Origin of the sequence: Flammeovirga sp. EKP202 (assembly GCF_014534745.1) — a bacterium.
In the GTDB taxonomy this organism is placed as follows: Bacteria; Bacteroidota; Bacteroidia; order Cytophagales; family Flammeovirgaceae; genus Flammeovirga.
In genome coordinates, this window is record NZ_JACVVP010000004.1 from 1 (window position 1) to 115,343 (window position 115,343).

General features: G+C 35.0%; 99 protein-coding genes (1 of these 99 running past the window's edge). 54 read left to right on the top strand and 45 right to left on the bottom strand.

Annotated elements, in window-relative coordinates:
• Window positions 1-129 precede the first annotated feature (129 nt).
• Complete coding sequence (locus tag IC221_RS03115; protein WP_188167562.1) at window positions 130-333, top strand: hypothetical protein; 204 nt, start codon at window positions 130-132, stop codon at window positions 331-333.
• 321 nt (window positions 334-654) lie between these two features.
• Here the strand turns inward: IC221_RS03115 and pgeF are convergent, their stop codons facing one another.
• The 6 genes from pgeF to IC221_RS03145 all read right to left on the bottom strand — a co-directional run bounded on the left by pgeF (window position 655) and on the right by IC221_RS03145 (window position 6,098).
• A complete protein-coding gene (pgeF, locus tag IC221_RS03120) occupies window positions 655-1,446 on the bottom strand; it encodes a peptidoglycan editing factor PgeF (RefSeq protein WP_188167563.1) in 792 nt (263 codons plus the stop codon).
• 11 nt (window positions 1,447-1,457) lie between these two features.
• Entirely contained in the window at window positions 1,458-2,192 is a 735-nt protein-coding gene (gene hisA, locus IC221_RS03125; protein WP_188167564.1) for a 1-(5-phosphoribosyl)-5-[(5-phosphoribosylamino)methylideneamino]imidazole-4-carboxamide isomerase, read from the bottom strand.
• Between the two features lies 1 nt (window position 2,193).
• On the bottom strand, window positions 2,194-2,781 hold the full coding sequence (hisH, locus tag IC221_RS03130; RefSeq protein ID WP_188167565.1) for an imidazole glycerol phosphate synthase subunit HisH: 588 nt from the start codon (window positions 2,779-2,781) through the stop codon (window positions 2,194-2,196).
• A gap of 253 nt (window positions 2,782-3,034) precedes the next feature.
• Complete coding sequence (locus IC221_RS03135) at window positions 3,035-4,891, bottom strand: alpha-amylase family protein (protein WP_188167566.1); 1,857 nt, start codon at window positions 4,889-4,891, stop codon at window positions 3,035-3,037.
• A gap of 61 nt (window positions 4,892-4,952) precedes the next feature.
• Window positions 4,953-5,198 (bottom strand): hypothetical protein, encoded by a 246-nt coding sequence (locus IC221_RS03140; RefSeq protein ID WP_188167567.1) that lies wholly within the window; start codon window positions 5,196-5,198, stop codon window positions 4,953-4,955.
• A gap of 438 nt (window positions 5,199-5,636) precedes the next feature.
• A complete protein-coding gene (locus IC221_RS03145) occupies window positions 5,637-6,098 on the bottom strand; it encodes a hypothetical protein (protein WP_188167568.1) in 462 nt (153 codons plus the stop codon).
• 122 nt (window positions 6,099-6,220) lie between these two features.
• Here IC221_RS03145 and IC221_RS03150 point away from each other — a divergent pair, with 122 nt between their 5' ends.
• Window positions 6,221-7,861 (top strand): ABC-F family ATP-binding cassette domain-containing protein, encoded by a 1,641-nt coding sequence (locus tag IC221_RS03150; protein WP_044204084.1) that lies wholly within the window; start codon window positions 6,221-6,223, stop codon window positions 7,859-7,861.
• Window positions 7,862-8,346: 485 nt separating this feature from the next.
• Here IC221_RS03150 and IC221_RS03155 read toward each other — a convergent pair whose 3' ends face one another.
• The 3 genes from IC221_RS03155 to IC221_RS03165 form a co-directional block, all read right to left on the bottom strand.
• Window positions 8,347-9,984: an FAD-binding oxidoreductase gene (locus IC221_RS03155; protein WP_188167569.1), complete on the bottom strand. Its 1,638-nt coding sequence runs from the start codon at window positions 9,982-9,984 to the stop codon at window positions 8,347-8,349.
• The gene (locus IC221_RS03160) at window positions 9,968-11,620 is read right to left on the bottom strand and encodes a glycerol-3-phosphate dehydrogenase/oxidase (RefSeq protein WP_188167570.1); all 1,653 of its coding nucleotides are present in this window, start codon (window positions 11,618-11,620) and stop codon (window positions 9,968-9,970) included. Before IC221_RS03160 ends, IC221_RS03155 begins: the two co-directional genes overlap by 17 nt.
• A gap of 71 nt (window positions 11,621-11,691) precedes the next feature.
• Window positions 11,692-11,964 carry a SelT/SelW/SelH family protein gene (locus IC221_RS03165; protein ID WP_188167571.1) on the bottom strand — a complete coding sequence of 91 codons (273 nt, stop codon included), beginning with the start codon at window positions 11,962-11,964 and terminating at the stop codon, window positions 11,692-11,694.
• 101 nt (window positions 11,965-12,065) lie between these two features.
• Between IC221_RS03165 and IC221_RS03170 the strand changes: the two genes are divergently transcribed.
• Complete coding sequence (locus IC221_RS03170; protein ID WP_188167572.1) at window positions 12,066-13,169, top strand: lactonase family protein; 1,104 nt, start codon at window positions 12,066-12,068, stop codon at window positions 13,167-13,169.
• Between the two features lie 169 nt (window positions 13,170-13,338).
• On the opposite strand, the gene IC221_RS03175 is transcribed toward IC221_RS03170, so the two are convergent.
• Entirely contained in the window at window positions 13,339-14,340 is a 1,002-nt protein-coding gene (locus tag IC221_RS03175) for an META domain-containing protein (RefSeq protein ID WP_223241277.1), read from the bottom strand.
• Window positions 14,341-14,684: 344 nt separating this feature from the next.
• On the opposite strand from IC221_RS03175, the gene IC221_RS03180 reads away from it, so the two are divergent.
• The 6 genes from IC221_RS03180 to epsC all read left to right on the top strand — a co-directional run bounded on the left by IC221_RS03180 (window position 14,685) and on the right by epsC (window position 19,567).
• The gene (locus tag IC221_RS03180; protein ID WP_188167574.1) at window positions 14,685-15,053 is read left to right on the top strand and encodes a hypothetical protein; all 369 of its coding nucleotides are present in this window, start codon (window positions 14,685-14,687) and stop codon (window positions 15,051-15,053) included.
• A gap of 294 nt (window positions 15,054-15,347) precedes the next feature.
• Window positions 15,348-16,268, top strand: coding sequence for a PfkB family carbohydrate kinase (locus IC221_RS03185; protein ID WP_188167575.1), 921 nt, complete (start codon window positions 15,348-15,350; stop codon window positions 16,266-16,268).
• Window positions 16,269-16,337: 69 nt separating this feature from the next.
• A complete protein-coding gene (locus tag IC221_RS03190) occupies window positions 16,338-17,000 on the top strand; it encodes a TatD family hydrolase (RefSeq protein WP_188167576.1) in 663 nt (220 codons plus the stop codon).
• Window positions 17,001-17,037: 37 nt separating this feature from the next.
• Window positions 17,038-17,757 (top strand): ThiF family adenylyltransferase, encoded by a 720-nt coding sequence (locus IC221_RS03195; RefSeq protein ID WP_188167577.1) that lies wholly within the window; start codon window positions 17,038-17,040, stop codon window positions 17,755-17,757.
• 228 nt (window positions 17,758-17,985) lie between these two features.
• Window positions 17,986-18,576, top strand: coding sequence for a 1-acyl-sn-glycerol-3-phosphate acyltransferase (locus IC221_RS03200; protein WP_188167578.1), 591 nt, complete (start codon window positions 17,986-17,988; stop codon window positions 18,574-18,576).
• A gap of 241 nt (window positions 18,577-18,817) precedes the next feature.
• Entirely contained in the window at window positions 18,818-19,567 is a 750-nt protein-coding gene (gene epsC / locus IC221_RS03205) for a serine O-acetyltransferase EpsC (protein ID WP_223241278.1), read from the top strand.
• A 203-nt stretch (window positions 19,568-19,770) separates the two neighbouring features.
• On the opposite strand, the gene IC221_RS03210 is transcribed toward epsC, so the two are convergent.
• The 3 genes from IC221_RS03210 to IC221_RS03220 form a co-directional block, all read right to left on the bottom strand.
• Window positions 19,771-20,298, bottom strand: a complete 528-nt coding sequence (locus IC221_RS03210; RefSeq protein ID WP_188167579.1) for a hypothetical protein — start codon at window positions 20,296-20,298, stop codon at window positions 19,771-19,773.
• A gap of 186 nt (window positions 20,299-20,484) precedes the next feature.
• A complete protein-coding gene (locus tag IC221_RS03215) occupies window positions 20,485-21,309 on the bottom strand; it encodes a PspA/IM30 family protein (RefSeq protein ID WP_188167580.1) in 825 nt (274 codons plus the stop codon).
• 21 nt (window positions 21,310-21,330) lie between these two features.
• Window positions 21,331-21,753 (bottom strand): DnaJ domain-containing protein, encoded by a 423-nt coding sequence (locus IC221_RS03220; RefSeq protein ID WP_188167581.1) that lies wholly within the window; start codon window positions 21,751-21,753, stop codon window positions 21,331-21,333.
• A 332-nt stretch (window positions 21,754-22,085) separates the two neighbouring features.
• Here IC221_RS03220 and IC221_RS03225 point away from each other — a divergent pair, with 332 nt between their 5' ends.
• From IC221_RS03225 to IC221_RS03235, 3 genes are all read left to right on the top strand, one after another.
• Window positions 22,086-23,783 carry an AMP-binding protein gene (locus IC221_RS03225; protein WP_188167582.1) on the top strand — a complete coding sequence of 566 codons (1,698 nt, stop codon included), beginning with the start codon at window positions 22,086-22,088 and terminating at the stop codon, window positions 23,781-23,783.
• Between the two features lie 60 nt (window positions 23,784-23,843).
• Window positions 23,844-24,518: an alpha/beta hydrolase gene (locus IC221_RS03230; RefSeq protein WP_188167583.1), complete on the top strand. Its 675-nt coding sequence runs from the start codon at window positions 23,844-23,846 to the stop codon at window positions 24,516-24,518.
• 90 nt (window positions 24,519-24,608) lie between these two features.
• Complete coding sequence (locus tag IC221_RS03235) at window positions 24,609-25,196, top strand: phospholipid scramblase-related protein (RefSeq protein WP_188167584.1); 588 nt, start codon at window positions 24,609-24,611, stop codon at window positions 25,194-25,196.
• 178 nt (window positions 25,197-25,374) lie between these two features.
• Here IC221_RS03235 and IC221_RS03240 read toward each other — a convergent pair whose 3' ends face one another.
• A complete protein-coding gene (locus IC221_RS03240) occupies window positions 25,375-26,286 on the bottom strand; it encodes an RluA family pseudouridine synthase (RefSeq protein WP_188167585.1) in 912 nt (303 codons plus the stop codon).
• A gap of 224 nt (window positions 26,287-26,510) precedes the next feature.
• Here IC221_RS03240 and IC221_RS03245 point away from each other — a divergent pair, with 224 nt between their 5' ends.
• From IC221_RS03245 to IC221_RS03300, 12 genes are all read left to right on the top strand, one after another.
• A complete protein-coding gene (locus tag IC221_RS03245; RefSeq protein ID WP_188167586.1) occupies window positions 26,511-28,559 on the top strand; it encodes a T9SS type A sorting domain-containing protein in 2,049 nt (682 codons plus the stop codon).
• Between the two features lie 42 nt (window positions 28,560-28,601).
• On the top strand, window positions 28,602-29,633 hold the full coding sequence (gene ribD / locus IC221_RS03250; RefSeq protein WP_188167587.1) for a bifunctional diaminohydroxyphosphoribosylaminopyrimidine deaminase/5-amino-6-(5-phosphoribosylamino)uracil reductase RibD: 1,032 nt from the start codon (window positions 28,602-28,604) through the stop codon (window positions 29,631-29,633).
• A gap of 97 nt (window positions 29,634-29,730) precedes the next feature.
• The gene (locus IC221_RS03255; protein ID WP_188167588.1) at window positions 29,731-30,438 is read left to right on the top strand and encodes a DNA alkylation repair protein; all 708 of its coding nucleotides are present in this window, start codon (window positions 29,731-29,733) and stop codon (window positions 30,436-30,438) included.
• Window positions 30,439-30,567: 129 nt separating this feature from the next.
• Entirely contained in the window at window positions 30,568-31,146 is a 579-nt protein-coding gene (locus IC221_RS03260; RefSeq protein ID WP_188167589.1) for an RNA polymerase sigma-70 factor, read from the top strand.
• Window positions 31,147-31,269: 123 nt separating this feature from the next.
• On the top strand, window positions 31,270-32,226 hold the full coding sequence (locus tag IC221_RS03265) for a FecR family protein (protein ID WP_188167590.1): 957 nt from the start codon (window positions 31,270-31,272) through the stop codon (window positions 32,224-32,226).
• 90 nt (window positions 32,227-32,316) lie between these two features.
• The gene (locus IC221_RS03270; protein WP_223241279.1) at window positions 32,317-35,637 is read left to right on the top strand and encodes a TonB-dependent receptor; all 3,321 of its coding nucleotides are present in this window, start codon (window positions 32,317-32,319) and stop codon (window positions 35,635-35,637) included.
• A 13-nt stretch (window positions 35,638-35,650) separates the two neighbouring features.
• Window positions 35,651-37,270 (top strand): RagB/SusD family nutrient uptake outer membrane protein, encoded by a 1,620-nt coding sequence (locus tag IC221_RS03275; RefSeq protein WP_188167592.1) that lies wholly within the window; start codon window positions 35,651-35,653, stop codon window positions 37,268-37,270.
• 88 nt (window positions 37,271-37,358) lie between these two features.
• The gene (locus IC221_RS03280; RefSeq protein WP_188167593.1) at window positions 37,359-38,288 is read left to right on the top strand and encodes a metallophosphoesterase; all 930 of its coding nucleotides are present in this window, start codon (window positions 37,359-37,361) and stop codon (window positions 38,286-38,288) included.
• A complete protein-coding gene (locus IC221_RS03285; RefSeq protein ID WP_188167594.1) occupies window positions 38,278-39,528 on the top strand; it encodes an NPP1 family protein in 1,251 nt (416 codons plus the stop codon). The genes IC221_RS03280 and IC221_RS03285 overlap by 11 nt, the downstream gene beginning before the upstream one ends.
• A gap of 141 nt (window positions 39,529-39,669) precedes the next feature.
• Window positions 39,670-40,938 carry a folylpolyglutamate synthase/dihydrofolate synthase family protein gene (locus IC221_RS03290; RefSeq protein WP_188167595.1) on the top strand — a complete coding sequence of 423 codons (1,269 nt, stop codon included), beginning with the start codon at window positions 39,670-39,672 and terminating at the stop codon, window positions 40,936-40,938.
• A gap of 139 nt (window positions 40,939-41,077) precedes the next feature.
• Window positions 41,078-41,563 carry a hypothetical protein gene (locus IC221_RS03295; protein WP_188167596.1) on the top strand — a complete coding sequence of 162 codons (486 nt, stop codon included), beginning with the start codon at window positions 41,078-41,080 and terminating at the stop codon, window positions 41,561-41,563.
• A 266-nt stretch (window positions 41,564-41,829) separates the two neighbouring features.
• Window positions 41,830-41,967 (top strand): hypothetical protein, encoded by a 138-nt coding sequence (locus tag IC221_RS03300; protein WP_188167597.1) that lies wholly within the window; start codon window positions 41,830-41,832, stop codon window positions 41,965-41,967.
• Between the two features lie 672 nt (window positions 41,968-42,639).
• On the opposite strand, the gene IC221_RS03305 is transcribed toward IC221_RS03300, so the two are convergent.
• A complete protein-coding gene (locus IC221_RS03305; protein ID WP_188167598.1) occupies window positions 42,640-44,382 on the bottom strand; it encodes an alkaline phosphatase in 1,743 nt (580 codons plus the stop codon).
• Between the two features lie 274 nt (window positions 44,383-44,656).
• On the opposite strand from IC221_RS03305, the gene IC221_RS03310 reads away from it, so the two are divergent.
• Both IC221_RS03310 and IC221_RS03315 read left to right on the top strand, forming a co-directional pair.
• Window positions 44,657-44,908 (top strand): hypothetical protein, encoded by a 252-nt coding sequence (locus IC221_RS03310; protein ID WP_044205002.1) that lies wholly within the window; start codon window positions 44,657-44,659, stop codon window positions 44,906-44,908.
• Between the two features lie 260 nt (window positions 44,909-45,168).
• Window positions 45,169-45,789: a DUF4251 domain-containing protein gene (locus IC221_RS03315; protein WP_188167599.1), complete on the top strand. Its 621-nt coding sequence runs from the start codon at window positions 45,169-45,171 to the stop codon at window positions 45,787-45,789.
• Window positions 45,790-46,251: 462 nt separating this feature from the next.
• On the opposite strand, the gene IC221_RS03320 is transcribed toward IC221_RS03315, so the two are convergent.
• A complete protein-coding gene (locus IC221_RS03320; protein WP_188167600.1) occupies window positions 46,252-47,790 on the bottom strand; it encodes a PepSY domain-containing protein in 1,539 nt (512 codons plus the stop codon).
• Between the two features lie 223 nt (window positions 47,791-48,013).
• On the opposite strand from IC221_RS03320, the gene IC221_RS03325 reads away from it, so the two are divergent.
• Entirely contained in the window at window positions 48,014-48,451 is a 438-nt protein-coding gene (locus tag IC221_RS03325) for an Rrf2 family transcriptional regulator (protein ID WP_188167601.1), read from the top strand.
• 394 nt (window positions 48,452-48,845) lie between these two features.
• On the opposite strand, the gene IC221_RS03330 is transcribed toward IC221_RS03325, so the two are convergent.
• Together IC221_RS03330 and IC221_RS03335 are read right to left on the bottom strand one after the other, a co-directional pair.
• Complete coding sequence (locus IC221_RS03330; protein WP_188167602.1) at window positions 48,846-49,361, bottom strand: hypothetical protein; 516 nt, start codon at window positions 49,359-49,361, stop codon at window positions 48,846-48,848.
• A 21-nt stretch (window positions 49,362-49,382) separates the two neighbouring features.
• Complete coding sequence (locus IC221_RS03335) at window positions 49,383-52,808, bottom strand: AAA domain-containing protein (protein WP_188167603.1); 3,426 nt, start codon at window positions 52,806-52,808, stop codon at window positions 49,383-49,385.
• Window positions 52,809-53,052: 244 nt separating this feature from the next.
• Here IC221_RS03335 and IC221_RS03340 point away from each other — a divergent pair, with 244 nt between their 5' ends.
• A complete protein-coding gene (locus IC221_RS03340; RefSeq protein ID WP_188167604.1) occupies window positions 53,053-54,756 on the top strand; it encodes a hypothetical protein in 1,704 nt (567 codons plus the stop codon).
• Window positions 54,757-54,783: 27 nt separating this feature from the next.
• Window positions 54,784-56,175 carry a DUF5723 family protein gene (locus IC221_RS03345; protein ID WP_188167605.1) on the top strand — a complete coding sequence of 464 codons (1,392 nt, stop codon included), beginning with the start codon at window positions 54,784-54,786 and terminating at the stop codon, window positions 56,173-56,175.
• 100 nt (window positions 56,176-56,275) lie between these two features.
• On the opposite strand, the gene IC221_RS03350 is transcribed toward IC221_RS03345, so the two are convergent.
• The 3 genes from IC221_RS03350 to IC221_RS03360 all read right to left on the bottom strand — a co-directional run bounded on the left by IC221_RS03350 (window position 56,276) and on the right by IC221_RS03360 (window position 60,454).
• Window positions 56,276-57,574: a pyridoxal phosphate-dependent aminotransferase gene (locus tag IC221_RS03350; RefSeq protein ID WP_188167606.1), complete on the bottom strand. Its 1,299-nt coding sequence runs from the start codon at window positions 57,572-57,574 to the stop codon at window positions 56,276-56,278.
• A 379-nt stretch (window positions 57,575-57,953) separates the two neighbouring features.
• Entirely contained in the window at window positions 57,954-58,865 is a 912-nt protein-coding gene (gldA, locus tag IC221_RS03355) for a gliding motility-associated ABC transporter ATP-binding subunit GldA (RefSeq protein ID WP_044205021.1), read from the bottom strand.
• A gap of 53 nt (window positions 58,866-58,918) precedes the next feature.
• Complete coding sequence (locus tag IC221_RS03360) at window positions 58,919-60,454, bottom strand: FGGY-family carbohydrate kinase (protein ID WP_188167607.1); 1,536 nt, start codon at window positions 60,452-60,454, stop codon at window positions 58,919-58,921.
• Between the two features lie 60 nt (window positions 60,455-60,514).
• On the opposite strand from IC221_RS03360, the gene IC221_RS03365 reads away from it, so the two are divergent.
• The 3 genes from IC221_RS03365 (at window position 60,515) to IC221_RS03375 (ending at window position 63,010) form a co-directional block, all read left to right on the top strand.
• A complete protein-coding gene (locus tag IC221_RS03365; RefSeq protein ID WP_188167608.1) occupies window positions 60,515-60,742 on the top strand; it encodes a hypothetical protein in 228 nt (75 codons plus the stop codon).
• A gap of 174 nt (window positions 60,743-60,916) precedes the next feature.
• On the top strand, window positions 60,917-62,296 hold the full coding sequence (locus tag IC221_RS03370; protein ID WP_188167609.1) for a glutamate decarboxylase: 1,380 nt from the start codon (window positions 60,917-60,919) through the stop codon (window positions 62,294-62,296).
• Between the two features lie 75 nt (window positions 62,297-62,371).
• Window positions 62,372-63,010, top strand: a complete 639-nt coding sequence (locus IC221_RS03375) for a hypothetical protein (protein ID WP_188167610.1) — start codon at window positions 62,372-62,374, stop codon at window positions 63,008-63,010.
• Between the two features lie 8 nt (window positions 63,011-63,018).
• On the opposite strand, the gene IC221_RS03380 is transcribed toward IC221_RS03375, so the two are convergent.
• From IC221_RS03380 to IC221_RS03390, 3 genes are all read right to left on the bottom strand, one after another.
• On the bottom strand, window positions 63,019-64,881 hold the full coding sequence (locus tag IC221_RS03380) for a M23 family metallopeptidase (RefSeq protein WP_188167611.1): 1,863 nt from the start codon (window positions 64,879-64,881) through the stop codon (window positions 63,019-63,021).
• Between the two features lie 132 nt (window positions 64,882-65,013).
• Window positions 65,014-65,841, bottom strand: coding sequence for an energy transducer TonB (locus IC221_RS03385; protein WP_082026495.1), 828 nt, complete (start codon window positions 65,839-65,841; stop codon window positions 65,014-65,016).
• Between the two features lie 227 nt (window positions 65,842-66,068).
• Window positions 66,069-67,133, bottom strand: a complete 1,065-nt coding sequence (locus tag IC221_RS03390; protein WP_188167612.1) for an aminotransferase class V-fold PLP-dependent enzyme — start codon at window positions 67,131-67,133, stop codon at window positions 66,069-66,071.
• 161 nt (window positions 67,134-67,294) lie between these two features.
• Here IC221_RS03390 and IC221_RS03395 point away from each other — a divergent pair, with 161 nt between their 5' ends.
• The 6 genes from IC221_RS03395 (at window position 67,295) to IC221_RS03420 (ending at window position 75,224) form a co-directional block, all read left to right on the top strand.
• Entirely contained in the window at window positions 67,295-68,098 is an 804-nt protein-coding gene (locus IC221_RS03395) for a queuosine precursor transporter (RefSeq protein WP_188167613.1), read from the top strand.
• A 55-nt stretch (window positions 68,099-68,153) separates the two neighbouring features.
• Window positions 68,154-68,498 carry a hypothetical protein gene (locus tag IC221_RS03400; protein WP_188167614.1) on the top strand — a complete coding sequence of 115 codons (345 nt, stop codon included), beginning with the start codon at window positions 68,154-68,156 and terminating at the stop codon, window positions 68,496-68,498.
• 183 nt (window positions 68,499-68,681) lie between these two features.
• On the top strand, window positions 68,682-69,740 hold the full coding sequence (locus IC221_RS03405) for a pseudouridine synthase (protein ID WP_188167615.1): 1,059 nt from the start codon (window positions 68,682-68,684) through the stop codon (window positions 69,738-69,740).
• A gap of 417 nt (window positions 69,741-70,157) precedes the next feature.
• Complete coding sequence (locus IC221_RS03410) at window positions 70,158-71,498, top strand: NAD(P)/FAD-dependent oxidoreductase (RefSeq protein WP_223241280.1); 1,341 nt, start codon at window positions 70,158-70,160, stop codon at window positions 71,496-71,498.
• 229 nt (window positions 71,499-71,727) lie between these two features.
• Complete coding sequence (locus tag IC221_RS03415; protein ID WP_223241281.1) at window positions 71,728-74,526, top strand: phosphoenolpyruvate carboxylase; 2,799 nt, start codon at window positions 71,728-71,730, stop codon at window positions 74,524-74,526.
• A gap of 221 nt (window positions 74,527-74,747) precedes the next feature.
• Window positions 74,748-75,224, top strand: a complete 477-nt coding sequence (locus IC221_RS03420) for a histidine phosphatase family protein (protein ID WP_188167616.1) — start codon at window positions 74,748-74,750, stop codon at window positions 75,222-75,224.
• Here IC221_RS03420 and IC221_RS03425 read toward each other — a convergent pair.
• Complete coding sequence (locus IC221_RS03425) at window positions 75,219-76,001, bottom strand: TIGR01458 family HAD-type hydrolase (protein WP_188167617.1); 783 nt, start codon at window positions 75,999-76,001, stop codon at window positions 75,219-75,221. The two genes, IC221_RS03420 and IC221_RS03425, sit on opposite strands and share 6 nt — an antisense overlap.
• A gap of 111 nt (window positions 76,002-76,112) precedes the next feature.
• On the opposite strand from IC221_RS03425, the gene IC221_RS03430 reads away from it, so the two are divergent.
• Both IC221_RS03430 and hisC read left to right on the top strand, forming a co-directional pair.
• Complete coding sequence (locus tag IC221_RS03430) at window positions 76,113-77,099, top strand: kelch repeat-containing protein (protein WP_188167618.1); 987 nt, start codon at window positions 76,113-76,115, stop codon at window positions 77,097-77,099.
• Between the two features lie 15 nt (window positions 77,100-77,114).
• Complete coding sequence (gene hisC, locus IC221_RS03435; RefSeq protein WP_188167619.1) at window positions 77,115-78,179, top strand: histidinol-phosphate transaminase; 1,065 nt, start codon at window positions 77,115-77,117, stop codon at window positions 78,177-78,179.
• Between the two features lie 70 nt (window positions 78,180-78,249).
• Here the strand turns inward: hisC and IC221_RS03440 are convergent, their stop codons facing one another.
• The 4 genes from IC221_RS03440 to IC221_RS03455 are packed head-to-tail and all read right to left on the bottom strand — an operon-like array spanning window position 78,250 to window position 81,119.
• A complete protein-coding gene (locus IC221_RS03440; protein ID WP_188167620.1) occupies window positions 78,250-79,074 on the bottom strand; it encodes an aminotransferase class IV in 825 nt (274 codons plus the stop codon).
• Between the two features lie 4 nt (window positions 79,075-79,078).
• Window positions 79,079-79,546, bottom strand: coding sequence for an SsrA-binding protein SmpB (gene smpB, locus IC221_RS03445; RefSeq protein WP_188167621.1), 468 nt, complete (start codon window positions 79,544-79,546; stop codon window positions 79,079-79,081).
• Between the two features lie 10 nt (window positions 79,547-79,556).
• A complete protein-coding gene (locus tag IC221_RS03450) occupies window positions 79,557-80,264 on the bottom strand; it encodes a 2-phosphosulfolactate phosphatase (protein ID WP_188167622.1) in 708 nt (235 codons plus the stop codon).
• 3 nt (window positions 80,265-80,267) lie between these two features.
• A complete protein-coding gene (locus IC221_RS03455) occupies window positions 80,268-81,119 on the bottom strand; it encodes a hydroxymethylglutaryl-CoA lyase (RefSeq protein WP_223241282.1) in 852 nt (283 codons plus the stop codon).
• A 269-nt stretch (window positions 81,120-81,388) separates the two neighbouring features.
• Here IC221_RS03455 and IC221_RS03460 point away from each other — a divergent pair, with 269 nt between their 5' ends.
• On the top strand, window positions 81,389-82,210 hold the full coding sequence (locus IC221_RS03460; RefSeq protein WP_188167623.1) for an alpha/beta fold hydrolase: 822 nt from the start codon (window positions 81,389-81,391) through the stop codon (window positions 82,208-82,210).
• Between the two features lie 114 nt (window positions 82,211-82,324).
• Window positions 82,325-84,217, top strand: coding sequence for a hypothetical protein (locus tag IC221_RS03465; protein WP_188167624.1), 1,893 nt, complete (start codon window positions 82,325-82,327; stop codon window positions 84,215-84,217).
• A gap of 87 nt (window positions 84,218-84,304) precedes the next feature.
• Here the strand turns inward: IC221_RS03465 and rsmH are convergent, their stop codons facing one another.
• Window positions 84,305-85,228, bottom strand: a complete 924-nt coding sequence (gene rsmH, locus IC221_RS03470) for a 16S rRNA (cytosine(1402)-N(4))-methyltransferase RsmH (protein ID WP_188167625.1) — start codon at window positions 85,226-85,228, stop codon at window positions 84,305-84,307.
• A 5-nt stretch (window positions 85,229-85,233) separates the two neighbouring features.
• On the bottom strand, window positions 85,234-87,546 hold the full coding sequence (locus tag IC221_RS03475; protein WP_188167626.1) for a cache domain-containing protein: 2,313 nt from the start codon (window positions 87,544-87,546) through the stop codon (window positions 85,234-85,236).
• A gap of 361 nt (window positions 87,547-87,907) precedes the next feature.
• Between IC221_RS03475 and rimO the strand changes: the two genes are divergently transcribed.
• Window positions 87,908-89,227 carry a 30S ribosomal protein S12 methylthiotransferase RimO gene (gene rimO, locus IC221_RS03480; protein WP_044205052.1) on the top strand — a complete coding sequence of 440 codons (1,320 nt, stop codon included), beginning with the start codon at window positions 87,908-87,910 and terminating at the stop codon, window positions 89,225-89,227.
• Window positions 89,228-89,416: 189 nt separating this feature from the next.
• Window positions 89,417-90,301 (top strand): M48 family metallopeptidase, encoded by an 885-nt coding sequence (locus IC221_RS03485; RefSeq protein WP_188167627.1) that lies wholly within the window; start codon window positions 89,417-89,419, stop codon window positions 90,299-90,301.
• A 70-nt stretch (window positions 90,302-90,371) separates the two neighbouring features.
• Here the strand turns inward: IC221_RS03485 and IC221_RS03490 are convergent, their stop codons facing one another.
• From IC221_RS03490 to IC221_RS03515, 6 genes are read right to left on the bottom strand one after another with little or no spacing between them, the layout of a single operon-like run.
• Window positions 90,372-91,223 carry an STM4011 family radical SAM protein gene (locus IC221_RS03490; RefSeq protein WP_188167628.1) on the bottom strand — a complete coding sequence of 284 codons (852 nt, stop codon included), beginning with the start codon at window positions 91,221-91,223 and terminating at the stop codon, window positions 90,372-90,374.
• Window positions 91,223-92,542, bottom strand: coding sequence for an STM4012 family radical SAM protein (locus IC221_RS03495; RefSeq protein ID WP_188167629.1), 1,320 nt, complete (start codon window positions 92,540-92,542; stop codon window positions 91,223-91,225). The genes IC221_RS03490 and IC221_RS03495 overlap by 1 nt, the downstream gene beginning before the upstream one ends.
• Entirely contained in the window at window positions 92,539-93,336 is a 798-nt protein-coding gene (locus IC221_RS03500; protein WP_188167630.1) for an STM4013/SEN3800 family hydrolase, read from the bottom strand. The genes IC221_RS03495 and IC221_RS03500 overlap by 4 nt, the downstream gene beginning before the upstream one ends.
• Window positions 93,333-93,989: an HAD family hydrolase gene (locus IC221_RS03505; protein WP_188167631.1), complete on the bottom strand. Its 657-nt coding sequence runs from the start codon at window positions 93,987-93,989 to the stop codon at window positions 93,333-93,335. The genes IC221_RS03500 and IC221_RS03505 overlap by 4 nt, the downstream gene beginning before the upstream one ends.
• Complete coding sequence (locus IC221_RS03510; RefSeq protein WP_188167632.1) at window positions 93,973-95,115, bottom strand: STM4014 family protein; 1,143 nt, start codon at window positions 95,113-95,115, stop codon at window positions 93,973-93,975. The genes IC221_RS03505 and IC221_RS03510 overlap by 17 nt, the downstream gene beginning before the upstream one ends.
• Window positions 95,116-95,126: 11 nt before the next feature.
• Complete coding sequence (locus IC221_RS03515) at window positions 95,127-96,053, bottom strand: STM4015 family protein (protein ID WP_188167633.1); 927 nt, start codon at window positions 96,051-96,053, stop codon at window positions 95,127-95,129.
• Window positions 96,054-96,846: 793 nt separating this feature from the next.
• Here IC221_RS03515 and IC221_RS03520 point away from each other — a divergent pair.
• On the top strand, window positions 96,847-97,620 hold the full coding sequence (locus IC221_RS03520; RefSeq protein ID WP_188167634.1) for an MBL fold metallo-hydrolase: 774 nt from the start codon (window positions 96,847-96,849) through the stop codon (window positions 97,618-97,620).
• Complete coding sequence (locus IC221_RS03525) at window positions 97,617-98,480, top strand: DUF1295 domain-containing protein (RefSeq protein ID WP_188167635.1); 864 nt, start codon at window positions 97,617-97,619, stop codon at window positions 98,478-98,480. Before IC221_RS03520 ends, IC221_RS03525 begins: the two co-directional genes overlap by 4 nt.
• Before the next feature lie 44 nt (window positions 98,481-98,524).
• Here the strand turns inward: IC221_RS03525 and IC221_RS03530 are convergent, their stop codons facing one another.
• The 5 genes from IC221_RS03530 to IC221_RS03550 all read right to left on the bottom strand — a co-directional run bounded on the left by IC221_RS03530 (window position 98,525) and on the right by IC221_RS03550 (window position 103,728).
• Entirely contained in the window at window positions 98,525-99,580 is a 1,056-nt protein-coding gene (locus IC221_RS03530; protein WP_188167636.1) for a peptidoglycan DD-metalloendopeptidase family protein, read from the bottom strand.
• 251 nt (window positions 99,581-99,831) lie between these two features.
• The gene (trxB, locus tag IC221_RS03535) at window positions 99,832-100,770 is read right to left on the bottom strand and encodes a thioredoxin-disulfide reductase (protein ID WP_188167637.1); all 939 of its coding nucleotides are present in this window, start codon (window positions 100,768-100,770) and stop codon (window positions 99,832-99,834) included.
• 80 nt (window positions 100,771-100,850) lie between these two features.
• Window positions 100,851-102,326 carry a trypsin-like peptidase domain-containing protein gene (locus IC221_RS03540; protein WP_188167638.1) on the bottom strand — a complete coding sequence of 492 codons (1,476 nt, stop codon included), beginning with the start codon at window positions 102,324-102,326 and terminating at the stop codon, window positions 100,851-100,853.
• 77 nt (window positions 102,327-102,403) lie between these two features.
• Complete coding sequence (locus tag IC221_RS03545) at window positions 102,404-103,015, bottom strand: hypothetical protein (RefSeq protein WP_188167639.1); 612 nt, start codon at window positions 103,013-103,015, stop codon at window positions 102,404-102,406.
• Window positions 103,015-103,728: a pyridoxine 5'-phosphate synthase gene (locus IC221_RS03550; protein WP_188167640.1), complete on the bottom strand. Its 714-nt coding sequence runs from the start codon at window positions 103,726-103,728 to the stop codon at window positions 103,015-103,017. The genes IC221_RS03545 and IC221_RS03550 overlap by 1 nt, the downstream gene beginning before the upstream one ends.
• A 284-nt stretch (window positions 103,729-104,012) precedes the next feature.
• Between IC221_RS03550 and IC221_RS03555 the strand changes: the two genes are divergently transcribed.
• The 4 genes from IC221_RS03555 (at window position 104,013) to IC221_RS03570 (ending at window position 107,358) form a co-directional block, all read left to right on the top strand.
• Window positions 104,013-104,462 carry a GatB/YqeY domain-containing protein gene (locus IC221_RS03555; protein ID WP_188167641.1) on the top strand — a complete coding sequence of 150 codons (450 nt, stop codon included), beginning with the start codon at window positions 104,013-104,015 and terminating at the stop codon, window positions 104,460-104,462.
• A 22-nt stretch (window positions 104,463-104,484) separates the two neighbouring features.
• Window positions 104,485-105,045 carry a CvpA family protein gene (locus IC221_RS03560; protein WP_044205086.1) on the top strand — a complete coding sequence of 187 codons (561 nt, stop codon included), beginning with the start codon at window positions 104,485-104,487 and terminating at the stop codon, window positions 105,043-105,045.
• Between the two features lie 60 nt (window positions 105,046-105,105).
• Complete coding sequence (locus tag IC221_RS03565) at window positions 105,106-105,675, top strand: aminodeoxychorismate/anthranilate synthase component II (RefSeq protein ID WP_044205089.1); 570 nt, start codon at window positions 105,106-105,108, stop codon at window positions 105,673-105,675.
• Window positions 105,676-105,891: 216 nt separating this feature from the next.
• Window positions 105,892-107,358 (top strand): hypothetical protein, encoded by a 1,467-nt coding sequence (locus IC221_RS03570; RefSeq protein WP_188167642.1) that lies wholly within the window; start codon window positions 105,892-105,894, stop codon window positions 107,356-107,358.
• Between the two features lie 198 nt (window positions 107,359-107,556).
• Here the strand turns inward: IC221_RS03570 and IC221_RS03575 are convergent, their stop codons facing one another.
• From IC221_RS03575 to prfB, 3 genes are all read right to left on the bottom strand, one after another.
• Window positions 107,557-107,967 carry a response regulator gene (locus tag IC221_RS03575; protein ID WP_044205094.1) on the bottom strand — a complete coding sequence of 137 codons (411 nt, stop codon included), beginning with the start codon at window positions 107,965-107,967 and terminating at the stop codon, window positions 107,557-107,559.
• A gap of 229 nt (window positions 107,968-108,196) precedes the next feature.
• The gene (locus tag IC221_RS03580; RefSeq protein ID WP_188167643.1) at window positions 108,197-109,747 is read right to left on the bottom strand and encodes an aldehyde dehydrogenase family protein; all 1,551 of its coding nucleotides are present in this window, start codon (window positions 109,745-109,747) and stop codon (window positions 108,197-108,199) included.
• A 205-nt stretch (window positions 109,748-109,952) separates the two neighbouring features.
• Window positions 109,953-111,026: a peptide chain release factor 2 gene (prfB, locus tag IC221_RS03585; protein WP_188167644.1), complete on the bottom strand. Its 1,074-nt coding sequence runs from the start codon at window positions 111,024-111,026 to the stop codon at window positions 109,953-109,955.
• A 228-nt stretch (window positions 111,027-111,254) separates the two neighbouring features.
• Between prfB and IC221_RS03590 the strand changes: the two genes are divergently transcribed.
• The 4 genes from IC221_RS03590 to IC221_RS03605 all read left to right on the top strand — a co-directional run.
• Complete coding sequence (locus IC221_RS03590) at window positions 111,255-112,163, top strand: hypothetical protein (protein WP_188167645.1); 909 nt, start codon at window positions 111,255-111,257, stop codon at window positions 112,161-112,163.
• Between the two features lie 42 nt (window positions 112,164-112,205).
• A complete protein-coding gene (locus IC221_RS03595; protein WP_188167646.1) occupies window positions 112,206-113,555 on the top strand; it encodes a peptidylprolyl isomerase in 1,350 nt (449 codons plus the stop codon).
• Window positions 113,556-113,942: 387 nt separating this feature from the next.
• A complete protein-coding gene (locus IC221_RS03600; protein WP_044205236.1) occupies window positions 113,943-114,905 on the top strand; it encodes a MoxR family ATPase in 963 nt (320 codons plus the stop codon).
• An 87-nt stretch (window positions 114,906-114,992) separates the two neighbouring features.
• Window positions 114,993-115,343, top strand: partial view of an SUMF1/EgtB/PvdO family nonheme iron enzyme gene (locus IC221_RS03605; RefSeq protein ID WP_188167647.1) — the start only. It continues 438 nt past the right edge of the window; only the first 351 of its 789 coding nucleotides appear in the window; its start codon is at window positions 114,993-114,995; its stop codon lies beyond the right edge, outside the window.

The window sequence follows — 115,343 nt, forward strand, 5'->3', positions numbered from 1 at the left end:
GTCTGAGAACAACTTAATTTAGCATCTACTTATTAATATTTTAACTATTCGCAAATTTTAAGAGAGCGAAAGATCAGTTATTTAAATAACATTTATCCAATTAATAATAAAAGTGACCTTCTTGAACGCATGAAGAAACCTTTTGGGGGTATTTGGATGTTTGAATTATTGAAAGTTATTAGAATTGTTGCTTTTGAAGAGTATCCATATATCAAGAAAATTGTTTATGATTATTATGATGAATTGTTAGAAAATGAAGAAGTCGGTGCTGTTCTTTTGAGTAACAAAATTAGTAGTATAAAACATGAATTAGATTCATCCCCACTGTACTAAGATACTGTCTTAAAAAACGATTATTTTAATAGGATTATTTTTAGCTATAGCGGGCTCCTCTTTACACTGTTCGAAGTGTTAAGTCGATAGGTGTCACTTGTATCTAACAATCGGAAAAGTCTCCAGACTTCCGAATCAACTAAACAAATTTTATAAATCCTTTTATCAGTAACTATTGACCATTAATTTGTGGTGTAGGGAGTCAACAGACTCCTTCCAAATATAGACACAAGTGACGCCTCCGGCTTAACACTTGTGCCAGTTGGAGGATTAGAATATAAATTTGGGCGTTATTCCTGAGTTGGAGTTTTTATTGCGAATTTATCGAAGCACAATCGCTCCACCAAACCTTCCCGTTTGCCCAGGAGATGCTTTTCGAGCAGAGAAAAATCGTTCATCCGTATACGTGTCAAAAGGAAGAAATTCAATGTTTTCCTCAAGAATGCCTAAAGCACTACATTGTGATTTTTGAGCTTCTGTGATATTAAGGTAGGCTTTTTCAGGATTGGGGTGGGGTAGTAGAATTTTATCTCTATCATTTGGAAAAGCTTCTTCATATTGGATGATTACATCCTTTCCAATTTCATAGTTGGCTTCTTTGATAAATGGGCCGAAAGAGACTTTGATATCTTTTACCTCAGAATCAAAATCAGAAACCATTTGCTCTACCGCTTTTGTCAGAATTTTTAATACAGTTCCTTTCCATCCAGAATGCACCGCACCAATTACTTTTTTTATAGGATCAAATAATAGAATAGGAGTGCAATCAGCGGCTAAAGTCAGTAGTCCAATATTTTTTACATTGGTCAACATACCATCAGAATCAGGAAATGGGTTTTCCATTTTCAGGTATTGCTCCACATTATCTTTTGTGATGGAGTAGACTTTGTTAGTGTGTTTTTGGTCGGCAATGAAAAGGCGTTGACAGCCTAAAGTGTCTTTGATAATTACTCTGTTTTTAAGAACAGCCTCATGATCATCATGAAGCATATTGCCAAGGTTCAAAGAAGCAAAAGGAGGGGCACTAACCCCTCCATTTCTTGTGGTGATGAAATGATCAATCTGACCTTTGTATTCACTAAATTGTTCAAAAACTAAGGTTTCAATACTCATTTCTTACCCATTTATTTAGACATGTGTTGATATATATCTTCAATTGAGATTGTATTCTCATAAATAGCCTTTCCAACTACAACCGAAGGAATGCCAGCTTCTTCTAAAGCAATCAAATCATCAAACTTGCTTACACCGCCACTCGCAATTAATTCGATATGAGGGAAGTCTTTCATGATTTCACCATACAACTCAGTGTTAGGACCTTGCATCATTCCATCCTTTGAGATGTCAGTACAAAGTACTTTTGTAATACCTTTCTCTGTATAGTCTTTCAAGTATTCAAACAAAGGTAGTTTAGAATCCTCTTGCCATCCACTAACAGCAATCATTTTATTTTTAGCATCTGCCGCTAAAATGATTTTATCGTTTCCGAATTTACCAATCCAAGAAGTAAATTTTTCAACTTCCTTTACGGCAATACTTCCACATGTTACCATTGCAGCACCATGATCAAAAACTTTCTCTAAATCTTCATCTGATTGGATTCCGCCACCGAAGTCAACCACTAGTGAAGTGTTTTTCGTAATTCTTTCCAACACTCCATAATTGACTACTTGTTTTGCCTTAGCACCATCCAAGTCTACCAAATGCAATCTTTTGATTCCCGCATCCTCAAATTGTTTTGCGATAACCAACGGATCGTCAGCATAAATTTTCTTTTGATTATAGTCGCCTTGAGAGAGACGTACACATTTACCATCAATCAAGTCAATTGCTGGAATGATATCTATTTTCGTAGACATATTAGATTTTTGTTAGAAAGTTCTCTATAATTTTTTGTCCTACATCACCACTTTTTTCAGGGTGAAACTGTGCCGCGTAGAAGTTGTCTTTATGTAATGAAGCACTATAAGGATTGACATAATCTGTTACTGCAATTGTATTTTCACACAATTCAGCAAAATAGCTATGTACATAATAAACATAATCATCATTGCTGATTCCGTCATACAATGGTGTTTTTAAATCATGAATATTATTCCATCCCATGTGAGGAACTTTTAGTGTTTCGCTTTCAAATTTTTTGACATTTACATCAAAAATCCCAAGACAATCCGTATCTCTTTCTTCCGAATGCTTACACATTAACTGTAGACCAAGGCAAACCCCTAGTGTAGGTTGTTTTAAATCTTTGATCAATTGATCTAATTGACGTGCCTTAAGATAGTCCATTGCTGATTTTGCTTCTCCAACTCCAGGAAAAATCACCTTGTCGGCACTTTTCAACTCTTCAGCATTGTCTGTCAAGATGGGATCAATCCCTAAACGTTGCAATGCATAGCGTACTGATTGTACATTTCCCGCATTGTATTTTAAAATGGCAACTTTCATCTAACAGATAGTTTTATTGTTACGCAGTTACGCGATTTGAAATTTGAAAATCAAAATTAAAACTCTTTCTATAGAATGAAAAAAACATTACTATTTTTCATACAAAAAGGAGTGAAATCTACCAAATAAGTAGAAATCACTCCCTTTTTTTGAATTTATCTTATGTTGAGATGATTTTGTACTAAATCTATAAGTACTAAGACAAAAAATTAATTAGAATTCAAGATGATCTATTTTTGACTTAGCACTTCTCTTAGAATGAGAGGTATAAAGCACCATATTTTTTAATAGGAATACTTAAACCTCTTTCGTTGGCTTTATCAAAATCAATCTCAATTGAATCACCCGTAATCAAATCTTTTGCATTGATTTTTTTCTCATTGATTCCAATTAAGGTCAATACTTCATTTGGTATTATCACCTCTGTAGTAATGTCTCTGTTTTCAAAATTGGCAACAACCAAAACTTTGTCAGTATTTGTGTAACGAATAAAACTATAAGTTTTATCCACATTATACTGAGAATTTGTACGGTTAAACTGTTGTAAATCGATCAAATGGCCTTTACGAATTGCTTCAGAACCCTTCGCAGCTTTCAGTAAATTTTTATAGTCATTTCTAAGTGTTTTTTGGTTATCACTTAAAAGATCTCCATCATATTTGTGACCATTTACCCATTTTTGATGTTCAGGAATTCCCCAATAATCGAAAATTGTTGATCTACCATCATCACCACTGAAACCAGAAGCTCCAATAGCAGGTTCACCAACTTCTTGTCCAAAGTAAACCATTACAGGACCACTTCCTAAAGCCGCACTTACAGCCATACCAGGAATACCCAAAGCAGGGTCGCCGGCAAATTCTTTGGAAGCGATTCTTTGCTCATCATGGTTTTCTAAGAAACGTAACATATGATTATTAAAGCCATCCATATCTTTCCAAACTTTTGTAAGATTAGACAATGACGAACCGTTTCTGTCTTCCATCACTGCTCTCAGTGAATCATATACACCTACTTTGTCATAGAGGTAATCAAACTTACCATTGAAGATGTAATTCTTGTATTCTGTTGGGTTATAAACCTCAGCAATAAAACGTATTTTAGGATTGATTTTTTTGATTTTAGGAATCATCCAATTCCAATATTCAACAGGTACCATTTCAGCCATATCACATCTAAAGCCATCCACACCTTTTTCTGTCCAGTAGGTTAAAACAGCCAATGTTTTCTTCCAAGTAGAAGGAACATCACCATCGATATCAAATACTTTTTCACCATTTCCAGAAATATGATTTACTCCATAATTCAAACGAACCGTTTCAAACCAATCATTGACAGTTGGAGCAAATGTAACAGCACCATTTCCCGATACTTTCGCAGGTACTTCCTTAAATTTTCCATCTGATGTAGGGAATTTATCTCCTCCAAGAGGTTGGTATCCCTCAGGTATAACAAATGGCTTTCCTGGAATATAATAGAAGTTATTGTTAGCATCAAAACCCGTTTTAACGTTGTCTGAGGCTCCAAAATCTTCAACTCCTTTAGGTTTTTTATCTGAATGATATTTTCGGGCAACGTGATTGGGAACAAAGTCAATGATTACTTTTAGACCATTGTCATGTGTTCTCTTGATCAGTGCTTCGAACTCTTCCACTCTTTGGTCGACATTTACCGCCAAATCAGGGTTGACATCATAATAATCTTTGATGGCATACGGAGAACCCGCACGACCTTTTACCACATCAGCATCATCTAAAGGAATACCGAACTTTCGATAATCAGTGATCACCGCGTGCTCAATTACGCCAGTATACCAAACGTGAGTAGTTCCCAACTCTTTGATACCTTGTAAGGCTGCGTCATTAATATCATTAAACTTACCTATGCCATTATCATCAAGTGTGCCCCAAGGCTTATTGGTGTTATTTGTATTACCAAAAAGGCGGGTCATCATTTGATAGATGATGATTTTGTGGTCTTCAATTTTCTCGGTGGATTGGGATTCCCCCAATAATTTTTTCACTTTCTTTTCTTCTTTGTCGTGTGATGTAGAGCACCCAGCAAAAAGCATTGATAGGAGTGCTCCAAGGATAGTAATTTTTCTAATCATTTTATTTCAATAGAAGGAATTTATAAATAAAAAACAGCAATAATGGTTTTTGGGTTAGGTCTTATTCCTTTGCACCTTTCTTATTGTAAGGTCTTTTTTGGTTTAATGAGTTGGCGATTTTATATAAATCAACTTGCTCTAAAATCGTATCATAAAGGGATCTATGCTGATCAACATTTCTTAGATCATCTTGCATTTTTACCGCTACAGTGAAAGGATTGGTATCTTTTAATTGTTTCCTTAAAGCATTCAAGTAGTCTTTATCTTTTTTGATTGCATTTAAAACAATTTGCTCGATTTCATTCATATTGTAATAAGGGATAGGGATGAATTTTATGAAGTACCAAATCAAAAGTTCTTCATTACTTTTTAGGATTAAAATGCTTCAAAAGCCGTATCAATGTTGGTTTTATTAAGGTTTTTGAAAGACAGTAATAACGAAAAAGGATTAGAAGTAGTAAAAGGTAATTTTGATAGAGTACTTAGAAATATTATAAAGTAATAATAGTTAATTTTGAGTTGAATTTGAAATTAAATTACCATAATTTTTTGTAATAAGTTTTTACAAAAATGTGATTTATTTATTTCTTAAATTAAACCTTGTTTAAGGGAACTTTTTAGGGGTGATTTAATTAATTTTATCTTTAAAAATTAACCTAATATGGAAGTTGTTAATTTGATAAATAATAAAAAAGGCTCGATTAGTTTACATCAATCAAGCCTTCTTACAACCTTATGAATTCAGTTATTGAACAATTGGGATTTTTAATTGGTAAATATCCTTACTCCTTATTAGTTCGTAATTAACCCCTTCTACATTAAAATCATTGATTTCTGTATAGGAGCAACAATCGCCACTTTTTCGTTCAGCATCCACCGTGATCGTGCATAACGTCTCCCCGTCATATAAAAATTTGAAGGACACTTTCTGAGTTTTCCATCCAATGTCGCCTGTTGTAATAATATATCGGTCAGTGAGGTTTTCTCCATTGAATTCTAAGTCGTCATTTGTTTCTACAGAGAAAAGTTGTGGGTCATAAGTACCATTGATAAATAGGTCCTCATTACTATCCGCATCAATTAATTGAAAATTGAATGGTTGAGGGGGAGTAAAACAAGCAACATCTTCACATTTGTTGAAAATATCACATGATCCTGTTAGAAGTGTAACAAGAAGAAAGATTGCAAAATAGAGTTTTTTAGTCATGATTTAATTTGAGTTTACTTTCGCCTAAAGACAATTACGATTTCTCGTTTGACAAAATTATTTGACAACTTCTGATTTCTATCCGATTGAAACATTATCTTTGCTTCATTAAATAATAGACTATGATTTCAGTTGATAATTTAGCCGTTGAATTTAGCGGCCAGACACTTTTTAGTGATGTAAACTTTGTGATTAACCCCACTGATAAAATTGCCCTGATGGGGAAAAATGGTGCTGGAAAATCGACAATGATGAAAATAGTAGCGGGTGTTCAAAAAGCTACTAAAGGACAAGTGACGGCTCCAAAAGAAGCGGTTATTGCCTATTTGCCCCAACATTTATTAACTGAGGATAACTGCACTGTATTTGAAGAGGCCTCTAAAGCATTTCAACACATTTTTGAGATGAGAGATGAAATGGAGGGACTCAATAAGCAACTGGAAACACGTACAGATTATGAGAGCGATGAGTACATGAAAATCATCGAACGTGTGACGGATTTGAGTGAAAAATACTACGCAATTGAAGAGATAAATTATGACGCTGAAGTTGAAAAGGCTTTAAAAGGTCTAGGCTTTAAGCAAGACGACTTCCAACGTCAGACGAGTGAGTTTAGTGGTGGATGGAGAATGCGTATTGAATTGGCAAAAATCTTATTGCAAAAGCCCGATCTGATTTTACTGGATGAGCCTACCAACCATATTGATATTGAATCAGTGATTTGGCTTGAGGACTTCTTGGTCAACAAAGCCAATGCTGTAATGGTGATTTCTCACGATAGAGCTTTTATTGATAATATCACAAACCGTACTATTGAGGTGACAATGGGACGTATTTATGATTATAAAGCCAATTATTCTCACTATTTGGAATTAAGAGAAGATCGTAGAGCTCAGCAATTAAAAGCTTATCAGGAACAGCAGAAGTTCATCGCCGAAACGAAGCAATTTATTGAAAGATTCAGAGGTACTTATTCCAAAACGAACCAAGTGAATTCAAGAGAAAGAATGTTGGAGAAGTTGGAAATCATAGAGGTGGATGAGGTAGATACATCTGCATTGAAACTGAAATTTCCTCCTGCACCAAGATCAGGAGAGATTGCAGTGACAGTTACTGATGTTTCAAAATCTTATGACGATAAAGTAATTTTCAAAGATGCTAACATGTCGATCCGAAGAGGAGAGAAGGTTGCTTTTGTTGGGAGAAACGGTGAAGGTAAGTCAACAATGCTCAAATCCATTTTAAAAGAAATTGGTGTTGATGCTGGAGAAGCGGAACTGGGACATAATGTCAAGGTGGGTTATTTTGCTCAGAATCAGGCCTCTTTATTAGATCCAAAATTAACCATTTTCCAAACGGTTGATGAAGTGGCAAAAGGAGATATCCGAAAGCATATCAACAACATCCTAGGTCAATTTATGTTTGGTGGTGAAGATGTAGATAAAAAAGTGGGAGTGCTTTCTGGTGGTGAAAAGACACGTTTGGCCATGGTGAAATTATTATTGGAGCCTGTAAACCTTCTTATTCTCGATGAACCAACCAATCACCTTGATCTAAAATCAAAAGATGTTTTAAAAGAAGCATTAAAAGATTTTGATGGAACTTTAATATTAGTCTCTCATGATAGAGATTTCCTACAAGGTTTATCAGAAAAAGTATTCGAATTTAAGGAACAAAGAGTGATTGAACATTTCGAGACGATTGATGCCTTCTTAGAAAGGAACAGAATACAAAGTATTGCTGATATTAATCTCTCTAAGTAGTTCACTTTTAGATAGATGAGAAAAGATACGGCTAACGATTTATTCTTTAGCCGTATTTTTTTTGCTAATTTTTTAATCTTGGAGAAATCTAATTGAAATATTTGTAGTTTTTATAGGATAATATTGTTAATATTCTATTGTTATTTAGTTAATATTTGATTAAAAACTTACATTCGCTGACGTAAACTTCTACAAGACAAAAACTAAATTATTACTTTCATTAAAAACTAATCGGAAATGAACGACAAAAGGCTATTATTGTTATTGGGGCTAATTATTGCACCTCAAGCACTGCGTTATATGTTCGATGTAAAAACAAATCTTTTCTACATAACATTTCAATGCGTTGTGATTTTCTTGTTCTTCTTATTATTGTACAAGAAGGTAAAGGTCACTGAATAAGGCTTTTATAATAAAACCTCATTCTGTTTAAGGATGAGGTTTTATTTTTGAATTACATTATAAGTGTTTGATGTTGTGAGCTTTTAGTTCAACACACTCCCAGGATTCATAATGCCGTTAGGATCAATGATACTTTTAATGTTTTTCATTAAGTTATGATTGTTTTCTCCTACTTTTTCTTTCAACCAAGGTGATAGTGCCCTGCCAATTCCGTGATGATGAGAAAGTGAACCATTATTGGACAAAATCGTGTTCACTAAACCTTCATGAAATTGTTGGTAATCTTCTAAAGGTGCACTTTTATCCGTTGGAGAAATAAATGTAAAATAGAGATTCGCACCGTTTTCATAAACATGTGAAATATGGCACATACATACGGTTTTAGGTCTTGATTTTACATAGGTACGAACATTTTTCCAAAGCTTTTTCAGATCTTTCCAAAGCACTGACGTTTCAATTGTATCAGTCATCAACCCAAGGTCCATTAAAGGTTCTCGCATGTAGGCAGAATGGAAGCGTTGTGAAAGCCAATTTTTTGTAGGACGACTGCCAATAGATCTTCCTCCAAACTTCTTGGCTGTAGATTTTATCTTGTCCACTACAAATGAAGTGTAGTCCTTATCACCTTCAACTGAGATAAACATTAAAGACCTGCTATTTGGTTTATAGCCTATAGCTTGCAGTGCTTTATCTGAAAACGTTCCTTCAAAACCTTTCATTCTAAAGGCAACTTCCGTTTCTTCATGATCAGAAATACGGAACAAATGAGGTAATCCAAATTGACCTTGAATACAAGCTTTCATTGCCTCTTGTGCATTTTCAAAGTCTTTGAAAATGATACATGCATTTCTACGGTTTTTGAGCTCAAACTTTCTGATTTTGATTGTAGCTTGTGTAATCACGCCAAGTGTGCCTTCTGCACCAATAAATAAAGGCATAATTTCCCAACCTTGTGCAGCTTTAGGGTAGCTCTCATTTTCAATAATTCCCGTAGGTGTAATGGCTTTTATACTTAAAACCATATCTTCAATTTTACCATAACCTGTAGAACATTGTCCTGCACCTTTTGCTGCGATCCATCCACCTAAAGTAGAGAACTCGAATGATTGAGGGAAATGCCCGCAAGTATATCCTTTTTGATTTAAAAACTTTTCGAGGGCTGGGCCACTAATCCCCGCTTGTGCAGTGACGGTAAGACTTTCCTCATCCAATTGTATAATTTGGTTCAGATGTTTGGTCAAGTCCAGCGCAATTCCACCATCAGGAAGACCAATCCCTTTTGTTACTGACGATCTTAGTCCTTGTGGACAAATGGCTATTTTCCATTCATTACATTTCTGAACAATCAAATCAACTTGTGATTCATCATTGGGGCTTACTACTATGTCAGGCGGAGCGGTTACTTTACCCTGCCTTAACTCCATGAGTTCACCGTAGAACTTACCAGCAGCATGTTTTGCTCTATCAAAATCTGAAGTCTTAATATTTTCAGCTCCAACAATTTCTGTAAATTCCTTCACATATTTTGGTGCTAATTGAATTTCCTTTTCAATTGTAACCTCTTTTTCTCCAGGTAAAAATGTGGGTAAATTCACCTCAGAAATAGGAATACCGACAAGTTCTTGAATCGTTTTCTTGACATCATCAGTAAGCTCTTCGTTATAATTAGGATCACCCCATTTAAGAATTTGTCTGTAAGTGTTTTTAAGCAATGTTTTCATTTCTTTTGTCTAGATTTCGAATCAATTGATAATGGTTTAATAAGTTTTCTTTTTGTTGAATTAATTGTTCGTCGCTGTAATTCAATTTTTTCTTTAAAATTAAACTAATTTTTTGAATCAAAGCTTCAGAGGGTTGATGTAAAGTACCAAGCCCTGTTCTTCTTAAAAAAAGATCTTCCAGAGTGAACGCCATTTCATGATCAATAGCATAATAAATCTGAGCTACGACCTCTCCTTCATCAGAAAGCGTTTCAGTAATAGAATTAAAATGACTTTCAAGAATTTCTTTGGCTTCATCACCATACATATTGACCAAAGTGTCAATCTGTTGATGCGATGCTTTCGGAAATTCCTCCATTAAGTACTTTTTGTAATTTTCAATTTGTAATATACCACATCCAAAAAGAGGTTGTTTTGCGGTCTGTTCAGGCTTTTTGTTTAATGAAATCAGTGAAGAGATCTTTTCACCTAACAGTTCCGCTAAATGCCTTGAAGTAGTATATTTTCCACCTTCCACTGTCCATAGATTTTTGAAACCTTCTGAAGAGTGATCTAGTATTTCATGCTTTCTGGATTGATTATAAGTGTTTTCTGTGGTTTGATCAACCAAAGGTCTTAAACCACCATAATAATATGTGACGTCTTCTTTTTTGAGGATATCACTTCCATAGCAAGTATTGACTTCACTGATGAGCTCATCAATACTCTCTTGAGTTACCTTCCAATCTTCAACTTTACCTCTGTAGGGCTTATCAGTAGTTCCAATAATGGTGTGCCCCCTCCACGGCAGTAACATGATGTGTCTTCCCTTTGGTGTTACTAAAGCAACAGCATGTTTATTTCCTAGAGAAGGAGTGACAATATGAATACCTTCAGATCTTAAAGGAGTGGAGGGTCTTTTGGGAGAATTTTCAAGTTGTAAAATGGAATCCGTCCAAGCACCAGCACAATTGATGATCACGGTTCCGTTGAGTTGTACTTTTTTATTATGAATCAGATCGATGCCTTCAATACCCTTCACTGTATTATTGATCACTTTGAAGTCTGTAACTTTGCAATAATTACAAACTTCAGCACCATGAAACATGGCAGATTTAATAAAAGCCAACGTTAATCTTTCCGCATAAGCATTTTGACAATCGTAATAGACATAGCTTCCTAGCAGCCCTTCTTCTAGAATTGTTTTCTCTCTTATAATGGTTTTTCTTCGACTTAACGTTTGGTAGTTAGGAAGGGCATTCTCTTTTAATTTTGTATTCTTCTTATCATAGGATAGATAATCATACGCTTCCATACCTGCTTTGAGCATCAATTGGTCTTTCAAAGAATAAAAAGGAAGCATAAAGGGGATTGGTCTTACAAAATTAGGGGCAATGTCCGACAGGTAGCGTCTTTCTTTTAACGATTCTCGAACAAGACCTATTTCTAAGTTTTTGAGGTAACGTAAACCTCCATGAATCAGCTTGGAAGTGGCAGCGGAAGTACCACTACCAAAATCACTTTTTTCTAACAAGGCAACAGATGCTCCTTTTAGACTTAATTCATAAGCAATGGAAGCACCTGTAATTCCGCCTCCAATGATGATAGCATCATAGTGAGGTGCAGAAAAACCTCTATGAGTCATAGGGTGTTGCATAAGTGTTTATTTATTGGTTTGGTTCCCAAAAAATAACGAATGCAATTCGTATTTCAATAGAAATCATTCATTTATTTGTCCGTGTGCCCTAGTGATCTTTCAGGATCGATTAAATTACGGATGGTTTGTTTGACTTTTTTAGGCTCCGGAAAACCTTGCTCTTTTCTATCCCAAACTTGCTGTTCATTGACATAGATTTTAAAGACACCACCGTTAGTAGGTCTTAAACTGATTTCTTCTATTTCGTTATTAAAAGTATACAGTAATTCTTGTTGAAGCCAAACTGCTCTAGGTGTCCACTGACATAGTGTACAATATTCAATCGTAATTTTAATCTTCTCCATTATTCTTTTTCTATCTATAAATGATGGTTGTTTATAGAAATAAAAGTAAATAAATATTACATTTTTTGTACTTTGGAGCCTTAAATAAAATAAATAAAGAGATGAAAAAATTATTGATAACTTTTTTAGCATACTTACTTTCTACCCCAATCTTTTCACAAAATAATTTTTATGTAGGAACCTATACTAGCACTAAATCGGAAGGAATTTATAAAATGCATATTGATGTAAAAAACAACAAACTGATTTTGGATGGTGTTGCCGCTAAATCGGATCAGCCTTCCTATCTGGCTTTTTCAAAAGACCATCAATATGTAGTTGCTGTCAATGAAAATTCTGACAATAAACTACCAGGTAAGGATGGACAAGTGAGTTTATTCAAAGTGGATAAGGCTTCTGGAAATCTTACTTTTGTAAATCAGGTGAATAGTGGAGGAGCTCACCCTTGTCATGTATCACTTGATGATCAAAATAACGTTTTTGTAGCCAATTACTCTGGAGGAAATGTGGGCGTTTTTAAAATTAAAGATGGAGTTTTAGAGGAGAAGTCCTCTTTAGTTCAGTACGAAGGAAAAGGTCCAAGAACAAACAGACAAGAAGCAGCGCACGCTCACTTTTCAAATTATGTAGCTCAAAAGGAAAGAGTATATACAGTGGATTTGGGTAGTGATAAAGTACATGAGTATAAAGTAGTAAATGGAGCACTAGAAGAGACGAATTCAATAGCAATTACACCTGGCGGCGGTCCTCGTCATTTGGTATGGTCAAAAGGAGGGAAGTTCCTTTATGTACTTAATGAACTGTCTTGTTCAGTATCTGCTTATGCAATGTCTGAAAGTGGTTATGAATTGAAAGAAGAAATTTCTACTCTTCCATCGGATTTTGATAAAAGCAAGTTAAATACATGTGCGGCCATCAAAGTTTCAAAAGATGGTAAATTCTTGTACGCGTCTAACAGAGGTCATAATAGCATAGTGGTATATAGAATTGATCAGAAAACAGGTAAGTTGAAAAACTTAGGTTTTGTTCCTACTCACGGTGATTCACCAAGAGATTTTAGTATTAGCCCAAAACAAGACTTTGTAGTGGTATCGAATCAGCAATCTAATAATGTAGTTTTATTAAAAAGAAATAAAAAGACAGGAATGTTAGAATATAAAGACGAGGTGGAAGTGCCATTACCTGTTAATGTTGTTTTTTGGTAGAACCTATTATTGTCTTTGATCAGAAGTAAAAGCACAATAACATCCTTGAAAGGAAAAAAATAAACCCTGATGTAAAACATCAGGGTTTTTAGCTTAATGATAAAATAGTATTGATTTGGATTTTGAGTCCGTGTACTTGTGTCTAATGACCAAGTACCATTCTATTGCATTATTTTCGTTTGGCTTTGATCAGCAATTGATCACCGCTGTATAAATAAAGTTCTTTATCCTTTACTTCGTAACGGTCAACTTTATCCACTTGCATGAAGAATGCTCCTTCAACATCATTTTCAGGACACATCATTCTAGTCGCTGCCAAAGGACCAATTTTTATTTTTGTAGAATAGGCATCTAGCTCAAATTTCCCTTTGAAATTATTACAGCTGCCAGTACCATTGGCTTCAAGATCTTTCGATAAAAAGAAATTGGGTATGTTACCACCTAAATCAGCAACGCCTTCGATTTGAGTTACTTCCCAATTTCTAAATAAATCTCTATGATTTTCCCCTTTTTTAGCGGTTACAAGCACTTCATCATTTTTGAATAATGTCAGTACTTCACCTTCAACTTTAAACTTGTTGAACTGCTCCAATACTTTACCAAGGGCACGCTCATGTTCAGCCACTTCTTCACAGTACATCATCGTTGACATAAATGGACCGGCACTCAAAGTATCTGCTTCAGCATCATACTTCATTGATCCACCTAAACCGTTACAACCGGCATATCCTGAAATTCTCCCCGTGGCAGGGTCAAAAGCAATATATGTTTTTAAAGGATCTGTCGTTTTTCCTTCTAAGTTTTCAATGACCCATGTTCCTTCAAGTGTCATATATGGATCCTGTTTTTCTTTCAATACTTTTACAAGTTTATATTTTAGGGAAGAAGCATCTGCAGGAGGGTTTTCAACTTCAGTCATTGCCACTTCTATTTGGTATTCATATCCTTCTTTATATTCAAAGCCTTCTATTGTACCATAGAAATTGCTCCACTCTTCTGCTCCGTCTTCTTTGATCTGATAGCATTTTTGAGGACCAACACCTGTGCAATCCACTTTTTTACTGCCTATAATTAAAGTTTTAGTAGATAAATTAGGTTGTTTTGATGTTGCACAACTGATTAATGAACCGATGCTTATTATAAATAAAGCGAATTTTAGTACTTTTGTCATGTTATTTAATGTAGTTATGTTGAGTAAAACTAAACGATACAAATACGTTTGAGTTTTTTTTAAAATCATTTATTAAGACATTACTTTTTAAATATACTGTAAACCAGTCAGTTATTTGAGATTAAAAATAGTTAAAAGAAATAACGATTAGACCATAATAGAAAAAAGATTAGGTATTTATTTATAAAAAAGATAAGCGGTTCTATTCGACTTAAAGTTTGACAGAAACAATAACGTTCAATGATCAAAAGAATATTAAAGAGGTTTTATCCCTCTTAATTAATTCTAAATTTTTGTTCTAAGTATTTTTTTATTTGTCGTTATAGTAGAAGAATCAAAGTATTATGACAAGATATATTATCAATATCCTAACATTGTTGTGTATTTGCTGCTTTTTGCACTCTTGTAGTCAAGAAGAAGAATCATCACTGACAACATGTGACAATGAAGGAGTATCCAATAGGGTCAGAGAATTTGAAGAGGTTCTTAATAGAGCGGTAAGTGATTCTGATTGTGAAACCATACTATCAACAAGTACGGAGACGGTAGAGTTTATAGATGATAACTATAATTGCCTTATTATCTATTATGTGTTGAGGGATAATGGTATCGAGACCGATAGAGAAGCAGAAGATCACTTAGCAAATATAAAAGAATACGTTTTAGGCCTGAGCCACCAATGTGAAACAGAGATTGCACCTAGTTTTAACTAGGCGTACATCCCATTTATTTTTATAGAGGTTTTGAAATTCTATAATCAGTTAAAAGAGTTCTTTACCATTGAAGTGTGACATTTATTTCTTCAGTAATTATCACCTTACCTTGAGGAATCCTATTCCATGTTGTTTTAATTTATTTTGTAATTATCTTAATGATAATTTATAGGATGAGGGATTTCCATTCAGATTTTTTTACTTTTGTGCTCCTAATATTTAGAAATTAAGTTCTAAGTCACCTTGTTTCATGAAACGACGACTTAGTACACATAAAGTAATAAAATTAAACTTATGAGTTTATTAACTGTAGGTTCAGTTGCTTTTGATGCAATTGAAACACCATTTGGCAAGACTGATAAAATCATTGGAGGAGCAGGTACATACATCTCTATCTCATCTTCATTCTTTGTAAAACCTGTTAGAGTAGTAGCAGTAGTAGGTGATGATTTTCCTCAGGAATACATCAAAACTTTACAAGATCAAGGCGTTGATACAGAAGGTCTTCAAATCAAAGAAGGGGAAAAGACATTTTTCTGGGCAGGGAAATATCACAATGATATGAACTCAAGAGATACGTTAGTAACGGAGCTAAATGTTTTAGAACACTTCGATCCTATCGTTCCAGAAAGTTACCAAGGAACGGAATACGTGATGTTGGGTAACCTTTCTCCACAAGTTCAAAGTACAGTTATTGAGCGTATGAAAGATCGTCCTAAGTTGGTTGTGATGGACACAATGAACTTCTGGATGGACATTGCAATGGAAGACCTTGCAAAAACGATCTCAATGGTAGATGTTCTTTCTGTAAACGATGAGGAAGCTCGTCAATTATCAGGAGAGTATTCATTGAGAAAAGCAGCAAAGAAAATCATGGCAATGGGACCTAAGTACTTAATCATCAAAAAAGGTGAACACGGTGCTTTATTATTCCACGAAGACCAAATTTTCTCAGCTCCAGCTTTACCATTGGAAGAAGTATTTGACCCAACAGGAGCAGGTGATACATTCGCAGGTGGATTTATCGGTTATTTAGCAAAAACAGATGATATCTCTTTTGAGAATATGAAGAAAGCTGTGATCTACGGTTCAGCAATGGCTTCATTCTGTGTTGAAAAATTTGGTACTGAGCGTTTATTAGAAATCACTGAAAAAGATTTAGAAGCACGTGTTCAGGAATTCCATAAATTAACTTCATTTGATATGACTTTCTAATTAGAAAGGAATCAATTGTTGAAACTAAACTTCTCTGCTTATTTTTGAATAAAGTAGAGAAGTTTTTTTATGCATCAATATTTCAACTCACACACTCACCACCCAACAGGTCATGGATTGGAATTGGTGAATCAATTTATTCAAGATGATTTTTCTAATAGTGAAAATTTAGTCAGTGCAGGAATACACCCTTGGCATTTAGATAAGGTAGAACTGACTTCTTGCTTTTTGAAATTGGAAAAGCAGGCCGAAAATTTATCCGCTATCGGAGAAACAGGGTTAGATAGAGTTATTGAATACCCATTGGAAGAACAAAAAGTGATTTTTAAAAGACATATTGATATTGCTGAGCACTATCAAAAACCAATGATTATTCATTGTGTTAGGGCTTACTCTGATGTTCTTCAATTAAGAAAAGAAATGAAACCTAAAATGCCATGGATCTTTCATGGGTTTATGGGAAACCTACAAATTGCACGTCAGATAATAGATAGAGGATGTTTTTTATCCTTTGGAAAGGGAATTTTGCAGCAGAGACCCAAACTCCATCAAGTTATACAAGAGACTCCATCTCAGTTTCATTTATTTGAAACGGATGATGCTCAAGATCTTAAAATAGAGGAAGTTTACCAAAGAGGAGCTTTGCTTTATGGAAAGGATTTAAATGAAGTAGTGGAAGAAAAATTACAAATAGCTAAAAACTTATTTCCCAAAATAAATGATCTTCTTTAGATTTGCAGTCGATTTTTAAAATTTACATTCAAAGAAGATGGGACACTGGCAAGAAAGAACGGAGTTATTAATTGGTCAAGATGGCATTCAAAAATTAGGAAGTAAACACGTACTTATCGTTGGAGTAGGTGGTGTTGGAGGTTTTGCAGCAGAAGCAATTGCAAGAGCAGGAGTAGGTAAAATTACTATTGTAGATGGAGATGTAGTGGATGAAAGTAATAGAAACCGTCAGATCGCAGCATTGATTAGTACTACAGCCAAACCTAAAGCCTCAGTGATTGGTGATAGAATTAAAGACATTAACCCTGATGTGGTATTAGATATTAAAGAAACATATCTGGAAGATGAAGCGGCAATTCATCAGCTTCTTGAAGAATATGATTATGACTACGTGGTAGAATGTATTGACACACTTACTCCTAAAGTGGCATTATTATCTGCTTGTATGGAGAAAAAGATCAAAGTGATCAGTTCTATGGGTGCCGGAGGAAGAATGGATCCTTCTCAAACAAAAGTAGGCAGATTGAGAGATACGTATAACTGCCTTTTAGCAAAACAAGTAAGAAAACGCATTCCTCAGAAATCTTTTAGAAGAAAAATCAAATGTGTATTCTCTCCAGAATTAATTGATAAAAATAAAGTGGTGACCGTAGAAGGTGTAAAACATAAGGCTTCTACAATTGGAACAATTTCTTATATGCCTGCCGTATTCGGTTTGACAGTGGCTTCAGTGGCTATTAGAGACTTGTTGAAATAGACAAAGGTTGTCTGATAAAGACATCTTGCACTACTTCTGAATTTATATATTGATGCTCAGTTATTGAAGTACTTTTCATAGCTGAGCATTTTATATTAACATTGATTTGCTAAAAAAAATGGTGCTTTTGTCACAAACTACCTTGTAAAACCGTCTTATATAAACGAATTTTTAATGTCTTTCAATTAAAATATAACCTATATATCCTTTCAGGGAAAGGAACAAAGTATGATACGATTTATTTTTCGTTTATTATTCAAGTGGAATGGTTGGTCATTGAGTATTGATCACATCGATCAAAATGATTTAAAAAAAAGTGTTTTTCTAGCTACTCCTCACACTTCTAATTGGGATGCTGTTTATATGGTAGCCGCTATGTTAAAAATTGGAGTGAAATTAAGGTTTGCCATCAAAAGAGAATGGATTAGATTTCCATTGAGCATTGCACTTAAACCTATGGGAGCAATCGGTATTGATAGAAGACCTCAAGGCGAAAGAAAAACAAAGTTGAGTATGGTGGAAGCAATGGCTAATTTATTTCAACAAAAAGAAGAGCTTTCGTTGGTCATTCCTCCTGAAGGTTCAAGGTCATTGAGAGAAGAATGGAAATCAGGTTTTTATTATGTCGCTACTACAGCTAAAGTACCTATTGTTTTGGCTTATTTAGATTATGATAAAAAAACGGCAGGTGTTTATGAGGCTTTCCATCCAACGGGAAATTATGAAGAAGATATGAAATACATTATTTCTGTCTATAAGAAACATAACCCAGGGCCGAAATTCCCAGAGTTATTTACCTACGACAAGAGGTTTGCTTAGTCAAAAGGAAAAGATAAACTAAAGTAGAAATGAAAGTTTCTACTTTTTTTTGTCTAAAAACCCATTTACATTTGAATAACAACCCGAAATATATAATTTTCGTTCATAAATTATTAATCCGGAAATGCAGTAAGTACCTTTATCAAGGAATTATCACCAATCATTGGTTATGGAAAGTAAAGTAAAAAACGTGGAGAAAGATATAATCGCACAAATAAATTCTAACAAATGTATGTTTCAAATGCCCTCTAAACAGAAGGCGGAAGAATTTATTGATGATATGTTTCAGTTCTTGTTCCCTGTAGTTTCAGGAGTAGAACAAGGGCATTATGCTGCTGAATTAGCATTGATCAGACTAAAAGGAAAGCTACAGGAGCTTTTCTTACCCATCCGTGATCAATTTGAGGTAGGATGTAGCAGTGCAGCCGAACGTTTCTTTGAGTGTTTACCGGAAGTGCATGCCAAGTTATTGAAAGATGCTCAGGCGATTTATGAGGGAGATCCAGCAGCTAATCATATTGAAGAAGTAATTTTAGCTTATCCTGGCTTTTTTGCCGTTTTTGTGTACCGCCTGTCACATCAACTATATAAATGTGAAGTACCCATTGTTCCGCGTTTGTTTTCAGAATATGCTCATAGTAAAACGGGTATTGATATTCACCCGGGAGCATCAATTGGAGAGTACTTTTGCATTGATCATGGTACCGGAATTGTAGTAGGAGAGACGACCAATATCGGAAACTATGTAAAACTTTACCAAGGTGTTACTTTAGGTGCTTTGAGTGTGAGCAAGGATTTAGCCACTATGAAAAGACACCCTACGATCCAAGATAACGTTATCATTTACTCGGGTACCACTATTTTGGGTGGAGAAACTGTAATTGGAGAGAATTCGATTATTGGTGGAAATGTTTGGTTGACTGAAAGTGTTGAACCTAACTCAACAGTGTATAACCAGAGTACGGTAAGTGTTAGAAAGAAAAAAATATAGGAAACTAAAAATAGCTTATAATATGAAATGCCTCAGCAGAAACGTTGAGGCATTTTTTTATAGATGAGAAGTAAGCGGTTGTGCAATTCAATCGGACGTTTTGAATCTTTATTTTTAGTCTATTCTACCAAAAAATAACGACCTGACTTGTCTCAAATGAAATGTACAACTGCATAAATAATGTGCTGTTTATTGAAATACTGTTATCGGTTCTTACAATATTCAATATGTCCTAATGCATTGTTCAATCCATCAACACCGTTATTCAAGTGTGTAATGGCGTCATGAATATGATCAATAGCAATAGTAAGATGAGAATGCATTTCATTCATGTCATCGGCATAATCCACATTTGTTAGGGTTGTGGTAGCGATATCAAAGATCACCTTAGCATCTTGGAAAGAACCATGAGCATCGTCGGCTTTATCTTTGGCATGAGTGCAAATATCCTCAGCTTGTGCCCGTGCGCTATGGGATTCATCCTTTGCATAATGAGCATTTTTCATGGCTTCTTCGGCTTCTTGCTTTGCAAAAACTACGTTTTCTTTAATACATTCGATAGTATGACAGTCAAAGCATTCGCCAATAAAGTGTAAAGCTGTGTTTGCACCTTCGTGAGACGACTGATAGTAGTCGTAAGCCTCATGTATATCCGAAACGACAACATGATGCTGTGCATTCATAAAGTGAAAAGTGTTAATTAAAAACAGTAAAAATAAGAGTCGTTGCATAAAAGGGGTTGGTTGTTCCGTTTGTACAACATTATTCACAATAAATAAGTGCAGGGCATTAACATAATAATTTAAGGATATTGGAATAGTACAATACTCGCTTTCTTTTTTAGTATAGAAAGGGTATAAAAATAGGACAATACACCGAAGTCTATTGTCCTATTAAAGTATTTATCTTAAAAGCGATTATTGCTTATTTTTCAATTGCTCTTTTAATTTATCTAATTCTGAAGTATCACCACTTGATGAACTAGAAGAAGAAGTATCATTAGTAGTTGAATTGCTTGTATTTTGATTTAAACTAGCTTTTAATTTTTTCAACTCATCAGACGTACCCAAAGAAGCTGTAGATGCTCCTCCACTTAAGCCTAATGCTTGATCGATTTCACTATCCACTGATTTATTTTGAATATCGGCAATTTCACCATATGATTCCGCCAATGCTTCTTTCTCTTCAACTTTTTGTTTCATCTTCTCTAATCGTGCAATTGTAGTAGAAGAATCAACACTTGATAATTGCTTATTTAATTTTGCAGAAGCATCACTTACAGTTGCTCTAGCTCTTAATGTTTTCAATTCATTTTCCCAGTTAGAAATCTGAGATTTTAAACTTTGAACATTACTTTCCATTTTAGAAAGCATACCAGAGTAATTATCAATATTTTTTTGATTAGCACTTGCTCTTTGCTCGTATTGTTGTTTTCTTTCTAAAGCCTGACTCGCTAAACGGTCCGCTTCATCTGCATTAATTTGTCCACTTTGTGCTCTTTGGAGTAACAGTACCGCTTTAGATTCAAATTCACGGGCGTTTCTACTATTCGATTCAAATTCTTTTTTCTCTCGGATAGAAAGTGCTTTTACCTCTGCAAGTCCTTGCATGGACTTTGAAAGGTCACTTTTTAAATCTCTAATACCTTGTTCAGTTTGTTTAATAGGGTTTTCTAATTTATCTAAAACTGAGTGTGCCTCTGATTCTGCTATTCCAAAAAGTCTTTTTAACCATCCAAACATTTTTATAATCTAATTTTATTATTAATTTTTTAATTTTTTTTCAAAGTAATTGTACGCTTCATTGATTTGTAATGTAACCTTTTGTGCCATTTCTTGTTTAGCAGGATCACCGGCATACAAATCTGGATGATATAATTTAACCAATTTTCTGTAAGATTTCTTTATCGTGGCAAAATCATCTCCTTTTTTTACTTCCAAAGCGTTATAATATTCATCTTCTTTAGATTTTTGTTGAGTTTGCTGAGATGAATATTGTTGTTGGGAATGATTTTGATACTGCTGTTGCTGCTTCTGATATTGGTATTTATCATTCTTTATTTCTTCGTAATATTTTTTCCAATCTTCATTTAAATCACTTTCAAAGAGATTTTGAAAAACAGGATTTTTTTCAATCTGATCGTTGATTGTTGCTTTTAATATATTCTTAAATCTGTCGACTAACATCCTCTATATCTTATTCGCTTAATAAACTTTAATACATGTTCTATTATATAAGACGAAAAGTTACTAAAAAAGATACTTTAATACATAAAAAGTTATTTGTGAATGATTTTTCATTTATTTTATTTGTGATATTCGTCATTAGGTGTATATTTGACATTTACTAAAGAGTTGTTAATTAGCACTCTTAGAAAGTACACACTCAAACATTTTTTTTATATTTTTGAGCAGTCATGGCCTTCGATCTTGTTGAAGAATTTGACTTCTTAGATTAATTATCTAATACTATACACAAAAAGAGGTGTTTACCTCTTTAATAACAACCGAAAGTGCAAATGGAACAGAATTTCCCTTGGCATAAACACTATGCCGATTTTACTCCAAAAGAGATCGACCCGGATAATTACCACTCATTACTCAAATTATTTGAGGAATCTTTCCAGAAGTTTTCAAATAAGGTTGCCTATGAAAATATGGGAGGAAAATTAACGTTCGAAGATGTTGATTTAGCATCGCAACGTTTTGCTTCCTATTTACAGAACCAATGTAAAATGAAGAAAGGGGATCGTATAGCGATTCAAATGCCAAATACATTGCAGTACCCTATTGCAATGATTGGGGCTATTCGAGCGGGGATGGTTGTAGTAAATACAAACCCTCTTTACACGGAAAGAGAAATGGAGCATCAGTTCTCAGATGCAGGAGTAAAAACGATAGTGATTTTAGCCAATTTTGCGGATAAACTTCAAAATATACAAGGTAGGTTACCTGAACTAAAAAATATTATTATTACTGAGCTAGGCGATCTATTGGGATTCCCCAAAAGTCTTATTGTCAACTCTGTGGTAAAATACGTAAAAAAGATGGTGCCTGCTTATAAATTGCCAACCGCGGTACCCTTCAAGAAAGCTTTAAGTGAAGGAGCTAAAGCAGAGTACAAACGTCCGGCAATGACTGGGCAAGATCATGCTTTCTTACAATATACAGGAGGTACTACTGGAGTAGCAAAGGGTGCAATTCTAACGCATAGAAATATAGTAGCCAATTTGGAGCAATCAAACGCATGGCTACAAGGATGTCTTGAAGAAGGAAAAGAATTAGTGATTACAGCTTTACCATTGTATCATATATTTGCTTTGACTGTAAATTGTATGACTATGATGAAAATTGGGGCACACAATTTATTGATCACCAACCCAAGAGATATGGATGGTTTCTTAAAAGAAATCAGCAAGTATAAATTCTCTATTCTGACAGGTGTAAATACACTTTTCAATGGAATGCTAAATCATAAAAAGTTCGCTGATATTGATTTTTCTAAATTGAAGGTAACTATTGGTGGCGGTATGGCTGTACAAGAAGCCGTAGCAAAACGATGGGAAGAGGTGACAGGTTGTACTTTAGCGGAAGGCTATGGTTTGACGGAAACTTCTCCGGTAGTGTGTGTACACCGTTTGGATAGTCCTAAAATCGGTACAATTGGTTTACCGTACCCCTCTACCAATGTGAAAATCTTGAATGAGGAAGGTGTTGAAGTGCCTATTGGTGATGAGGGTGAACTTTGTGTGAAAGGTCCTCAAGTAATGAAGGGGTACTGGAAACGAGAAGAGGAGACAGCAGAAACTTTCTTCCCGAATGGATGGTTAAGAACTGGTGATATTGCTACGATGGACCATCATGGTTATTTCAAGATTGTAGACCGTAAAAAGGATATGATCTTGGTCTCTGGATTTAATGTATATCCAAATGAGGTAGAAGAAGTACTAGCCATGCATGAAGGTGTTGACGAATGTGCTGTAATTGGTATCCCTGATGATAAATCTACGGAAGCCGTGAAGTGTTTCATCGTGAAAAAAGACCAACATCTTACAGCTGATGCTTTGAAGGAGTTCTGTAAACAAAATTTGGCAGGTTATAAAGTGCCAAAACATTATGAGTTCAGAACTGAATTACCAAAATCTACCGTGGGTAAGATTATGAGAAGATTCTTGAAAGAAGAAGAGTTGGAGAATACTAAAAAGGTTCTTCACTAAAATTTATAATATTACAACTGAAGGTACTGTTTAAAAGGCAGTACCTTTTTTTATGAAATTATGGAACATCATCAACAATGGGTCCCTCTCCAAATTGAGGCGCCTTTCTACACTAACGGAACAATAACAAATAAGACAGAACACCTATGGATGGTGCTTCACGGTTATGGTCAATTAGCGGATCATTTTATGAGAAGGTTTGATATTTTGAACACCGAAAGGCATCATGTAGTGGGCTGTCAAGGTTTATCTCGCTTTTATTTGGATAAGCAATATCAAAAGGTGGGGGCATCTTGGATGACAAAAATGGATAGAGAGGCAGACATCAAGCATCAGCAGCAATACCTCTCTAATGTTTTTGAAAATCGTTTAAGTGATTTGGGAGAGCATAAGGATCAGTTAAAATTCAACTACCTTGCATTCTCACAAGGAGGGGCAACCTTATTAAGGTGGCTTAAATATTATAAACCTAAGGTGGATAACCTTATTCTTTGGGCGGCAGATATGCCAAAAGAATTTTCACTAGAGGATTACTCTTTCTTATCCCCTGATTCTACTGTCTTTATAGTGTTAGGAGATAGAGATCCTTTCAGAACTTTCATTGACATAAAAAAACAAAAAGAGTTATTAAACTCGCTAAATTGTAATTCCAAATTCATTAACTTTGATGGAGGACATCACGTAAGAAGAGATGTTCTTGAAGAATGCGTAAAGCATTTTGATGATAAATTTTAATGAACTAATATCTCTTATTTTTTCGGTTGAGTTACTAACAATTAAGTGCCTTCTTGTGCTTAGAAATGGAGATACTAAACAAACTATTTTATGCATCCCTTATTAAATAAAAATCAATTCTTTGTAAAGGAACATGTGGGAATGTTCAAAGCGGCAAACAACTATGATATTTATGATCCAGCTACAAATGAGATCATCATGGAATGTCGTGAGGATTCATTAGGTTTTTTTACTAAAATCCTTCGATTTACTGATTACAAAAGAATGACTCCTTTCCATATTGATATCAAAACAACAACGGGACAAAAAATCCTGACTGTTAAAAGGGGAATTTCTATTTTCTTATCAGACGTTGAAGTGTTGGATGAAAATGATCAATTAATTGGTGTATTCAAACAAAAACTATTCTCGATCGGCGGTAAATTTGAAGTATTTGATGCTGCTGGAACGTCACTTTGTATGCTGAAAGGAAAGTGGACAAGCTGGGATTTCAGGTTTATGAAAGACGATTTTGAGTTTGCTCATGTAAGTAAAGAGTTTGCAGGTTTTGCAAAAGAATTATTTACATCTGCGGATAATTATGGTTTAGAAATCAATCCAGAGGTACCACAAGATCACAAGCTTAGATTACTAATTATGGCTGCAGTGATGTGTATCGATATGGTATTAAAAGAATAAAGTTGAAGTAGGTTTAGATAGAGCAAACTTCAAAAAATAAGGGTAAGTATAGATTGAAAGCTAAAATACCTTTTTCTTTCAAGAGACACTTCTACATCTTTTAAAAGTAAGACAGAGAGTGTTCGCAGGAACATCAATTGATGGTTGATTATAACTTAGCGTACAATGTAGAAAAGAGTTACAACTCCTTACCCTTATATTTTTCCCACATTTTGGTTTCTCTTTCCAAAAGAGCATCAAATTTTGTGGGGTAATTAGTAGAAAATGCTTGCCTCTCATTGGTTCTAGGATGTACAAAAGAAATAGAAGTGCTACTCAAGAATAATCCCTTCCCTTTTAAAGTATTTCCTTCCTCCCCATACTCTTTATCTCCAACAATTGGATGCTGTATCATTGCAAGATGTTTTCTTAGTTGATGTGTTCTACCCGTATGAGGTTCTAATTCTACCAATGTTAGCATTTTACTTCTTAAGGAGGAGACCGCTTTTACAACACGATAAGAGCTATGGCAGGGTTTATTTTCAAGGGGATAAGTGATATCACCTTTCTGATGGACAAAACTTCCCATGGCTACAGCATGATATTTTTTCTTGATCGTTTTGTCTTCAAACTGTTGCCCAAGTTTTACTCTTGCCAATCGCGTTTTTGCAATTAATAAAAGCCCTGATGTAGGAGCATCTAATCGATGGCATGGTTTGGGCCAAGGCATGGCATCAATAAGCGGGCTTTGTGATACATTGTACAGCAATGCATTTTCAATTGTTTTAAACTGATTACCACTTACCGGTATACCAGAAGGCTTATAAATTACAGCCAAATCTTCATCCTCAAAAATGACCTCAAGTTTCATTTCAAATATTTTAGGTGCTTTAGCTTCTTCAGCATAAATCACAATTTCTTGAGCAGGAGTGATCCATTCAGCTCCCTTCAGGACTTGCCCATTACAAACTACCCGTTTTTCTTTAAAAGCCTTTTTTAGGCCATTTCGTGATGTCACAAATTCGCTTTGCTTTAGAATAAAATCAAAAAAACGTTCTTGTTGATCAATTTGATCTGGGGTGTGAATCTGTTCAAGGATTACTTTCTCCATGCTGAAAAATATATATAAAAAACACTGAAACCTTACTGTGGTGAACTTGTAGGATTTTGAGATAAAGTTAGAGAAAAGAAAAGAATTAAGTTTAATGATAAAAAAATAACCTCCTATTTCATTCAAATAATCACATTGATACAATAAAACTGAGGAAACTGCTTTAGATAAGTTTGTGTTAGATGGAATAACCGACTTAGTATTAAAACCAAATTGAAACTATCATGAAAGTCTATCTAATATTTATACTGGTGCTTTGTTCACTTACCCACGAATTATCAGCTACTACTTATTACTCTCAAAGTAACGGGAATTTTTCTTCAGATGCGATATGGTATACCACGGAAAGTGGTTCCTCTTCAGAACAATGGGTGAAAGGAGATGAAATAAGTAATCCCTCCACGCATGATTTTATAGTACAACATAATGTCACTCTTCCTAGTTCAAGTATCTCCGTAAAAAGTATTACCATCAAAAGTGGTAAATACCTTTATCATATGGCATCAGGTACTGCTGGACAATCTACTTTGACAGTGACAAATTTGAATGTGATAGGCATTCTTTATATCAGGAACAATTATGTTAATCTTACTATTGAAAATATTTATTTCTTAGAAGGATCAAATTTTAATCTAACAGAATCAGTTGCGAATATTACACACAATGGGATGTTTTATAGTAATAGTGTCACCACTTTGACATTAGACCTTGCTTTTCCTACTGTTTCGGGCTTATTGGGTGACTATATAGATGGTACTATTACTGCGGATAATACATTACGTTATCCTTCGGGTTCATTAGAAAATACATTAGCAGATTTACCTTCAGAATTTCTTGAAGAAACAGGTTCAATTACGTTGGATAAAGACTATACACTGAAGGTAAGTAGTGCCATTCCTTCAACTTTTACAATAGCAGCGGGAACAAGTGCCAACGCAGAGGACAACGGTAGTATAGAATTTCTTGAGGGAGCCTCTGGAACGTTTACAGCAACAAATACGAATCCTTTTAATAACGTAAGAATCAATACTACTTTAGGTATAACTCTGGGCAGAAGTTTGGTGATGGGTGGAGAATTATTCTTAGATAATGGAATATTGACAACATCGACTTATCGACTCACAATAGAGGAAGGTGGCTCCGTTAATGGAGCTTCTTATTCTGAAAACCTAAATGCAACGAGTTCAGGTGGCTCGGATGCATCACATGTGGACGGTGAAATGAGATTAGAAGTCGCGGCGGGTACAAAGGGATATGTTTTATTACCCATTGGAGATGCTAATATGTTGAGAGTGGGAGGCGTTCAAAATTTGGTAGCTTCTCCAAGTGCATATATACTCACCGCACAATATTTTCATACACCTTATTCTGATGTCTCAAATATTAGTGACTTGGGGGTGAATGTAAGTTCTGTTGAACATTGGGAAATTGAGGTAGACGGATCAGCTGTAGATGTAGATAATACAAATTATAACTTCAATGTTGCAGTCTCTTATCATTCCAACTCAGGAGTGAATGAAAGTCAGACGGCTTCACTTCATCTTATGCATTATAATAGTGGGGCAACCGAATGGTTTTCGGAAGGAAATGTAGGAGGAGGTTCAACACACGTCACCCCTAATGGAGGCCTTTATACTGGTGGAAGTGTTACAGGCTTTGTAGTAGACGCCGTAAAGTCATTTAGTCCATTTACTTTAGGAGGAGACAGTGATGATCATGACCTTCCTATTACTTTGAAATCATTTGAAGTAGAGAAAGAAGGCGATGCTCTAGATTTTAATTGGGTAACGTCACAAGAAATCAATAATGATTATTTTGAGTTGGAAGGATCTACCGATCGAAAATATTCTAATGTTCTGGCTAAAATAGAAGGTGCAGGAAATTCAAATGTAGAAATTAATTATACTCAAACAGTCACAAAAGGTCTTTGGGAGAAATATCAATATTTCCGCTTGAAACAGACGGATTATGATGGACAATTTTCTTATTCAGAATGGGTACAGGTTGGTAATAATGATTTACCCAATAGTTTTGATTACATCATTTATCCAAACCCGTCAAGCACTGAGATTAATATTGAAACTACTGCGTTAATCAATGAAACAGTCAGTACTTATCAGATTTTTGATTTAAATGGAAAGAGATATCATGAAACGCAATGGGACGCAACACATCATACAATTGATATTTCCACTTTACCAAAAGGAATTTATATGTTAATGATTTCTACTGCCTCCGGAAAAAAGAAGATTCAACGTTTCACAGTCCAATGATCAATAACTAAATTAGCTATCGGAAATTAACAGACGATAGTTATGGACAAAAAATATATGTATAGAGCATTACAGCTCGCTCAAAAAGGAATGGGAAATGTAAGCCCAAACCCAATGGTAGGTGCTGTAATTGTATATAAAGATAGAATTATTGGAGAGGGATATCATCAGAAATATGGTGAGCCACACGCTGAACCTAATGCAATTGCTTCTGTAAAAAAAGAAGATCAACAGTATCTTTCTGAAGCAGATATGTATGTGACGTTAGAGCCTTGCAGTCATTATGGAAAAACACCTCCGTGTGCTGATCTGATTGTAAGGACAAAATTAAAAAATGTATATGTCTGTAATCTTGATCCTAACCCACTTGTAGCGGGACGAGGAATCAAAAAGATGACAGATGCGGGCATACATGTTGAGACTGGAATTTTAGAGGAAGAAGGTTTGGAAGTAAACAAGCGTTTCTTTAAAACCATGGTGCATAATAAGCCATATGTGATCTTGAAATATGCTCAGACGGCTGACGGTTTTGTGGCTAGAGAAAATTACGATTCAAAATGGATCAGCAATGGTTTGTCGCGTCAGCTAGTTCACAAAATGAGAGCAGAGGAAGATGCAATTATGGTAGGAAGCAATACCGCAAAGCATGATAATCCAACGTTGAATACTAGAGATTGGGCTGGTAAAAATCCGTTAAGAGTTGTCGTTGATAGAGAGCATAAGTTGAATCAGAGTTTAGATCTTTTTGATAACGAGTTGAAAACTATTTGTTATACGACTTCTTTTGATGAAGAAAACGAGAACCTTGCTTTTATTCCTTTAGGAAAAGATACTTTCTTTGAAGACCTTTTGACTGATTTGATGGGTAGAAAAGTACGTTCAGTGATTGTTGAAGGAGGTAGTAGATTATTAACGCAGTTCATTAATAAAGGATTATGGGATGAAGCTCATATTTTCACTTCATCAACTACGACCTTTGGTAAAGGTATTGAAGCACCAACTTTGACTAATGCTAGGAAAGTATCGTCTCAACAGATTGAAGGAGATGATTATTCCATTTACAAAAGAAGATAAAACCATTACAATATTATAATGAAGTCTCCTGCTTAGTGCTCTAATCAGGAGATTTTTTTATTTTAGGACTTACATCATTCACTCAAACGAATTCAAGATGACAAAAAATGAAGTAATGGATGTCCTTTATCAATTGGGAAATGAAGGAACGAAGTCTATTTATTTAAAGCATGGTGCTAAAGAACCTTTTTTTGGCGTGAAGGTCGGTGACTTAAAAACGATACAAAAGAAGGTGAAAAAAGACCATGATTTGGCACTTGAACTGTACGCTACAGGCAACTCTGATGCGATGTATTTGGCAGGACTGATTGCAGATAACAAAACCATCACAAAAGAAACTTTACAAGAATGGGTGAAGCAGGCTAATTGGTACATGCTGTCAGAATATACGGTAGCTTGGATCGCTTCAGAATCAAAATTTGGTTGGGAATTGGGGCTAGAATGGATCAATGATTCAGCTGAAGGAGTTCAAAGTGCAGGATGGTCCACGCTTTCCAATTACATTGCTATCACAGCAGATGACCAAATTGATATAAAAAAGGTTGAAGAATTACTAGACCAAGTCAATGCTGATATTCATGAATCATTAAATAGAGTGAGGTATACAAAAAATGGATTCGTGATTTCTGTTGGTTCATACATTCCCTCTTTGACAGAAAAAGCAATGGAGGTCGCTAAAAATATTGGGAAAGTAAGTGTCAATGTGGGTGATACAAGCTGTAAAGTACCTTTGGCTTCTGATTATATTCAGAAAATAATTGAAAAAGATAGAGTGGGGAAGAAGAAGAAAAAAGCGAGGTGTTAAGTGTATGATCTGTTTGAAGAAGGAAAGACTTCATGGTTCTTTCTTCACTATTTATTCCATTTTTGTTAATATGATGATCACATAGTTGCCGATTTTTATTTACTAGTTTTGCGTAACAAATCTAAGACAATGAAAAACAAACTATCGAAATCATCTGATACTGAACTTTTAAAGCTTCTTTTAGAAGAAAAAAAACTTTCTGCTTTTGATGAAATTTACGACCGCTATTTTGACCGTTTGCTCCGGTTCGGGTATCAAATATTGAACGATCAGCAATTAAGTGAAGATATTATTCAAGAGATTTTTGTTACGCTTTGGACCAAAAAAGAAACACTGCAAATCACTCACCTCAATGCCTATTTACATCAAGCTGTAAAATTTCAAGTGGCCAAACATTTCCGAAAGGCAGTCCTCACTGAAGAGCAATTAGAATTGGCAGAACATATATTTAGTCAACAAAATACAGATGACCTCGTCATTGTCAATGAGCTTAACGAAGAAGTCCATCATTTATTAGAAGAACTACCTCATCGTTGTAAAGAAGTATTTCACCTTTCACGATTTGAACATTTATCCAATCAAGAAATTGCAAAAAGATTGGACATCTCTATCAGAACTGTTGAAACCCATATTTCGCATGCATTAAAATTCTTAAAGGAAAATATTTCAGTCACTTCTATGTTGCTTTTTTATTTCTTATTCCTTTAAGAAGGGTAATTAAAATGAACAAACTATTACTTGAATAAACTGTTTGTGAACTCTCCACTTTTTCCCGAAAATAACTACGTGTATCCTTCCTCATTTGATACTAATAGTTGAAAAAACATTAATATGAAAGATAAAGACTTTTTACATATCATCGATAAGTACGCTGAGCAAAAAGCAAACAACAATGAGACAAAACTTGTAGATCATTTCTTTGAGGAAAGTCAAAGTATTCATTCAAAAGGACAGAGTGAAGTCAACAAGTTAGTGGCTAAAAAGAGAGTGCTCCATAAAATACATCAAGAGATTGGTGTAAACAAGCAGGTTACTTTTTATCGCTCTCCAGTTTTCAGGTATGTGGCTTCAATGCTACTTTTAGGGCTGTTGGTTGGTCTTTATTTTTCTTTTCAGAAGGCAGTTGTTGAAAGAATAACAATACAGACAACTATTGGAGAACAAAAAGAAGTGAAACTTCCTGATGGATCAACTGTACATCTTAATAATCAGAGTAGTCTTTCTTATGAAAGTAATTTTGAAAAGAATAGGGTTTTAGAACTGCAAGGAGAAGCGTTTTTTGATGTGCAAAGAGATAGTTTACACCCTTTTCAAGTACTTACAAAAAATACTGTAACGCAGGTTTTGGGTACTTCTTTTAATATCAAATCATATGATGAAACTGATGTGAAAGTGGTCGTAAGAACTGGAAAAGTGAATGTAAAAAGTAGAAAAGACCAGAAAAACTCCGTGGATTTGTTACCACAACAAATGACGAATTATAAAGGAGAACATCAAGCTTTAGAGAGGGTAATTGCTTCCAAAAATGAGGATTTTCAGTGGATGAACAAAGTAATTGTTTTCGACCATACACCCATAGAAAGTGCCATTGAGGAGTTAGAAAGGTGGTACAATATTGAAATTGACATTGCTGATCACAATATCAAAAATTGTCAATTAAACGGTAAATACAAAGTAGGAAAACTAGAGGAAATCCTGGAAGGGTTAGCCTTTATGAATAATATTCAATACCAATTTCAGGACAAGGACGTCATCGTTCTGAGTGGTAGAGGATGTCAATCGCAATAAATAAAAAACCCGACACTGTTGGTGCAGGACGGGTGATAAATCAATCGCAAAATTAATTTATTTATGAGTACAAATGTAAACAAATTGTTGATGAAATTATCAACAAAACGGCTTATTTATGCCTTAATTTTTCTAGGTGTTTTAATTATAAATCCACCAATACATGCATTTCATATTCAAAATACAGATAAGACCATACACTTAAATGTTGAAGGTATTTCTTTGCATGACTTATTAAAAGCCATAGAAAGTAAAACAGATTATGTTTTTATGTACGATCAATCTGTTGAGCAAAACAAGGCGGTATTTAATATCTCTTCTTCATCCATTTCTATAACAGAGATTTTAGAAAAAATTACGACTAAGACAGGATATACATTTAAGGTCATCAATCAAACGGTGTATGTAAAACAACCGACTGATACTACAGATAAATCAATTGGTTATTCGAAAGAGCAACAAGAAAAAATTATTGAAGGGCAAGTCATTGATAGTGATACAAAAGAGCCTTTGATAGGAGCTTCAGTTTATATCAAAAATTCTAGGAAAGGGGTTGTTACTGATTTCAATGGGAATTTTAGACTTAAGGTTCAAAGCACTACTACTACGTTAGTTTGTTCGTATATCAGTTATCAAACACAAGAGGTTGCCATTGATGGGGAAAACACCATTACAATTGCTTTACAGGCGGATTTACAGGCACTCCAAGAAGTAGTGGTGGTAGGATATGGAACACAAGAAGCGAAAGATGTGACTGGTGCTGTTGGTATGGTAAAAGAAGATGAGTTTAACCAAGGAATGATCAATTCTCCAGAGCAACTTTTACAAGGAAAAATGGCAGGTGTTAATGTTGTAGCATCAAGTGGAGAGCCAGGTGCGGCAATGAATATTGTGATCCGTGGAGCAAGCTCAATCAGAAGTGGAAATTCTCCGCTCTATGTAATCGATGGAATGCCATTAGACAATTCTGATGTTTCACCTGAAGGAGCAGATATGGGAGTGGGAAGCTCACAGGCAAAGAACCCTTTGAATTTTTTAAACCCAAATGATATCGCTTCTATCAATATTCTTAAGGATGCTTCTGCAACAGCAATTTATGGTGCAAGAGGTTCTAATGGTGTCATTTTAATTACAACTAAAAAAGGAAAAGAGGGGAAAGGTACTTTGAGTTATGCCGGATCTGCAGGTTTATCCACTTTGTCTAAGAGAATTGATGTTTTAGAAACCCCTGCCTTCATTACTGCGACTGATAGAATAGCGGAAGAAAATGGAACGGAGAACAATTACATTTACGATAGAAATGTAAATACGGATTGGCAAAAAGAAATGACAAGAACGGCCAAGACCCAAAACCATAATCTTTCGTTTTCAGGTGGAAAAGATCAATCTTCTTACTTAGCTTCTATCAACTATTTTGATCAGGAAGGTATTATGAAGCAGAGTCAGCAAACTCGATTTTCGGGAAGAATTAATGTTACTCAAAACTTCTTTGAAGATCGATTAAAACTGGGCGCTAATTTAACAGCAAGTCAAGTGGAAGACTCGGGTATTCCAAGAAGTAACGGAGCAGGATCTGGAGGTGAATTGATCACTAATATGTTGAAGTCTAATCCTACTTACCCTACGCATGATGAAAATGGAGAACTGTTTGTATTCCCTTCAGGTGTCAATCCTTATGCTTTCTTAGAGTTATATCAAGATTACACAAAAACAAACCGTATCATAGGTAATTTTAATGCAGAACTTCAACTATTAAAAGGATTGAGTTACAAGTTGAATACAGGTGTGGATAATGCTACTTCCAATAGAAATCTGCAGATTGATCCTAATAATATTGAATTCTTTAGCCCTAATGGCCGTGCGACAATTCTCAATGTAGAGAGTGAAAATAGATTGATAGAAAACTATTTTAACTATCAATTTAAAACAGGAAGACACAATATGAAATTTCTATTGGGTCATTCTTATCAGCGATTTTACAGAAGAACTTATGGCTTTACAGTTAATAATTTAACGACCACTGAAGTAGATGCCATTAATAATCCAAGTATCGGTTCTGATTTAACTTCTACACCACCAACAGGTAGTGCTCAGGTCAATGAACTACAGTCATTCTTTGGAAGAGTGAATTATACTTTCAATGAAAAATACATCTTTACAGCATCATTAAGAGCAGATGGTTCTTCGAAGTTTGGAGATAATAACAAGTATGGTATTTTCCCTTCTTTTGCAGCCGCTTGGCGATTAAGTGAGGAGCCCTTTATTCAGAACTTAGGTGTATTTTCTAACCTCAAATTAAGAGCAGGCTGGGGACAAACGGGTAATCAGGAAATTCCAAATAAAATCACTCAAGCTTCTTATTCAACAAGTGTATCGAATGGCTATTGGTTGAATGAAGGTGGTGAAATTACGAATGGAATTTCATTGGCTCGTACTGCAAATCCAGATATCAAATGGGAGGTAAATACACAAGCTAATATTGGTGTTGACTTTGAACTTTTCCAAGGGAAATTGTATGGAACTTTTGATTATTTCAACAAAAAAACAACGGATTTACTATTAAAAATGACCTCTCAAGATCCATCACCTTCTCCTTACGTTTGGAAAAATGTTGATGGTACTATTACGAATAAAGGTTTCGAATTTTCATTGGGTGGCCATATTTTGACGAAAGGAAACTTTAATTGGAGTGTAGATGCTAATGTGACTCGCATTCAAAACGAAATCAATAAACTGCCTTTGACTTTAATTTCTACAGGTTCACTGTCAGGCCCTGGTTTATCAGGTGCACAAGTCAACGCTTATGCGAATGGACAACCTATTGGCGCTTTTTACTTATTAGAACACCTTGGGTTTGATGAAGAGGGTAAAAATATCTTTAATGATGTGGATGGGGATGGAACTATCACTAACAATGATAGAATATTTGCAGGTAGTGCACTTCCAGATTATACATTAGGTCTTACGAATAATCTATCTTATAAAAATGTTGACTTGTCATTTTCATTGAATGGAAGTATCGGAAACAAGGTGTATAATAATACGGCGAATGCTTATTTCTCTATTCCATCACTTACGAACGGTAATAATATTACGAATGCTATTGCCAATACCAATGAAAGTAGTCAGAACGTTCCTCAGCCTTCTACTTATTACTTGGAAGATGCCGATTTCTTGAGATTAAACTATCTCACTATTGGTTATAAGTTTAATACAAGCAAGTGGAACAATGTAAGTAACCTTCGTATTTATGCTACTGGTCAAAACTTGTTGACCATCACCAATTATTCAGGTTTTGACCCTGAGGTAAACACTGATAAATCATCAGATGGAAACCTTTCCTACGGTATTGATTATGCCAACTACCCAAGAGCAAGAACTTATATTTTGGGTGTCAATGTATCTTTCTAAATCTAACAACATCATGAAATCTCTTATCAAAGTATCTTATATATTTTTAGCTTCTGTTATGGTGGGGTGCACCGATCTTAAAGAAGAAATTTTGGATGAAACGCTAAATAAAGATCTTATTACATCAAGTGAAGCGGCGGAAAGTGTTACGGCTGCTGCCTATGCTCGTTTACGTTCCACTTTTACGCACAATGCCAAGGTATTTGGCTTACAAGAAATCACAACAGATGAAGCCATCTGCCCCACAAGAGGAACAGACTGGGATGATAATGGTCTTTACAGAGAATTGCACACGCATACTTGGACGGCCAATAATGGGGCTATCCGTAATACTTGGAATGAACTGAACCAAGGTGTAGCAAAGTCGATGATTGCAATAAAAACAATGCAAGACATGGACGGTAACTTTGACCGATATATTGCAGAAACTACGGTTTTAAAAGCATTTTATATGATGCATTTATTGGATTTGTATGGTCAGGTGCCAACAAGAGATGTTGAAACTTTGAAGTTCAATGAAGATCCTTTGGTGTTGAAAGGTGAAGAAGCAGTACAATACATAGAGGAAGATTTATTGAGTACTATCGATCATTTAGGTACAAAAGAAGAAGTGGGGAGTTCAAGAATCACAAAAGAAGTGGCTCAAGCTTTATTATCACGTTTATACCTCAATACATCTGTATATACTGATCCGTATGCTTCTTCTTACGAATTCAAATCTGAAGATTTAACGAAAGTAATTCAACATGCATCAGAAGTCATAAATTCTTCAAGCTATCAATTAGAAACCGCTGATTACTTCTCCATTTTCGATACAGATAATCATGGACATAGCGAAATGATTTTTGCAGTGGATCAACGCTTAGAATACAACTTAGGTGACAACCGTTTTGCTGTAGTTAGTTTAGCAAGATCACAAAAGCCAACACCTACCCGAAGAGGATGGAATGGATATGCAACATTGCCAGAATTTGTTGATACTTGGGATGTAACAGATCCTCGATTCTCAAAAGTGAACTTCGCACAAGAAGAAGGTACTTTAGCTCCAGAGCTCTATGAGTTGAATAGAGGTTTTATGTCGGGGCAACAGTATGGTCCTGTATTAAATGAAGATCAAAGTGATTTTGAAAAAGATGCATCTGGTCAATTAATCATTACGGCCTTGATGAACGATAGAGACGGACAACCTACCGACTTTACAAAAGAAGTGAAGCTATTTGATAATCAATCTTCTGGGATTCGTGTAGCAAAATATCAATTTGATATCAATGGCTCATCCAATAGTCGTGGTCAAGTCGATATTCCACTAATTAGATTAGGGGATGTTTATCTGATGAGAGCAGAGGCTAAATTTAGAAATAATGATGTCGCAGGAGCACTTTCTGATATCAATATTTTGAGGACAGCAAGGGGTGCTAAACCATTAACTTCTCTAACAGAAGAAGCACTTTTTAATGAAAGAGGTTTTGAGCTGTATTGGGAAATGCAGAGAAGAACAGATATGATTCGTTTTGGAAAGTTTGAGGATAAGTGGACTGAAAAAAGCAGTTCAGATCCTAATAAAAGGGTTTTCCCTCTTCCTCAAACGGCACTAGATGCCAATTTAAACTTAGTACAAAACAAAGGTTACTAAATATTTCTAATCAATTCATGAGGGATTCAATACTTCATAGTACCAGTAAAATGATCTATTTTGATGAGAATCCCTCTTTTTCTTTACTATGAAATACGCTATCAACAGGCGCACATTTTTACGACTTTCCGCAACAACATTATCTGCTGCTCCCTTTCTAAGTTTTAATACTATTATTGCAGAAAAGCCTTTGCTTCAATTCGGAATGATGACAGATTCTCATTTTGCCGATTGTCCTTCAAGAGGGATTCGTTTCTTTCATGAATCAAAAGAAAAGATGCAGGAATGTGTCGATCTAATGAATAAAAGAAAAGTAGATTTCATGATTCATTTGGGAGATTTAAAAGATGAAGGAAAACCTGCTGTAGAATCAGAGACATTACAATACCTACAGGAAATAGAGCGTGTTTATGCTCAGTTTTCAGGTCCAAGATATCATGCTATTGGTAATCATGACCTGGACAGTATAAGCAAAAAGCAATTCCTTGATCATATCGAAAATACAGGCATCTCAAAGGATAAAAGCTATTACTCTTTTGATAAACAAGGTTTTCATTTTATTGTTTTGGATGCCAATTACCTCAAAGATGGAACAGATCATGGGCATCGAAACTTTCATTGGGAAGACACTCAACTCTCTACAGAAGAATGGCAATGGCTTCAGCGTGATTTATTGAACAACACCTTACCTACCATTGTTTTTTTGCATCATACACTGCATGATGTCGGCGAAAAAGGGAAAAAGTACCATGTGACTGATTCGCATAAAATCAGAAAGTTACTAGAAGAATCAGGAAACGTATTGGCTGTTTTTCAAGGGCATTATCACCAAGAAAAATATCAAAAGATCAATGGAATACATTATTATGTATTAAAAGCGATGGTGGATTATTCAGGGAAAAAGAACAACAGTTATGCGATTGTGAAACTGTATAAAAATGGCGTATTGGAGATAGAAGGGTTTCGTAGAGCAATAAGTAAATCTTTACACTTCAATTTAATTAAAAATGAAAACTAGAAACTATTTTTTATGGATGCTATTCCTATGTATGTTGCTTTTTTATGGTTGCAACAACAACAGCGAAATTCATCAAATGCAGACTGCTCACCTTCATCAAAGCAAAGTAATTGTTGATGAAGGGAAAGCAATTGCAGACTTCTACTTTTACAGTGATCAAGTTGCTGTTTCTGAAGAAGGAGAGGTAAAAGGAAAAGGTGATGTTCTTTCGTTTAGAGTACACAATTGGTCAGAAAATTTGTTGGGACGTCAACTTAAAGTGGCGGAATTTGGTGATGTTATATTAAACAATACATCAGGTCAATTGGAATCTTTTAAAGAAGGGTATCTAATGATTAGCAAAAATAAGGATGCTTATAACATTTCATATTCTATACAAAGTCAAACAAAAAAATGGTCAGATCAAGTAGAAGTTACCTCTTGGAATAATGTTTCCAAAAGTAATCTCCGATCAATCAATACCACTTGTGGGACTTGTACTGATACCTACAGCGAAGTGCTAAATCCTTCTGTTAGTCTTCAAGTGGCAGAGATGTTTGCTCCTAGACTTTATTTCGATAAAGCAGCCAAAACATTTCCTTCTACAGGACAAAAAATCTTTGATTTATCAAAAAATAAAGATTGTGGGCAAAAACTAGCCTTGAACTCTGGGATTGATAAATCAGGGAGTATTGCAGAAGCTGAAACGTATTATCAAATCACCAATTGCCCAAACGATAGCCGTCGTATATTTATTACTTATTGGTGGACTTACATAAGACAAGATAATTGTTTCTTTAATTCAGGCGGACATGATTACGATTGGGAAAGAATTGTAGTGCAGGTAAACAAAGATACTTGGACGGCTACTACGGTTACTTATTATCAACATGCCGGTTGGTATACGCATAAATTAGATCAAAATAGAGCTACCGTTTACATTGGTAAAATCGGACATGGTGCTTATCACAATTCCGGCGGAAGTGGCGGATGTTGTTATTGGGCTGATTACCGAAACCCAGGTCCTCTTTGGGAAACTTGGAAAAGCCCAATTAAGGAACTTCGTTGTGATGGAGAAAATTGGATGGCTTTCGATGGAAAATGGGGAAATCCTGCACAAGGACCATTATTTAGAGATAGAAATTATTGTGACTTAGATCCATGTAAAGGATCTACAGTTTTAGGATGTACAACAAGTGGTTGTGCAAGAAGTGAGTATACTTCTACTCATTTAGGTGGAATAGAATACGGTTTTAATTAAATAAAAACACCAAGAGTGATGAGCTTTTCATTGCTCTTGGTATTCTTAATATTGGATTGAAAGTCAAAATAATTTCAAAAAGGCATATTACTTAATTCTAAAAATTACCTACATTCGCTTTTCAAAAATTGAAATAAGAATATGACCTACGAGGAAACTTTAGATTTTTTATATGCACAGCTTCCTATGTTCCAAAGAGAAGGGAAGTCTGCTTTTAAGAAAGATTTATCGAACACCATTGCTTTGTGTAAGGCATTGGAACACCCAGAAAATGCATTTAAATCTGTACATGTAGCGGGTACAAATGGAAAAGGGAGTTCTTCACATATACTTTCAGCGGTATTACAATCGGCAGGGTATAAAGTAGGTTTATACACTTCTCCTCATCTGAAAAGTTTTACAGAGAGAGTTAAAATCAACGGTCAACCTATTGCTGAAGATAAGGTAGTTGAATTTGTAGAAGGTATAAAAACACATATTGAAGAGATCAAACCTTCCTTTTTTGAATTGACAGTTGCCATGGCCTTTGATTATTTTAGAAATGAAAAGGTAGATATTGCCATTATTGAAGTAGGTTTAGGAGGACGATTGGACTCTACGAATGTAATCAATCCAGAAGTAAGCTTAATTACAAATATTGGGATGGACCACATGGATATGTTAGGAAACACTTTGGAACTGATTGCTGCTGAAAAAGCTGGGATCATTAAACCTAATACGCCAGTAGTAATCAGTCAAAAGCAAGAGGAAACAACAAAAGTCTTTTTAGATAAATCATCAGAAGAAGGAGCACCGATTACTTTTGCAGAGGAAGTGTATCAGTGGGAAGGTGCAAACCTTTTAAAGAATGGTAGTCCATTTTTAGAAAATGTAGAACTGGAAGCCAAGGGAAATTATCAACGACACAATGCCTTAGGGGTGCTGTCTGTAATTGATCAATTAAACCAAAAAGGAGATTACAGTATTTCTAAAGAAGCCATTGAAGAAGGCTTTAAAAACTTGAGTGCATTAAGTGGGTTGAAAGGACGTTGGCAAACACTACAAACTGCTCCTTTGACGATTACAGATGTTGGTCATAACGAAGATGGTTGGCGATTTGTATTAGATCAGATTTCGACATTAGAATTCAAAAAACTTTGGATGGTACTGGGTGTAGTTCAAGAAAAAGACTTGCCTAATATGTTAAGTAAACTTCCAAAAGAAGCGTATTATTATTATTGTAAACCGAATGTTCCAAGAGGACTCGATGCCTCTATTTTGGGAGAAGAAGCAACCAAAATAGGCTTAAAAGGCGAGGTAATTTGTGATGTTAATACGGCAATTCAAGCGGCCAAAAATAGTGCTTCGAAAGAGGATTTAGTCTTTATTGGAGGTAGTACTTTTGTGGTAGCAGAGATAGATGAGCTTTAAATTTGATAAAAGTAATAAACATCTTTTAACTTAATGAGCTAGTGTATTTAGAATTTAATCCAATACATTTGCTCTTGATATTTAAGAAATCAATTCCTTAAAGGGTTGATTTCTTTATGTTTAACGAACTTTCTAGTTTATGAATTGTAGAAAATTTTTCTACTTTATTACCGTTGTCGCTGTATCGTTTATCTTTTATTCATGCGGTAGAACGGCAAATTCAATGAGTCATCATTCTTTATGTTATGAAAAAATAATTAAGAGTGATCCTGTTAGAAACGAGAACGGCCAAATGATTTCATTTATGGATTCTATGTTTCTTCATTTAGATATTAAAGGCAAAAACGTTGTTGGAACTTTTGAGTGGATGCCTTCTAAAAGCAAGTATATAACAGGTACATTGAAAGGAAAAATTGAAGATAATTTGATCAAAGCCATATATACCTACCAGACTTCTGAAGGTGTAATGCAACAAGAAGAAAGGTTTATCAAGTTAGAAGAAGATTCCGCCTATTTTAGAGTAGGAGGAAAAATGAGGTTGAAGGATGGTGTATATATTTATACCAATGATCAAGAGAATATGCAATTTGGTGCTGCAATTCCTCAAAAGTATTGTAGGCATTAACCACAAAAATTAAAGCTTGATTTTAATTTTAGATCAAGTAGTAGAAAAAGAAAAAGGTCTTTCATTGATTTGGAAGGCCTTTTTTAGTTGGTTATGAATAAAGTAGGTGAAGGTTTGATTCTTGTTCTTAATCGGATATTTTAGCAGATTATCTCTGATTATATGCTTAGACATATGCTCTGATGATTTATGATGCATCAAATCTCACTTCAATACAATGAACCAAAACTCAAAAAATTGTAACTTTCAAACCATCTTCAGAACAGGTGGAATATCAAGTTTTATTGAATGAAAAGCAGGTAACGGTTTGGGCAACTGAATTAGAAATTGCAGAAATATTTGGGAGGAACCGTTCTGTAGTGAATAGGCACATTAAAGGTGTTTACAGTGAGCAAGAATTATAACGAGAGTCAACTAGTGCAAAATTTGCACTAGTTCGTTTTGAAGGTGATAGAGAAATTGAGCGTAGTATTTAGAACAAAACCAGTTTCATCGTGGAGTGGATGGACAAAAAAAAGTCACAGACAATACACTTGTAGCTTTGGCATTGGCTGTAGCCCAAAGCTTACTAGAGCAAAGAGAATTAACTATGATTTATTTTTGACTTAGTACACTGTAAACTAAGTTTCCGAATATTTATGGTATTTAGAAATCAGGAGATTTCTGCTGATCTGTAGGACACGAATGACGCTATCGCTTAACATTCGCGCCAGTGGACTTACTACCCACTTCATTTGCTACTTCTTCCCTCGGCCTTGAAGGGAAAAGCGTCAAGAATTTCATGTATTGAGCCGTTAATAATGATTTTGTTGTTTGAGCGCAGCGAGTTTAAAATCATTTAGGCGAGAGAAATGGAATTTAGCTTTTGACTTCAAAGCCTTGAATTTTTTGCTTCGTTTTTGTTTCAAGACAAAAATGAAGAAGAAGGAAGTTTGAAAGTAGATCCTATAAATGCCTGCAGAAAGGTCTATTAAAAGTTGACGATAATTTAGTTTACAATGTACTTAGTACTTAACACCCTAAAGATCAAATTAATGTTCTTTAGGGTGGAGTGTATGTAAAGTTAGTGGGTTATATTAACTGACAATAGTAGAATGAGCCGTTGTAGTTGATGTATCTTCGGAGAAAACATCATTTACAAAATGCCATTCTGCATTTGCGGATGCATTTGAAAAAGTGGCTAATACATAACCTCTTCTTGATGCATCAGCATATTTTAAGCCTTCAATTAATGCCACATTAGCCTGTTCGAAAGGACCAATGACAGAAGGATCAGATCCAAAGATACCTTCAAAACCAGGAGAGGAAACGGAGGCTGTAGCAAATTCTTCACCTATTGTATTTCCAGAGGCATCCATTAAATTACTGTTCCATGCGTTATGAGTATCTCCAGCCAGAGTAATGAGTTTCTTTCCGGCAGCAGCACCAAATATGATCTCACGTTCAACGGGGTAGCCATCCCATGCGTCAAGGTTATAAGGAAGTACAGTTGTCAACCTTGCTTTCTCCTCAGCAGTTACCGTAGGGTCACCTTGAGCAATTCGTCCTTTGATGGTTAAAAGTTCTGTAACGCTTTGCTGATATTGTAATAATAACTCAGTAGAAGCAGCACCTGAAGCAGCAATAGCAGCTACAATTTGAAGAAGTTCCACAGGTATTGTGTAAGTACCCATCAAAACTTGACTTCCAAGTACTTGCCATTTTGCCGTACCTGAAGCCAATTGACCTGCTAACCATCCTCTTTGTTCAGCTCCTAAAAGTGTTCTGTTGGTATTACCCCAATCGGCTACAAATTTTGCAGCATCCAATCCCGTTGCCGTGAAATAATTACTATAGTCTAATTGCTTTTCTCTTCCAATGATTCGAGTATCCAACATATGAAGATCAACAATGCCCCCAAAGTCGAAGCTTCGGTAAATCTTAGCATTGTCCGCTACTCTTGCCGGTAAGTATTCGTGCCAAACTTGAAGTGCGTATGCTTTTCTAGTTTCATAATCACCTTCTCCTTCGTTATGATTTTCAGCACCATCTTTATAGGCATCATTGGTGATTTCATGATCGTCCCAAACGCAAATGAAAGGCTTGGTCTGATGTAGTTGTTGAAGTTGAGAATCTTGTCTGTACTGACGATAACGGGTTCTATAATCTTCTATACTTAAAATTTCACCATCCGGTTGATGAAAACGTTTTAAAGATGCAGTTTGCTCATTTACACCATAACCATCTACACCGTATTCATAAATATAATCACCCAAATGTACTACTACATCAGCATCTGATAGGGCAACAGCTCCATATACATTAAATAAGCCTGCTTGGTAGTTTGCACAAGACACTACAGCCAATTTTACATCATTGACTTCACCTGTAGAAGGAAGCGTTTTTGTTTTTCCAACTGGAGAAATTGCTTTCGTAAACTCACTTGAAAAACGATAATAATAGCTTGTATTGGACTTTAATCCGCTGACATCAACATTGACCGTATAATCTGAGGCAGTATCAATAATTACTTTTTCATTGGCTATAACATTTAAAAATTCCATGTCGGTAGCCACTTCGAGTGTAATTTCGTTTGTATTTTCATTGCTAGCAGGAGTGTACCTTGTCCATAATAGGACTTGAGAGCTACTTGGGTCAAAACTAGCGACTCCTTCAAAGAAACCATATTCACCTTCAGGAATAGGTTCAGGGTCAATTACTTCAAGAATTTCGTCTTCTGTACAAGCCGAAAGTGGTAGAAGAGTAGTACCACTGGCTACAATAATAGAGTTTCGGATAAACTTACGGCGAGAAACCGCATTCATTATATTTTTTTTCATTAATCAATGGGAAGTTGAGTGTTTAAGTTTTGTCAAAATTAAGGATAGTACATGACCTTAAAATGAATTATATATTGTTGAATAGTTATTCATTCATTGAGTGTATTATATAAAAGTTAATAATGTTACGTTCTTGAAACAATTGGTTTATGTATTGATAGATAATGGGTTACGTTTTGAATTATACTTCGAAGAGAATTGGATTTTTTTTGAAATTGAAAATCACCTACTTTTGCACTAACACGTAATTATTTAATCCAAGACAAAAGATAAGATGATGGATGAAAATATGATCGCAATGCAGTTCGCTAATGCGATAAATACAACTGAAGACGAGAATCAAATTGTACAAATGATGCAAGCAGCTTTCGGAATGTTACAGGGAATGAATCTTCCTGAGGAAAACATTAAAGACATTGCTGGTAAAGTTTCTACTTTCTTGTCTGAGTTAGAAGTTGAGGAGGGATCTCAAGCAGCAAAAAACAAAGCAAAAGCTGTAGAGACGTTAGCAACATTGATTGGATAGTCAAATGACTGTCCTTGTAAATAACAAAAAACACTTTATTTCGGTAAGGTGTTTTTTTGTGTCTATACTTTTTTGATAATTAAATATTTAATGGCAATTCTCAATGATTTTGTTAACATAATCCAATATTATGTTTATTAATACTCTCTAAAGGCCTATTTTACACTTTTTAAGATGCTATACTAAAACTTTTTCTATTGTGAACGTATAATATTAAACAATCAGTTTTGCAAAGAAAATTATCATTAAAACTATTTATTATGAGTACGGCTATTTTCAAAAATTACATTATTGCATTGAGTTTAATCTTTGGTATATCTTTTACTGCTTTTGCACAAGAAGAGGCAGATCAAAATTTATCGAAGCAAGAACAAAAGGCTTTAAAGAAAGAGCAAAAGAAAAAAGCAAAAGCTGAGAAAAAAGCACAAGCTGAAGCTTTTGAAAAAATACAACATCAACAGGCGCTAGTTGCAATTGATAGTCAACAATTTGTATTAGAAGCCAATCAATTATATGATAGACGAGGTAGAACCGTTAATGTACAATCGAATATCAACTTTATTAAAGTAGAGAAAGACGTTGGGGTTTTACAAATCGGTTCAGCAAATTTAATTGGCTGGAATGGCGTTGGTGGTATTACCGTTGACGGTAGAATTTCTGACTGGAAAGTGAGTAAAGACGAAAAAAACGGTAGAACAACAGTTTCTTTCAACATTATGGGATCAATGCTTCAAGCAAGAGTCATTTATGACCTTGACGGAACAGGCAACTACTGTAATGTAAGAATTGATGGGGTATTCAGTGCTCGTCAATTAAAAATGAGAGGAGTGTTAGTTCCAAACAATATGAGTTCAACTTATGAGGGAATGATCCGTTATTAATCCTTCATAATAAATAATATCAAGTCCATGAAAGAGTATTTTTATTCTTCTTTCATGGGCTTTTTTCATTCTAATTACTACACTATAAACTAAATTACCGTTAACTTTCAATCTGTATTTCTACTAGATTTTATAGGGCCTACTTTCAAACTTCCTTCTTCTTCATTTTTGCCTTGAAACAAAAACGAAGCAAAAAATTCAAGGCTTAGAAGTCAAAAGCTAAATTCCATTCCTCTCGCCTAAATGATTTTAAACTCGCTAAAGCTCAAACAGCAAAATCATTTTTAACGGCTCACTCCATGAAATTCTTAACGCTTTTCCCTTCAAGGCCGAGGGAAGAAGTAGCAAATGAATTGGGTAGTAAGTCCACTGGTGCGAATGTTAAGCAAAGCGTCATTCGTGTCCTACAGATCAGCAGAAATCTCCTGATTTCTAAATACCTTAAATATTCGAAAACTTAGTTTACAATGTAGTACTTGTAAATAACTTCTTGATCTTCTTTCTTTTCCTGTAAATGTATTCATACAGGCCTGTAATCAGCAGAATATTGAAGAGTAATCCCAAAAGTGGAATTAATAAAATGCTGTATTTATCAAAGATGAATTGAAATAACCTGCCGTTATGTAATTCAAACATATAATTCCATAATGGAAGTTGATACTCTTCTCTTATTTCTTGTGGAAAGTGATAAAAAGTATCCTCTTGTGGAGGAGTAATGGCCAATAAACCTTGAGAGTATGCAGAAATATATTGCTCGCCTTTTGGTGAAGTAAAGGCTGCTACTGTCATAAAATCACCTGGTTTTTGGATGTTGTCAAATAATGGAATACGCTCTTTTGTCAACACATTGGTACTAAAACTTTCCCCTTCTTTATAATCATAAAGACCATAAAATGAGCCTACCAAGAAATGTTGATTTCCCAGAGGCTCAAATGTTGTAGCACCCATCACAAATATATTCACCTTCCACTCTAACTTTTCAAAAGCAGTTGTAGCATCACTCTTCCCTCCAAAAATCCCCTCTGTAGTATCTAAAATAATTCGGTCCGTTTGTGGATCATACATCGCATTTCGGATCGAATGATACCATTCATTTTCTAAAAATCGATCTGGAATCATCGAAGTTGGTACTTTACCATTATATAATGCCACTATCAAAGGAGGACGCATGAGCATTCCAGTTCCTCCAATGATCAACAAGAAAACAAAGGTCCATACCCCTATCTTAGTATGATAGGTAATAATAAAAGCCTTTAATTTTTTTGAAATCGTATTCGTTGCTTTTTTCTTTTTGAAAAAAGTAATGTATAAAGAAGTCAATGAAAGAAAGATTAAAATGAGCGATAGAAAATCATAAAATAATCTTCCCGGTGTTCCCCAAAGCCATCCACTATGCAATGCAAAAGTGAATTGAATCATATCGACATAATTTCTCTCCTTCTTGAAAATAGAGTAAGTCACTAATTGATCTCCCTGTACTTTATAAATATTGGATTGAGAGACGGCAAAAAGCTCATCTTTGATCTCCATTATCTTGACAAATTGCTCTACGTGTTTAGTTGGAGTCGTTAGTCCTTTCCATTTATTTTGAGTAAAGTCTAATTGATAGACTCCTCCAAAGGTGGCAGCAAAGATTGTGTTTTGTAAACTGTCATAGTACAAGTCATTGACCTTTTGATAGTAGATCGCCTCTGGAAAGCCATTCTTCATCAATGAATGAAAGGATTTTCCCCCATTATCGCTTTTCCAAATTCCTTGTTTACCTCCAATAACGATGGTGTCACTACCAATATAGACCACATCTTGAATACCACCTCTGTTCCAATTGTGGGGTAGATATTCTTCTGGGAAATAGTTTTTTGAAACAGAACAATGAGCAATCAGATCAGGGTGGTTTAAAAGAATGCCAGAAACACTCATCCACACCAAAATCACAGAAAGAAATAGACCAATATATTTATGCCAGCTAACTGCCTTTTTATAGATTTTCTTAAAAATCATTCTTCGTTTGTAGATCAACACATGGTTGAAAATAGGATAACTCTGATAGAAGCAAAAGAACAAAATTACCAGATAGATTTTGTCCTTTCTTGATACAAACTTACTAAAAAATAATAAAAGACAAAAATATCTTTTATTTCTTTTGTAAAAGGAAATCTTAAAAGGTTTATATTTGTAGTCATATCGATTTGAATCAATTATAATTATCAGAAGCAATACATTGATGTTTTCAAAAGCATGTACTTACGGTATTAGAGCACTTATTTTAATAACGCAGCGAAGTAACGAGGGAGAGAAAATAGGAGCGAAGGAAATTGCAGAAGTAACCGCAACACCTGAACCTTTTACCGCTAAAATTTTACAACAGTTATCAAGGCAAGGTATCATTCAGTCCGTAAAAGGACCAAGAGGTGGTTTTTACTTAGATGAAGAACAACAAAATACCCCACTTTATACTGTTGTAGCAGCAATTGATGGTGATCAGTTGATGACGGGGTGTGGTTTAGGTTTTTTAGAATGCTCTGATGAAAAGCCATGTCCAATGCATGCTAAATTCAAATCCATTAGAGCTTCTATCAATAAGATGTTACAGTCTACTACTTTGAAAGATTTAAGTAATGATGTAGAGGGAGGTTTGTCTTTCTTATCATTGAAAAATTAGGTGTGTTGTAAACTTAATTCTCTAATATTTAGGTATTTAGAAGTCAGGAGATTTCTGCTGATCTTTAAGACACGAATGACGCTATCGCTTAACATTCGCGCCAGTGGACTTTCTACCCAATTCATTTGCTACTTCTTCCCTCGGCCTTGAAGGGAAAAGCGTTAAGAATTTCTTGGATTGAGCCGTTAAAAATGATTTTCTTGTTTGAGCAAAGCGAGTTTAAAATCATTTAGGCGAGAGGAATGAAATTTAGCTTTTGACTTCTAAGCCTTGAATTTTTTGCTTCGTTTTTGTTTCAAGACAAAAATGAAGAAAGAGGAAGTTTGAAAGTAGGCCCTATAAAATCTAGTAGAAATACAGATTGAAAGTTAAGGGTAATTTAGTTTACAATGTGCTAATTGAAACTTTCTTTTTTCTTTAACCCCAAAAAAGATTTCACACTATCTTTAATAACGACTTTTTGATATAAAAAATAATCTTTAGCGGCAATATAAAGTAGTTTGTCTGTTTTAAATTGTGATTTTAATAGGAATGCAAAACCAATGTAAGGAACACTGGCAAGGTAAGCCCCTCCAACTGAAATTTGACTTTTTAGTCTCCACTTTATAAAAATGGCTTTTAAAGTAGCATTTGTAATTAAAAAAATAACGGGAATAGCAGTGGCCCAACTGATTTCTTTTTGAATAAAAGTATACCCCGCCGCACCTGGTATCAAGATATTATCAATCCATACCGCCACAAAGCTCCAAACGATCAAGATATATCCCACTCTAAATATTTTGGAGACACCTTTACCAAGGCTATGTTCAATGAGGTAAGAACTTTCTTCAGGTGTATATTTTTCATTGTTCTGTACAAAATTGCAAAAATTATCTCTTGCACATTCACAATATTCGTCAAAGTCTTTCATCGTAATTATATACTGCTAACACTACGAAAATAATGAAGAGTCAGACGCTATCCAACCCTTTTTTTCTTTAATCCAATTCATTAGTCGTTCATGAATAGAAGAGCGGGTTAGAATTATAGGATTCCCCAAAAACACCATTTGTTGCTTTGCTCTTGTAATGGCAACATTGAGTTTTCGGTCCACAATACCATCATCAGTGAGCGAAAGCATATTTTCCAATTGAAAAGGGGTATTGGCACAAAATGAAATCAATATTACCTCTCTTTGACTGCCTTGGTAGCGTTCTACAGTATCGATACTAATCTGATTGGCTTCTTCAAAACCGATTTCTTCTAACGCTTGTCGTATTGCTGCAATTTGGTTTCGATAAGGAGCAATAATTCCTAACGTTTTATCAATATCAAAATGTCCCTTTTGCTCTAAATATCTTTTCTTCGTCAATACAGCTATTTGAGCAATTTTTCGAGCTTCTTCCATATTGATTTTATCAGAGGTGGAAGTAGCAGTGTTTTGAGTAGGGAAGAATAATAAGCGATTCTCTTTTAAGAGCTTTTCAAGGGGACTGTCTCCCTCGTTTATTTCCCAATGGATGCTTTCACTTTGCCAAGGTAGAGGAACGGTCATCAGGTTACCTTGATAGAAATATTCATTGGCAAAGTATCCAAGATCTTCGTGCATTCTTCCTTGATTTTTGAGTTGATCAAAAGCCCAATTCCAATTGTTTTTCTGACAGAGTGAAAAAATTCTTTCAAAGTAGGCATTTCTTCTATTTGTCAATTGAATTTCATCCAACCCTTTAAACTGAATTTCAGAAACACTTTTATCTTGCTGAGTAATGGCAGGAAGCTGTTTTTGATCTCCAATTAACACAAAACGATTGACCTTGGTTAATAAATCGACTAACTGAGGCTCTAGAATCTGAGAAGCTTCATCAATAATGGCCATATCAAATTTCTTGATCTTGAAAAGTGAAACCCTTCCTGAAATTGAAGCTAGTGTAGTCACAAAGACTCTATGTTGTTCTATCCCTTTTCGGAGTGAAGCTCTATTGTTGGCACTTTCTGCCAGTTTGTTGAGGAGGTTATTTCTGTATTGTGGAGCACAAGAATGTTCTGAACCAATACGTAAAAACTTTCTACCATCAGGTAAAGGATTTACAATTGCGTCATCCAATGCTTCACAAATTTCATCCACCGCTCTGTTGGTATAGGCAATAAACAATATGTTTCTGTCTTCATCTGTATGATAAAGAATATGAGCGAGGTTCTTCAACATTCTGGAAGTTTTTCCTGTACCAGGAGGTCCAACTACTAAGCAATAGTCTTCTGTAGATAAGGCCTTCGATAAGGTGCTTAATTCTACTTTATTTAGGTTTTTATCTTGAGCAAGGTCAAGTACTTCTTCATGCGAAAACATTTTAGAAGGGTAGGTAGGAGGCTGTAATCCAAGTAATATATCTTTTTTCTTTTTATTATTCCAGGTGATGAATTGATATAAACCTCTGTACATAGCATTAAAAGAAGCTTCCATAAAATCACCTTCAAGGGCCCAATTGGTATCAGCATCAAAGATTTCATCATTTCTTTGCTGATGTCTTAATTGTACAATGATTTCATCTTTACTAATCTTAGTGATCGTACCCTTATTGATTTGTCCATGTGTAGGGAGTTCTTCATTGGTATTTCTAGGGTAGAGCGTAACGATATCACCTTCTCTAAAGTTGACAAAAGCATTTTCAGGGTTCGTTCTTTTGAACACCAAAATGGGAGTCGGATCATTTGCGAAATTTTCAGAAAGTTCTAAATCAAATAAGATCTTAAAACTATCTTTTTTAGTATCGAAATCATCGAGCCATAAAGAAGCTACACCTTGACTAAATATTGTATCTCCCACTTTTGCTAGTTGATGTTCTTTGGCAATAAAGCTGATAAAGGAGAACAAATAAGCTCGTTCTAGTTGAGTTAGGCTTCTAATATTTTGAATGAAGTGATTGACATCTTTTTTGACAAAAGGAGCCGCTGCTGCAAATGCAACTTCATTGACCTGTCTAAGTACAGCAGCTACATCTTGTAGGGTTTCTGATTTGGAAAGTAACAGCTCATTTAATACCATTTCATTTCTAGTATAAATGATCAACTGCTCCATTTTTGAAGTGTAGGTGTCGTATCTCAGAGGTGCTTGATGGGCCTTTGAATAAAAAATCATTGGAAAAATACTTTGCTGATCACATTGGTAAGCATCTTTCAATAACATCTGATACATAAGGGTTTGCACTGCATGATTACTCCACAATCCGGAGTTACCTAATCCCGCTTGAGGAGGTTTCCCTGACTTTAATTCTACAATTCTATATTCATGTTTTTCATTATTGATATGCAATAAGTCCAAACGTCCTTGTATGCCATATTTAGGAGAATAAAACGAAGGTTCAATACAGCAGCCATCTTTATCGATTCCCTGTTGTCTGAAATTATCATTGACGGTCTTGATGATATTTTGGAATTGCATCTTCGCATTTTCCATAAACTCATTAAACCCCGAACGACTTTCCAATTCAGGTAAAGTGATATAATCTAATGGGTTGGCCTTAAATGTTTTTGAAAAAACATCGATGAAATTTAGAGTGTTAGGGTCTTCGGAATGAATGGCTTCATCAAGGAAAAAGTTGGCTACACTACCCAAGAGTATTGGAACACTTGAAGCAGAAGGTGTAAACTTTTTCAAAAGCATATTAAGTGGAATACTTCCCGTTCGGTTGAAGGACTCTGCGACAGTAGTAACATCAACTAAAAAATCAGGTTCAATGACAAAATGCTGAGGAATCAACTGATCATTACTACTTAGCCTAACATTCAATAAATGTAGTTGAATACCCTCCCAGATTTTGGCAATTGTGGTGGTGTACATGTCATTGACATTGGCCACATCATACCTCACTTTTATGGGTGTTTCACTCTCCGCATCATCATCTTCAATACAGTGTAGAAGCTTGTTTTTTTCATCAATTTTGATGACTTCTACTCTTAGCGTATCAATGAAATTTTCCTTTTGTTTTTTGGACTCTTCTATGGTCGGTAGAGGAGGTAAGACTTGGTCGAGTACGTCAATTATATCTTCGTTATATATAATTTTAACAGTTTCAGCCACACTCCTGCAGGCAAAGTTGATATCATGAAAATGAATAACTTTCGCAGATCTTTTAGATAAACGATCATTGATTCTAACCTTTTGCAAACGCCATACAAGATGCTGAGGGAGTTTTAATTTTTGACCCAAATAAGCAATTCTAGCAAATAAGCTGGATAGTAAAATTTTCTCACTTTTTGTCTGCTCTTTACAAATCCATTCTAATAAATCTTTGATTCTGTGATGTTTTTGTGGAAGTGTAAATTCTTCGTTGTTTACAGTGTTGTACAGGTAATTATAATAATCTTTTGCTGTTAGCATATTGTATTTTAATGGGATCACAAAAAAAACATTCGAATCAAAAAGCTGAAAAATGGATCTTTATTTTGTGACAAAAAGTGATTTAATATAAACTAAAGATAAAATTAAATTAGATTTTAACCATGTTGTTCAAAACATTTATTTTATTTGTTTAACGAATTAGAAAAATGTGTTAATTTTAAATTCGTAACATGTTAATTGATGAATAACCTATCAATTTATTTTTTGCTATAACTTTTTGAAAATGCTTAATAAAAAACTCTTTAGTCGATCAGGGTTACTGGCTTTGGCAGTACCTATGTTCTTTACATCGTGTGGCCCAGAAATTGGTGAACTTGAAGTACCACCACTAGAAGGTTACAAAATTGGTATCCCTCTAATTAATAGTGATAGTGAAATTGGCTTTAGAGATCTTCTGTCTGAAGAAGATTTAGAAGATTTACAAACAGATCCCGTAACAGGTGATATATTTTTCGCTTTTGAAGACTCATTTGATATTGCATCAACCAACGATCTAGTACAAGCTTTTGGTAGTGCTAGTGAAGATGACTTTTTCAGTATCAACTTCCCAAATCCAATCCCAACCGAAATTCCATTTTTGACACCCATCAGTGTTGGCTTTACAGCAGACGCGACAGGTAACTGTAATGGTGCAAGTTATTGTATTCCGTTGGCCAATGATATTCAAGATGATGTTGCAATCTCTTATTTAAGATTTGAAAGAGGAGGCTTACAGGTAGAATACAGAGCAAGCATTGGTGATGTGATCACATTATCGATGACAGGTGTTGAAACAGCTCAAAATACAAATACGATTACAGTAACTGAAACTGTCAACACCACACAAACTACATTCATTACCTTGCCTTTAAGTAATGTTGCCTTGGACTTGGTCAATAGTACACCTACCTTATCGATTTCAATTGAAGACGGAGGTGGTAATCCAACAGGTTTTATTTCAGGGATTGAATTGACACCTACAAATACAGCTGACCGTGTGAAGTTACTTTTTGGAAGTGCACTTACGGCATCTCTTGATATACCGAATGAAGAAATCGATACTGATTACTTATCAGATATTTTCCCTGAAGAAGCTCAAATTAATTTTAAATCACCTACGGTACAATTTAGATTTAACAATCCAATTGGAGCAGGAATTAAAATTGATTTAGGAAAGAATGGAGGTATTTATGGTGAAAATATTTCTGGAGAGACAGCTCCTTTAAGTTTTAACCTAGATTCAGCTTCAGCAATTGAAGGAAATTCATGTTCTCAAGCTATTGACGTGCAAGCAGCCACTGACTTTGATCAGATTGAAGTAACCAATGTTTTTGCTTGTCAAACAGCAGAATTATTAAATATCAGACCGATTAAACTTTCTTATGCAGGTGAAGCAAGTTATGACTTACAACCTGGAGATGAGGTTTTATTTGCAAAAGGAGCGGAAGTAAAAGCTTATTTCAGTGCCACAATACCATTGTATTTAGGGTTTACGAATATGGTTTATGAAAGTGGTGCAGATGCAGATTTTGATTTCAACAGTGAAATTGAAGCTATCACTTCTGCCATTTTGAGATCAGAGGTAACCAACGGTTTGCCAATTGGTGGAACGTTAAAGTTGACAACAAAAGAAAGTGAAAATGGCCGAGTGACTTCAGAGATTTTTATCAATGGAGGTAACAATGAAAATAAGTTGATTAAAGCGGCTCCGACTACAACTGAAGGTATTGTCACTGGATCTTCTACAAATTACCTTGAAACCAATCTAAGTGAGGATCAAGTAAGAGCGATTTTAAATGCAGGTTACGTAGATATTTCTTTTGAATTATCTGCAGATGCAGATTCTACAACGGACACACCAGACCCTGTTCAAATTACTACTGAACAAACAATGAGGTTTGAGATGGGTATTTTACTTGAAGGTACCATTAATTTCGAATCTGAATAATCCTCTTTTAATCTTAAGCAAGATCCAATGAAAAATTTAAAATATATATTCTTTAGTCTATTTACATTTATCCTTGCTTCTCAGGCAAGTGCACAGCAGGTAAATACATTATATTTTATGAATAGTGTGGCACAGTCCACAAAATATAATCCAGCCAAACAGACAGAGGCAAAGTTTACTTTTGCATTTCCTGTTACCAACTCATCACTACACGTCTTTAATCAGTTTAACTTCAATGATGTGTATACAACAGAAAATGGTGTTGACCAGCTGGATTATGAAGGGTTCTTAAACAAATTAGAACCTAATAATTCTCAACTGAGTTCAGTATCTTCTGAAGTATTTGGTGCTTATTATCAAAAATATAAGTGGGGTGTCCATTTAAGTGTTAATTACCAGGCTCTGGAGCACTTAACATATACAAAATCACTTTTTAATACTTTACTTAAAGGTCCTGGTCAAGAATTGGGAGTAAGACAAGATTTGAGTTCGGTAGCCAACGTGTATGGTTTTTATGATATAAGTCTTGGAGGTAACTATAGAATCAATGATAAACTTGTTTTAGGTGCTACTTTGAAAGTTTTATTTGGAACACATCAATTGAATGCTAAAGTAAATGGTTACGCTCTTCAAGATGACAATACGGCAATGGATTTTAGCCTTGGTGGAAATATTGAATTGAGATCAAGAGGTTTGGGAGAAGTTGTGAATGAAGAGGGAGATTTTGAAGTAGATCTTGATGATAATGAATTAACGAAATCACTGACTTCGATGTCGAATACAGGTTTTGCGGTTGATTTAGGTGCTGTGTATCAATTCAATGATGAGTTGACTTTTGAGGCGTCTGTAAGAAACTTAGGATTTATCAAATGGTCTGATGATGCAAGTAACTATGTAGCTCCTTTAGAAAATATCGTATACACGGGTGCAGATATGAAAGCCTTATTAGATGGAAATATAGACGACGCATTCCCTTCGATTTCGGATTCTATTGTTTTCAAAAATACAGATACTTTATCCGTAGAAAGTACTTCTACATTGCCAACAGTAATCAATTTAGCTTCTACTTATGAGTTTTGGGAACGTGCAACAGCAGGTGTTTTATTCTCTCAGATGTTTTATGAAGGAGAGTACTACCCATCACTTACTTTATCAGTAGACAAACAGTTTGGTAAATACTTTGGGTTAGGATTAAGTTATACGGCCAATAAATCAAGTGCTGCAAACGTTGGTGCATTGGTATCGTTCGGTTTCCCAGGTTTCCAATTGTATGTAGTGTCTGACAATCTTTTAACTGCAGGATTTAATTGGGATCAAGCAAAAACAGCCAATGTTAGATTTGGTTTGAATTTGCCTTTCGGTGAGGTGGATAAAGGAGATAAAATTCCTAATAGTTTGAAGAGAAGATTGAGAAACTAATTCAGTTTTTGTACAAGCTTAATATAAAAGAAGGCCAAGTAGTTTTGAATTACTTGGCCTTTTTATGTTGATGGAATTACTCAAAAAAGAATAATTTCAATTATTGACAATATTCGATCACTGCCTCTCTTATGTGTGTGAAAGTTTCATGTAATAGCTCTTCATTTTCTTCAAGTAATGTTACTCGGAAACCTTGAAGATCTGAACAGAAAGATGAAATAGGTACCACACAGACCCCTTTCGCAGCCAATAAATTGTAAACAAATCGTTTATCATGTGGCATTTCTTCAGCAGTCCATTCGTTCAACATTTGTTGGATTTCAGGATTATCTACTTTCAGTGATTGTCCCTCTTTTAAAACACCATCCTTAAAAATGATAGTATTATAGAATGCTCCATAAGTTTTGTTGAATGTCAACTGAGGAAGGTCGCCTAATAATTCAGCAATGATTTCAGCCCTTCTTCCAATCGCATTATTGGCAGCATCTCTATAGGGTTGATAACGCTCATCTTGCATAATTCTAGGAATAGCCATTTGAGGTAATTTTGTCGAACAAACCTCAATCATCTTCGCATTATCTAAAGTCTGACAAAGACCATCGAATTGTTGATCTTTCTCTCTGTTGTAGTATTCCATCCAACCACAACGAGAACCAGGCCATGGGAATTCTTTTGAAATCCCTTTTAAGGCAATCCCTGGTACGTCTCCAATGTACTCTGCGAGTTGATGTGCTTTTGCCCCATTGTAAGTGACATTTGAATAGATTTCATCAGAAATCAAAATCAAATTAAACTCCTTGGCAATGGCTACAAATTGTTCCAAAATCTCCATAGGGTACACCATTCCTGTAGGGTTATCAGGATTGATGATCAAAATACCAACAATATTCGGATTGTATTTTACTTGTAAATACAAGTCCTCCATATCAGGGTACCAGTGATTTTCTGGATCTAATTTGTAAGTTAATGGTGTCGTATTGGCGTGGGCGGCTTCGGCGGAAGAGTGAGTAGAGTAAGCAGGTGAGGGTCCAATGATTCTTGATGTGGGTAACAAGAATTGGTATAACTTTGAGATCGCATCTCCAAGTCCATTGAAAAATAAAATGTCATTGGCATCAATTTTAGCCCCTTGAAGAGCATTGGTGCGTTCAGCTAGAAACTCTCTTGTTTCTAAAACTCCTTTGGAATGACAATAACCAAAAGTATCATTTTCGTCCAACAATCCACTGATGATGTCTTTCATCCATGTTGGCATTTCGGCATTTTTCTGAATAGGGTCACCGATATTTTCCCAATAGATTTTCTGACCTAGTTTTCTTAAACTATCCGCTTTTTTTACAATACCACGGATTTCATAACTAAGTTCATTTGCTCCTTCTCTTAAAAGTTTCTGTCTCATCTTCCGTTTTTTTTAGCAATTACCCGCCAAAGTAATTACTCAAGCATTTTATCATGCTTCCATTAAAAATTTAAGCCTATTCTAAATGAACTCACAGCACACAATTGTGAATAACATTTAGAATGTTAATCTCAAAATTGCTTGTTCATTATGAGAATATCAATATTCTTAACAAGATATTGCTATAATTTTATGAATTAGTTGAATAACTTGTAACTTTATAAGGATATCAACTTGGATAAAAGAAAAACAGCGACTTATTCACATTAAATGAATAAGTCGCTGTTTTTTTATAATGTAAAGATTACTATTAAAATCAAAAAAGACGATATATATGCTTATTTAGGTTTTTTATTTATTAATATCATCTTTTTTGATTTTATTTCTGAGCTAATTTTGTGAATATCTCTTCCATAGATTGAATTTGCGTATTCATTTCTATGATGGCTTGTTGATATTCGGCTGTTTTTCTGAAAATATCGCCTCTCAAATCCATTTCGTTGGGGTAATAGATCAAAACTTGTTGATTATTCAACATTTCAATCTTTTCAACACCTTCTACACTTTCTAGGAATTGAGCATCAGTAGGATTTTCGAATGTGACATTCAAAATAGTTTTAGAGCCTAAATGTCTTAAATTGTTGACATGATCGTTGGCTACAATATCTCCTTTTCTGATAATAACGACTTTGTCACACAAAATTTGAACTTCCTGCATGATATGAGTAGACAGCATCACTGTTTTATCCTGACTCACCTTTTTTATTAAAGCTCTGATATCTTCTAATTGAATTGGATCAAGTCCAGTGGTTGGTTCATCTAAGATCAATACCTCAGGATCATGAATAAGTGCCTGTGCAAGCCCAACTCTCTGACGGTAACCTTTTGAAAGTGCTCCAATTTTTTTCTTTCTTTCTTGCGTGAGCCCCGTCAGCTCAATCATTTCTTCAATTTTACTTTTTTTCTTTTGTCCTTTTAACTTGTAGATAGAAGCACAGAAATCAAGGTACTCACGAACATACATATCTAGATACAAAGGGTTATGTTCTGGTAAGTAACCCACTTTTTTTCGAACTTCGATAGGATCATTGACTACATCATAGCCACATACGTTGATAGTGCCTTCTGTGGGGGGAATGTAACAGGTGGCAATTTTCATGGTGGTTGATTTTCCAGCACCATTTGGTCCCAAAAAGCCTAATATTTCTCCTGGTTTAGCTTCAAAAGAAATGTTATTTACAGCTTTTTGTTCTCCATATATTTTAGTTAAATTTTTTACTTTAATGCTCATAGGGCGAAGTTAAAAAAGTGAGACTACCAATTCAAAAATAATGTACTCCTACCTCATTTTTTAGGATAGCCTGTAATTTTTTGAATCTTTTTATAAATAGGCTGTAATTGAGGGTACATCTTAAGATATACTTCATCATAAAGCTTTTGATAAATCGCTACTTCTTTTTTTTGAGGATAAAATGTTTTTTCAAATCGAGTCATTTCTTGAATTGCAGAAGAAAGAGTGTGTTTTCCTAATCCAATATAACCCAACATGGCCGCACCGAGTGATGATGTTTCAAAAGTATGTGGGCGGTGTGTGGGAAGGTTGAAAATATCGGCTGTTAGCTGCATAGCAACATCACTTTGAGATCCTCCACCAGAAACTCTCAGTTCGGTCATTTTATAGCCTGTTCTCTTTTCTGTTTGTCGAGCACCCTTTTTGAGAGCATAAGATATTCCTTCTAAGATGGCCTTATAAATATGTGCTTTGGTATGGATATCCCCAAATCCAATGATGCTTCCTTTGGCTTCTCGTCCGGGGTTTTTAATTCCAGGAGACCAGAAGGGTTGTAATGTCAAGCCCATAGACCCGGCGGGTATTTCTTTGATCATATCTTCAAAAAGTGATTCAGGAGCAACATTCATTTCCTCAGCGTGTAAAACTTCTTGATGTCCAAATTCTTTTTTAAACCAACTGATCATCCAAAAACCTCTATACACCATGATTTCTGTATTATTACTTCCTTTTATAGCACTACTGTACGAAGGGAAAAAGGGAATCACTTCTTTGTATTTGGGGATATTTGTAGAGACAGTAGCGGTTGTTCCAAAACTTAAACAGCCAATAGTGGGCTGATCAGCGCCTGAACCGAGCATTTCACAAGCTTTATCTGAGGCTCCAGCAAATAAAGGAGTTCCCTCAGGAATCCCAATTTCCATTGCAGCCTCTTTTGTAATCGTTCCAATACATTCTGAAGGGTGGACAAGTTCCGGTAGCTTATCCATTGGGATATTGAATAAATTGTACTTTTGATCATTTGCTTTTGTCCAATTATGAGTTTTATGGTCATAAGGAACAAAGCCTACCATATTTCCGGTTGTTTCCTTGTAGAACCCGGTTAGTTTAAAGTGAAAATAGCCGGATAAGAAAAGGTACTTGTAAGTGTTCTTCCATATTTCAGGTTGATTTTGACGAATCCAATTGGACTCACTTTCCATAATAACATGTTCAATAATGTCATACATCCCAAGACCTTTCATCGCTAATTTTAGAAAAGGAGAGGGATAATCTTCAAGTTTGGCCTTTCTTTGATCTAACCAAACAATAGCAGGACGGAGTGGTTTTCCTTCTTGATCAACATTAATGACCGTACCTCTTTGTGTTGTAATAACAACCCCTTCAATATTGACATCATTTTCTGCTAAAAGTTTTTTGACAGTAGTGCATGTATTTTCCCAATAATAATCGGGATCTTGTTCAGCCCACCCTGGTTGAGGGGAGTGGTAAGGAGTAATAGGAGTTTTTTGAAGAGCGATAATATTCCCCTTCTCATCAATTAAAGAAGCTCTTATGGATTGTGTTCCTGCGTCGATGGATAGTATCATGATGTTAGTTTTGTTCTGTATTGATGCTTATATTTCGGAAAAAAGTAATGATACTATAAAATGAGAAAAGGTACAAAAAGATATTATGGTCAAATGATTACTTCAAATAAAGAATCGTTTGTGGGAAAAGAGTTAGATGTAATCATGAAAAATGGACAAAGCTATCATGGTGTCATTAAAAACGTCAATGAGACCGGATTTCAGATGAAAGATGGCTTAGATGGAAAACACGAATTATTGTTTGCTAACATTGATGAAGTGTTAGAAGTAATTCCTGCAAAATATTAATTGAATAATCATCTCATTCTACTTCTTAAAAATAACATTAGTTGTTCATAGATAGGGCTTTATCAAAAAAAATCCCTAAATTTTATAGTCGTTACGCTCTCGTGCATTTGAGAAGTAACGACTATATTCTTTTAAAAACTATTCTATTTCTTTATATCTAAATGATATTTCGCAATGCTGAAAAAAAACAAGAAAATTAGCGACCCACACGCCCTTCACAATGCTGTCAAATCAATCAGAAACCAAGTTCAAGTTCCAAAGTATTCTTTACCGGAGGAACAGATGGAATCCGCTCAGGCGTATAATATCATTCATAATGAATTGATGCTGGATGGGAATGCTAGACTTAATATGGCTACTTTCGTTACGACATGGATGGAACCGGAGGCTGAAAAATTAATGGCTGAGACGTTCGATAAAAACATGATTGATAAAGATGAGTACCCTCAAACGGCAGAGATTGAGGAGCGTTGTATCAATATAGTTTCAAAGTTATTTCACGCGCCAGACACCGGAAATGCAGTAGGTTCTTCAGCGATAGGTTCTAGTGAAGCAGTCATGTTGGCTGGAATGGCTTTTAAGAAAAAGTGGAAAGAGAGAAGAGAAAAAGCGGGACTGTCTACCGATAAACCTAATCTTGTGTTAGGTACGAATGTACAGGTAGTGTGGGAGAAATTTTGCCGTTATTGGGACGTAGAACCTAAATACATTCCGATGAGAAAAGGAAAGTATGTCATTACAGCCGATGAAGTGATAAATACAATAGATGAAAACACTATAGGTGTAGTCGCAATTTTAGGAACAACATTTACAGGAGAATTTGAACCAATTGAAGAAATTCATGATGCATTGGTTGAGAATAATACAAAGACGGGTTGGGAAACACCATTGCATGTTGATGCGGCAAGTGGTGGTTTTGTTGCACCATTTATTCATCCTGGATTAAAATGGGATTTTAGATTGCCACTTGTGAAGTCTATCAATGTTTCTGGGCATAAATATGGTTTAGTATACCCTGGAATTGGTTGGGTCGTTTGGAGAGATGTATCAGATTTACCAAAAGACCTTGTTTTCCATGTGAATTATCTAGGGGGAGATATGCCGACATTTACCTTGAACTTTTCACGACCAGGAAACCAAGTCATCGGCCAATATTATAATTTTATTCGACTGGGAAAACAAGGTTATCGTCAGATCATGAAGGATCTCCAATTTATAGCCATGAAAATTTCATCCGAAGTTGAAAAGTTAGGCTATTTTGAGTTGTTGAGTGATGGAAGTACAATTCCAGTTTTTGCCTTTAGTGTGAAAGATGGATTAAACTTCTCAGTCTATGATATTTCAAGTAAATTAAGAGAGAGGGGGTGGTTGGTTCCGGCGTATACGATGCCAGCCGATACAGAAGATGTAGCTGTATTGAGAGTTGTTGTTAGAGAAGGCTTTAATAGTGATATGGCCACCATGTTGATCCATGATATTCAAAAAGCAGCAGAACACTTTATTGCAAGGGGAGATCGAGAAATGAGGACATCGGGTTCTAGTTTTGCTCATTAATTATACTGAAAGCTCAGTTCTCAAATAAAGCTGAGCTTTCTTTTTCCATTACAATATCCCTTTAAAACTTATATTATGCATATACATTTACATCCACTTACGTCAAGAAGAATGGTGTTATGGATGTCTATATTATTTATGGTAGGAGCATCTTGTTTTATTTATTCAAGTTTTACGTTTTTGCTCCCTCATCCCAATGAATCATTGCTTAATGCGATTTATTTTATAGGTTCTATTCCTTTTACCTTTGCCGCATTTTTTCAGTTATTAAATGCTACAAATCAGAAGAATCAGGAATGGAAACTGGTGGCTTATCGTCCAAAGAATAGTGGTTATATTGCAGGGCTAACACAATGGCTTGGTACATTATTATTTAATATCAATACGTTTGACGCAACTCGAAAACTCGATTGGCTAGAAGGGGATTTATTGGTATGGACACCCAATATGTTGGGGTCCATTTTATTTCTGATTTCCGCTTTTTATTTACTTAAAGAAATCTCTTTTAAGCTCAATTGGGACGATAGGGAAAACCTAAGTATTTGGATCAATATGCTAGGATGCATCACATTTATGTTATCTGCCATTGCTTCAATTTATTTACCCCAACCATTGCCGCTAGCCTTTGTTCAATTTGCCTTGGTCAATACAGGAATTGGTGCCATTTGCTTTTTTGTAGTAGCATTTATTGGATTGACAAGATTACCAGAATAGTATTTGTATTAATACGTTTTTTCAAAAACAGAAGTATTACCAGCTCTGTCTGTAATGATCATTTTAAACTTTCCTTTTAAAGGTTGCTTATCATTCAACAGTCGGGTCTGAATGTAATCTTTCTTAGCATCATATTCTAATAGAATAAATTGCCCATTTAAGGTCGCTTTATAAGAGGAGATTCCTGCATCTTCATCCTCAATTTTGAAACGTAGTTGATTACTCTTCCATTTCTTTAGAAGTATAATTTTTGGAGGAGTATTTTCAGGTAAGATGGTAAACTTACCCAATTTTGAGGTTCTGAAACTGATAACATTATCATTCCATCGACCACCTACAAAGTGCTTCTTTCCTTTCTGATCAATTCTGAAAACAAAGTTTTTGTCATCAATAAGTGAAGAATCATTGACTTCATAATGTACCAAAGCACTAGCGTGTAATGGTGTATAGTAGTCATTAATTTTTAAAAGGTTTTGATCCTCTTCAATCGTAAGATACAGTGTGTCAAATAATGAATGTTCTCTAAATTCAATATTGACATTTTTACCATAATACTTTAATGATGAATGATGAGGAACCTGATATTCCAAATGCGTGTCTAACTGAGTGGAATCAATAGAACACATAAATGGAAGGCCATCTCTTAGATCCCATAAATAGTAATTGACATTTCCTTTGTGGTAAGCAGGTTGAATTTTTTGATTCCAAAGTGGGAAATGTAGTTGAAGTGATTTTCCCTTCTCGGCAGGAATTGCCACTTTCATAATATTTTCTTCGATTGATAGGGAGTCAAATTGCTTGCTAAATTTAGGTGTGGGGATGTGCCCTTTAATAGTGAATTTGGTGACAGTGTGATTGTCAAAACTATCCCAAAGTTCAATTCTTATATTCTTACTCTCATTGGGGTTTACTTCAATAAATCCAGTGAGTGAATTGTCTGGGTAAATTGGTAAGTGGTTACTGTCAAACTTGTACAGCCTTTGGTATCTCCTTTTAGTATCTAAAAATGCTTTGTAGTCTGTAAACGTATTAATATTTGCACTCTTGTCGAAAGGAATACGATTGATGATGTGTTCATAGATAAGTTGATCATTCTCAAAAACCTGAATTTTATTGATACCATATTTATTATAAGTACCATCAGCACGATCATAGGTATCAATTTCTACACCTACTTTTCCAAGAGCATTAAAAGTAGAGGCTTGATAATAACCAGATTTTCCGGAAACGGACTTCAAAATTGGTGCAAATTCACCTTCAACTCTGCTGTAAATTTCAAGGGGTCTTAATCGTACGCTTCTTACCGTAGGGGGAATGTTATCCATGACTTCGCTAAAACCGAAATCAACGGGATTGAGTGGTCTTTCTTCTTGGTCTCTAATTTCAAAATGGAGGTGAGGTCCGGCTGAAGAGCCTGAATTTCCAGAATACCCAATGATATCACCTTTTTTGATGACGAATAGGTTTGAAGGAAGATTTTCTAAATCAATTTCAAATGACTCTTTTTCGTATTGTTTCTTGACAATATATTCTTCTAGTTTTGGGGCAAAACGTTGTAGGTGACCATAGACAGTCCATTGACCATTGGGGTGCATCATATACAAACCGCGGCCATAGCCAAAAGGAGAAACTCTCATTCGGATGATATAACCATCTTCGGCGGCATAAATCGGAAGGCCTTCTACACCTCTTGTTTTAATATCTAAACCACCATGAAAATGTGTTGTTCTCAATTCACCCATCGAACCCGCAAAATAGTTCTGTTTTCCAGGTTCAATCGGAAACAGGTAATCAGGTGTGTAAGATGTTTCTTGGGCAACGCTGAGTAAAGAAATACTCATTAAAGAAAAGAACAATTGTAATTGTCTCATGGAAAGTTAGATAAATTATTAGCTACTAAGTACAAATTTGACTTTGTACTTAAAAAGGTCAGAATTAAAAGCATAAAAAAAACCGATGTTACAGTAAATATAACATCGGCCTTTTGAAATCAAAGGTTTGGATTAACCTAATTTGAATGAAATTGGTAATACCATTCTTTGTTTTACTGCACGTCCACGTTGCTTACCAGGCTTCCATTTTGGAGCTTTCTTCAATACGCGAACAGCTTCTTCGTCACAACCAGCACCAATACCACGAACAACTTTGATGTCCGTTAAAGTACCGTCTTTGTCAACGACGAACTGAATGTATACTTTACCTTCCACACCCATACGCTTAGCTTGCGAAGGGTATTTCATGTTTTTACCTACCCACTTGTAGAATTTACCCATACCACCTGGGAAACCTGCTGGGTCCTCTACGATTTCGAAGATTTCCTCAACTGCTTCTTCTACTTCTTCCTCTTCAACTTCTACTGCTTCTTCAATTACAGTTTCTTCGTCAAATTCCTCAGGGATTTCGATTTCGATTTCGTCCTCGATTTCCTCTTCGTCTGGCACCTCAACGATTACTGGAGCAGTAACTTTTGGTGGTGGAGGTGGTTGTTGTTGTGTAACTGGTACATCCATCATTTCCTCTTCAGCAAAATCAATTGAACCTAAGTCCATTAATGTTTGATCTTCATACGAAGGGAATTCCAATGCCACTAATACAAAAAGAAGTGATAATGAAAGACCAATTAAACCGAATAATGTAGAATATTTTGAAACGTCTACATCGTTATACTTTTTTACAAGAATACTTCCTTCTTGTCCTGATTTCTTTCCTGACAAAATATCAGACCCTGTTTTGTTGATTACAAAACGGAAAATCTGAATTAGTGCTAGGAAAAAGACTACGAATAAGACCGCTGTCCATGTCGCGCCTAAAGATCCTAAGATATCTACCATCTGAATACGAATTTAATGCTGCGAATAATCCAAATCATATTTTATTCAGCGCCCGAAATTACGATTAGTATCCGTTATTTACAAAAAGAAACTGTAAAGAACGGTTAAAAATTGTTTATACGTGTTTTGGGACGCTAAACATAATATGGCACAAAATAATTATGTGAAATCTTATAATGAGTAAATTTAACTGTTTTAACAGTATCTTCTAAGTTAAACTTCAAAAATTAAGATTTATCCCCTTTTTTGAGTGATTTTAAAAAGGAAATCAAATGTTCAAAATCATTGTCTGAATGGGCGGGAAAATTAGCAATTCTAAAAGAATTATTTTTCCAAGGTCCGTAGCCATTCCCCAATAGAATACCGTTTTCAAGTGCTTTTTCTTTAATCTTTTGAAGGTCGTTAGGATCGCATTTTACACCAATAACAGTTTCAGATTGTAATTGTGAGCTACTGATCAGTGGTGTGAAACCTAACCGGATTAACTCTTTCTTTACTCTATTTCCTCTTTTTCTTAAGTGATCATATACTTTTGAAATAAAAGCTCGATTTTCCATCACTTTTTTCAAAAGAAAGATATTTAGAATATTAGGAGTATGAGTTGTTTGAAATTTTAAGTTGTTTTGATAAATCGAATGCAACGAATTATAATGAAAATCTTCCTGTTTCATTTCTTTCAACAACTTTGGAGAACAAACCATCACAGATAACCCCGCAGGTAGCCCAAAACATTTTTGAACTGAAGCGTACCAAAAGTCAGCAGAGCGCCAATTAATATTGACACCAGACATTGCACTTGTTGCATCTACAAAAATCAACGATTTTGGAAATCGACTTCTAAGCTTTTGAATGGTCTTAGAATGCACTTTTGTAGTGTTAGAAGTTTCGCAATTTGTGAGACAAAAGATGTTTTTTTGCTTTTTGTCTATTTTAATTTTGTTGAGACTGATCCTTTTTTGAGGTGAATAAGCAATGTGTGTTACCGACTTATTGATGTGTTCATTATAGTTAGCCCATTTCTTTCCAAAGGCACCATTATATATATGTATAAAATTAGCATCAAAAGATTGAGCACTTATTTCCCAACATTCCGTAGCACTCGAAGCAAAAAGTACATGATAGTTTTTAGGGATGTTGAGTTTCTCTTTCACCACTTTTATACATGACTTCATCATCTCCATAAATTGTGGACTTCTATGGTTGTATTCTATCAACTGACTATCTATTGCTTCTTGCATATACTCTCCTACAAGAGGTTCTATTTTACTAGGTCCAGGATAAAATGAAATCATTTATTTTACTTTTAATTTAAAACAAGTCGCAAAGATAATAGTTCAAAAAGAATATACAGTTAAAGTGATTTGCAATTGAGCATAAGAAATCTGTAATTTAAATCATAATAGTAATCTACTAACAACGCTTTAAACACTCTATGGCAGTTCAATTTTCTAACATGAATCAGGTAAAGGATAATAAAACACAGGAAAAAAAATACCAGACCTTATATATAGGTCTATGTGCAATATTTATAACAAATGCCATAGTGGCAGAAATGGTTGGTCCTAAGATTTTCTCTTTGGAAACCCTACTGGGAGTTGCTCCTATGCAACTGGAAGTAATGGAGTCTTTTGTGTTGGATTTTAACCTTACAGCAGGTGTGGTCATTTGGCCTGTTGTTTTTATTACCACAGACATTATCAATGAGTATTACGGAAAAGAAGGTGTAAAGAAGATTTCATTTATAACAGCTGCCTTAATCTCTTATGTCTTTTTTGTGATTTTAATGATTACCGATTTGCCTCCAGCCCAATTTTGGTTAGATCTGAATAATGTGGACAGTCAAGGAAACCCTTTTAACATCGAAGAAGCATTTGATAAAATTTTTACACAAGGACTAGGAATTATTATCGGTTCACTAGCGGCCTTTCTTATAGGTCAGTTTTTGGATGCCTATACTTTTCAATGGTTGAGAAAATTTACAGGAAGTAAGCAAATCTGGATTCGTGCGACAGGGTCAACATTATTCTCTCAGTTAGTGGATAGCTTTGTAGTGCTAGGCGTGGCTTTTTATATCTTTGGGAATTGGTCTTTAGAACAAGTGATTGCAGTAGGTATTATAAATTATATCTACAAATTTGGAATAGCGGTACTGATGACGCCTATATTATATGTTGCACATTATTGTATTGATTTATATCTTGGGAAAGATTACTCAAAATATGTGACGGATAGAGCATCTAAAACAAGTTTGTTCTAGATCTTATTTAAGATTGAAAATAGATTTTATTACTTCGAAGACCCTTAATAATATCATGCTAACAAATGTAGATTTTAACGGACTATATGACATCGCTGATGGAGATGAAGAATTCTTATTTTCTATTCTTTTAGTGATTGAAAAGAATTTAAAGGAATACCCCGCAGAGATGACGGCATTGCTAAGTAACAATGCAATCCTTGAATTTGGTAAGAAAGCACATAAACTAAAATCAAGTACAGCCTACCTTGGACATGAGGAATTAGAAGAGCTATTGATCTTTATGGAAGATGCAATTAATCATGAAAAGAGTGCACTTGAAGTGAAACTAAAACAACTTTATACATTGTCTGATGCTGTTCTTATCGATATTCAAAAGAAAATTGAAGAATTATCTTAAAATTTAGAGATTGTTTTCAATAATTATTTAAAGAATACCTTAAAGTTCACGAACTTTGTGCTTTGAATAAGTACTTGGACATGAACACCCTTTTGTTTTTGTGAGATACTTTTCAAAATCTATGGTTTCCATAGACAAGTTTACTGCCGTGTTGGCAGCATGTTGAATTTCTAATTTATTTAGATGAAAAAGCGTACTCCTAATTCAGGAAAATCAAACTTGAGTCCTTTTAAAAAGTTCATCAAGGAAAAACCAAAAAGAGAGACATTCTCAGAAAAGCCAGCTCCAAGAAGAAAGCCTAACAAAAGGTTAGAAGAAAAGCTCAAAGCTAAAAAAGATCAGAAAATTAAAGAAACGATATACGGATCCTCTGATAAACAAGTAAAAAAACCTGTTTATGATGTGAAGAAGGTAATTTCTGTTGCTAAAAAGGTCAAAGAGGAAAACGAGGAAGAAACATCGACAAAGAAAACTAACGAAGTACGATTAAATAAATATATATCTAATGCAGGAGTTTGCTCTAGAAGAGAAGCAGATAAATTAATTGCAGAAGGTCTTGTGAAAATCAATGGTGAAGTAGTGACAGAAATGGGCTACAAAGTACAGCCAAATGATAGAGTAGAATATGATGGTAAGTTACTAAAGAAAGAACAATACGTTTATGTTCTTTTGAACAAGCCAAGAGGGTTTATTACTACTACAAAAGATCCTTTAGAGAGGAAAACAGTAATGCAGTTGGTACAAAATGCTTGTGAAGAACGTATCTACCCAGTAGGACGTTTGGATAGAAATACCACTGGTTTATTACTTTTTACCAATGATGGAGAATTTGCTACGAAAGTTGCTCACCCATCAAGTAACACTCAGAAAATTTACCGTGTGGAATTGGATCAACCTCTAAAGGAGGAAGACGAAATGACACTGCGTGATCGTAAGTTTGAATTAGAAGATGGTTCTCCTTATATCGACGGTTTATCTGTTAATGAAGATGACCGAAGAGAAATTGGTATTGAGCTTCACTCTGGTAAAAACAGAATTGTAAGAAGAATTTTTGAACATTTTGGTTACACGGTAGAAGTTTTAGATAGAACTGTTTTGGCTGGTTTGACAAAGAAAGATCTTCCAAGAGGTAAATGGAGATACCTTTCCGAGCAAGAAATGATCTCTTTAAAATACCTTTCTGGTTTGGATAAAAAGAAAAAGAAACCTGCAAGAGATAAGAAAGACAGAAAAAGAAGATAATTAAGGTTTCTATACCTTATATGTATATAAATCCTGATTTTGAATGCTCATTGCAGCATTTGAGGTCAGGATTTTTTTGTTGATACTAGCTGAATGGTGACCTATTTAAAGGTGTAGACCTAGTCAAACCCGAAATCTTCATAAATATTTACCCAAGCTTAAAAAAAGAATAATATGGTTTCTTGCTCAACGAAATTCTACGAAATATTGAAACCAAAGAGAAACTTATTGCTAATATCATATTAATCACCTCCAACTATTGAAAAATCTATTGTATTAATGGACTTTTAGCACTTAAATGGTGTATTTTTATATTCATTAATAAACTATACAAAAGTGGTATTCAGAATTATCCCATATCATCAAAATATTGATGATTATCTCTCATAATATCACATTCAAAAAATTCACTGTTATATGGACAAAGTAATTGATGTGCCAGACTTAGGGGTACCAAGAATAGTAATTGTCGGAGGAGGTTTTGGAGGGTTGGAATTAGTAAGAAACCTAAAGAAAACAGACTTTCAAGTGGTCTTATTAGACCGAAATAACTATCACACTTTTCAACCTTTATTATATCAGGTAGCAACAGCAGGTTTAGAGCCTGATTCTATTTCATTTCCTATTCGAAAACTTTTTCATGGATTTTCTAACTTTTATTTTCGATTAGCAGTTGTCCAAAAAGTAGATATCGAAGGCAGCAGAGTGCTGACTGATATTGGTGAATTAAAATATGATCATTTGGTGATTGCCTCAGGATCTAGAACCAACTTCTTCGGTGATGAAAAAATTAAATATCACTGCATGCCTTTAAAAACTGTAGTACAGTCACTCCAATTAAGAAGTCTTTTATTACAAAACTTTGAGCAAGCACTTCAAACGAAAGACCTTCAAGAAAGATCAGCACTGATGAACTTTGTAATTGTCGGTGGAGGTCCAACAGGTGTGGAATTAGCGGGTGCTATTTCAGAATTAAAAAAATATGTACTTCCCGTTGATTATCCAGAGTTGGATGTAAGAAGAATGGAAGTGCACTTAGTAGATGCTGGAGACAGAGTGTTGAATGCTTTATCACCTAAATCATCCCAAAGTTCTCAGAAATACTTGAAGAAACTTGGTGTGATTTTACATCAAAATACATTTGTGACGAGCTACGACGGTGAAGTGGCAACTACAAAGAAAGGAGATCAAGATGGTGTGATTTACTCAAGAAACTTAATTTGGTCAGCAGGTGTAGAAGGGAATTCACCGAAAGGATTAGATGCTTCTTTAATTACAGAAAGAGGAAATAGAATTTTAGTGGACGAACATAGTAAGGTGCTTGGGCAGGAAAATGTGTATGCGATTGGAGATGTAGCGAGCATGAAAACTAAAGATTACCCTAATGGTCATCCGATGGTAGCACCTGCGGCAATGCAACAAGCAACTCAGTTAGCAAAGAACTTCAAGAACGAAGTAAAAGGAAAAGAGAAAGAGCCTTTTGTTTATAAAGATAAAGGTAGTATGGCTACTATCGGTAAAAATAAAGCTGTAGTTGAGGTAGGAAGTTTCAAGAGTTCAGGGCCTTTTGCATGGTTTATATGGATGTTTGTGCATATTATGTCATTATTAGGTATGAGGAACAAATCAATCGTATTTATCAACTGGTTTTGGAACTATTTGAATTATGATAGATCTAATCGATTGATTACAAATAGGTTTAGTAAAGAAGAACGGAAACAAATGAGAGATCAAGGCAAAGCAGGCGTCGTAATATAATACAGATGTCAACGAATGTATTGCTAATGATCATTATTTTTAAACGGGATAGGTAATTAAGGTCATCTTAACTATGATTAAGAATTAAGATATTTGTTCCATAAAGAAAGATAAGATTTAAGAATTTAATATAAATCTCAAACTTATTTACTTAATTTGTAATCAAAAGCAACTTTGATTGCGTATTGTGTAAAGAATCAAATTATCTCATAATTATAATAATCGCAGAATGTCTAAAGAAACAGCAGTAACGCCACTGAGCGCCCTTGAGGTTGTGAAGAAGCATCTGGGTAAACCCTATGAGGACCTAGAGTTTTTACTTCAGTGTTTAAAAGAGGTATTAATCGAGAATGGCGAAACAGAACTAGCAAACGCAATTCCATGGATTAACGAAGGAACTTCATCCCTCAAAAAAATAGACGAGAAGCATATGCAGCTTTATTCTATTGTATTCCAATTGTTGAATATGGTAGAAGTAAACGGAGCCGTACAATCAAGACGTAAGAAAGAAAACGATTTCGGTCTTGCTAGCGTGAAAGGTTTATGGGGTGAAAGATTAAAAGACTTAAAAAATCAAGGTTATACGCAAGAGCAAATTGCAGACCTTTTACCACAAGTAATGGTCGAGCCTGTATTAACAGCTCACCCTACAGAGGCTAAAAGATCTACAGTATTAGAGCATCACAGAACATTGTACTTATTGTTGGTTCAGAGAGAGAACACAATGTACACTGGTATCGAGCAACGCTCTATCAATGCCCAAATTAAATTAATATTAGATACATTATGGAGAACAGGTGAGATCTTCGTTGAGAAGCCAGACGTAGCTTCTGAAAGAAGAAACGCTATTCACTACCTTACAAACGTTTTCCCTGAAGTATTACCAATCTTAGATCAACGTTTCCAACAAGCTTGGGGTGAGGTTGGTTTTGATAAAGACCTTATCAGAAACATCGGAAGCCGTCCAAGAGTATCTTTTGGTAACTGGGTTGGTGGTGACCGTGATGGACACCCATTAGTAACTCACGAAGTAACTGAAGAAACATTAAGCGTTTTACGTTTAAATGCATTCGTATTAATCAGACGTTCGTTATTTAACTTAGTGAAAAAGCTTTCAGTATCTTGTGATATTGAGGATGCTCCAGCAGCATTACAAGCTCGTATCGCTGAGTTACAAAAAGAACTTGGTGAAGACGGTAAGCAAGCAATTGCTAGAAACGTAGGTGAAGCATTCAGACAGTTTGTGAACTTATGTTTAGCGAAATTACCTGTAGACGTAAAAAGAGAGCACGCTGTAGAATTACAGGAGACTGAAGGTAAATATAGAATGGCCACTGAACTTAAAGCTGATTTGGAATTACTTCAATCAACTTTAGTAGAGTACGGTGCAACTAGATTAGCTTATTCTTATGTAAATGATGCGATCAGAGTATTAGATACATTCGGATTCCACTTAGCTCGTCTTGACATCCGTCAAAACAGTGCATTCCACGATAAAGCAATTTCTCAAATCTTAAATGCAGCTTCTTTAGACGGTGATAGCTTCTTATCATGGTCAGAAGAGAAGAGAGTAGCGTTTATGAACAACGAATTGCTTTCAAACAGACCTTTCACTCACCCATCTACTCAATTACCAACTGAAGCAAATGCGGTAATTTCTACTTACAGAGTAGTTGCGGAACACGTGAAAAACTATGGTACAGCAGGTATCGGAGCGTTCATTATCTCAATGACTCGTTCAGTATCTGACTTGATCGCAGTTTACTTATTAGCAAGAGAGGCAGGTTTGATGGAGCAAACTCCAGAAGGTTTAGTTTGTAAACTTCCTGTAGTACCATTATTTGAGACTATTGAAGATTTAGATATCTCTCCTCAAGTAATGCAAAGTTTCTTGGATCACCCTATCACTCGTCGTAGCTTAGAATACCAAAAACGCCAAAGCGGAGATAAGAAATTAACGCAAATGGTAATGGTAGGTTACTCAGATAGTAACAAAGATGGTGGTATCCTTGCTTCACAATGGGCATTACACCATGCTGAGACTAGTTTATATGAAGTAGGTGAGCATAGAGATATCGCGATCAACTTCTTCCACGGTAAAGGTGGTACTATTTCTCGTGGTGCTGGTCCTACTCAGTGGTTTATCCAAGCTTTACCTCACGGTGGTGTAAACGGTAACTTCCGTTTAACAGAGCAAGGTGAGACAATTGAGCAAAAGTATGCCAACAAAATGAACGCTAGCTACAACATGGAATTGTTATTAGCAGGTTCAGTAGGTAATACTGTAAAAGATAACTTAGGTAAGAAAGCGAAGCACGAGCTTGAAGGTGTGATCTCTTGGATGGCATCAGAAAGTAGAAACTTCTATGTGAACTTATTAGAAGATCCTAAGTTTATCAAATTCTATGGTGAGGCTACTCCAATTGATGCGATTGAGTCATCAAGAATTGGTTCACGTCCAGCTCGTAGAACTGGTAGAAGAACATTAGCCGATCTTAGAGCTATTCCTTGGGTATTCTCATGGAGCCAAGCTCGTTTCAATATGACTTCTTGGTACGGTGTAGGTTACACTTTAGAGAAATTATCTAAAGAAAGACCTGAAGACTTTGCGAAGTTGAAAGAATTGATCAAAACAGACCCATTGATCAGATACGTATTCACTAACGTTGATACTTCATTAGAAGCTACTGATGAAACTATCATGAAGGATTACGCTGCAATGGTAACAGATAAAGACGTAAAAGATTCTATCTTAACTATGCTTCTTGAAGAGTTGACAAGAACTAGAAAAATGATGGATAGCTTATTGAAAGAATCATTTGCTGAAAGAAGAAGTAATCATTACTACTCAAGCTTTATCAGAGCTGAAGCTTTAAATCCGCTTCATAAAACTCAGATCAACTTGTTGAAGAAATGGCGTAAGATGAAGGCGGACGAGAAAGCCAACCCAGAAGATGTGGAGGCTGTATTGTTCCAATTATTGACTTCAATCAACGCGATTGCATCAGCATTGAGAGCTACTGGTTGATACTTAGCTTGTTTAGCAACAAAAAACGATTCTCTGAAAAGGGAATCGTTTTTTTTATGTCTACAAAAAATATTTCTAAAATAATCCAATTGATGCTATGAAAACCAAAGGATTATACCTAAATTTTATTAACTATTTTAAGAAGTTCGAAAAGTCAAATTTGACAAATAACTTTCAAACTACTTCAAAAGATTTTTTTACTAAATCTATTTTTCTATTTAATGAAAACATTACTTCTTATCAGACATGCAGAAGCCGAAAGTACTTATTTCGGTGTAGATGACAGAAGAAGGGAGCTAACCCAAGAAGGATTTACACAGGCAGTACATCTAGGAAAAAAAATAGCTTCTGGCAATTTTCAGCCTGAGGTTATGTTTTATTCAGATGCTGTAAGAACAACAGTGACTACACAATTAATCTTAGAGCAATTAGATATGCCACAAGAAGCAATTTTTGTAGAACCCTCGTTTTATGAAGCCAATGTGGGAAGGCTGCTTGATTTTATCAATCAAAGAGCAGATCAAGCAGATAGTTTAGCAATAGTAGGTCACAATCCTGCCATCAGTTTTCTAGCAGAATATCTGACAGGTGACGTTATTGGAAATTTATCACCTGCAGATGCTGTAGTTATTACTTTTGATTTAGAATCATGGGAATTAGTTTCTCAAGCAACAGGATCGCTCTTGACTAGGTTATAATTCGTCCAATAATTCATTTAAAGCATTAAAGTCATCAACAATTATATCAGGTTGTATGATGGCTTTTTCTGTTAACTCTTTTCGGTATTTTCCTGTTTTGACCTGGATAGCGGTCAATTGAGCTTCTTTTGCTCCTTGAATATCGCCAACAATATCATCACCGATCATTAAAAGTTCACTGGCATTCAAACCGATTTTTTGAATGGCAGACTCATAAAATGATTTGTCAGGTTTACCAATACACACGGATGTGGTAGAAGTAGCAAACTCAAGTCCTTTGATAAATGCTCCAATATCGATCCTTAAGCCTTCACTAGCTTTCCAGAAGCGTCCATGGTGTAGCCCTACAATCTTACTTCCGTTGATCACTTTTAGGAAAAGCTCATTCATCAGCTCATAGTCCCAGTTTTTTCCAATATCACCGACTACAATTACTTCTGGATCTTCCAAGTTCATCTCTATTTTTTCGTAGATCATCTCTTTGATAGAAGTACTTGCCAATACCTGCGCATTTTTGAAATTATTATTGATCAGATAATCTCTTGTCGCTAATGGAGGACTTAATACTTCTTCCTCCTTCAAAGGAATCCCCATTTTATCTAATTTATGAAATAGTTCATTGGAAGTGATACCTGATGTATTGGTAACAAATAAGAATGGGTAACCTTTTTGTTTTAGTTGCTTAATGGTATCCACAACACCTTCAATCAATACTCCGTCATTGTAAAGTACTCCATCTAAATCACATAGAATACCATTAATATGTTTTAAATTCATGGATATAAGTTGTATTTTTCTAATTTTAACTAAACATAACATCAAAGAGTAAATTCAAACAATGATACTACTTACCTATGTTGTACTTTTGTATTAATAATTGAAAACTATATGAAGCTGTTATCTTCTTCAATATATGGATATTGTCTTTTGACGCTTAGCGTGATTATGCAGTCTTGTGTATCCGCTAATATATCAAAAGAGTTTGAGAATGCTACTTTGCGTTTTTCTAAAGGTACGCCTATGCCGTCACCTCGTGCATATATGGGGTACTGTAATACCCATAAAACTACTTTTGTAGTAGGGGGGATGAACAAGGCAGAAGAGCATTACAATACAATACTTTCGTATTCTCCTAAAAATGATAGCTGGAATGAGGTGACTCCTATCAATATCAAAGGGGAGAAACTCATCAACACTACCATTTCAAGTGGAAGTATGTTCCTGTTTAACGGAACGAAAGGGAATGAAGATGATCCCATGGCTAGTATCGATGTCAATGTGAGAGAGGTAGCCTACAATAACAGAGTACCAGAAATTATGAATGTGTCTTTGAACCCTCAGGCTATTCATAAATCTTCTATTGCAGAATGGAAAGGCAGGGTATTCTTATTCGGAGGTAAAATTGACAATGACACTTACTCTAACACGCTGTTTTCATTTGATTCAAAAAAGAAAGAATGGAAACAATTAGCCCATATGCCAAAGCAAATGATTACTTATGGAGCAGTTTCAAATGGCAAATTATATGTGTTTGGAGGTAAAAATGAGGCTCCTATTGATGAGATCTACATGTATAACATCAAAGTAGACCGATGGGTGAAGGTTGGGAAATTAGCAGAGCCAATAGTGGATGCTACAATCACTAGCTACGGTAGTAATATTGTTATTTTTAGTAATGAACAACTCTTTATATACAATACAGATAAAGGTACTTTGAAGCGTTATCATACGAATATTGGAAAATTAGTAGGTAACGGAATGACAATTTCTGCAGATAAATTGATTATTTTTGGCGGTGTGAAAACCAATAGTGTAGGCAAGGATGTTTATTCCTCAACGGTTTACACTTTGGACGTTCAAAAAATATTACAATAAGTTTATCTGTATACCATGAACAAAACTAACATAGATATACAGTCATTGTTACGTGAACATATCCGCTCAATGACACCTTACTCATCAGCAAGAGATGAGTTTGAAGATGTATCAACGGAAAATATATTTCTTGATGCAAATGAAAATCCTTTTGGAACGGCTACGGGAGAACCTTATAATCGATACCCTGATCCATATCAAAGGGCAGTTAAAGCAAAGTTATCTCCAATAAAGAATATCCCAACAGATCATATTTTCTTGGGAAATGGCAGCGATGAACCTATTGATTTATTGTTTAGAGCTTTTGTCGAACCTCAAAAAGAAAATGTAATTATTCTCCCTCCAACTTACGGTATGTATAAAGTGAGTGCGGACCTCAATAACGTTGAAGTTAGAGAAGTTGCATTGACCGCTGAATTGGATTTAGACGTGGAGGGGATATTAAGTAAAGTAGATGAGCATACAAAAATCATATTCGTATGTTCTCCAAATAATCCAACTGGAGGGGCTGTTAGTTCTGATAAAATAGAACAGTTATTGACAAGTTTTGATGGGTTGGTGATTGTTGATGAAGCTTATATTGATTTTTCATCTCAGCCTTCATTTATCTCAAAACTGTCAGCGTATAACAATTTGATTGTGTTACAGACTTTTTCTAAAGCATGGGGAATGGCTGGCCTTCGTTTAGGAATGATGTTCGCCTCACCTGAAATTATAAAAGTGTTCAATACAATCAAGCCACCTTACAACATCAATCAGTTGACACAGGAAAAAGCTTTAGAAGCTTTAGACAATGTGGATAAAGTGGAAGAGATGGTGCGTAAACTTCTTGCAGAAAGAACACGATTAGAAGAAGAATTGGATAAAATGCCTTTTGTAAAAAACAGATATCCTTCTGATGCTAACTTCATCTTAATTCAAGTAGAGGAAGCAGATAAAATGTACAATGAACTTGTAGAAAAAGGGATTGTGATCAGAAATCGCTCTAAGGTACTTTTATGTGATCAAGGCCTTCGAATTTCGATCGGTACAGAAGAAGAAAATAATAGATTCTTAGCTGAGTTCAGTCAGTTAGTTTAATTGAAAGAGCTATACTTAATACCCCATAATTGTTTCAATCAATTATGGGGTATTTTTTATAGATGATTTTTTAATCATAAGCTTGTTCAAAAACCTTCTTCCAGGCATCAACTACTTTATATTGCTTCTCGCCAATTTCTTTGATCATCGTCACACCTGTCACATTTGTTGTCATTACCGTATCCGCTTCCATCAGTTCGGCTTTTCGAGCAAATACTTTTCTGACTTTATATCCTTTTAGTTCTAAATGAGCAATGATATTTTTTCGAGCAACTCCAGATACACAACCTACGGCTACTTTTGGAGTATAGATTACCTTGTCTTTAATCCAGAAAAGATTTCCTGATATCGTCTCAGCAAGGTAGCCATCATAATTGATTAAAATAAGATCGTCAAGTGCTCTAGTTTTCTTTTCAATACCCGCAAAGGTATAAGTCATAGAAGATAGAGACTTGCAAAACGAAACAGGAGTAAGAGGGACTTTAATAGACTCTCCGTAATCAACTGTCAAACATTTTTTACTATCTGCTTTTTCAAAAGGTTGAATCGATAAAAGTGTGTAGTAGTTAGAGTTGTTAGGAGTATAAAGTCCGCCTTCTTTTCGCCAAATCATTAGCTTGATTCTACAATCACCTTCAATCTCGTTTTTCTTTTTTAATGCCTTGAAAGCATCATAGATATATTCTTTATCTTGAAAGTCTGAAGGAAAGTTGATCTGTAGTTCTTTTAATCCACGTTTTATTCGATCAATGTGATCATCTAAAAAACGGATTGTTCCATTCTGAGAAATCATAGTTTCAAACAGTCCATCGCCGTATTGAAACCCTCTGTCAGAATAAGATACTCCCGTTTTAGATGCTTTTTCGATTTCGTTGTTAAATAAGACGTAACTCATAAAGTTAGTATTTCATTCTAGATATCTCTCTCTTTTGATCTTTCTCTTTCAGATCATTACGCTTGTCATAAAGCTTTTTACCTCTAGCTAAGGCAACTTCTAATTTTGCTAAACCTCTATCGTTGATAAAAAGTTGAGTAGGGATAATCGTAAAACCCGTTTCTTTCACTTTTCTATCCAACTTGTCTAGTTCTCTTCTTGTCAAAAGAAGTTTACGGTCTGCTTTGGCTTCGTGATTATTGTAGCCACCCATTTCATAAGGAGCAATGTGCATGCTTCTTACAATCAGTTCATCTCCAATAAACAGGCAGAAAGCATCTTGTAAACTTACTTTTTGCATACGAATTGATTTTATTTCGGAACCTTTTAAAGAAATCCCTGCTACGAGTTTTTCAACAAACTCATATTCATGAGAAGCCTTTCGGTTTTTGATTTTTACTTTTTGTTTTATTTCTAATTTCTTTCCTCCCATAATGCTGATTTTAAATTGTTATTTCCCCATTCTTAAGAATAGGAAGTGCATCACAATAATCCTCCTGAGCACAAAAGGCAAGGTCAGACTTGGCTTTCAAACCACTTAATCGTTTAGCATGTGAAGCATTGAATTGAATGCTCTCTACTAGATTGTCTTTACATGCTTTATATTGCGTCAATGCCATAAACGAAGCATCGTCTGTAAGATTACATTCTTCTTGTAATCTATCAATTAGAGCACCCGCAAATAAAGTATCTTCAAGACTTGGATTACCTTTCCATCCTGCACAAATAATGACAACGTCTTTTTGAGCTGATTTCAAAAAATTAGCAACAGCTGAAACATTCAATAAAGCACCGATAACGATCTGATCTGCTCTTTTCTTTGCTTCCGTAATCGCCACTGTACCGTTTGTTGTAGTCATGCAGATGTCCTTGCCGCGGTATTCTTCCTGCATGTGTTCTTGAGGAGAATTACCAATTGTAAACTCCTTTACTTTTACTCCCCCTCTTTCTCCAGCTGTAATATAGCCTTTTTTTGAATAATCAAGTGCTTCCTCAACCGTCATAACGGGGATAACACTTTTCACACCTGCATTTAAACCTGCAACCATACATGAAGTTGCTCTCAAAACATCTGTAACAACGGCAATTTTTCCTTCGAGTTGATGTAAGGATAAAATCTCCGGGGTGAGACAAGTCTCTATATTTATCATTTTCTAACCTATATTTTGACGTCTAAATTTCGACGCCTTCTTTAAAGTATCTAAGTTTAAGGCGGGCATTAACGAAGGTTGATCTTGGAGAGCCTCAATAAGTGATTCGGTGGCTAAGTTTCCAGTAAGACTGTCTTTAGCCATAGGACATCCTCCAAGTCCGCCAAGGGCTGTATCTATTCTTCTACAACCTGCATTAATTGCTGCTCTTGCTAGTTCAGTTGCCTTAAAAGGATTACAGTGCAAATGTACACCCAATTCTGTATTGGGCAACAATTTTGAGGCATTTTCAAATAAATCTTGAATATCTTTTGCATTTGCAGTGCCAATTGTATCCGATAATGAGAGTATTGTTATCCCCATTTCAGAAAGTTCGTGTGCCATTTCTAACACTTTAGAGGTTGAATAATGCTCTTGATAGGGGTTGCCAAATGCCATTGATAAGTAGGCGACCGTTACTTTTTGATGCTCTTGTGCAATAGCATTGATGTTGTTTAATGCTTCTTTTGCAGCTTGGATCGATTTTTTTGTATTTCTTTCTTGAAAAATTTCTGAGACAGAAAGGGGAAAGCCTAAATATTCAATTTCATCATGTTGTACCGCATCATGGGCACCTCTCTCATTGACTACAATAGAGAGCAGTTTTGTATTCGTATTCTCCAATTCTAAACCAGCCAAAACTTCCTTTGTATCTTTCATTTGTGGAATGGCTTTAGGAGATACAAAACTTCCAAAGTCTAAGGTGTCAAATCCTACTTTTAGCAATAGATTCAAGTATTCAATTTTTGTCATTGTAGGGATGAACTGAGAGAGCCCTTGCATTGCATCTCTTGGGCATTCTATAATTTTAACCATCGTTAGTAGTGTTTATTTTTGTGTGTATTATTGGTTCTCTCATTGAACTTAATGAAAAAAAAGATAAGCTGTAAATTTCCTCTACAAAAAATAATGTTGAATGGTTAATCAACTAGAAATGAGGAATATGTATTTCAAATTAACAATGTCTTATCATTCTGTAAATGAGGTGTTTACATTTTTATTTCTGATTAAAAATGATTATATTAATAGGATTAAATGAATATGAGAACTACTGTTCTGTCAGAATTTTAACCAATTAACAGACTATGGCTTACCTAAATGTAAACAACCAATCATTGTATTATGAGGACCATGGGGATAAAGAGGCTCCGGTAATACTTTTTATGCATGGCTTTTTGATGAGTTCAAAAATGTTTGCTTCACAAGTTGAATTCTTTTCTTCTTATCGTATCATTACTTTTGATGCAAGAGCTTTTGGCAAAACGAAGTGGGATGGAAAACCTTTTTCTTTGTATGATACCGTGAGTGACTGTATGGCAATTTTAGATCACCTTGGCATTGAAAAAGTGATATTGGCTGGAATGTCACAAGGTGGGTATGCAGCATTGAGAGTTGCACTCCGATTTCCCTCAAGAGTACAAGGTTTAATATTGATTAGTACTTCAGCACATATTGACTCTGAAGAGGTAAAAACAGGGTATAGAGAAGTAAGGGATACATGGATGAATAATGGATTACTTCCTGAACTGCATGAGAATCTCATGACGGGTATTATAGGTCCGAAAGATGGAAATGAATGTCACTGGAATAAATGGACTCCGTTGTGGCAAGAAAGAACTGGAGAACAAATATTTCATGCCATGAACAACTTGATTGATAGAGATGATATTCAATCTTTTTTGCCAGACATCAAATGTCCAACGTTAATTATTCATGGAGATCAGGATTTTGGAGTGCCATTTTCGATGGGACAATACCTTTATCAAAACCTTCCTAATACAGTAGGCTTTATTAAAATTGAAGATGGTGCACACGGTGCGATTATGACACATGCAGAGACCGTCAATGGTACATTACTCTATCATTTGGAAAATCACTTGTTACCTGAGTTGGAAAAGCAAGATTAGTTAAAATGAATCAGGAAAAGGTTAAACTGTTTTAATATCGAGATAACCCTTTTGTTTTCAGATTGATCAATAAGTAGTTTACTGGAACTTACTCTCTAGTAAACTATTGTTGATATGAAATATACATTACTAATTATTGCCTTTTTGCTGGGTATTCACCCATCGTTTTCGCAGAAGAAAACAAATCAATCAATTACAGAATTTGATCAATTTTTTAAGACGAAAGATCGTAGAGTGCGAACGTATCTTGAGGTTAATAAATTAACAAATCAAATAGAATTATCTATCTTTCCAAAAGATGCTTTTGATGACTTTTTTAAATATAGTGACGACGGAATTAGTATAGATGTTGTTCAAAAGAAACAGTACACTTGTGATCAATTTGATGTAGTTAAGCTAAGTAGAAGAGGAAGGTATAGAGGGATTTTACTAAAAAAAGTTTATAGGGATTATTTAGTAAGAGCAAGAAAAGTAGACAACCGGTCCAATAAGTATATTATTCCGTTAGGAGAATTACCCAAAAAATACGAGCTCAAAGATATAGAATTAAACTATTTTATAATTAGAGGAGGTGTGGATTATTACTATAGAAGTACTTATCATATTCCGGGAAAAAAACTTCCGGCCTATGATTTACCTTTGATTTATTTTTCACCTCCAAAAAGTAATTCCATTCTACATCAGTCGATCAATAAAGACGAAATTGAATATACTTTACATTATAAGATCAATGAAACGAATTTTGATTCACTTGAATTTCAAAAGCTTTACGACTATCTCCATTTAAGCGATTACAAGATTACATCTTTTTATATCAAAGCTTTTTCATCAATTGATGGAGATAAGGAAAAGAATACGAGTTTATCGTATTTAAGAGCTCAAAACATCATCAATGAATTATCTCCTTTTATGACAAATGGAGTTCAGTCAATAATTGAAACGGGTGAAAATTGGAAACAATTTTTTGAAGACATTCAGAAGGCAGACGATAAGGGCTTGTTACTTAAAAGTAGAGATGCCATAAGAAAAGAAGTCAATAAGAATCCTGATCGATTTGAACAACTGTTATCCCAACAACGAATAGCCACAATCAAGGTGCGATTAGAGAAATTAGTGTCGTATGAATCACTAGAGGAAGATCAAACTTATGAATTATTTGGGCAGTTAGTTTCCAAGGAAAACTATGAAGAAGCTTATTTATTGCAAAGTTTTATTATTGATAAGGTAAAAAATGGGATTTACTCTACAGAAAATTTAGAAGAAAAAGTGCAGTTACCTAAAGTGAAAGATAACATAATGCTTCATCAAAATTTTTTAGTGATGTATGATGATATTTCTACTTATTATTATAAAGATGAGTTAATTGATTCTTATCGGGAAATGCTTCAATTAGCCCCCGAAAATCCTACATTGATTTATAACCTAAGTGCTTTGTTGGCTAAATGTATATTTTATAAATGGGATAATAGGAGCATAAAAGAAGTAGAAGATAACATCACTTATTTAAAAGCTAGAAATTTTAATAAAATACTAGTAGATAAGTTGATCCTCAACCGATGGCTTATATTGAGTAGAGCAGCTTATAAAAAAGGAGACTTTAAGAAATCAGATCACTATAATCAGAAGGTCTATAGTTATTATAGAAATCTAGATTTTGATCAAGAAGACAAAGTAAGGCTCGCTCAGCATTTTGTAGAATATTCACTAAAAGATTGGGCAAAAGAAGTTTTGATGGATGGGATTTTGGCCGCAGATGTATCTGAAAAATTGCTATACTATTATATCAATTTGACGATAATCGATGACGATCAAGTGGATAGAATGATTTACACTGATTTATTGAAAAAAGCGATTAAAATGAACAGACTAAGGTTCTGCGTATTATTTAATTCGTACAATGATCTCCAAGAAGGGATAACATTTCAGCTGTTAGATCATCCAAAATTGAAAAGCTTATATTGTGAAGAGTGTTTCGATTATATTCAAGAACATGATGTTTTTAACTAGTTTTTAAATCGAAGAAACTAAAAAACCTTTCCAAATTATAAAAATTTAGGAAAGGTTTAAAATATCTTTTGGAAAAGAATAGAAAGCTTACTTTTGAGTCACTTCAGGTAGTTTAATCGCTACTCTCAATTTCGCACTTCTTGCTCTTCTATTTCTTGCAATTTCTTCTTCAGAAGCAGTGATTGGTTTACTTTTCAAAGGCTTCAATGGGCGTAAAAGGTTGCCATAAAAATCTTTATTCATTTCACCTTCAAAATTACCCGTTTTGAAAAAGTTCTTTACCAAACGGTCTTCTAATGAATGGTAAGACTCAATCACAAAATAACCGCCTTCTTCCAGGACTTCAGCACCTTGTTCAATCATTTCTTTCAAAGTCACTAACTCTTCGTTAACTTCAATTCTGATTGCCTGGAAAACTTGTGCATAAAAACGGTTTTCTTTGCCTCTTGGAGCCATTGGTTTTAAGGCATCCATCAATTGTTGAGTAGTTTCAATTTCTCCTGCAGAACGAGCATGAACGATCAAACTAGCGGCTTTGTGCGGTTGGTTCAATTCACCATAAAGCTTGAACATTTTACGAAGATCAATTTCTTCATAATTATTGATCACCTCTTTAGCACTCAATACTCCACTTTGTGCCATACGCATATCCAAAGGAGCGTCACCTCTAGTAGAGAAACCTCTTGAAGTTTCATCAATTTGGTGTGAAGAGATACCAAGGTCACCTAAGATTCCAGCAACTTCTTTGATACCGTTTAACCTCAAATATCTTTTTAAGTATCTAAAATTAGCAGCACAAAAAATCAGACGATCGTCATTGATTGCATCTGCATTTTTTTTAGCATCAGGGTCTTGATCAAAAACCACTAATTTTCCCGTTGTCAAACGGCTTAATATTTCTTTTGTGTGTCCTCCGCCACCGAAAGTAACGTCAACATAAGTTTTGGTAGGGTCAATGTGTAAACCGTCTACACACTCTTGCAGCATTACTGGAACGTGATAATCACTCATATTTTTTAGTACTCGTTTTTTAAATCGTCTTCACCCACTAGTGGAAGAATGATTGAAAACTCTGTGAAAGAGACTTCATCAGAGTCGTCGTTTTTATATTTTGAAGAAACCATAATTTCACCACCGTGTTTTTTTATGATTCCGTAGGAGATGGATAATCCAAGACCAGTACCTTCACCCACTTCTTTGGTGGTGAAGAAAGGGTCAAAAATTTTATCAATAATAGCTTGAGGCATTCCTTCACCATTGTCTCTTACTTTTATATTGATATAATCATCTCCATCTGCATAAGACGTAGAAATTTTAATCTTACCAGTACGTTCTTCAACGGCTTGAATGGCATTGTTGATGACATTCATAAATACCTGATTCAATCGGCCTGGAAGACATTTTATTTCAGGAATATCACTTTGAAGTTCTATTTCCATTGAAATATCTTTTTTCTTTACCTTATTATTTAAAATTGTAATCGTAGATTGAATTCCTTCGTTGATATTGGCACTTTTGAAAGTGTCCTCATCCAACCTTGAGAAAGTTCTTAATCCCAAAACAATTTCTTTTGTTCGAAGTGCACCTTCTTCAATACCATTAATCAATTCTTTGATCTCTTCTTTAACGACATTGATTTCAATTTCGTCAGCCAGTTCATTGATTTCATCCACTCTTTTTTGAAAAGCTTCTTTACTTTCAAAATCTTTAGTCAAGTCATTACAACTATCTAAAAGTTTGATCAAATCATCAATGTCATCTTTCAAAGGTTGTACGTTCGAACTCACAAAGTTAATAGGGTTATTGATTTCATGAGCAATTCCGGCTGTTAACTGACCTAAAGAGGCCATTTTTTCTGAATTAATAAGCTGTACTTGGGCCGATTTAAGCTCTTGCATGGCTTCCTCCAACTTTTGATTGGTGTACAGCAAACTTTCAGACTGTTGTCTTAATTCTTCTTCTGATGTTTGAATTTCGTGATAAGCTTCAATAATTTTACGTCTGTCGCTTTCTCGGTCATCTAACATTTTATTGGCAAGAGTGGCCAACTGATCAAATTCGGCATAAGCCAATCTGTCTTTATTGATCTTAACATGTTCTTTTGAAGCTTCATCGAAGAAAGTAGAAAACTCTTCAATATTATTCGTGATTCCAGTAGCTACCTTTCGGAGTCTCCACCACAAAATAGCAATCAATAGTGTCGATAAAGATAAGATTCTAAAAAGTTCAGTCGTCAATTCGGTGATCAACATACTTCTTTTAGCCGCAATTTGATTGTCTAATTCATCTAAATAAACTCCAGCACCAATGGTCCAATCCCACTTTTCAAAATATATGATGTAAGAAAACTTTCTTTTGATTTCATCTGAATTAGGTTTTTTATAATCATAATAATAAAACCCACCATTATTTTCAGTGTTGACTAAGATAGAAGGCAAATCCTTGAAATAAGTCGTATCCCCATTTTCATCTGTGATAGGAAGACTGATATGATACTCGTTTGCAAGTGAGTCTGCATTATCATAATGTTCCCAGTTTATCAATAATGGAGTTCCTCTTTTATTCACAAAAAGATAACCATCCTTTCCAAACTTTATAGAGGACATACGTTCAAAGGCTTGTCTTTGCATATCTCGAGTCACATTGTCCATATATTCTCCAGTTCCAATAACTAACCCTAGAGGCTCAAAGTACCTTAGATAGGAAGTTTTAGGATATTGTTTGTTTCCATTTTGATCAGGTTTAATCCAATAATATTCGAAAAAGCCTTTTCCTTTCGTTTTGGCAATTTCCATTTCCTTTCGGATGAAATAATCTCCCCTTGCATCTTGGAGGTCCATGATAGGCTGTCCTTCTGATTCTGGAGAAGAAGCATTCATGACGGCATATCCATCAATATGATCAATAAAATAATAACCTCTATTGTAATTAAAACGGATCGGTCGGAGTGAATCCTTGATGAGATTGACAATCTGCTTCTCGGAAAGTTTTCCTTTGTTTCTTTTATAAATGTTGTCCACGATTTGGAAAGCCTCATCTACTCTGTTGATTAGGTTTTCTTTTAATCGCTTTTCAGTATTTCTTTCAAGGTATTCAATGTATTTAAAGGCATTTTTCACCTCATTAACAGTGACATTTTTCTGTTTTTCAGTAAACTCTTGCTCAAGCTGATTTACATCTACTTTATAATCCCGAAGCTCTTTGATAGACCAAATCCCCACCAAAAATGTAATGGCAATGACAGATAAGGTCATAACAGGAATAAAAGTCGCTTCAGAAACTCTCTCTTTATTCTCTTTATGTATATTATTTTGCTCGAAGAGCTTCATACTTTTTCAATTAATATTAGAGAAGTCAGTGATAAAAAATGGAATTAATTTGGCACTAACTGTTTATATAGGTCTATCACACAAAAATATCTGTTTTTCCGATAATATTAATATATAAAGTATAGTTTAGACTAAAAAAATATTTCTTTAATAGTTATCGTTTTCATCGATAATTTTCATTTCAAATTCTTAAGGTTATTAAATGAGTAACATCTCTTTAAATAAATAGGTTGTTATGCAAGTATTTATCTAATATTTTTGCAGAACTTATTTTGCTGAAGATGAATTAAAACAAAGGTGTTTATTCATAGTTCTGTAAAAATAAAAATCTCATTAATAGGAACTTTAAAGAAGTAATCTCTTGAAAACCAAGACGCTTAAAGAAAATAAAGTCAACATCATTACACTCGGGTGTTCTAAGAATATTGTAGACTCAGAGGTAATCATGACTCAGTTAAAAGGAAATGGCATTGATGTAGTTCATGAAGCTGAAGATGATAAATTCAATATTGTGTTAATTAACACTTGTGGATTTATTGGACATGCCAAGACTGAATCTGTTGAGACGATTCTTCGTTATGCTGATGCAAAAAAAGAAGGGTTGGTAGATAAAGTATATGTATCGGGCTGTTTATCTGAAAGATATAAGGAAGATCTTGTACAGGAAATTCCTGAAGTAGATGCTTTCTTTGGTACGCGTGAAGTGCCAAACTTATTGAGAGCTTTAAACGCTGATTATAAAAAAGAACTTCTTGGTGAACGTCTTTTAACTACAGACAAGCACTTCGGTTATTTAAAAATCGCTGAGGGTTGTGATAGACCTTGTTCTTTCTGTGCTATTCCATTAATGAGAGGTAAACACGTTTCAGTGCCTATCGAAGATTTGGTAAAACAAGCTGAAGATATGGTAGCTAAAGGTGTAAAAGAACTTTTATTGATTGCCCAAGACTTGACTTACTATGGATTGGATATCTATAAGAAGAGAAGATTAGCCGATCTTTTAAGAGCATTATCTGACGTGGAAGGATTAGAGTGGATTCGTTTACACTATGCTTACCCAACAGGTTTTCCTATGGATGTGCTTGATGTTATGGTCGAGCGTGATAATATTGCGAACTATCTTGACATTCCTCTACAACATGGTTCAACAGCAATGTTGAAGAGAATGAGAAGAGGTACATCGAGAGAGAAACAAGAGGAACTCATCAATGCAATCAGAGAAAAAGTGCCAGGAATTGCTATCCGAACTACTTTGATCACGGGTCACCCAGGTGAGACGGAAGAGGAGTACAATGAGATGTATGATTTCGTAGAAAGAATGCAGTTCGAGAGAGTAGGGGTATTTACTTATTCACATGAAGAAGATACGCATGCTGGTGACGATATGGAGGATGATGTTCCTGAAGATGTAAAACAAGATCGTGCAGACGAGATTATGCAACTTCAAGAAGAAATTTCTGATGCATTAAACCAGAAGAAAGTAGGTAAAGTTTACAAAGTATTGTTTGATAAGATCGAAGGTGGATATTTTGTAGGTAGAACTGAATTTGATTCACCTGAAGTAGATAACGAAGTTTTAGTGCCAGTTACTGAAGAGAATCACGTTCGTTTAGGAGACTTTGCTAATGTAAAGATTACAAGTGCTGAGCCGTTTGACTTATACGGTGAAGTTGTTAAATAATAAGTTAAAAAAACGATTACTACCTTATATTTTCGGTCAATTATTTAAAAAGATTTGAAAAATTGACTTTCAACTATTATTTAGTTGTAATAAACTCTGAAAGACGTGAAAAATCACTTTAAAGTAAATTTTTCACGTCTTTCGTTGTAAAGAAATAAACTTGTAAGATTTTTTAACATATAAAGATATATGAATACGATTTTAACGCTATTAATCGTCTTAAATATATTTTCATCCGATCATAATGGCATTGGAAGAATTGCGGAAGCGAATAAACAAAAATCCGCAGGTGAGGAAGCATTTATTGCAAAGGATTACAAAACAGCTATTGATGCTTACACTATTCTACTGGACTCTATGAATATTGAAGATGATGCAGCAATGCTTGATTTGGCACATTCTTATTTCCTTACTGAGGATAAGGAAAATGCTACAAAACGCTATGCTAGTATTCAGAATTCAGCAGACAAAAAAATTGCTTCTATTGCAAACCAACAACTAGGAGTACTTAAAGCACAAGAACAAAAGATAGAGGAGGCATTGGCGTTCTTGAAAACTGCAATGAAACATGATCCTCAAAACATCGCCGCCAGGTATGATTATGAGATGTTGTTGAAGCAGAAAAAAGAACAAGAACAGCAGCAGCAGGATCAGAATCAGGATCAAGACAATAAGGATCAAAACGAAGATAAAAAGGATCAAGATCAGAAAGATCAAGACCAAAAGGATAAAGATCAAGAAGGTCAAGATGAGAACCAAGATCAAAAAGATCAAGAGAAAGGTGATCAGAAAGACGATAAAGATCAGAAAGATTCTGAGAAGGGTGACCAAGAAGGCGATCAGAACGAAAACCAAGAGCAAGAAGGAGAACAGGGAGAGGAAACTGAAGAGGAGCGTAAAGAACGTGAAAAGGCGGAAGAACAAGCCAATTTCAATAACCGTATGGAGGAAATCAAAATGCCTGCCTCTCAAGCTCAAATGATTTTGGATGCCTTAAAAAATAAGGAAGTACAATATTTCCAACAGCAAAAGAAAAAGTCGAAAAAGCAGGATAGAAACAAGCCAGACTGGTAGAATGTTTCTGCTGAAAATGATAAATAAAAAGAGATCACAGTTTTAAAAAATTGTGGCCTCTTTTTCTATTTTAAACCAATGGAATTCGCTCTAAAATTCCATCTCCATAAATTTTGTCTTGCTCTAATTCTTGAAGATGAACATACCCAATATGACAACCGCAAGTAGTGTTGGAACATAATTTGGGCTGTAATGTCTCTTCAAAATTATCATGGTAGATATTCCCAATTTTATCTTTGATAAAGTGGCAGGAAGTCATATTGCCATCACCATCCACTGAAAAAGTAGTGGAGCCAGCACGGCAGGGTTTGCCTAGACTCTCATGCCGTTGATTGTTCCAATGGAATAATGGATCCACCTCAAGTATTCTTTTCAAATGCTCTTGCTCATAATAATCGGTTTCTCTTTTGTAAGCGTTCACCCATAAATACACGGAGGAAGGAAGCCTTTTTCTTAATTGAGTAATTACATCAAGATCTTCTTTTAAACCTACAGTTCCCACGCTAAACCTAATATTTTTCTCGATTAATGAATGGCATTTTTCAAGAAATGCGTCTAAGGATAATTGGCTAGGATGATAAGTCGTCCATAACGCAAAGTTCTCCTTATTGACTTCATCCATCCAATCGACACCACAAGATAAATTGGTTTGTATGGCGACTCTATAAACATTGTTCATATGACTCAATGCCGTCATTGCCTGCTGATAGTATTTTCGGATTAATCCTTCACCCCAAGGTGTGAATAAAATACCGATCCTTTCACTTCTATGCTTTACCCAGTTTTGAAACTGTATTAACTTTTGAGCATCAGTCGCTAATTCTTCTCTTGTGTTTTTTGTTTTGGCAAAAGGGCAATAGTGACAAGAATAATTACAGCTGCTCAAAGGCCCTCTGTAAAGAATATTCCAAGTTTTATGCATTATACTAAATCAAATTGAGCAATAGATTCTTTTATTGAATGAGAATACAACCAAGGACCAATCACATCTTCCAGTGTTCGTCCTTTTAGGTTGAGTTGGATGGATGATGTGCTGATGTCAATCAATTGGAGTTGGTGCATCTCTTCTATTTCAAGTTTGAAATCCTCCAACACAGAAGAATTAAAATAAGCTTGATAAGAAGCGATGGGTAAACCTGTTCCTTCGCAGAAAGACTTAATGAAATACCTTCTCTTTTCTTCTTCGAGATCAAGGTGAATACCATAATTCACTTTTTTGAATTCCTCCTTAGAAGTGTTGTTATAATTCTCGATAATATGCTTAATGGAAGATCTCCCGACAGCATAATCGCTACTGTAATGCAGTGATTTGGTATAAGAGCGAGCTCCAACACCTAATCCTAACATTGCATTTTCTTGTGGTAAATAATCGGTGTGAGCAAATGATGGAGCGTTCTTCTTCTTGAATTGTCTCATTGTGATTTGCTCATAGCCATTACTCATTAAGAAATCCCTTGCCTGTAGGTACAACTTCATTCTGAAATCATCCCAAGCTCGTTCTTTCAATCCCAAACCTGTCAATGGTCTTACATACAAAGGATAAAGAAAAACCTCTTCGGGTGAGATTTCTATCATTTGATCCAAGGTATATTGCCAACTTTCCGTTGTTTGATTTTCGGCTCCATAAATCAAATCCAAGTTGAGTAATGGAAATTGAGCTTCTTTCAGGTCTCTGATCGCTCTTCTTACTTCTTCCACTTTTTGGGGTCTTCCCATTACTTTCACTTCCTCTTCAATAAAGCTTTGCACGCCCATACTTACTCGGAAGAAGCCTTTTTCTTTAAGGAGTTGAATTTTATCAGCCGTGATGGTTTTGGGAGAAACTTCAATAGCGGAATTGACGACCTCGGTTTCTAATCCCAAAGAAGAATTCAGCGTTGATAAAACAGACTGTAGTTCTTCTGCTGAAAGGTAACTTGGGGTGCCCCCTCCAAAAGCGAAATTGGCAAAATGAAGGTCTCCTAATTCCTCTTTAACGACTTCAATCTGTCTTGTCAAAGCATTAAGAAACTCGCTTTGAAGGTTGCCTTTTGGATTGGCAATTGTAAATAGATTACAGAAGCCACATCTCATTTCACAAAAGGGAAGATGAAGGTATAGAAAAACATCACGTTTCTTTTCCTCGTTCCACACTTCTTGGAGTGATAATGGTTTTTCAAAGTTTCTATATGCCATTTTATGAGGGTAAGAGTAGGCATAAGAATGATAGTATGATTGGTTGATATATTCTTTTAAATTCATTTTTCATTCATTAAAAATTCAGCATAAGGGACATTCCAAACGACTTCATGGGCCAATCGATGTCCATTGTATCCGTCTTCTCCATAAGCAGTTCCGTGATCTCCCATAAGTAAAAATAACGTTGGCCGTCCCTTGAAAGCATTCATTAAAATTTCCCATTGACTATCCACATACTCTAATGCTTTGGCATGTGTGGTGATCGAATCCTCTTTGGCTCCTTGTTGATAGAAATAATTGGGTTGGTGTATGGCTGAAATATTGATAAACAGAAAAAGCCTGTTTTGCTGATTCTGCTGTACAATTTTGGCTGCTTTTTGAAACTGGTATTTTGTTGAAAAAGGAGAGGTGACACCTAGGCGATCTTCCCAGTGACTTTCATCAAACATGGAAGGAAACACTTTACTCAATGCAGTCCTTTTATTGAAAAAGCCCACTCCACCAATACAACCTGTATGATATCCTTTTGCCTTTAACCCATCAATAATTGTGGCTTGTTCAAAAGTGAAAGTGTTGGTATTGGTTGTTTCACTTCCCGCAAACTGAGTGGCAAACAACCGTTCTTGCTTTGGTTGATCAATGGGAGTGGGGAAAAAACCCGAAAAAATTGCATGATGAGAAGCATAGGTAAAACTCCCCGGTGCATGCCTTTTCTCCCATCCTGTTTTTGGTAGATATTTTTGAAGTTGAGGTAATCGCTTTTCTTTAAAAAGTTGTTGGCTGACATCATACCTCAATGTGTCCAACGTGATCAAAACAATATCATAATCACCCACAATTTTATTCGCATTGATCATATATAATTGGCTATTTCTTGAATGTCATTGATTTGAATATCCGCAATTGATTCTTTTGTTTTTGTACGGCTGAGATGAATTGTTTTCCATCCCATTTGATGAGCACCCTTGATGTCCTTGTCATAATCATCACCAATCATTACAATTTCATCAGGCGTATACCCATATTCCATTTGAATTAAATGAAAGAAAAGTGGATTAGGCTTTTCAAAACTATAATCTCCCGATATGAAAGTAGAAGTTGGAGGGAAGACTTTAAATAATCCAGAGTTTACAATCTTTTTCTGTTGATTATGATTCCCTCCATTTGTTAGTAATACAAGGTGAAAATGTTCTTTTAATTCCGCTAAAAATTGAAGGATTGAAGTGTCTATTTTTTCCACAAAATCCCCTACGACATACTTCTTCTGAAACTCCTCAAATAATTTTTGATGAATGAATTTTGAAATAAGCCATTGATAAAAAGTATCTCTTGATCTGTACCCTTTATTATCGTATTCAAGAATAGTCGCTTTATGTTCAGTCCATATATTAGGTTGATTGACAAACTCAAACGCTTTTTCTAAGTAAGTACTGTAGGCTTTGTCTCTATCGATTAAAGTATTATCTAAATCGAAAACGAGACATTTAATATTTTTAGGTAAGGACTTCATCGAAAATGGATTTAATGATAAAAGCTTGTTCTTCATAGGTTGTTCTGCCTTCGGAATTGACAATTCTAGGCACTAAATCACCAAAAGCATTCACTTCAATAATTTTTACTTTATGACTGTTGGATTGGACCATCAAGTCAACTCCTGCCACCATAGCACCTTGAAATGATTTGACCGCTTGTATCGCTGTCTGTTTAATTTCTTCCCACTTTTCATTTCCCAAATAATCGATCAATCCATTGAGGTCTCCTCTTTCATTGCCAAGGTGTAGATTGGTCATCGGTGAGGTGCTGGACCTCATCACTACATGTTCTACCTTTTGATCAATGACAACCAATCGCAAATCAAATACTTTATTGTTGAAAGTAGCTTTAGGCTCCCATTTTTCAACAATAAGGTGCTCTTTCGCCAATTGATTGATGATCAATTCAATCTTAGTAGCATCACGATAAGTACTAATGTTTAAAGAGTTGTATAATGCGGAAGATTTATCAATTTCAACAGACGTTTTTAATACTTCTCTACTTTTACTTCTTCTATAAGCCATTACTCCCGAAGAGGAAGAACCGTGTGCAAGCTTAATGAAAACTTGATGTTCTTTTGCTTGATTCATCATTTGCTGTAATTCTTCATAATTTCGAACCGTTCCTAAGAATTTTGTTTTAGCAACATGATGTTCCAAAAGAATTTGATGGGCGTTCTTCTTATCAAACATCTGAAGAATAGCTGTAGGGGTATTAATAAACCTTACGTTTTCCTTCTTCATGGCACAATTCTCTACAAACTTCAACGCTTCTTTAAACCCTAAGTAAGCTTGTCTAGAATATTGAATTCTACCTTTATCATTAGGAAGAGAATCGATTTTCTCTTTAGAGATTTGATGAAATTCTTCTTTCTTTATGCTTTCACTTCCCCATTTCAATAATCCTTTAAAGACATCGAAATTCTCACCAAAGGAATCAATTTTTATGATGTCGTTTTCTTCAACAATGCTTTCAAAGGAATGAGGCGTGGATAGAAGATCTATCCACGCTATTGTTTGGTAGTTTAATTGATAAGAGTGTAGCGCTTCTTGCATCATCTGAAGCCTACGGTTCTCAGGATTGCCTATAAGTATTACTTTCAAAACAGGATTGATTATTCACCTACATCAACATAACGATAGGTTTCATCGTCATAAACATCTTCTTCTTTTTGTTCCCCCATTTTTAGTTCAATGTGTGGGAATTTCTCTTTGATCTTTTGGCCGATTCCACTAGATAAATAATTACTACTGAGGTTTAAATAGCAAAGTTGTGGCATACATGGTGCATTGAGTAAACCTTCAGCACTTTTATCTCCTAAAGTTCCCATTGATAAGTCCAATGAAAGAATTGTTTCTTGTAATGGAGTCACGGAAATCAACTGTACAATGTCATCAGCATCTATGCAGTTTTGAAGTCCTAAATGGAATAATAACGGAAACTGACCTTCTTCCAATAATGGTAAAATATCAGCCTCCACTTCACCGTCATATCCATAATCATCTGTACCTAGCCATAGTTCAAGATGTTTCAATTTAGGAAGGGTAGCGTTTCCAATTTCTTGAAGCACGTTTTTGGATAACCCTCCAGATTGAATCACTAGTGTTTCTAGGTTTTGGTGTTCTATTTCACCCAACGCTAGTCCTTCACTTCCTTTAATTTGAAATACTTTGAGATTTGGGAAGTTCTTGAATATCGCATTAAGATTGGTTTGTTGGATCCATGAAATTTCACATTCATCATAGTCCATATCACCAATAAATAGGGCCTCAATATGTTGTAAGTGTTCTTTTTCTTGTACAAGCTTATTGATGATACTCTCACAGTCAGAATCATAAGCATCGGCCCAAATGCCAATACTTAATCCAACAACTTCTTTGAGATTAGGGTCTTTAAGAAAAGCATCGATCAATTCAATTAGTTTTTGGTCTTCATCGTCCATATATTCAAGTCCTAGACGATAAACGGAATTCTTCTCCGTGATTCCTTCTGCTGTTGTGAATTGATGTACTTTTTTATTATAGAAAAAATCTGTTGCCATATTTGCTTTGCTTTTTGAGTTACTTCTAGTATTAATTTGATAACCTAAAATTAGAGATGAAGAACGTAAAGTTGATACGTTTAAGTTTTTTTATTGAAGTAGAGTCAATTTTACCTCTTTCTATTACAAAATAGTAATGCATAAAAAAAGCACCTATTCCTTTGGTGCTTTCTTCTGGTTGTGATTTTTGACTTAATGTTTTAAGACCCTAGGTAATAGGTATACCCACAAAATAATGGCTGCTGGGACAAAAAGTAATTGTGTTCTTTTTGAACTGACTTTCAAGGAGGGATCCAGTTTTTGACCTCCCCAGAAATAAAAATAAAATCCAAATATTAGCCCGCAACTGAAATAGATCTTAAATAGAAGTAGGAATATAAGTACAGTTTGTTCTACAATGGTCATAGTAAGTTGGGCAATAAGTTATAAATACTTTAAGTTACTTAATGCATGTTTGACTCTATCTTAAGCAATGAAAATTCTATTGTGATATAATTAATTTTTGAGAGTGTAATCGTTTTTTTCTGGTTTTATAAAATTAACGGAGTCACGTTGTAGAAGAGCGATTCTCCACTTAGAGTGAGTTTTTATGCATGCTTTTATTGACTTTGGTGGTCAATCATTTTATAATATAAACTATTTTTATTCATAATTCAATATCAAAAACGAATTCTTAACCTTTGTCTTAATACATCAACATTTTATTAATAAAACTGTTTATCTTAGATATACTAGTATAATGTATAAGTAATACTGACTTTATACTTCAAAAAATTAACTTCTCAAGCTCACTATGATAAAAATTCAAAGGTTAAACATGGACAATTCATGGTACATTGAATTGGACTCACTAAAACTACTTGTCGATCCTTGGCTAGAAGGTGCTGAAATAGATTATTTTTCGTGGTTTAATAAACAATGGCATCGAACACCACCATTAAAATATGAGGATATTCCTGACTATGATTTGGTATTGATTACTCAAAAGTATCCAGATCATTTTCATCATAAGACATTAATAAAATTGCAACCCAAAAATGTTATGGGTCCGGAAAGCATTAGAAAGAAGGTCAATAAAATACTACCGAATGCTGAATTTATAGCTTTTAATAAGAAGAAGAAACAACAACTTTTTGAAGGGGTAACGTTTCACTTCTTACCTACTAAAAGATGGTTTGACCCTATTTACGATGCCTTTTTGATTGATGATGGGAAAGAGAGTATCTGTTTGGCAACGCATGGATTTGATATTGATTATAAATACATCAAAGAAATGGGAGATTTTAGTCCTGTGACATTATTGATGACTCCTTTCAATTTCTACCAACTGCCGGCTTTTTTAGGTGGAACTGTATCTCCAGGTTTAGAAGGAGTGAAACAATTGGCAGACGAATTTAATCCTATTTGTGTGGTGCCTACGCATGATGAAGATAAACATGCTAGAGGTCTCGTTTCAAAATTTGCGAAAATCATTAAATCAATGTCCAAGGAAGATTTAAGGAAATTACCTTGGTTAGAGGAAACATATCAACCATTAAATCACTATCATCTTACAAAAATATCATGAACAAAAAACAACAAGCTCTTTTTGAAATTACCATTATCTATTTGATTGTAGGTGCAGTAGGGTATTTCACTTTCCAATATACAGATGATGAATCTCTAACGTTACGGTTTCTAGTCGCTGACCTAGCAATGACTGTTGTAACGTTTGTATTCTCTGTTGTAAAGAAAAATAGTAGTGTTTATGATGCTTATTGGAGTGTTATCCCCTTTTATTTCATTTTACAGTACTTCTATTTGTTCGATGGGTTGTCTTGGAGTTTACCGCAATGGATCTGTGCATTTGTCATTTCCTTTTGGTCTTGGAGGCTCACATTGAGTTGGGGAAGAGGGTGGCCCGGTTGGCATCATGAAGATTTCAGGTATTCAGATTTTAGAGTTCAGTTTAAATCCTTTTTTCAACCTATCAATTTTTTAGCGATACACTTGTATCCTACATGCATTGTTTTTTTGAGTATATGGGGTATAGAGTGGGTTTACACTGGAGCAGAGTTGAGTAATGTATGGTTGTTTGCATTGGGAGCATTAACTGCTTTTGTTGGAACTGTATTTGAATATTTGGCCGATAATGAATTGGATAAATTTCGTAAAAGGCCCAATAAACAAAAGAGTGATATTTTAAGAACTGGGATTTGGGCCAAGTCTAGAAACCCTAATTATCTCGGTGAGATGATGTTTTGGTTTGGAGTGGCGATGATGGGATTGGCTTATAGTGCACCATGGTATACCGCATTAGGCTCTGTTGGAATGTGGCTGATGTTTATGTTTGCTTCCATTCCTTTAAAAGATAAACAGATGATGAAGAACAGGCCAGAAGCTTTCCAGAAATACAAAGAAGAAGTTTCAAGGGTTTTACCTTTTTAAATAAAAACAAAAATGGCGATCTATGTTCTAGATCGCCATTTTTATTATCTAACTCTTATGGTTCTTCCGACTCTTAAGGTAGTCCGCTTAGACATACCATTGAGGCTACAGATTTTAGAGATTGATGTTCCATATCTTCTACTGATTTTCCATAGCGAGTCACCACTTCTGATTCTATGATAAACGCTCTTTTTGGATTCAATCAGTAATTCATAATTTTTTGCTGTAAGGGTAAAATCAGCGGTAGGAATGATTTCATGGTTTGCAAAGTCAATCATGTCTTCAGGATTGAAAGCATAACCTTGATATCTGATTTCAAAGTGAAGGTGAGGACCTGTACTTCTACCAGTATTTCCTCCGAGACCAATCACTTCGCCTGCTTTTACTTCTTGTCCTGGTCTTACTAAATATCTACTTAAGTGACCATATAATGTTTCAAGACCATTCTTGTGACGTACCATCACATAGTAGCCGTAACCTCTTCTGTTGTATTTGGCGATTCTTACCACACCATCAAACATAGATCGAAGTGTGTCACCAACTGCCAACTTCACATCAATTCCGTGGTGGAATCTCCATCTTCTAAATCCATATTTTGAAGTAACTTTTCTCTTTTCGTCCAATGGAAAAGCCCATGCTAGAGTATCACCCTCTTCATACAAATGAAGGTCTACGCTATCTTTTAAAACTTTTGAGGGAATGTTATAAGGGTTGACATTCCAATTGTCCCAACTGTTGTAGTAGTCAAACCCGGTAAGGTAAACAGCATCGACAAATTTACCTTCCTGTATTTCTACAAGATTTTGGCATTGTTCTGTTTCGTTGAGATTAATTCTTTTATAGCCTTCAGGAAATGAGGCTAATTCTTCTTGATGTTGACAGTCCTCTAGCCCATTTTCTAAAGTAAAAGATGGGGCCGTGATGTTAACATCAGAAACAATATTTTCTTGTACTAATTCAGTATTAGCTTTTTTTTCTTTCCCTTTAAATAACTTTTTAAAAAAACCTTGTCCGTATGATGCATTTGACGAAAGTTGTATCACACTCAAGAATAAAACAGTATATATAAAAGTAGGCGTTGAAATACGATTCAAGTTCATGATTTAAATTGTCACAGAATGAACTAAAAAATAAGTTTTTTGTTCGTTTAATTTATCAAGCAGAAAGCTATAATTCATATAGACTTAATACTTAGGGTTACAAGAATACTAAAGTAATTGCTAAAAGGCAATTCGTGTTAAATAGTATTTGTCATGTAAACGTTAAATATCACTATACATTATGTGACATAACAAAAAAAGGTGCGATAAAATTCAATTATCACACCTTTTTCCATCTATTTTACTGAAGCTTAGTCCTCAAGCTCAACTAAATATCTTTCCGCCTCTAAAGCAGCCATACAGCCAGTACCAGCAGCAGTTACCGCTTGTCTGTATACAGTATCTTGAACGTCACCAGCAGCAAAAACACCTTTGATATTTGTTTGAGTACTGTCAGGCTTAGTGATCAAGTAACCTGCATCATCCATGTCTAATTGACCTTTGAAGATATCAGTGTTAGGCTTGTGTCCAATAGCAACGAAGAATCCAGTTACATCAATTGTACTTTCCTCATTTGTTTTATTATTGAATACTCTTACACCTTCTACTGCATCTTTACCTAAAACTTCTTTAGTTTCAGTGTTCCAGTGGATAGTGATGTTCTCTTTCTTAATAACACGCTCTTGCATGATTTTAGAAGCTCTCATTTCATCACGACGTACCAATAAGTGAACATTTGCAGCAAGATTCGATAAGTAGTGTGCCTCTTCAGCAGCAGAGTCACCTGCTCCAACTACCACTACATCTTGACCTCTATAGAAGAAACCATCACAAACAGCACAAGCAGAAACACCCATTCCGTTTAAACGAGTTTCAGATTCTAATCCTAACCACTTCGCTGAAGCACCAGTAGAAATGATAATTGAATCTGCTTCGATTTCAGTCTCTTCGTTGACTGTAGCCACGTGAGGACCGTCTTCGTTAAATTGAACACCTGTTACAAATCCCGTACGGATATCTGTACCAAAACGCTCTGCTTGCTCTTGTAATTCCATCATCATTTGTGGTCCCATGATTCCTTTAGGGTAACCTGGGAAGTTCTCAACATCATTTGTGATTGTTAATTGACCACCAGGTTGAGGGCCTTGGTATAATACAGGAGATAAATTAGCTCTTGAAGCATAAATTGCTGCAGTATAACCTGCAGGTCCTGAACCAATGATGAGGGTTTTTACACGTTCTCTTGACATCTTTTTATTTTTATTTTATATCAAATTCAACTTTATAAATACTCTACTGTGTTTATTTGAAAACTATGTTGGAGTATTTATTAAAAATAGTAACTATAATAACGATGAGAGCGATCTTTTTTCATGACTTCAATAATCACTCTACCTCTAATTCTCGAAAGAATTTTTGCGAAATCTTTTGGATCATCCAAAGGGTAACGGTTGATTGAAACTAGAATCATTCCTTTCTTCAATCCCATTTCGCTGATCAAACCATTTCTTTCCACTTCTTCTATGCGAATACCTGTTTCGAGATTTAGTTTTGATCTTTCAATTTTCGAAATCGCCGTAAATTTAGCACCGATTTCTTTAGCATCGTAAATCTTCTTCTCATTTACGTTAGTTGTTCCATCAATGTTTGTTAAAACAACATTTTTTTCTATTTTCTTTCCTTCACGTAATATTTCAATGGAAATTTTATCGCCAGGGACATAATAACTGAGTTGTTCATCATAAGCGGCTTCTGTTTCAATAGAGAAATTATCGATAGACAAAATGACATCACCTACTTCCAACTTATTTTTTTCTGCGGCACCACCTTCAATTTTTGTGATGACCACACCGTTGATTTCTTTCATCTTGAGCTGCTCCGCAATTTTCTCGTTTACAGCCTTTATGCTTACTCCTAGGAAAGCCTTTTGAACTTCTCCGTATTTCTTCAAATCGTTGACCACTTTAGCAACAATATCCGAAGGTACTGCAAAGCCATAACCAGCGTAACTTCCTGTTTTTGATAAAATAGCGGTATTAATACCTACTAAATCCCCATGTAAATTGACCAATGCTCCACCAGAGTTACCAGGGTTAATTGCAGCATCTGTTTGTATGAAAGATTCGATAGGGAAGACATCATTCATGATCCCAATCTTACGACCTTTTGCACTTACAATTCCTGCTGTTACAGTACTTGTTAAGTTAAAAGGGTTACCAACGGCCAATACCCAATCACCTACTCTTACAGCTTTGGATGAAGCAATTTGAATGGCAGGGAGATCATTTTTATCTATTTTCAACAAGGCAATATCCGTTGATGGGTCAATACCAATCAACTTCGCCTCATAGGTTCTTTTATTATAATTGACTTCGATTTTATCGGCACCTTTGACCACGTGATTGTTAGTGACGATGTATCCGTCTTTCGAAAAAATCACACCTGATCCAGAACCTACAGCTATACCTTGTGGATTTTTTTGCGTAGGTCTTCCGAAAAATAAGTCACTCCATGTTCTTCTGTTGCTATACCTGTCTTTTACATAAGTGACGATATAGACCACAGATTTTGTGCTGACAGCTGAAGCTTCTGCAAAGTCAGCAATATTTAATTCTCTTGAGTTCTCATCTGTAAAATCATCAGAAGAGATTGCTGTTAATGGTGTAGGTGCTGGTTGTTCTTGAAGTGTATTATTAGCAAATCGGAATTCTTGTTGTTCCGAAGAAGCAAAGTAATTTTGGTAGAGAAAAGCACCTCCAAAGCCACTTATTAGACTCACCAATACCGTAAGTAGGATTTGTTTCATTTTGTTAGTGTTTACCTTTTCGTTTTCCGTATTACCTTTCAATTAAAATGCCTTTTCAACTTTTCTGACAATATGACTTAAGAATTGAGTAGATCAGATGATAAGATGACAGTTTCGAACTGTGTTTTTAATTGTTTTTCGTAAATCTCTTTATTGGATGTTTGAATGGATAATTCTATGTTTTCAGATAGGTTTTTCTTGATGAAATCAATATGGTCAAGGTGAATTTCTTGTATTATTAATGAGTCAATTCCTGTTTGATGACCAATATTGATGACTTGATTGAATTCTTCTTTTTCTAAAGCCGTATTTGGAATTCTCAGAGTATGCAATACCTCTTGTTGATGAGCAGTTTCAGAAAGTTGTAAACATTCAATTTTACACCATCCTGTATTGGTTCTTAAAGCTCCTACATTCAAAGTAGAAATTACTTCATGTGCTCCCATTTTGATCAATTCCTTCATTGCAAAAACTTTTATTTGTGTAAGGTCTTCACCATGAAGAGAACCTGCATTTGACTGAATGATCACTTCTTTATCCTGAAGCTCTCTCGCTACTTTTTTTACCCAATAAGGAGCTATTTTAACTCCTTTCAGAGGAAGTTGTTTTCCAAGTTGGATTACTTGGTCCACCTCTTCCTCTGAAACAAAAGGGTTGTTCAAATCAACTATGATTTGTTCGTATTGCATTATTTCAACTGCTTTAAATAAAGTTGAATAGTATTTTCAAGACCATAATACAGTGCATCACAAACTAATGCATGACCGATTGAAACTTCATCCAAACCTTTAATATTCTCATGGAAATAATTGAGGTTATCTAAATCCAAATCGTGCCCGGCGTTTAATCCCAATCCTAACTCCACTGCTTTTTCAGCTGCTTTGATATAAGGAGCAATAGCCTCTTCTTTATTTTCATGGAATTGAGCTGCATAAGGCTCCGTGTATAATTCTATTCTATCGGCACCACATGCTGCTGCACCTTCCACCATTTTTGGATCTGGATCTACAAAAATAGATACTCTAATTCCTTTCGCTTTAAGCTTAGCCGTTACTTCAGTAAGGAATTCTTTATTTTTAATCGTATCCCAACCTGCATTGGATGTAATTGCATCATCAGCGTCAGGTACAAGCGTGGCTTGTTCTGGAACGACATCTAATACCAATTCCATAAAACGAGGTTCAGGATTTCCTTCAATATTATATTCCGTTGTAACAACAGGTTTTAGATCATATGTATCTTTCCTAGTAATATGTCTCTCGTCTGGGCGAGGGTGAATAGTGATTCCTTCCGCACCAAAACGTTCCGCATCCTTTGCAACTTTTACCAAATTTGGATTGTCCCCACCTCTTGCATTCCTAATGGTCGCAATTTTATTCACATTGACGCTTAGTCGAGTCATAATTCTCTTTTCTAGTTAAATTTAAAGTTTCACAAAAATGCTTTATTCCATTTATAAAAGCATAACAAAAGGGAAAATTAATAGACTGTTAAGGAAAAATAGACCATAAATTATGTTCCTTTTGAAAGTTCTAACACTATTTACAGGCTTTATGTTCTAGAATTGAGCGGATCTAATTGCATTTTAAAGGTATTTCAGAAGGTTTTTTGTAACTTGATAGTAAACGTGCAAGAAGTTGTTATTTTTGTAGATAGAAATAGATTTCAAATCTTAACATTAAAACAATGAGCTTAAAGGCGAAAGTACAAGAGGCCATGAAAACGGCCATGAAAAATAAAGATAAAGCCACTTTAGGTACGTTAAAACAACTAAAAGCAAAGATTCAGTTAGCAGAAACAGCTCAAGGAAAAGATGCTGTGTTGACAACAGAGGAAGAATTGAAGCTTTTAATGAAAGAAGCAAAGCAAAGAAAAGAATCTGCTGAAACGTACCAAAGCTCAGGAAGAGAGGACTTAGCCGAAATTGAATTAGTAGAGTTAGCAGTAATTGAGTCATACTTACCAAAACAGATGTCTGATGAAGAGATTTCTGCAGGTGTAAAAGAGCTAATTGCTGAGGTAGGAGCTACTTCTCCAAAAGATATGGGTAAAGTAATGGGCGCAGCAGGTAAGAAATTTGCAGGTGTAGCAGATATGAAAGTCGTTTCGGCTAAAGTAAAAGAAGCGTTAATGTAATTCAAAAAATTTAATATAGACAGTGGAACAAGACTTAGGATTTTTTACATCATACATCAGAATCACAGATATCATTCTTGCGGGAATGATTGTATATGGTGCCTATAAAGGATTTAAAAGAGGTTTTTTATTAGAAATAATATCAACGTTGGTATTTGTAGTGGGTGCTTCTTTAATTTTCTTTGGTGTCGCAGGAGCTTTTTCTTCATCGAAAACGTATGTCAATACACCTAAATCCACTGTATTCTTTGCTTACGTCGTTTTCTTTTTTGCAGGAACCATGGGACTTAATTTATTAGGGAAATGGTTGCAAAATAAAATCGATTACTCTGTATTAGATGATTTAGATAATGTGGCAGCACTACTGTTAGGTGGTTTTAAATATGCACTTTCATTATCTGTAATACTGGGGCTTTTTAATTCAGCAGGTTTGGGTTTGCCCAAAAATGTGACCGAAGATTCAGTTGTTTATCCAAAACTATTGGAGCTAAATGATTGGGTATTGGATGCAGGAGGTACCATAATGCCGAGTATGAAAAGGTATAGTAAAGAGATTCATGAATTATTTGAAGAAAATTTATAACAAAAAGGGAAGTTAAATGACTTCCCTTTTTTATTTTTGTGCTCAAATAAACTAAGCATCATGATTTTATTATTAGATAACTTTGATTCGTTTACATATAATCTAGTAGATTATTTCACTCAATTAGGACAAAAGGTGGAAGTAGTACGAAATACAACTCCTTTAGAAGAAATTGTAGTTTATAAATATGATGCTATCGTATTATCTCCTGGACCTGAAACGCCAGATAAAGCGGGTAATATGTTAGAGGTAATAGATTATTACCACAAAACACATCCTATTTTAGGAATTTGTTTAGGGCACCAAGCAATAGGGGAATATTTTGGAGGAAAAGTAGTGAAGGCATTGAAACCTATGCATGGCAAAATATCTCAAATTGATGTACAGACTTCTGTATTATTTCAAAAAATTCCATCAGAGTTTTCTGTAGTAAGGTATCATTCATTGATTTTGTCGAATGTTCCTAATACAGTAGAGGTCGTTGCATCTTCTAAAGAAGGAGAAGTGATGGCAATTGCGCACAAAAATTTACCAGTTTTTGGCGTTCAGTTCCACCCAGAGGCAATACTAACGGAATTTGGATTGGATATTTTAAAGAATTGGATTGGAACTTGGAAAGAGAATAATTGAAAAATGTCATTTTACTTTTTATATCCAATAACACCATGAAATAATGCATCGGTTTTTCAAAATCAATTCTTATATTTATATATGAGAAGTATAGAAAAATTAAGTATTTCGATAAAAGTTTACTATTTTATTGCTACTAAACCTCAATTTCTTGATTAGGCATACTTTCTCGACTTGTCTCTACAACGCAATAATAAAGCACTCAGTATCTAATTTATGGCGAGGTTAAAACATATCATAAAGCAATTATCTGAAAAAGACTACGAAGCAATAAGAAATTCTCTTATGGAAAGTAACGCTGAGAAATCGGCGTACCTTTTATCTTCTATGAGAGAAAAGAAGATATCTGATCAGCAGGTGATGTCTGAATTAGATGTGAATACCAATGCTTATTATACTTTAAGATCAAGGCTGAATCAAAAAATTGAAGAGTATTTGCTACAACAAATGGAAAGCCCTAGAGCGGACCTTTTGAAAAAAGTAGCCAATATTCATGAAATGGTTTTTACGAAAAAACGAGCTATTTCAATTGTTACACTCAAAAAATTGGAAAAAGAGTTATTAGATTACGATTTGTCCAATGAATTGACTGTAGTGTACAAAGCTTTAAAAAGGCTTCATATTAATTCTCCAGATTATTTTGTCTACTCTCAACTCTACAATAAGCATGTAGCTTATATGTTAGCAGTCGATAAGATTGAAGATATATTAGCAGATTACTTTAAGAAGTTTGGTGTTTATGCTTTTACAGGTGATGAAATTGATAAAATGGGATTAGACCTGTTACATCAAGAGATGCAAAATACATGTAAACTATATGAATCACACCGACCATTTGTTTATCAAAGCTGTATGAACATCTTCCATCGCTTATTTATAGAAGATGACTCTAAGGTGAAGTTTTCAGAAACAGAAGATGTTGAGCCCATTGAAGATATTTTCTTAAAAATTGATCAGGTTTTTGATCAATATCAAATGGATTCCATCTATTTCCACCTTCATAATGTTTTTGAGTTTTTGAAGTTGGAATACTATACACATTATGGTGTATTCAGGAAAGCAAGTAAGTACTTTGATTCTGTAAATGAAGATGTGGTACCATTACTGATGCACAGTAATTTATATACATTCCCTTCTCAATTTCTTCAGACAAAGTTACAAAGAGCTTTACAGACCGATACACAAACAGAATTGTTTGAATCCAATAAAGATATTTTTGCAGATTACGAACCAGACAAAGAAGATGTTCCCAACTATGTTTCTTATGTAGTTTACCGAGCAATGTCTGCTTACCATGCAAAAGAATTTGATGAAGCGGCTCGTTTTCTCAATAACCTTCTCAATGAAGTGAGTTTGAAAAAGTACCCACATGCTTTCTTGGAGGTGAAATGTCTTTTGGCTTTACAATACGTTTGTATTCGCGACTTTGAATTATTCAATCAGTTAGCCAATAGTATTCAAAGACAAATTCGATTGATGGGGAAGGAAAGTTGTCCGTCAATTTCACTTTTCTTGAAAATGCTTAAAACTGGAATGAGTGAAGCCAAGCGAGATAAAATGTCAAAGGTTTCAAATATCATTACAAAATATACGCAAATTAAATCCCCTTATATATTCGCTCCAACGCGACAAATTAGAATGGATGACCAATTTATTCGATATGTGAGTGGAGAAAATGAATAGTTGACCGTCACAAACAGAAAAGGTATTGATAATAAAATCAATACCTTTTTTTGTTAATTAATGATTAGAGTGCTGAGAATGTAAGTGAGCTAATTAAGAGTAGATAAACTCCTTTGTAAACTAGTCACCGTTCTTAAATTTAAGACTTACAATACATGTTTAACAATGCCTCTAACACATTTATATATATGCTGTGTTTTAAATTTCGAGTAGTGATAAATTTTTCTGAGTCAACGGCTTGTTGACGTATTTTTTAACGTAACTGTAGTTTTGTGATCTACTGATGTCCTGAGGATTGATAGAAGAAGTTAACATGACGATGTTGCACTTTGCTTTCGTTTTTTCATCCAATTGATCAAATAGGTCTAGAAATTGAAAACCATCCATTAGAGGCATATCAATGTCTAAAAAAATAAGCTCAGGTAAAACTTGATCAGCTATATCTCCAAGCTTTTCTATATTACGAAGAAACTCAATTGCACTTTTTGCTCCTGAATGAATAAATATGTTGTCGCTTATTTTAGAAGCCTCAATCATTTTTTGATTTATGAGATTGTCGATTTCATTGTCATCAATCAACATCACAGAAAAGTATTTGTTTTGAGCCATAAAGTAATGTTAAAACAGATAGGTATGTACTATTGTGTAAAGAGAGTACTATAAAAATTCATTTATATTGGTTGAATAATCTCTAATTCAATATAACCAATGAAGGGGCAATGTCAAAGAAATTTGACCATTAAATAATGAATAAAAAAGCTCTTTTGATGTAAGTTTTAATTATTTATACTATAAAAAGAGCTTTAAAATAATTAATCTTAAAGCTCTTTCTACATGATTAAATATCGAATTTAATACCCTGGGCCAAAGGAAGTACTCTTCCATAGTTGACGGTATTGGTTTGCCTTCTCATGTAAGCTTTCCAAGAATCTGAACCGGATTCTCTTCCGCCTCCAGTTTCTTTTTCACCTCCAAAAGCACCACCAATTTCAGCTCCAGAAGTACCAATATTTATATTAGCGATCCCACAGTCTGAACCTGCAGCACTTAAAAATGCTTCCGATTCTAGGAGGTGATTTGTGAAAATAGCAGATGATAAACCTTGTTTTACATCATTCTGAATTTGAATAGCATTTTCTACCTCTCCATTGTACTTTATAAGGTAGAGAATAGGAGCAAATGTTTCATCCTGTACAATTTGGTAGTGATTTTCTGCTTCAATGATAGCGGGATATACGTAATTTTCAGAAAGACCCTCAGCATGAAAGGAAACTCCACCGATTAATAAATTTCCACCTTCAGTTTTCGCTTTCTCAATCGCAGCTTTAAATGTAGTTACAGCATCTTTGTCAATCAAAGGACCAACAAGCTTACTTTCATCTAAAGGATTTCCAATAGATAGTGACGGATAGATTTTAAGCAAGCGCTCTTTTACTTGTTCATAAACGCTTGAATGTACAATCAATCTACGTGTGGAAGTACATCTTTGACCACATGTTCCAACGGCTCCAAAAACAGTGGCTCTGATAGCCATTTCTATATCTGCGTTTTCAGTAATGATCAATGCATTATTTCCCCCAAGTTCTAATAATGATTTACCAAGACGAGCTCCTACAGCAGCACCTACTTTTTTACCCATACGAGTAGATCCAGTAGCTGAAATTAATGGGAAACGTTGGTCATTTGACATTTTAGCACCCACTGCAGCATCACCAATTATATAGCTGAACAAACCTTCTGGAAGATCATTTTCATTCAGCACATCTTGAAGAATGTATTGACAAGCAATGGCTGTTAATGGAGTTTTTTCTGAAGGTTTCCAAATGCAAACATTACCCGCAATAGCCGCAATCATAGCATTCCATGACCAAACTGCTACCGGGAAATTGAAGGCAGAAATGATACCGACAATTCCAAGTGGATGCCATTGTTCGAACATTCTATGATCTTGTCTTTCGGATTTCATTTCAAGACCATACAATTGTCTTGATTGCCCAACAGCGAAATCACAGATGTCAATCATTTCTTGAACTTCACCCAGACCTTCTTGGTAGATTTTACCCATTTCGTAAGTAACCAATTTCCCAAGAGGTTCTTTATATTTTCTTAGTGCCTCACCAATCTGACGTACAATTTCACCTCTTTTAGGAGCAGGTAATACCTTCCATACTTCAAAGGCTTTTTGAGACTCTTCAATAATGATTTCAAGGTCCGCTTCCGTAGCCATTTCTACTTCAGCAATTAATTCACCATCTGCAGGAGAGTAGATTTTTCGTGTTTCACGATTCTCATCTAGTTTCGCAAATTTTCTACCTGTAGAAAAGGCAGGGTTGCGTTGTCCAATTCCTAATTCTTTAAGGAAGTCTAATTGAACCGAAGTTGTATTCATGTTATATATGATGTGTTTAATATGCTTAGAACTTGTGTAAAAGTTAATAGGTTAATATGTTCAAGTTCCTCGTAAAGTTGAAAAAAAAGAAGATGAAGACAAAGAAAAACCTTAAAAATAAACGTAATATTTACGTTTGTGTTTTTAAGGTCTTGTTAATAAACTTTCTAGGTTTAATATTTGATAGCTTAAAAGCTTTCTAAAACTAATTCTGCATCAAAAATGCTTTGATGAAATCATCCAAATCACCGTCCAATACTTTTTGAACATCTGTTTTTTCAACACCTGTTCTGATATCTTTTACCAATTTATAAGGATGCATGGTGTAGTTTCTGATTTGTGAGCCAAAGTCTACTCTTTTCTTAGAGTTTTCCACTTTAGCTTTTTCAGCATTTCTTTTTTCTACTTCCTGTTGATACAATCTTGATTTCAACATTTTAATTGCTTTCTCCTTGTTTTGTAACTGAGAACGCTCTTGTTGACATTCGACTATAATTCCTGAGGTGTGACGTAAACGAACTGCAGTTTCTACTTTATTTACATTTTGACCGCCAGCACCACCTGAGCGGAAAGTTTCCCAAGTGATATCAGCTGGGTTTACTTCAATTTCAATAGAATCATCTACCACTGGGTAAACGAAAACAGATCCAAAAGTGGTGTGTCTTTTTCCACTGGAATCAAATGGACTCAAACGAACCATTCTATGAACTCCAATTTCAGATTGTAGGTAACCGTAAGCGAAATCGCCTTCAAATTCGAGTGTAGCTTGTTTGAAACCAACAACATCCCCTTCGTTGGTGTTGACTACTTTTACTTTATAACCATGAGACTCCCCCCACATTTTATACATTCTGAAAAGCATCTCTACCCAATCATTAGATTCAGTACCGCCAGCACCCGAGTTGATTTCCATCATGGCACTGAGACTGTCTTCTTCATTACTTAACATCTTTTGTAATTCCAAAGCATCAATAGCCTCTTCGGTTTTCTTCCCTTCAGCATTCAACTCTTCCTCATCAACATCACCAGCTTCAAAAAACTCAAACAAGGTTTCAAGATCTTCCAATAATGAACTGATTTCATCAAACTTATCGACCCAAGATTTCAATCCTTTGATTTCTTTTAGCAAAACTTCAGCTTTTTTAGGGTCATCCCAAAAGCCAGGGGCGGTAGTTTCAGCTTCTTTGCTTTCTATTTCTTTCTTTTTTGAAGATATATCAAGGTATCCATCTAGTGCATTGACACGAGTTTTTAACTCTTTCAGCTGAGATGTGTTCATATTAAAATTCTTACTTTATCTAAAAACTTGAAACTAATTAAGTCAAGTCTTTTATCCATTAAAGCCCAAATATAGGAGATTTTTTTGAGCTTAACTTGTGTTCTAGTGTATTTAGAATTGATGAAAGAGCATAATTTTAAAGAATTTTAATACTTTTTTTTCATCAAAAAGGACGTATTGTGTGTCACGAATAATGCACGGCAATTCTAATTAATTAAATTTGCCACTATGATTAAGAAAAACTTCTACATATTTAGCTTGATGGGCTTGCTTTTGATGACAGCTTCTTGTGATCAAGTCAAAAAAACATTTTCAAAAGTAATAGAGGAAGAGAATATTCAAAATTCTAGAATCCCTTTGGCTAGAGTGAATGATAAAGTGTTATATGATACTGAATTGAAGAATTTATTTACAGATAGAATGTCTCGTAAAGATTCAATCAATATCAGAGATAGATACATTAATACTTGGGTCCGAAAAGTGATTACTTTAGAAAGGGCAGCTTCTCAGGTGAATGTGGAGAAATTGGATTTGGATAGGAGATTGGAAGAATATAAGTTCCAACTCATCATGCACGAATATGAGAGAGAATACATCACTTCTCATCTTGATACGATAGTCACTGATGAACAAGTGAAGTCTTATTACCTTCAAAATTCAGAGGACTTTATTTTGAAAACAAACATTGTAAGAGGTTCTTTTTTGAGGTATCCTAATTCGGCTCCTGAATTGAAGAAAGTGAAGGATTGGGTGAAAAGTAAAAAAGAGAAAGATAAAGAAAAATTAAGATCTTCTGCTTTTGCTTATGCAGATTTTGTACATTTGGAAGATTCGGTGTGGTTAGATTTGGATGAACTTCTCTTCGGTACTCCATTTATGAACTCCCAGTCTGAGGTGACCAATTTGCTGAAAAGAGATAAATTGTGGGAAGCAAGTGATGAATCCAATACTTACATCTATAAAATTGATGATTATAAGATCGTGGATCAAACACCTCCTTTACAGTTTGTGTCAAAACAAGTGAAGAATGTGATCTTAGGAAAAAGAAAATTGAAGCTTCGTAGTGAGTTGGAAAGTCAATTGTATGATGAAGCTACAAAAAATAATGAATATGAGATTTTTGTCTCAGAAGAATAAACGCTAAACAGAAAATACTTTAAATAGAAGTATAGAGTCAATATGAATCAACGTACTTACACCTTAATAGGAATTTTATTCCTTTTTGCATCATCTCTATTCGCACAAGACGATGCTGTACCGGTCGATAAAATCATAGCCAAAGTAGATAATAACATTATTTTATTGTCTGAAGTTGAAGCGGGCTATCAACAAATGCTTGCTAATGGACAATATCCTCAAGATAAAAAAGAAGCAAAATGTGATATCCTAAAGGGATTGATCGTGAATAAAATCATGTATGCAAAGGCTCAAATTGACTCCATTGAAGTGGATGATGCAAGAGTGGCGGACGAATTAGAAAGACGTATGCAGTATTTTATTCTTCAAGCTGGTTCTCAAGAAAAATTAGAAAAGACATTAGGTAGTTCTGTTAACGACTTGAGAGACGATTTGAGAGATCAAGTAAAAGAACAAATGACTGTGCAGACGATGCAACAGCAAATCATTTCTGGTGTTACGATTACTCCAAAGCAAGTGAAAAAATATTTTGAGTCTATTCCTCAAGATAGTATTCCATTCTTATCTGCAGAAGTGAAAGTAGGTCAGATTGTGAGAGAACCTCAAGTATCAGAATCAGAGAAAGAAAAGGCGAGACAGCAATTGTTGGATATTAAGAAAAGAATTCAAGACGGTGAAGATTTTGGTGTTTTAGCAAAGCAATATTCTCAAGATTATGGTTCAGCAAGAAAGGGTGGAGACCTTGGATGGCACGGTAGAGGTGAATTAGTACCGGAATTTGAAGAAATTGCTCTAACTGTAGAACCAAATGAAATTGCAGATCCTGTAGAGTCGGATTTCGGTTACCACTTAATTCAGTTGTTGGAGAGAAGAGGTGGTCGTTTCAGAGCGAGACATATTTTGATCAGACCAAAGTCAAATTACCAAGACGTAAAAGATGCGGTAGTCTTTTTGGATAGTATCCGTACTTTAATTGCCGAAACAGATACATTAGGTTTTGAAAAGGCAGTAAACCTTTATTCTGATGATCAACCTACACGTGCTAATGCAGGTTATTTCAAAAATAACGTGACAGGTAGTTCTTATATGGCAACAGACGAGTTAGACCCTGTAGTATTCTTTGCTATTGATACGATGAAAGTGGGTAACACTTCTAAGCCATTAAAGTACCGTACGGAAGATGGCCAAGATGCGGTTAGAATTATTTATTATTCTGATTACAAGCCTCCGCATTACGCGAACTTAAAAGATGATTATCAAAAGTTACAGCAGGCTACCTTGAATAGTCAGAAGAATGAGATCCTTGAAAAATGGATCAAGACAGCCAAAAATGATGTCTTCATTGAAATCGATCCTGAATATGAAGGGTGCGATATTCTAGAAGGTATATAAAACAAGATATAGAATCTTACAATGAGAGGTATAATAATGGTAACTATTATACCTCTTTTTTGTGGGTTTTACTTTTAAAACTTTGAAGTTGTGGATGAGTTTAAAGAAAAAGAGACAGGATCTATATCTTTGATAGAAGGAGAGGAGACTTTTCATGGAATCTTTTTAGCTCCTTACATTTTTGATTGAATGCTCTTTTCTTTAGAATACATATTATTTTTGTTGTTATACTTCTAAATTCTCTCTTGATTTATTCCTCAAAAAAAACTAATTTCAATTGTCCTAAAATATAGGATGAATTGATAAGTGAATACTTCATTGATTTTTTACTTTGCTTTTAGCAAGCAATTAAGTCGCTAGAATAACAATTAAAACATGACGTCAAAAATCACTTTTGGATCTGATAAAGAAGCAGCAGATGCATTACATAAAAAATATAATCAATTAAAAGAGGAAATTGGAAAGGTTGTCATTGGACAGGAAGATACCGTACATTTTGTATTGACGGCGATTTTTAGTCAAGGGCATGCACTATTACAAGGTGTGCCGGGTCTAGCCAAAACCCTTTTGATTAATACAGTTGCTCAAGCCTTGGATTTGGATTTCAGTAGGATTCAATTTACTCCAGATTTGATGCCGTCAGATATTTTAGGAGCGGAAACTATGGATCAAGATAGGAAATTTAAATTCGTAAAAGGTCCTATTTTCTCTAATATTATTCTAGCGGATGAGATCAACCGTACTCCTCCAAAAACACAATCGGCGCTTTTGGAAGCGATGCAGGAATATAAGGTAACAATTGCCAATCAAGAATTTCAATTAGAGAAACCTTTCTTCGTATTAGCTACGCAAAACCCTATTGAGCAAGAAGGTACATATCCATTGCCAGAAGCACAATTAGACCGTTTTATGTTCAATATCATTTTGGATTACCCGTCATACGCAGATGAGGTAAATGTTGTGAAAACGACAACCAATGATGAAAAGAAGGTGGTTGAAAGAGTGATGGGAGCAGAAGAAATTTTATACTTCCAGCATTTGATTCGTAGAGTACCAATAGCAGATAATGTAGTGGAATATGCTGTGAAATTGGTACACAAGACACGCCCTAATTCAGAGTTAGCAGATGATTATACCAACAAGTTTGTAGATTGGGGAGCAGGACCTAGGGCATCACAGTACTTAGTAATTGCAGCAAAGTGTCACGCTATCTTATCTGGTAAATATTCTCCAGACATTGAAGACATAAAAGCTGTGGCTGTAAGTGTACTAAGGCACAGAGTAGTAAGGAACTTCAAAGCAGAAGCAGAAGGGATTACAATAGTAGATATTATTAAAAAACTTTTATAAGTTTACAGAAAGGCCAAATACACCTAATTATTTGGTCTTCTTTTTTCTTTAAAAATACCAAAACAAAATAAACTTTAAATAATCTTCATGAACCGTACATTAAAACACACAATTCTATTTTTATCTAGTTTTTTGATAATACACCTAGCATCCGCTCAGAAAAAGAAAAGTTATACAGATAAAGCACAAGGAGTTTCATTTGATATGGTCTTTGTAAAAGGAGGCACTTTTAAAATGGGCGATAAGAAAGGGGATTTATTATTAGATAATGGAGTAAACCCTTCTATTCCTGTTCATGAAGTTTCTGTTGATGGATTTTTTGTAGGGAAACATGAAGTTACTCAATCGCTCTGGGAGGCAGTGATGGGAGAAAACCCAAGTGAACTGAAAATGGGAAATCACCCCGTTGAGATGGTTTCTTGGAATGATTGTCAAGAG

Coding starts and splice junctions, on each gene's coding strand:
- IC221_RS03115 (WP_188167562.1), top strand. CDS start 130: ATGAAGAAACCTTTTGGGGGTATTTGGATGTTTGAATTATTGAAAGTT.
- pgeF (WP_188167563.1), bottom strand. CDS start 1,446: ATGAGTATTGAAACCTTAGTTTTTGAACAATTTAGTGAATACAAAGGT.
- hisA (WP_188167564.1), bottom strand. CDS start 2,192: ATGTCTACGAAAATAGATATCATTCCAGCAATTGACTTGATTGATGGT.
- hisH (WP_188167565.1), bottom strand. CDS start 2,781: ATGAAAGTTGCCATTTTAAAATACAATGCGGGAAATGTACAATCAGTA.
- IC221_RS03135 (WP_188167566.1), bottom strand. CDS start 4,891: ATGATTAGAAAAATTACTATCCTTGGAGCACTCCTATCAATGCTTTTT.
- IC221_RS03140 (WP_188167567.1), bottom strand. CDS start 5,198: ATGAATGAAATCGAGCAAATTGTTTTAAATGCAATCAAAAAAGATAAA.
- IC221_RS03145 (WP_188167568.1), bottom strand. CDS start 6,098: ATGACTAAAAAACTCTATTTTGCAATCTTTCTTCTTGTTACACTTCTA.
- IC221_RS03150 (WP_044204084.1), top strand. CDS start 6,221: ATGATTTCAGTTGATAATTTAGCCGTTGAATTTAGCGGCCAGACACTT.
- IC221_RS03155 (WP_188167569.1), bottom strand. CDS start 9,984: ATGAAAACATTGCTTAAAAACACTTACAGACAAATTCTTAAATGGGGT.
- IC221_RS03160 (WP_188167570.1), bottom strand. CDS start 11,620: ATGCAACACCCTATGACTCATAGAGGTTTTTCTGCACCTCACTATGAT.
- IC221_RS03165 (WP_188167571.1), bottom strand. CDS start 11,964: ATGGAGAAGATTAAAATTACGATTGAATATTGTACACTATGTCAGTGG.
- IC221_RS03170 (WP_188167572.1), top strand. CDS start 12,066: ATGAAAAAATTATTGATAACTTTTTTAGCATACTTACTTTCTACCCCA.
- IC221_RS03175 (WP_223241277.1), bottom strand. CDS start 14,340: ATGACAAAAGTACTAAAATTCGCTTTATTTATAATAAGCATCGGTTCA.
- IC221_RS03180 (WP_188167574.1), top strand. CDS start 14,685: ATGACAAGATATATTATCAATATCCTAACATTGTTGTGTATTTGCTGC.
- IC221_RS03185 (WP_188167575.1), top strand. CDS start 15,348: ATGAGTTTATTAACTGTAGGTTCAGTTGCTTTTGATGCAATTGAAACA.
- IC221_RS03190 (WP_188167576.1), top strand. CDS start 16,338: ATGCATCAATATTTCAACTCACACACTCACCACCCAACAGGTCATGGA.
- IC221_RS03195 (WP_188167577.1), top strand. CDS start 17,038: ATGGGACACTGGCAAGAAAGAACGGAGTTATTAATTGGTCAAGATGGC.
- IC221_RS03200 (WP_188167578.1), top strand. CDS start 17,986: ATGATACGATTTATTTTTCGTTTATTATTCAAGTGGAATGGTTGGTCA.
- epsC (WP_223241278.1), top strand. CDS start 18,818: ATGCCCTCTAAACAGAAGGCGGAAGAATTTATTGATGATATGTTTCAG.
- IC221_RS03210 (WP_188167579.1), bottom strand. CDS start 20,298: ATGCAACGACTCTTATTTTTACTGTTTTTAATTAACACTTTTCACTTT.
- IC221_RS03215 (WP_188167580.1), bottom strand. CDS start 21,309: ATGTTTGGATGGTTAAAAAGACTTTTTGGAATAGCAGAATCAGAGGCA.
- IC221_RS03220 (WP_188167581.1), bottom strand. CDS start 21,753: ATGTTAGTCGACAGATTTAAGAATATATTAAAAGCAACAATCAACGAT.
- IC221_RS03225 (WP_188167582.1), top strand. CDS start 22,086: ATGGAACAGAATTTCCCTTGGCATAAACACTATGCCGATTTTACTCCA.
- IC221_RS03230 (WP_188167583.1), top strand. CDS start 23,844: ATGGAACATCATCAACAATGGGTCCCTCTCCAAATTGAGGCGCCTTTC.
- IC221_RS03235 (WP_188167584.1), top strand. CDS start 24,609: ATGCATCCCTTATTAAATAAAAATCAATTCTTTGTAAAGGAACATGTG.
- IC221_RS03240 (WP_188167585.1), bottom strand. CDS start 26,286: ATGGAGAAAGTAATCCTTGAACAGATTCACACCCCAGATCAAATTGAT.
- IC221_RS03245 (WP_188167586.1), top strand. CDS start 26,511: ATGAAAGTCTATCTAATATTTATACTGGTGCTTTGTTCACTTACCCAC.
- ribD (WP_188167587.1), top strand. CDS start 28,602: ATGGACAAAAAATATATGTATAGAGCATTACAGCTCGCTCAAAAAGGA.
- IC221_RS03255 (WP_188167588.1), top strand. CDS start 29,731: ATGACAAAAAATGAAGTAATGGATGTCCTTTATCAATTGGGAAATGAA.
- IC221_RS03260 (WP_188167589.1), top strand. CDS start 30,568: ATGAAAAACAAACTATCGAAATCATCTGATACTGAACTTTTAAAGCTT.
- IC221_RS03265 (WP_188167590.1), top strand. CDS start 31,270: ATGAAAGATAAAGACTTTTTACATATCATCGATAAGTACGCTGAGCAA.
- IC221_RS03270 (WP_223241279.1), top strand. CDS start 32,317: ATGAAATTATCAACAAAACGGCTTATTTATGCCTTAATTTTTCTAGGT.
- IC221_RS03275 (WP_188167592.1), top strand. CDS start 35,651: ATGAAATCTCTTATCAAAGTATCTTATATATTTTTAGCTTCTGTTATG.
- IC221_RS03280 (WP_188167593.1), top strand. CDS start 37,359: ATGAAATACGCTATCAACAGGCGCACATTTTTACGACTTTCCGCAACA.
- IC221_RS03285 (WP_188167594.1), top strand. CDS start 38,278: ATGAAAACTAGAAACTATTTTTTATGGATGCTATTCCTATGTATGTTG.
- IC221_RS03290 (WP_188167595.1), top strand. CDS start 39,670: ATGACCTACGAGGAAACTTTAGATTTTTTATATGCACAGCTTCCTATG.
- IC221_RS03295 (WP_188167596.1), top strand. CDS start 41,078: ATGAATTGTAGAAAATTTTTCTACTTTATTACCGTTGTCGCTGTATCG.
- IC221_RS03305 (WP_188167598.1), bottom strand. CDS start 44,382: ATGAAAAAAAATATAATGAATGCGGTTTCTCGCCGTAAGTTTATCCGA.
- IC221_RS03310 (WP_044205002.1), top strand. CDS start 44,657: ATGATGGATGAAAATATGATCGCAATGCAGTTCGCTAATGCGATAAAT.
- IC221_RS03315 (WP_188167599.1), top strand. CDS start 45,169: ATGAGTACGGCTATTTTCAAAAATTACATTATTGCATTGAGTTTAATC.
- IC221_RS03320 (WP_188167600.1), bottom strand. CDS start 47,790: ATGATTTTTAAGAAAATCTATAAAAAGGCAGTTAGCTGGCATAAATAT.
- IC221_RS03325 (WP_188167601.1), top strand. CDS start 48,014: ATGTTTTCAAAAGCATGTACTTACGGTATTAGAGCACTTATTTTAATA.
- IC221_RS03330 (WP_188167602.1), bottom strand. CDS start 49,361: ATGAAAGACTTTGACGAATATTGTGAATGTGCAAGAGATAATTTTTGC.
- IC221_RS03335 (WP_188167603.1), bottom strand. CDS start 52,808: ATGCTAACAGCAAAAGATTATTATAATTACCTGTACAACACTGTAAAC.
- IC221_RS03340 (WP_188167604.1), top strand. CDS start 53,053: ATGCTTAATAAAAAACTCTTTAGTCGATCAGGGTTACTGGCTTTGGCA.
- IC221_RS03345 (WP_188167605.1), top strand. CDS start 54,784: ATGAAAAATTTAAAATATATATTCTTTAGTCTATTTACATTTATCCTT.
- IC221_RS03350 (WP_188167606.1), bottom strand. CDS start 57,574: ATGAGACAGAAACTTTTAAGAGAAGGAGCAAATGAACTTAGTTATGAA.
- gldA (WP_044205021.1), bottom strand. CDS start 58,865: ATGAGCATTAAAGTAAAAAATTTAACTAAAATATATGGAGAACAAAAA.
- IC221_RS03360 (WP_188167607.1), bottom strand. CDS start 60,454: ATGATACTATCCATCGACGCAGGAACACAATCCATAAGAGCTTCTTTA.
- IC221_RS03365 (WP_188167608.1), top strand. CDS start 60,515: ATGAGAAAAGGTACAAAAAGATATTATGGTCAAATGATTACTTCAAAT.
- IC221_RS03370 (WP_188167609.1), top strand. CDS start 60,917: ATGCTGAAAAAAAACAAGAAAATTAGCGACCCACACGCCCTTCACAAT.
- IC221_RS03375 (WP_188167610.1), top strand. CDS start 62,372: ATGCATATACATTTACATCCACTTACGTCAAGAAGAATGGTGTTATGG.
- IC221_RS03380 (WP_188167611.1), bottom strand. CDS start 64,881: ATGAGACAATTACAATTGTTCTTTTCTTTAATGAGTATTTCTTTACTC.
- IC221_RS03385 (WP_082026495.1), bottom strand. CDS start 65,841: ATGGTAGATATCTTAGGATCTTTAGGCGCGACATGGACAGCGGTCTTA.
- IC221_RS03390 (WP_188167612.1), bottom strand. CDS start 67,133: ATGATTTCATTTTATCCTGGACCTAGTAAAATAGAACCTCTTGTAGGA.
- IC221_RS03395 (WP_188167613.1), top strand. CDS start 67,295: ATGAATCAGGTAAAGGATAATAAAACACAGGAAAAAAAATACCAGACC.
- IC221_RS03400 (WP_188167614.1), top strand. CDS start 68,154: ATGCTAACAAATGTAGATTTTAACGGACTATATGACATCGCTGATGGA.
- IC221_RS03405 (WP_188167615.1), top strand. CDS start 68,682: ATGAAAAAGCGTACTCCTAATTCAGGAAAATCAAACTTGAGTCCTTTT.
- IC221_RS03410 (WP_223241280.1), top strand. CDS start 70,158: ATGGACAAAGTAATTGATGTGCCAGACTTAGGGGTACCAAGAATAGTA.
- IC221_RS03415 (WP_223241281.1), top strand. CDS start 71,728: ATGTCTAAAGAAACAGCAGTAACGCCACTGAGCGCCCTTGAGGTTGTG.
- IC221_RS03420 (WP_188167616.1), top strand. CDS start 74,748: ATGAAAACATTACTTCTTATCAGACATGCAGAAGCCGAAAGTACTTAT.
- IC221_RS03425 (WP_188167617.1), bottom strand. CDS start 76,001: ATGAATTTAAAACATATTAATGGTATTCTATGTGATTTAGATGGAGTA.
- IC221_RS03430 (WP_188167618.1), top strand. CDS start 76,113: ATGAAGCTGTTATCTTCTTCAATATATGGATATTGTCTTTTGACGCTT.
- hisC (WP_188167619.1), top strand. CDS start 77,115: ATGAACAAAACTAACATAGATATACAGTCATTGTTACGTGAACATATC.
- IC221_RS03440 (WP_188167620.1), bottom strand. CDS start 79,074: ATGAGTTACGTCTTATTTAACAACGAAATCGAAAAAGCATCTAAAACG.
- smpB (WP_188167621.1), bottom strand. CDS start 79,546: ATGGGAGGAAAGAAATTAGAAATAAAACAAAAAGTAAAAATCAAAAAC.
- IC221_RS03450 (WP_188167622.1), bottom strand. CDS start 80,264: ATGATAAATATAGAGACTTGTCTCACCCCGGAGATTTTATCCTTACAT.
- IC221_RS03455 (WP_223241282.1), bottom strand. CDS start 81,119: ATGGTTAAAATTATAGAATGCCCAAGAGATGCAATGCAAGGGCTCTCT.
- IC221_RS03460 (WP_188167623.1), top strand. CDS start 81,389: ATGGCTTACCTAAATGTAAACAACCAATCATTGTATTATGAGGACCAT.
- IC221_RS03465 (WP_188167624.1), top strand. CDS start 82,325: ATGAAATATACATTACTAATTATTGCCTTTTTGCTGGGTATTCACCCA.
- rsmH (WP_188167625.1), bottom strand. CDS start 85,228: ATGAGTGATTATCACGTTCCAGTAATGCTGCAAGAGTGTGTAGACGGT.
- IC221_RS03475 (WP_188167626.1), bottom strand. CDS start 87,546: ATGAAGCTCTTCGAGCAAAATAATATACATAAAGAGAATAAAGAGAGA.
- IC221_RS03485 (WP_188167627.1), top strand. CDS start 89,417: ATGAATACGATTTTAACGCTATTAATCGTCTTAAATATATTTTCATCC.
- IC221_RS03490 (WP_188167628.1), bottom strand. CDS start 91,223: ATGCATAAAACTTGGAATATTCTTTACAGAGGGCCTTTGAGCAGCTGT.
- IC221_RS03495 (WP_188167629.1), bottom strand. CDS start 92,542: ATGAATTTAAAAGAATATATCAACCAATCATACTATCATTCTTATGCC.
- IC221_RS03500 (WP_188167630.1), bottom strand. CDS start 93,336: ATGATCAATGCGAATAAAATTGTGGGTGATTATGATATTGTTTTGATC.
- IC221_RS03505 (WP_188167631.1), bottom strand. CDS start 93,989: ATGAAGTCCTTACCTAAAAATATTAAATGTCTCGTTTTCGATTTAGAT.
- IC221_RS03515 (WP_188167633.1), bottom strand. CDS start 96,053: ATGGCAACAGATTTTTTCTATAATAAAAAAGTACATCAATTCACAACA.
- IC221_RS03520 (WP_188167634.1), top strand. CDS start 96,847: ATGATAAAAATTCAAAGGTTAAACATGGACAATTCATGGTACATTGAA.
- IC221_RS03525 (WP_188167635.1), top strand. CDS start 97,617: ATGAACAAAAAACAACAAGCTCTTTTTGAAATTACCATTATCTATTTG.
- IC221_RS03530 (WP_188167636.1), bottom strand. CDS start 99,580: ATGAACTTGAATCGTATTTCAACGCCTACTTTTATATATACTGTTTTA.
- trxB (WP_188167637.1), bottom strand. CDS start 100,770: ATGTCAAGAGAACGTGTAAAAACCCTCATCATTGGTTCAGGACCTGCA.
- IC221_RS03540 (WP_188167638.1), bottom strand. CDS start 102,326: ATGAAACAAATCCTACTTACGGTATTGGTGAGTCTAATAAGTGGCTTT.
- IC221_RS03545 (WP_188167639.1), bottom strand. CDS start 103,015: ATGCAATACGAACAAATCATAGTTGATTTGAACAACCCTTTTGTTTCA.
- IC221_RS03550 (WP_188167640.1), bottom strand. CDS start 103,728: ATGACTCGACTAAGCGTCAATGTGAATAAAATTGCGACCATTAGGAAT.
- IC221_RS03555 (WP_188167641.1), top strand. CDS start 104,013: ATGAGCTTAAAGGCGAAAGTACAAGAGGCCATGAAAACGGCCATGAAA.
- IC221_RS03565 (WP_044205089.1), top strand. CDS start 105,106: ATGATTTTATTATTAGATAACTTTGATTCGTTTACATATAATCTAGTA.
- IC221_RS03570 (WP_188167642.1), top strand. CDS start 105,892: ATGGCGAGGTTAAAACATATCATAAAGCAATTATCTGAAAAAGACTAC.
- IC221_RS03575 (WP_044205094.1), bottom strand. CDS start 107,967: ATGGCTCAAAACAAATACTTTTCTGTGATGTTGATTGATGACAATGAA.
- IC221_RS03580 (WP_188167643.1), bottom strand. CDS start 109,747: ATGAATACAACTTCGGTTCAATTAGACTTCCTTAAAGAATTAGGAATT.
- prfB (WP_188167644.1), bottom strand. CDS start 111,026: ATGAACACATCTCAGCTGAAAGAGTTAAAAACTCGTGTCAATGCACTA.
- IC221_RS03590 (WP_188167645.1), top strand. CDS start 111,255: ATGATTAAGAAAAACTTCTACATATTTAGCTTGATGGGCTTGCTTTTG.
- IC221_RS03595 (WP_188167646.1), top strand. CDS start 112,206: ATGAATCAACGTACTTACACCTTAATAGGAATTTTATTCCTTTTTGCA.